The sequence below is a fragment of the Shewanella sp. MBTL60-112-B2 genome, from assembly GCF_019655055.1.
Lineage (GTDB): Bacteria > Pseudomonadota > Gammaproteobacteria > Enterobacterales > Shewanellaceae > Shewanella.
This window is the reverse complement of the sequence record NZ_BPFA01000016.1, coordinates 1-103408: the sequence shown is the minus strand read 5'-3', so window position 1 is coordinate 103408 and position 103408 is coordinate 1. Positions and strand designations below refer to the sequence as shown.

Sequence of the window (103408 nt, the reverse complement as noted above, 5' to 3'; positions counted from 1 at the left end):
CTCGTCGACAGCAATAGCATCAATGTCAATGAAGAGACGCAAAACACGTCTTTAGGCCTCAGCGCACCAACCGATGCTGATGGCGATAACCTCACCATTACGGTCACCGGCCTACCGACTCTGGGCACCGTCACCCTCGCTGATGGTACTGCGATCACCAATGGCATGATCTTAACCGCTGGCCAATTAGAAGGCTTGCAGTACGATGCCCCTGCCGACTATGACAGCGGTGATGCCGTGGGTAACTTCACCTACAGCGTCAATGACGGCACTGTCACTGAAAACGGCAGCGTGACGATCACGGTCAACCCTATCAACGATGCTCCAACCATCAGTTCTGCCACCAACACTCGAGTCTCTGAAGAGGGCCTTATAGATGGTATTGCTGACGCTACTGGTAATACAGATACAACAGACTCTGTAACGGCAAGTGGCATTATCAATATCGAAGACGTCGATGGCGATGCATTGACAGCTGCTCTTACTGGCCCATCAGGCATCACATCAGATGGCCAAGCGATTAACTGGTCTTGGAATGTAGATACTGGAACCTTAACAGGCTCTATTGGTGTTGCGGGTACAGATTCATATCAAGAAGTGATGACAGTTAAACTCACAGCTCTTGCCGGGAATGGAACTGGTGAATGGAGCTATGATGTAACACTACTTGCACCAGTTGATCATTTAGACCCGTCATCTGAAGACAATCTGTCTTTAGATTTCGGTATATCTGTTGATGATGGCAATGGTGGTATAACTGATGGTAATTTCAACGTTATCATCGAAGATGACTCTGTATCGTTTTCGACTGTCAATTTAGCAGCAGATAATTCTATCGGTATCTATGACGGCTCCCTTGTCACAAACGGTGCAGATAACAATTACAGTGCCGATCTCACTGACAATATTAGCGGCTGGAATGCTACAACGACATTTGCTGACTCTGGGATCACAGCGGGCGGCTTAATTGTTTTCTATTATGTCGATCCGGCAGACCCAAGTGTGTTGATTGCATACTCAGATACAAGCGCAACGCCATCGGAATATGATGCTAGTAACCAAGAACAAGCAATCATCTTTACCCTTACGGCTAACCCTAATAATGATAGCTACCAACTAGACGTAGCTCAGTCTATCGATAGTACAGAAACCATTGCTGTCGCAAATGTTGATGGTGGCCTCGGCGGAAATACTTACGCAGCCTATATCTCATCAGGCGCGAGCGGCTATGTCATCGATAATGACATTAATGATGTACCTGCTGGTAATGAACTTGCCGTTACCTTAACTGCAAGTGACGCCTCAGGAGCGACTAGTGTCAATGGTAATAGTAACTCTTTTGGTGCTGGTAATGCCTGGGTAGATAGTGGCGAGACTTTCGTTATCGATTACGCCAACGATGTCGCCTCTGCTGCAGTTAATTTTAGTGGCGCTACCACTGTTTATTTCAAAGCTTTTGATGCGGCTGGTAACCTTCTAGGTGAAGGAACTCTGACAAGTGGAGAAACAATCGGAAATATTGGCTCTATCAGCTATATAGAGCTGACAACCATAGATTCAGATACAGGTAACCGCTTCCAATATAACGGGACAACAGCTGAAAATATTGTCAGCTCAACAGAGGATGTACAGCTCGACTTAGCCGTTACTGTCATCGACAGTGACGGAGACAGTAGCAGTGGCAATCTGGTTATCGACTTAAATTCACCAGGTACAACTCCTACAGCTCCAACTGCACTGCAAAGTAGCGTACTTTCTACGCTAAGTGAGACCGATCTTCTCAATAATGGTACTGAGCAAGATCTGCAAACACTAAGCTTTAAAGCTGGTTCAGACTCACTCAATGCTTTCCAGTTTGGCAATACTGATGATATCTCTGTCGATGGGATCAACGCCAATATCTTCTGGAGTCTCAACCCGGCAGGCCAATTAATTGGTACAGTAAATGGGAAAGAGGCTATCAGCCTCACTCTTAATTGGAACAGTATTGCAAGCGGTACAACTGGTGATGTTACTGTCACAGCTGAACTTCTTGAAGACTTCCCGCACAATATCAACCTCGATAGCCTCTCAATCACAGGTATTGAAGTAATAGCGGTCGATGGTTCAGGTAATACGGCCAACTCTAGCGTTAATGTGAATGTTGAAGATCATAACTTTGCACCAGAGTTTTTATCTGGAGCAGATACTGATGCCTCGCAAGTTAACCAAGATGTTTATGCCTTCAATAGTGTCAACAATAACTCAGGGGCTGGAACGAAAGTCGGCACAGTCATTGCTGATGATCTCGATTCAGGAGGGTCTCTTCAATATAGCTTTGAAGATGGTTCTTTGATTAACGGCATCTTTACCATTGACCCAGATACAGGTGAGATTACGCTTAATCAAGCCATTAATAGTAACTCCAGCAGCGACTATACATTTAACGTGTTAGTCACCGATGAAAGTAACCTTAGCGACACTGCGGTAGTTAATATCAATATCAACACTGTCGACGCTGTAGATGACGCTCAAGGTAGTTCATTTAGCGCCAGTGCAAGCTCTAGCGATAACTGGGGAACCGAAAACGGTACCCAAGTAAACCCTCTTTTCACCATTAGCGCGATAAACGCTGATGGGTCTGAAGGAACGGTTAATTACGCTTCTGACAACAACAAGCTTGGTGTTTCAGGAACACCAAGAACTGAAGGTGCGACAGAGGGGCAAATTGAATTCAATGCTGAAACAGGTCAATCTGAAGGCCTCGTCTTTAACTTCAATGGCTTAGTCAATAAAGCTACCTTCAATGTAAGCAACATGTTCCACGAAGAAGAAGGTGGTGAGCAAGGCGTTTGGAAGGCTTATTATCAAGGCCAACTCGTTGCCATGGAAACCTTCAAAACTGAAGGCAGCAATAGCGGTAAGTTCGAAATAGATACCGGCAACTTGGTATTTGATACTTTAGTATTTGAAGCCACTTATACCGTTGGCGAAGAATCACAGGCTGCCCCTAGTGATGACTCATCAGATTATTACCTGACTTCAATTGAAGTGTCAGGACCGGCAATTGCTGGTGATGCTCTGGTTGTTAACGAAGGTGATTCATTAGTTGCGACTACTGCCGCAGATGGTTTATTAGCGAATGATAACGACCTGCAGGGCGATGACTTTGCCATTACAAATGTTCACGGAACTGAGTTTGCTCAATCAACAAGTGTTGATATTACTTTTACCAATGGCGCTAGTGTCACAGTGCACGCTGATGGTCGCTACACCTTTAACACTAACGGTGCGTACGATCATCTCGCCGCAGGTGAGCTCGATACCTTAACATTTGACTACACGATTACCGATGATCACGGCGCAACGGACACCGCCACTGTCACCATTAATATTATCGGTACCAATGATGCCCCTGAAGCTTTTTCTAATAGCTATCAGGTTAATGAAAGTGAAACGGTTACTGGCAACATTATCACAGACGACACTGGCAATGGTGTTGACTCCGATATCGATGGTAGCCCTCTAAGTATTACCCATATCGATGGTTCCGAGCTGACATTTGTTAACGGTACAGCTACCGTAAACGTCGAAGATGGCAGCCTAACCATCAACCAAGACGGAAGTTTTAGCTACACTCATGATGGATCTCAAACTGCACCTGCCAACTTTACCTATACCGTCAGTGACGGCCAAGGTGGCAGTGATACGTCGAGTGTAACCTTCGATGTGGTGCAGACACGTGACTATGGTTTCGTGGGCGGCACAGATGGTGATAACGATCTTCAAGGTAGTGATGATCATGATGTGATTGTCAGTGATACCACTGGCATTCAAATAGTCGACGGTGAAAACTACAATATCGCCTTTATTCTCGATTCATCTGGCAGTATGAATGATTATTTAGATGATGCGACAGCACAGCTCACTCAGGTATTCACGACTCTCCAAGCAAGCGCTACAAGCCAACATGCTGGAACAGTAAACATATTGCTTGTGGATTTTGATTACGATACCAATTTCGCAATCTCTGTTGATTTGACAGACCCTAATGCCTTGCAAACTCTAAAAGATGCATTAGCAAGTATTGATGACAGTGGCTGGACTAATTACGAGGCAGCATTTGAATCGGCCTCTGATTGGTTTGAAAATGGTTCAGCTTCTACAAATGATGGCACTAATCTCACCTACTTCATCACAGATGGAGAGCCAAACTATTATCTGAAAGATACCGCTCTCGAAGAGATCGAAGTGTTAGATGTTCATCAAGATAGCGACATCTATCTTGATCAATTAATCAGCAACTACCAAGCTGGAACACCTCTTATCTCACATGGTGTTGAAATTATTGACGCAAACGGCGTGGTATACCAATGGGATCAAACTGGGAACGGTAATTGGCACAATAAAAAAGAAGTAGGACAACTTGAGCTAAATGGGCAAGGGCAATATATCGTTCGCGTTCCAACAGCTGAAGAGGATTCTGAAGCAGATGTAGCAGCCCAAGCCGCATTCCAGCAATTAAATGCTTTGTCATATGTCGAAGCTATAGGGATCGGAGGCGGAATTTACTTAACAAGATTAAATCCTTACGACTCAAATGCTGAAGCTACAGCAAACATTGATGCCAACTCATTAGCCAGCGTCATCCTTGGCTCAGAACAATTGCTCATCCAAGGCGATGACGAAGTTAACGCAGGTGCCGGTAACGACATCATCTTTGGCGATCTAGTCTCATTTGATGGCATAGATGGCCAAGGCTATAGCGCACTACAAGCTTTTGTTGCACCACAAATCTCTAAAGACATTGCAGATATCACAGTACAAGATGTGCATGAGTTTATCTCTAATAACACTCATCTGTTTGGAGAGAGTAATACTGATGATGGTGCTGATACCCTAACAGGTGAAGCGGGTAACGATATCCTGTTCGGTCAAGGCGGCAATGACACACTAATCGGTGGCCAAGGCGCAGATACCTTAATTGGCGGCTTAGGTGACGATGAACTTACAGGTAATGAGGGAGCTGATACATTTGTATGGGACAGAAACTCTATCGATAGTTCAGATCCTGCTGACCGCAATACCGATCATATCACTGACTTTAACTTAGCCGAAGATAAGCTTGATTTAAGTGATATCTTGCAAGGTGATACGGTTAGTGAACTCGCTCAACATCTAAGCTTTACTGACGAAAGTGGCTCAACTAGTATCCATATTGATACTGATGGGAATGGCAGCTTTGACCAGCATATTGTGTTAGATGGTGTCGATCTATTCGACAAGTTTGGTGATAACGATGCAGACATCATTTCTGGCCTGCTTGGAAATAATGGTGATGGCGCATTAATAGTAAGTGATTCAAACCAAAGTCAGCTTCTCAACACTCCAGTCCAACTTGACAACCCCTTAGAGCAAAAAATTATTGATATGCTCTGATAGTAGATAATTACGTAGTTATAAAGTCATAAAGACCACATTTATTGTGGTCTTTTTTATAACTATGCAAAACAGTAAAACCTTAAATAAATCATAAGTATGTTATGGGCACGTCAAAAGATTGACTCATTTTGAGATATTGTATACGATTCGTTACCCCACGGTAGGCTTAAAAGGATGATTAGCTAAAAAACCGTATAAAAATAATGGATTTTACTAGGAGTCTTGAAAGTGAAGCCGTTAACAACAGCTCTGCCTAAAACAGTATCTGAGATCGATAACTCAACCTCAATATCTAAAGAGAGCTTTAATCACCTCTCGAACCCTAGTGAATTTTCAACTCATGAACGGCCGTTTAATATTGCTGAAAATAGTATTATCGACAGTCCGCTATCAGGTGGTAGCTTTCAAGAAACAACAGTCAATACAGCCGAAGTCACTTCTATTGAAGAAACTGAAACACAAAGTATTGTTGAACAACTTGATGATGTAACGGAGCTGGCGACGACTGGCGGAATAAGTTACCAAAATGAAGGGGGAAGCAACTTTTCATCGCTTGATAGAAGTGCCAGCGAAACTATCGCTGCAGCTACATATGACACCAAAGGCTTTGTTCAAGACGAATCAATAATAAAACCATATGAAGAATCCACTTCAGATATTATTTTTCCCGATACTGAAAAGCCTGCAGAAGATCAATCACCTAGTGTAGAAGTTAATATTCCTGACCAAGTGATATCTGAAGACTTTGACGAGTACACTCTTGATCTGAACGCTGCCTTTAGCGATGTGGAAGACAGTGATAGCGAGCTGACCTATACCGTGAGCGGCAACAGCAACATTCAGATTGTGATTGTTGATGGCATCGCGACCATTACTAGCACTGGCGATTGGCACGGCACTGAAAGCGTGGTTATTACCGCCACCGACAGCGAAGGCAATAGCGTTAGCCAGACTGTTGAGTTTACGGTTAATCCGGTTATCGATATTCAAGATGACGGCGTTGTCAGCATTGCTGAAGACACGGCTACCATTATCGATGTGCAACAAAACGACAGCTTTGAAGGGGCAAACCCGGTTGTTACCATTGATGGTCAGCCCGCTCACGGTACTGTGACAGTTAATGCCGATGGCACTGTTACGTACACCCCAGATGAGAACTACAACGGCGATGACAGCTTCACCTATACCGTTACCTCCGGTGGCGTGTCAGAAACTGCCACCGTTGATGTCACTGTAACCCCAAGCAATGATGACCCGGTGGTTGAAGCCGAAATAGCAGACCAAGTATTACCAGAAGATTTCGACGAATACACGCTTGATCTGAACGCTGCCTTTAGCGATGTGGAAGACAGCGATAGCGAGCTGACCTATATCATGAGCGGCAACAGCAACATTCAGATTGTGATTGTTGATGGCATCGCGACCATTACCAGCACCGGCGATTGGCATGGCAGCGAAAGCGTTATCATTACCGCCACCGACAGCGAAGGCAACAGCGTTAGCCAAACCGTTGAGTTTACGGTTAATCCGGTTATCGATATTCAAGATGACGGTGTAGTCAGCATTGCTGAAGATACGGCTACCGTTATTGATGTACTACAAAACGACAGCTTTGAAGGGGCAAACCCGGTTGTTACCATTGATGGTCAGCCCGCTCACGGTACTGTGACAGTTAATGCCGATGGCACTGTTACGTACACCCCAGATGAGAACTACAACGGCGATGACAGCTTCACCTATACCGTTACCTCCGGTGGCGTGTCAGAAACAGCCACCGTTGATGTCACTGTCACCCCAAGCAATGATGACCCGGTTGTTGAAGCCGAAATAGCAGACCAAGTGTTATCAGAAGATTTCGACGAATACACGCTTGATCTGAACGCTGCCTTTAGCGATGTAGAAGACAGCGATAGCGAGCTGACCTATACCGTGAGCGGCAACAGCAACATTCAGATTGTGATTGTTGATGGCATCGCGACCATTACTAGCACCGGCGATTGGCATGGCAGCGAAAGCGTGGTTATTACCGCCACCGACAGCGAAGGCAACAGCGTTAGCCAAACCGTTGAGTTTACGGTTAATCCGGTTATTGATATTCAAGATGACGGCGTTGTCAGCATTGCTGAAGACACGGCTACCGTTATTGATGTACTACAAAACGACAGCTTTGAAGGGGAAAACCCGGTTGTTACCATTGATGGTCAGCCCACTCACGGTACTGTGACCGTTAATGCCGATGGCACTGTTACGTACACCCCAGATGAGAACTACAACGGCGATGACAGCTTCACCTATACCGTTACCTCCGGTAGCGTGTCAGAAACTGCCACCGTTGAGGTCAATGTCACCCCTGATAATGACGCGCCTGTCGTGGAATCCGATATTGCCGATCAAGTGTTGCCGGAAGATTTCGACGAGTACACGCTTAATTTAAATGCCGCCTTTAGCGATGTCGAAGACAGCGATAGCGAGCTGACTTATTCCGTTAGCGGCAACAGCAATATTCAGATTGTGATTGTTGATGGCATCGCCACCATTACCAGCACTGGCGATTGGCACGGCAGCGAGAGCATCGTCATTACCGCCACCGACAGTGACGGCAACAGCGTTAGCCAAACCGTTGAGTTTACTGTTAATCCGGTTATTGATATTCAAGATGACGGCGTGGTCAGCATTGCTGAAGACACGGCTACCATTATCGATGTGCTACAAAACGACAGCTTTGAAGGGGCAAACCCGGTTGTTACCATTGATGGTCAGCCTGCTCACGGTACTGTCACAGTTAATGCCGACGGCACAGTCACGTACACCCCTGATGATGATTACAACGGCGATGACAGCTTCACCTATACCGTCACCTCTGGTGGCGTGTCAGAAACTGCAACCGTTGAGGTCAACGTCACGCCAACTAATGACGCACCAGATGTGGTTGCTGATTCAGTTATTAATGGCACAGAAGATACCTCGCTCAGCATCAGTTGGGAGCAACTTAATGTGAGTGATATTGACAGTGCCACAAGCTCACTTTCAGTGCAGATCACTAGTGTGCCAAATCCTGCTAACGGTAGCTTACAATACTTTAATGGTACCAGCTGGCAAGCAGTCACTGTAGGGATGCAGCTATCACATGCTCTTTTTGCTGCAGGTTTTGTACAATTTGTACCGGGAAGTAACCAAGCAGATGGCGATGACTCTGCCACCGGTGTGGGTAACTTAGGTGATGCACTCGCGGACTTTACCTTTGTCGCAACCGATGGCAATAAAGTCAGTGAAGAATCAACGGTTACCATCAATATTGATGCCGTTGCAGATGCGCCAGACTTAAGCGCCTCGACAGGTCAAATATTTGAAAGTGATTACCTATTAAGCACGACGATACCCGGCCTTGATATCGAAGTTGGTGACTCAGTATTAGGTAATGAAATTGAAAATATCCTTGCTGATAATCAAGGTACAAGTGCAAACGATCTGATCACTGGCGATCAAGCCACAAGCAACACTATTGATGGCGGTGAAGGTAACGACGTTATTGTTGGCGGTGCAGCTAGCGACACATTATCTGGCGGCCAAGGAAACGATATCTTTTATGCTGGAGCCGGTAACGATGTGATTGACGGTGGCAGCGGTCTAGACACCGTAGTGTATTCAGGTAATTTTGCCGATTACGTCATAACCAGCAAGAACAATGACTCAAACTTACAAATCAACGATAACCGTGGCATTGATACCTCCATTCTTGATGCTTTAAACCCTGACCAAGGAGAAACCCTATCTAACGTTGAGCGACTAGTGTTTGCCGATGGCGTTTACGATGTGGCAGCTGATGGTTCACTTGAGCAAGTAAACTTGTTTGAAGTGCCACTCGATATCAATTTGAGCTTGGTTGATACCGATGGCAGTGAGTCATTATCTGCAGTAACGGTTACCGGAATTCCAGATGGTGTTTATTTAAGTAGCGGCACCTTAAACGCCGATGGCAGCTGGACGGTCAATCCGGCAGATTTAACAGATCTGAACCTAAAAGTCGCTGAAGATTACACAGGCAACTTAGAGTTCTCTATCAATATTAGTGCTGATTCCACTGAAAGCAGTAACGGTGACAGTGCCAATAGCAATATCGATTTAGATGTTTCTCTACGCCAATATTCAGTGAATAACGGCGCCGATGGTGATGATAACCTTTCAGGCTCAGACGGCAATGATGTCATAGTCAGTGACACCTCAGGTATTCAAATTATCCCGGGTGAAAACTATAACATCGCCTTTATTCTCGACTCTTCTGGCAGTATGGGCTCCGCCAACATTGCTACAGCCAAAGAGCAACTGCTAGAGGTTTTCACAACCTTACAAGCCAGCGCTACAGGAACGCACTCGGGTGTTGTCAACGTATTACTGGTCGATTTTGATACTGGTACTCGGGCAAATGTAGCCGTAAACATGGCAGATCCCAATGCGCTCGCTCAATTAGAAGCCGCAATGGCAACCATTAATGACGATGGCTCGACCAACTACGAAGCGCCTTTTGAAACCGTCACCGACTGGTTCCAAAATGGTAGCGCATCCACTAACGATGGCACTAACTTAACCTACTTCATTACTGATGGTGATCCCGGCAGTTACAACACAGATGATGACCTCAATGGTTGGGCCTATTATGGAGCAACTCGTGATGAACAATTTAGTTTTGCAGATATTATTGATGAATACGTCCCTGGCGTAGGTTACAGCTTTAATGGTAATGAAATCATCGACCAATACGGCAATATGTACTATTGGTATGAAAAAGACGGTGCAATGACAAACTACCAAGTAGGCAGCCTGCGAGTCGATGAAAACGGCGACTACTATATGGCTAAAATCGATGGTAGCTTAGGTGAAGCTGAAGCGCTTGCACAAGCTATTGCAGCGTTCAGCATTCTAAATGGTATCTCGCATGTTGAAACTATCGGTATTGGTAATAACGTTAATGAGGGTAACCTCGGTCAACTCGATAGTAACGGCAGACCAATTAATAACGTCGACATTGGCAATCTAGCTAATATTATTTTGGGCTCAGAGCATTCACTTCTGCCGGGTAATGACGGCGTTCAAGCCGGTGATGGTAACGACATCATCTTTGGTGATCTCGTAGCATTCGACGGTATTGAGGGGCAAAGTTTCAATGCGTTACAGCAATATGTCGCACATCAGTTAGGTCAAGCACCCGCAGATACCAGCACTCAAGACGTCCATGACTATATCATCAACAATGCGGCAGAATTTGATCAGTCGGGCGCCAACGATGGACACGACAAACTCAATGGTGAGCAAGGCAACGATATTTTATTCGGCCAAGGCGGCAATGATGAAATAAACGGTGGCGAAGGCAATGATCTGCTATTTGGTGGCGCCGGTAGCGACTTGCTTATTGGTGGCGCGGGGAATGACACCTTGATAGGCGGCCTAGGTGAAGACACATTAACTGGTGGTACGGGCGAAGATACGTTTGCATGGTACAGCAACTCAACCGATCCGAGCGCTGTTGGTGTTACTGACCATATTACTGACTTTAATCTTGATGAAGACAAACTTGATTTAAGTGAAATCTTAATAGCCAATAATGCCAATGAACTCGGCGCATTGATTTCATTCACATTTGAAAACGGCTCTACCAGCATCAACATTAACCTCGATGATGATGCCGATATTGAGCAACATATTGTGTTAGATGGCGTTGATCTATCAGAAAAGTTTGGTAGTAACAGTCTCGATATCATTAACGGATTGCTGGGTGATAATGGGGAGGGTCCATTGATTGTCAGCAGTGATGATGGCGCACAGCTAATAGCGCACCAAGTAGCACCACTATCTGATGATTTAAATATAAATGCTGTAATTAGCCCTATTTAAGCAGTAGTAACTAATTGTTTATGGAAAAATAACCGCCAATGCCTGATAATACTAACAATTGCGCAACACAGCCTTAGGGAAAAGGGTAAAAATTAGTGGCAGCATCCAATAATACTGAGCAATGGACGATCTCAGCCTCTCAAAGAGTGATGGTCGATCCTCTGCTAGATAGCCTAGTATTACTCACTGAGCATTTCGGTAGCCCATGCTCCAGCGACTCGCTGGCGGCAGGCTTGCCTATGCAGGGTCACGTGTTAACACCTGAGCTACTCCCTCAAGCCGCGAGTCGTGCAGGCCTTGCAGCTAAGTTATCTCGTAAGGGATTAAACGAAATATCGCCTATCTTACTGCCTTGTATTTTACTTTTAAAAGATAAAAAAGCCTGCCTACTGCGTGAACTTGATATCGAGCAAGATAAAGCCGTTATCCAGCTCCCAGAAACTGGCGGTGAAGAAACTCTATCTATAGAAGAGCTTGAGGCGCTTTACGTTGGTTACCTATTCTTGGTTAAGCAGGAATACCGAGGTGACATGGGCTTAGATGTCCATCTGCATGAAAGCAAAGCTCATTGGTTGATGCAGACGATAAAAGATTCGGCCCCCATCTACCGAGATGCTCTAATCGCCTCGGTATTAGTGAACTTATTTGCGCTAGTTTCTCCGTTATTTATCATGAATGTGTACGATAAAGTCGTTCCTAATTTGGCATTTGACTCATTATGGGTACTGGCAATTGGTGCAGGTATTGCGTACATCTTCGACTTAATCATGCGCCAACTTCGTAGCTATCTTATCGATGTGGCAGGCAAAAAAGTCGATATCATCGTATCGTCTAAGCTTTTTGCCAAGGCCATCGGCATACCACTCGAAAAACGCTCCCCTAGTGTCGGCGGTATGGCGAAGCAACTCGGTGAATTCGACAGCATTAGAGATATCCTCACCTCAGCAACGATAACGACTTTAGTAGACCTGCCGTTTGCACTCTTTTTCTTAACGATTATCTATCTTGTCGCTGGCGATCTCGCGCTTATACCTTTCTTAGGTAGCATTATTATTATCGGCTATACCTTAATCATGCAGCCAAAACTCAAGGCAGCAATTGATGAAAGCAATAAGTTTTCAGGCCTCAAGCATGGTCATCTTATTGAGTCTCTAGCCTCTATTGAATCAATAAAATCCAGTGGTGCTGAAGGTGTTGTTCAAAAAAGCTGGCAGCAGATGATTGGTCATACGGCTAACTGGCAACTCAAGTGCAAAAAGATAACCACCTCAGTGACCAATGTGGCCACGTTCGTGGTACAAACCTCAGTGATTTTTGTGGTGATCCTCGGGGTCTATCGCGTATCTGAAAATGAGATATCCATGGGTGGCATCATTGCGGCGGTGATTCTTTCTAGTCGCGCGATTTCTCCAATGGCACAACTTGCAGGCTTAATGACACGAGGTAACCAAACTGCCAGTGCTCTGCGTCAGCTTAATGAGCTAATGACTCAAGAAGATGAATTTGAAAACAAAGGCCACCTTGTAAGCAGACAGCGTTTGCTGGGCCAAATATCCGCGCACCATATTGGCTTTAGTTATCCAGGTTCAGAGCGCCCCATACTGCATCCATTATCACTGAATATCGCTCCTGGTGAGCGAGTGGCTATTATTGGCCGCAACGGTTCAGGAAAAAGCACTTTAGCTAAATTACTTGTCGGCCTATTCCAGCCAACCAAGGGCAGCCTAACTTATGATGGCTTAGACTCCGCTCAAATCCATCCTAGCGACCTGAGACGTAACTTTGGCTACTTACCGCAAGATATCACCCTATTTCACGGCACGATTCGCGACAACATTTTGTTTGGCACTCGCCAAGTTACCGAACATCAACTTATCCGCGCGGTGCAGCTATCTGGTGTAAGTTTATTTACCAATTTAGAAGCAGAAGGCCTAGATCAGCAAGTCGGTGAAGGGGGCCGCGAACTATCACGCGGTCAACGACAAACCATCGCCCTCGCCCGTGCGACATTAAATGATCCTCCCGTTCTATTAATGGATGAACCCACAGCCAGTCTCGATGCTAGAGCTGAAAAGCAGTTTATTCACGCCATGCACAATGTCAGTAAAGACAGAACCTTGCTGCTAATCACTCATAAGATGCACCTACTCAATCTTGTCGACCGCATCATAGTTCTCGATCGCGGCCATATCGTAGCCGATGGCCCAAAGGCCGATGTCCTCAAGAAGCTAAATGAAGGCTTATTAGCGGGAGCAGCCAAGCAATGAGTAAGCACTTAACCACACATGATCTAGAGATGGTGGATGACGTTTACGGTGCGATGATGACTGATGCGCCAACCAGCCATAGGCTCATTATCTGGGCACTTTCCGCCTTAGCAGTGACATTTTTAATTTGGGCTTATTTTGCCGAACTGGATCAAGTAACCACTGGTATGGGTAAGGTAATCCCTTCGTCGCAAGTACAAGTTATCCAAAGTTTAGATGGCGGTATTTTGCAAGAAATGTACGTCCAAGAAGGCCTGATTGTAACTAAAGGTCAACCTCTAGTTCGTATCGATGCGACTCGATTTCAGTCTGATTTTGCTCAGCAGGAGCAAGAGGTAAACAGCTTACTTTCGAACGTTATTCGCTTAAAAACCGAGCTAAATAGCATTACTATTTCAGCTATTACTAATGACTGGAAAGAGCAAGTAAAAATTTCTCCACAGCCATTAATCTTCCCCGAATCGCTTGAGCAAAATGAGCCTGAGTTAACTCGTCGCCAACGTGAAGAATATACTGGTCGATTAGATAACTTAAGTAACCAACTCGAGATCCAAGCAAGGCAGATCCAGCAGCGAAACCAAGAGATCCAAGAGTTAGCTTCAAAAATTAGAACCTTAACAACTAGCTTTCAATTGGTCTCAAGAGAACTTGAATTAACTCGACCACTGGCAGAAAAAGGCATTGTCCCGGAAGTTGAATTGCTAAAACTGCAGCGAGTTGTGAATGATATTCAAGGAGAACTCGCCTCGCTTCGCCTCCTTAGGCCAAAAGTAAAATCCACCATGGATGAAGCCATTCTAAAACGCCGTGAATCAGTGTTGATTTATGCTGCAGACAGCCGCGCTCAGCTTAACGAAATGCAGACTAAGTTATCGCGCATGACCGAAGCTCAAGTCGGCGCTCAAGATAAAGTCAGCAAAGCTGAAATTACATCTCCAGTAAACGGTACGGTAAAAACCATCCATATCAATACACTAGGTGGTGTAGTCCAGCCTGGTGTCGACATTATTGAAATCGTCCCCTCAGAAGACAAACTATTAATTGAAACGAAGATTATTCCTAAAGATATCGCATTCTTGCATCCCGGTTTACCTGCGGTAGTGAAGGTCACTGCTTATGACTTTACTCGCTACGGTGGCTTGAATGGCGTGGTAGAGCATATTAGTGCCGATACCACGCAAGATGAAGAGGGTAATAGCTTCTATATCGTAAAAGTTAGAACTGAATTTTCTAGTTTAACAAAAGACGATGGTACACAAATGCCCATCATTCCTGGAATGCTCACCTCAGTGGATGTAATTACAGGGCAAAGATCAGTTTTAGAGTACATACTTAATCCAATATTACGAGCTAAAGATACGGCGCTCAGAGAGCGCTAGGCTCGAGATAAAAACAACCAGGAGGGGTTTAACATGGATAGCAGCACATTACGGCAGCTAAAACGCAGTGCATTAGCACTTGCTGTCAGCGCGCTGATAATACCTGCCTCAGCTTCTAGTCAAACACTAGAGCAGGCGGTAGCACACACACTGGACACGAACCCAGAGATACGAATTGCATTTAACCGCTTTAAAGCTCGTGAAGAGCAAGTCAGTCAAGCGGTCGCAGGCTACATGCCGACAGTTGATATTAGTGCGGGTTATGGTTGGGAGCAGACTAACAGTCCGTCGACTCGTCGTCGCGCAGGTCAAGGTGATGTCGATGATGATGGTGTGATAGAACTCGAACGTGGTGAAGCTGGCTTTAGTATCAAGCAGATGCTTTTCGATGGCTTCTACACCAGTAGCGAAGTCGATAGATACAGCTTCGAAGCCAGCGCTGAACAGTGGGCGCTATTTGCCGCCGCCGAAGATATGGCACTCGATGTCGCAAAAGTTTACATCAACTATATACGCAGTGAGCAAGTGCTCACCTTGGCAGAGAAGAATCTTCAAAGCCATAAAGATATCTATGAGCAAATTAAGCAGCGTACCGATTCAGGCTTAGGCTCTACAGCCGACCTTTCACAAATTACCGGTCGTTTAGCACGTGCTAACGCCAATGTAATCTCTGCACGCAATAACTTCTACGATGCAAAATCTCAGTTTGTTCGCGTCGTTGAACAGCAACCTGAAGATATGATAGTACCAGTGCCTGATGCAGATATGCTACCAGCAGATCTCAGCACTAGTGTCATGATGGCCCAAGATAATCATCCGATTCTTAAGTCCGCGGCAAGCGATATCTACGCAGCAGAGAATGAGAAGGACTCGGCCCAGTCAAATTATTATCCAAAGGTTACCTTAGAGCTAGATGGTAACTGGAATAATAACCTTGATGGCGAAGATGGCTACTCTCTGTTAGCGAGTAACAATGTTGGTGGCCATAACAATGATCTCGTTGCTATGGTGCGCTTAAAGTACAACCTATTTGCCGGTGGTCGCGATCTTGCCCGTGAAAAAGAAGCCGCATATAAAGTTGGCGAAGCTAAAGAGATCCGTCAACGTGCTCACCGACAAGTTGTTGAAGGCGTTAATCTAGCCTGGAATGCCTACGAGCTTCTCACGCCGCAAAAAATGTATATTCGCGATCATGTTATTGCCGCAAAAGACACCCAAGTTGCCTATAGCCAACAGTTCAACTTAGGCCAACGTACCTTGCTGGATTTACTCGATACTGAAAACGAGTTATTTGAGGCTCGAAAGGATTACTTAGAATCTGAATATGATGAAATTATCGCTCAATATCGTGTACTAAACGCTACAGGGCAACTACTCGACTCGCTGCGAGTCACTAGACCCGATGTTTGGGCAGGGGAAAGAGATTACGAAGGAGGAGTCCCACAATGAAGATCATGATAGCTATATTAAGTCTCGCGATTCTAGGTGGCTGTTCTATGCGTGACATTGCCACCATGGACGAACCCACGGTACAGGTAAATGACCTTAACGATATCGATCATGATGGTGTGATTGTTGCCAGAGAGCGCTGCACAGAAACGGCATTAGGTGCAACGATTGATAACTATGGCTGCGGAAAGATAAAACCGATTAATGAGCGTCAGGAGCTTAAAGTTCTATTTGCCAATGACTCTTACTATATCGATCCTCAGTACTATCCACAGGTAGAAGTTATTGCAACGTTTATGCGCGACTTCCCGAATACCCAAGCGGTTATTGAAGGACATTGTAGTAAGACGGGTAGTCATGAGCATAACCAGACTCTATCGCAAAACCGTGCCAATGCCGTCAGCTCGCTACTTGCTGAGCGCTTTGGTATTGATTCAGGTAGACTCAGTGCAGTAGGTTATAGCTTCGACCGTCCTATTGATCCCACTCATACCGCTGCAGCACATAAAGTTAACCGCCGAGTCATTGCCGAGCTAACAGGTGATGACACAACAGCTGATATGAAGTGGCACATCTACACGGTAGACGAAGAAGTCAAATAGGAGTCGTTCAGGAGCATCATGGTTGGCAGGCTTTATCAATTAAAAAAATTAAGAAAAGTCTGCCAATTAAAATTGACGGTGTTAGCTCTGTCCGTCTCTAGCCTTTATGCTGGGCCGGTTCAAGAATTAGACGCCACACACATTACCCGAACGATTGAGTCGCAATATGGCGAACGGGCGGGAAAGAGAATTAGAGCCTGGTTTAAGATTTTAGATGAAGCTAAAGGTTTGCAAGATAGCGATAAAATATTGATGGTGAATAACTTTTTTAACCTGTTTCATTTTGTCGACGATATAAAACTTTGGGGAAACAAGAATTACTGGGCAACGCCCATGGAGTTTATTGGGGTCAGTGGGGGTGACTGTGAGGATTTCTCAATCGCCAAATACTTTACCCTACTTCAGCTCGGTGTGTCTGAAGATAAATTACGCATAACTATGGTTAAAGCAACCAGCGTAAATCAATATCACATGGTACTCGCCTACTATGAGACACCCTCTTCTATCCCTCTCGTTTTAGATAATCTTGATAAACAAATTAAGCCTGCAACCCAAAGAAAAGATCTGTTGCCTGTCTACAGCTTTAATGGTCGACAGCTATGGCTAAACAAAGAAAAAGGACGAGGTGTTCTAGCGGGTTCTTCATCAAAACTTGCTAAATGGAATGACCTGAAACATCGCTTGGGTGTTGAGCGCCTTAACCAGCCCAAGATAAAACTGGAGTAGTTAGAAGATGACACTGTTTCGACAGATATACACACTACTGTTTGTATTGTTCTTATTGGTCGTTGCGAGCTTAGGTTATGTACAGTTTACCGAAACTCAAAGCTTCCTAACTAAGCAAATGGAATCCGATCTCAACAATACCAGTCATTCACTCGGTATTATGTTGGTACCCGATTTAGAAGCGGGCGATATTGTCGGTGCAGAAACCCTTATCAATGTGATTTTTGAGGGGGGCTACTACCAACAGGTAAAACTCACTTGGTTGGTCGATGGCAAGCAACAGGTATGGGAAAACCCAATGAAAATTGAGGGGGTTCCCCAGTGGTTTATCGACTTAGATCTATTCAAAACCATTAAGCGTGAGAGCACTATCACCTCTGGCTGGATCCAACTCGCTCGCCTTGAGATCACTGCTCATCCAGGTTTCGGTTATCACGAACTCTGGCGTACCATGACCAATGCCATAATCGTCTTTTCAATCCTATTTCTGATTGCCATTATTTTCGCCCGCGTCGGCTTAACTTGGATTTTAAGGCCTCTGCACGAGATCGCAGAGCATGCCAAAGAGATCGCAAATCGCAAGTTTGGACCCGACATGACAGTGCCCAAGACTGTCGAGTTAAAATCTGTGGTACAGGCTTTTAACAGCATGTCTGATCAACTCAAGCAGATCTTTAATTCGCTCGATGAAGAAGTTGGCGAGTTGAGAAAGAAAAACTTAGTCGATCAGGTGTCTGGGCTCCCCAACCGCCAGTACATGATGGGGCGGTTAAACAGTTGGCTGAGTGAACCTAAAAGTGGTGCACTCATGATGGCAAAGTTTGACTGGTTAGAAGAAGTACACAGCAAGTACGGTTACCAAGTCCGCGATGAAACCATCAAATTGCTAGCGGATAAAATGAAGCAACATTTAGACGGTGTAACCACCTCGGTCATTGCGCGCATTGCCGCATATGAGTTTGCCTTCTTAATCACTAGCGCCGAACATGAACAAACCAGTAAATACCTACAAACGCTGATCCGCACTATTAACCAAGAGATATCTAAGGCTGGCTGCAAACCAAATGAGCACTTTGCCATTGGCATTGCCGAACGAATAGGCCAAATGACCGTTACTGATATCTTAGCCCAAGCCGATAATGCCCAGCAAAAGTCCCTACAAGAGAATAAAGTTTTCCATTGGTTTGAGACCAGTGAAAAGCAGCTATTCACTCGAGAGCAGTGGCGCGATCATCTAAGTCATGCAATTACCGACGGTCAATTTAAGTTTAAGTGGCAACCCATTTTACTTAATCAAACTGATTCGGTTTTACAACGAGAGCTATATTGCCAATTAGAGATCGACGGCAAGATGGTACATGCGGGACAGTTTATGCCTTATGTCGAACTCCTCTCTTTAGGCAGCCTACTCGATAAATGCCTAATTAAGACGATTCATAGTAAGAAGTTATTGGAGAGAAATTTCGAACCCGTCGCCATTAATTTAACCTTCCAGAGTATCGGCGATATTGAGTTCCACCAATGGCTCGATAAGTTCTTACGGTCTTCAACGCTACGAGAGCGGATCTGTTTTGATATTCCTGAAGCCGCTGTTTACAGTAACCCGGATGCTTGTCAGGCAATTTGTGCCATCATTCGAGATAACGGTGCCCACTTTGGTATTGACCACTTTGGCCGCCAGTTTGGCTCAATGGCATACTTACAGAACATACGCCCGAGCTACGTGAAGCTAGATCAGTCTTTTGCTTATTACGATGAAGATACTCACAGCAGTGAACTATGCCGAGCGTTAATTAATGTCGCCAAAGGGTTAGATATTGAAGTGATAGCGACAGGTATAGAGGAAGAAGCACAGCTTAAACGTTTCATTCCCTTGAAGACCAATGCATATATGGGCTTTATCTCACCGCCTACCGCAGTCGAATAGAATCGATAGTTAAAGATGTATTGAATAAAAATGAAATAGTTAAAGGTCTCTCAGGAGACCTTTTTTATTTTTAGGATAGGAAAAGCAACAGCGGGAAAGAGAGGCTCTAGGTTCTGCCTTTCCATCAGTGAGCTTGCGAACGTTCCGTTATCCGTAAAGCGCAGCGTTCGTCTTAGCTTTAAGGTTTCCTAGAACCTAGTACCTTTCTCAGCTTTTCCTAGGACCTTTTAAAAAACAAAAAAGCCCTTCGATTACTCGAAGGGCTTCATGTAAAAATGGTCGCATGAACGAAAGAGTGAGGATTCGAACTTTTTATCAAGTTATAAAACGAAAAAAGCCTCTTGATTTCTCAAGAGGCTTTTCGAAAGGTGGTCGGTGATAGAGGATTCGAACCTCTGACCCTCTGGTCCCAAACCAGATGCGCTACCGGGCTGCGCTAATCACCGAAAATCTTTTATCTTACTTAACTTGCTAAATATCGAGTAAACTCGCTATCTATATATATGGTCGGTGATAGAGGATTCGAACCTCTGACCCTCTGGTCCCAAACCAGATGCGCTACCGGGCTGCGCTAATCACCGAGTTTTAGATGTTTAAAGAGGGTCACCCTCTGCTCCGCTTCTTATCACAATCCTGATACACTGCCAAGTTGCGCTAATCACCGAGTCTTTTACAACATTTAAAGCTTTAGGAAAATGGGGTGACTGATGGGGTTCGAACCCACGACAACCGGAATCACAATCCGGGACTCTACCAACTGAGCTACAATCACCACTGATATTTCCTACTAACAACGCTTCGTTTCATTCTGGTGCACCCAGAAGGATTCGAACCCTCGGCCTCACCCTCCGGAGGGGTGCGCTCTATCCAGCTGAGCTATGGGTGCCTTGCCTTGTTAGCGGGGCATATAGTAGGTTCAAAACGCCCTGCCGTCTACACTTGTTTTGCTTTTTTTATGGTTTTTACGTTCGTTCGCTCAAGATTTGAGTGATCTGTACACTTTTATACCCGAAAGCGTCAAAATAATGACTTGGATATGAGCCTATTTCATGTTTCAATAGGTATCAGCTCAAATCATAACCAAATTTAAAGTGGCGATTGGCGGAACAACATGTTTAGGGAACAAACATCTCAGTCAAAAATGACATTGAGGTTGAATAAAAGGATTACTCGCTTAAAAAAGCTGGCGCAAAAATACAAGCACGCAGAGATAACTCAAAATGCGCTATTAGAGATCTCTAACTTTGCAGCACAAGTGACCACGCCCGAAGAATTCTATTCATCTCTGCATAGTTCGATCAAAAGGCTTATCCCTGCTGATAACTTTTTCATCGCGACACTCAACTCGGCGACAGGCAAGATTGAGGTCCCCTTCTTTCAAGATGAGAAAGATGCACACCCTAAAGAATTCTACCCCGATGAAGATCTATCAGACACCTTATACAGTGGCCTAACCGGTTACGTTCTTAAAACAGATCAAACATTGATCTGTGATGACGAAACCTATCAACAACTTGTCGAATCAAAAGCCATAACCCCAAGAGGCAGTCATTTTCGTCAATGGGTGGGCACTCCTATTAGGAGCGTCAATAGCACCATAGGTGTATTGGTCTTTCAAAGCTACAGCCGAGACGTTCTCTATGACGAAATAGAGATTGAGCTAATGAACTTCATTAGTCACCATATTTCCGGAGTGATCCAGAGGCTGCAAAACCAAGAGCAGTTAGAGCAAGCAATCAGTGCTCGTACCAAAGAGTTGAGCATCGCGTATAACAAGCTTAAGCAAGAAGTCTATGAAAGACGCCGCGCTGAGCGCCTTCAACAATCACTGTTTGAGATTGCCGACTTAGCCAACTCAAATATCGATACCCAAGAATTCTATAGCGAGATCCATCGGGTGATTAGTCATCTATTGCCGGTCAATAACTGCTTTATCTCGCAACTTAACGAACAAAGAGATGCGCTCACCTTCCCTTATTTCGTATCGCAGTTCGATCTTCCTTTGCCAAAACCTCGGCCACTAAGTGATGGTTTAACCGAGTACATCCTATTACATAGTAAGCCCAGGTTGCTCAATCGAGATGATATTAATGAACTCATCGAATCCGGTGTACTTTACTGCGAAGCACCAGAACTCAATGAAACCCAAGAGATAAACCAATGGATTGGTGTGCCGTTATTTATTCATGGTCAAGTCTGCGGTGCATTAACGGTCTACAGTTATAGCTTTAGCCAAAACTATCAAGAGAAAGACTTAGAGTTACTTACTTTTGTCTCTCACCACATTGCGACTGCGATTGAGAAAAAATTATCTGCCGAGTCACTTAAGCAGAGCTACGAGCAATTAGAAGACAAGGTGAATAAGCGCACTAAGGCGCTAGAAAGTGTTAATCAAGATCTTGAAAAAGAAATTAATCAACGTAAGCGTATTGAACGTCAGTTAGTGCACGATGCTAAACACGACAACTTAACAGGTCTTCCCAATCGCTCTATGTTTATGGAGCGCTTAACTCAAGCAATAAAGCACGTCCGCAGACATAGTCTTGACCGATTTGCCGTACTCTTTATTGATATGGACAGATTTAAGTTGCTCAACGATACCCTAGGCCACCTAGAAGGTGACCGCTTCTTAATTGAAACCGCAAAACGCCTGCAACAGTGTATTAGAAGTAATGACATGCTCGCCCGCCTAGGTGGCGACGAATTTGTCATTCTCCTCGATAGCATTAATGGCCAGCAAGATGCTGAAGATGTAGCGGATAGAGTACTGACAGAGCTATCTAGACCTTATGAGCTTGCCAACCAGCAATTTAATTCCAGTGCCAGCATTGGCCTTGCGATGAGTGGTCAAAGCCATTCAGATACTAGTGAGTCGATACTGCGAGATGCCGACACGGCAATGTACCAAGCCAAATCACAAGGCAAAGGCTGCTACGTGATTTTTAATCATGGGGTGAACCAACAACAGATTAAAGATATCAAGCTAGAAAATGAACTTAAAAAAGCACTACTCAATACAGAGCTACAACTAAGTTATCTACCAATCATGACATTAGGCTCTGAAAAAACTCTGGCATTCGAGCCGAGACTATTCTGGCATCACCCAACTTTAGGCAAACTCAAGCAAGCGCAACTCAGCAATATAGCTGAGCATTGCAACATGGTGATAGAGCTCGACAATTACTTATTAGATCTCGTCAATCAGAGCTATCAACATATGCAGCAGGAGTATGGCTGTCAATTTCAATTGCATATGTCTATTTCGAGCCAGCATTTAAATCATAAGTATGCGCTAAGAGCCCTAAAGAACAGAATTAAGCAGTGCCAATTCAATATCAACGAATTGACGCTATTTTTTAATGAGAAGGCTTTTGTGCAAAACACTAATAATCACATTAGCGCCTTTGATAGCCTCAACAAACTTGATGTCAAACTTGGGATTGAAGCCTATGGTAGTGCCCACAGCGCTATCAGTAGTCTGACCTTCCTCCCAATCCAAGCATTAAAACTCGATTCTAGCTATGCAGCTCACCTAGAGAGTAAGCAACATGTTAAGTTGGTAAGAGCCTACTTTAATGCAGCTCAAGCTCTAGAATTGGAGGTCTTCGCCGTAGGGATCTGCAACCACAAGCAGTGCACTATATTGCAGGAGTTAGGATTTACTAAAGGCCAAGGCAGCCTATTAGGTGATGTGATTGAGCTAGAGGCAAAAAAAAACAGGGTATGTGCCTAATTTAAGCCAATACCCTGCTTTAAGTTCGACTAATATCAAACTACTTATTCTTGAACATATCTCTTAGGTTCGCGATATTTGAACGCCCTGACTGCTGCATCTGCTCCGCACTTTGCACAGGCTTACGGTTTTCCCAGATAAGATCATCTTGGGGAAGCTCCATCAAGAATCGACTCGGTTCGCAACGAATGGTTTCACCAAATTGACGACGCTCGCGGCAAATAACAAACCACAATTCTCTTTGCGCGCGGGTGATCCCCACATATGCCAGACGACGCTCTTCATCAACGTTATCTTCATCAATACTGCTTTGGTGCGGCAAAATACGTTCTTCTGCGCCCACCATAAACACATATGGGAACTCCAAACCTTTAGAGGCGTGCAAGGTCATAAGCTGAACCTGATCGCCGCCCTCATCTTCATTATTACGCTCCATCATGTCGCGTAATGTCAGACGGGTAACGACCTCCGGCAATGTCATGCCTTCATCTAAATCGTCACCTTGTAGCATTTCAGTTACCCAGCGATACAGCTCAGAAATGTTCTTCATGCGCATTTCAGCCGCTTTTGCGCTAGTACTGGTCTCGTACAGGTAGTCTTCGTAGTTAATGTTACGAATTAATTGCTTTACCGCATCAACAGGGTCGCCACGTTCTGCGCAATCACCCATCTCAACCACAAAGCGGCCAAACTTATACAGGCTCGCCATCGCAGCCGGTGGCAATTCATGGTTTAAATCCGCTTCAAAAATAGCGGCAAACATAGAGATCTGCTTCTGATTAGCAAAGTTACCTAGACGCTCAAGCGTTGCCGGGCCAATCCCTCGCTTAGGTAAGTTAACGATGCGCAAGAAGGCGTTATCATCATCAGGGTTAACCACTAAACGCAGGTAAGCCATGATGTCTTTGATCTCGGCACGACCAAAGAAAGAGGTGCCGCCGCTCAATTTATAAGGAATACGGTTCGTCATCAAAGCTCGCTCGAGTAAGCGTGACTGATGGTTACCACGATACAAAATCGCGTAATCCCCATACGAGGTCTTACCCACGAACTTGTGGCGGATCATCTCGGCGACGACTCGCTCCGCTTCTTGCTCTTCGTTTGCAGCTATCAGTACCCTGATAGGTTCCCCGTAAGCCAACTCACTAAACAGAGCCTTTTCATATACGTGCGGATTATTGGCGATAAGAATGTTAGCCGCACGCAAGATCCGCTGGCTAGAGCGATAGTTTTGCTCCAGCTTAATCAGTTTCAACCTAGGAAAATCTTTACCCAAGAGCACCAAGTTTTGTGGCTTAGCGCCACGCCATGAATAGATAGACTGATCGTCATCACCTACCACAGTAAAGCGAGCGCGTTCGCCCACCAGCAACTTCACCATCTCATATTGGCTAGTGTTGGTGTCTTGATACTCATCCACCAGCATATATTGAATGCGAGTCTGCCAGCGGGTTCTTACCTCTTCATTCTGTCTCAGCAATAGGGTCGGCAATAGAATCAAGTCATCGAAGTCGAGCGCATTGTAGGCCTTCATATGCTGAGCATAGCGCTGATACAAGAGCGCAAAAAGTTGCTGCTGTTCATCTTTAGCAATCTTACGCGCTTGCTCAGGAATAACTAAGTCACCCTTCCAGTTTGAAATGGTGGTCGCTAGCAGTCTCAGCAGATCTTTATCTTCGTCTAACTCATCTTGAGTCAGTTCCTTTAATAGCGCTAACGTATCTTGATCATCAAACAGTGAAAAGCCAGCCTTTAAGCCAACCACCTTATGCTCGCGTTTAATAATCTCTAAGCCTAAGGTATGGAACGTAGAGATCCATAACCCTCGCGCGTCTTTGCGCCCCATAGACTGCGACACACGCTCTTTCATCTCGCGCGCCGCTTTATTGGTAAAAGTTACCGCAGCAATATTGCGTGCTTTATAGCCACACTTTTCTACCAGATAGGCGATCTTGTTAATGATCACTCTGGTCTTGCCACTGCCAGCGCCAGCAAGTACTAAGCAAGGACCACTCACATAGTGTACGGCATCATTTTGTCCGGGATTGAGCTTCATGGATACGTTATAACCAAGGTATTAAGGAAGGCATTAAAAAAGGAATGATAGCAGAAAGGCCCCAGCAAGCGGAAAAGTTATCGACAATATCTCCTCCTTGCCAATTACCGACTATATTTATCAATAACTAACTCATTAGCTTTTTGTAAAGCGCTGAAATTTTAGCACATCGCTATTGCTAATAATTTAGCCGAACATTAAACTAATGAATGAACGTTCATTCATTTTATGATGTTATTATGCACAGCAAATACGATTTAATTCTTCGCGCCGCTGAAAAAATTATTGCAACTGGCGGAATACAGGGCTTGTCTATGCAACAAGTTGCAACCGAGGCAGGTGTCGCCGCAGGTACCATTTATCGCTATTTCAAAGATAAGGATCAGCTCATCCTAGAGCTTAGAAAAGATGTGCTATCTCAAGTTGCTGGCGCCATTTTGGCCGATCATGACATCGGCACCTTAGAGCAGAGATTTAAACGGATCTGGATGAAAATGCATCACTACGGTAAACAGCGAACTCCAACCAATTTAAGCTATGAGCAATACGCGAACCTGCCAGAAAGTAATACCGATGAAATCCGCCAGTTAGAAATGGGGTTATTCGCACCATTACAACAACTCTTCGAAGAGGGCGTTAAACAAGGTTTGATCCAACCTTTAAACCCTAGATTCCTATACGCCATCGCGATGGAGCCCTCAATGGCACTCGCGCGATCGATTAGGCGCGGCCTAATTGAATACGATGAAAAAGATATCACACTTGCCTGCGACCTTTGCTGGCAAGCCATTCTAATCCCAACTACACCGACAAACTAAAGGAGTTATCAGGACATGAAAAAATGGACCCTGGTGATGATAATCATTGCAGTACTGGCCTTCGGCTCAGTCATTGGCTTCAATCTTTTTATTAAAGGTAAAATTGCCGATGCAATTGCTAACATGCCTGAAGCAGTGGCTCCGGTCACAGCTATCGATATTAAAGAGGGCAAATGGCAACCAACGATTAACGCGATTGGATTTGTTGAGCCCAACCAAGGCGTCACCATTGCAAATGAGTTATCCGGTGTAGTTTCTGCAATTCGCTTTGAAAACGGCAGCGAAGTGCAAGCGGGTCAAATGCTTGTGGAACTAGACTCTAAAGTGGAGAGAGCCAACCTTAAGAGTAAGCAAGTGCAGCTACCCGCAGCCGAGGCGGACTATAAGCGCCTTAGTAAACTCTACAAGCAAAACTCCATCTCTAAACAAGATCTCGATAATAGCCAATCTAAGTATTTGGCTTTAATGGCTGACATTGAAAGCTTAAGTGCCACCATAGGTCGTCGCGAGATAAAGGCGCCTTTTACAGGCCTGGTCGGTATTCGTAACGTCAACTTAGGTGAGTATCTGCAAACCGGTACCGATATCGTTCGCCTTGAAGATATCAGCACCATGAAGATCCGCTTCACCATTCCACAAACCCAGCTACCTCGAATTGAGACAGGGCAAGTGGTACACGTCCATGTTGATGCCTACCCTACCGAGCCATTTGAAGGGACTATCGCTGCAATTGAACCGGCAGTTTTCTACCAAAGCGGTTTGATTCAGGTACAAGCTATTATCCCGAACTCTCATGGGAAACTGCGTAGTGGTATGTTCGCCAAAGTCGATATTATGTTGCCGGAGTTAACCCAGCAAGTGGTGATACCGCAAACCGCAATTAGTTTTACTCTTTACGGTGACTCAGTCTATGTGATTGAAGAGAAAAACGAAAATGGCGAGCAAGTAAAGCGCGTTAAGCAGGTGAATGTCAAAGTCCTTGAGCGCGATGACATCAACGCTCTCGTCGTTGGTGGTGTGAAAGCTGGCGATATCGTCGTCACTTCAGGCCAAGTACGCCTAAGTAACAACACAAAAGTCAAGGTGACTGAGGATGATGCACTAAACCCTCCAGCCACATTGCCAATGTTGTAAGCGGAGGATTTGGCGATGCGCTTCACTGATATATTTATCCGCAGGCCGGTACTCGCGGCCTCCATCAGCTTTCTGATATTACTGCTTGGCTTCTATGCCCTAAAAAGCATGCAAGTACGTGAATATCCAGAAATGACCAATACGGTTGTCACCGTAACCACCAGCTACTATGGTGCCGACTCTAACTTGATCCAAGGCTTTATTACGCAGCCCTTGGAGCAAGCGTTAGCCCAGGCAGACAACGTTGACTTTATGACATCAGACAGTTTTTTAGGTAGCTCTAAAATCACTGTCTATATGAAGCTCAATACCGACCCCAATGGCGCCTTAGCCGACATCTTGGCTAAGGTAAACTCGGTACGCTCTCAGTTACCTAAAGAAGCTGAAGATCCTACTGTTGAGATGTCTACAGGCTCACAAACCTCGGCCCTATATATCTCTTTCTATAGTAATCAAATTAACTCAAGTCAGATCACCGATTATCTCGAACGCGTGGTTAAGCCAGAGCTATTTACTATCGATGGTGTCGCCAAGGTGAACCTATACGGTGGTATCAAATATGCTATGCGTATATGGCTAGACCCTGCTCGTATGGGTGCGTTTAACCTATCATCAACTGATGTCATGAACGTCTTGCAGGCCAACAACTACCAGTCTGCTGTGGGTCAAACCAACAATACCTTTACCTTACTCAACGGCACTGCTGACACCCAAGTTGCCACCGTTGCTGAACTCAAGAAACTGGTTATTGGCAGCAAAGATGGCATGGTGATCCGCTTAGGCGATATTGCCGATGTAAATTTAGATAAGAGCCATGATGTCTATCGCGCTTTAGCCGATGGCCAAGAGGCGGTTGTCGTTGGTCTTGACGTTACACCTACGGCCAACCCGTTAATTGTGGCTGCCGATGCACGTGCCATGATGCCTCAAATCACACGTAACCTACCGGTCTCGATTAAGGCACGTATTCTATATGATTCATCATTGGCTATTGATGAATCGATTAACGAGGTGATTAAGACGATTGGTGAAGCGGCATTGATTGTCATCGTGGTAATCACCCTATTCTTAGGGTCATTGCGAGCGGTTATTATTCCAATTGTCACGATCCCTCTATCGCTCATTGGTGTAGCTATTATCATGCAGATGTTTGGCTTCACTCTTAACCTGATGACATTGCTAGCCATGGTACTCGCCATCGGTCTGGTGGTTGATGACGCCATCGTGGTGGTGGAAAACGTCGACAGGCATATCAAGCTGGGTGAAACACCATTTAGGGCCGCGATAATTGGTACACGAGAAATTGCCGTACCCGTTATCTCTATGACCATTACCCTAGCAGCCGTTTACGCCCCTATTGCCTTAATGGGGGGAGTCACAGGATCCTTGTTTAAAGAGTTCGCCTTAACCTTGGCGGGTGCGGTGTTTATCTCTGGTATCGTGGCACTGACACTATCACCTATGATGTGCTCTAAAATTCTTAAAGCGCACGCAGCACCCAACCGCTTTGAGCGTGGTGTAGAGAGCTTCTTAGATGGCTTAACCAGCCGCTACAACCGTATGCTTACTGCCGTACTGGATAAGCGACCTGTAGTTATCGCTTTTGCTCTTATCGTATTCGCCTCTCTGCCGGTGATGTTTAGCTTTATCCCATCAGAACTGGCTCCTAGTGAAGATAAAAGCGTAGTAATGATGATGGGTACCGCGCCATCGAGCGCTAACTTGGATTACATCCAAGCAAATATGAAAATCGTCACCGACATGATTAGCGCTCAGCCAGAATCTGCAGCCTCGCTTGCGTTCGTGGGTGTGCCAAGTGCTAACCAAGCCTTTGGTATCGCACCGCTTGTGCCTTGGAGTGAGCGTGATAAGAGTCAGAAGCAGATGCAGGAGTTCTTTGGTAAAGAGGTCAAGAATGTCCCAGGTATGGCGGTGACCACCTTCCAGATGCCTGAACTTCCAGGTGCATCTAGCGGCCTGCCGATCCAGTTCGTGATTACCAGCTCGACGTCTTTCGAAAGCTTATTCCAAATCGGTTCGGGCGTGCTGGAACAAGTGCAAAAAAGCCCACTCTTCGTATACTCAGAGATCAACTTAAAGTTTGATTCAGGGTCGATGAAAATTCATATAAAACGCGATGTTGCAGGTGCTTACGGCATCACCATGCAAGATATAGGTTTAACCTTGACCACCATGATGAGTGATGGCTACGTCAACCGCATTAACTTAGATGGTCGCTCCTATGAAGTGATCCCGCAAGTTGAACGTAAGCTCCGAGCTAACCCTGAGGCGCTAGCAGGTTACTACTTAACTGCTGCAGATGGGCGCTCTGTGCCACTCGCTAGCCTAGTGGATATCGAAATAATATCAGAGCCACGCTCACTGCCACACTTTAACCAGATGAACGCTATTACCGTTGGCGGTGTAGCAGCACCTGGAGTTGCGATTGGTGATGCGATTGCCTTCTTGAAGAATATCGGTGATAACGAGCTTCCTAAGGGTTATAGCTATGACTTCCTAGGTGAAGCACGTCAATATGTCACAGAAGGCTCAGCGCTTTATGCCACTTTTGGTTTAGCATTAGCAATCATCTTCTTAGTCTTAGCAAGTCAATTTGAGAGCCTTAAAGATCCTTTGGTTATTTTAGTATCAGTACCTCTAGCGATTAGTGGTGCCCTGGTCGCCTTAGGTTGGACTCATGTATTTGGGCTTTCATCGATGAACATCTACACTCAGGTAGGACTTATTACCTTGGTGGGCCTTATCACTAAGCACGGCATCTTAATGTGTGAGGTGGCAAAAGAAGAGCAATTGCATAACGCTCTTAGTAAGGCTGATGCCATTAAGCATGCAGCAACCATACGTTTGCGCCCAATCTTAATGACAACCGCAGCGATGATCGCAGGTTTGATCCCGCTGCTATTTGCCTCAGGAGCCGGTGCAGTGGCACGATTTAATATCGGTCTAGTGATTGTATCGGGTCTGGCTATCGGTACCGTGTTTACCCTGTTTGTCTTGCCAGTTATCTACACCTATCTAGCAGAGAAGCACGAGCCACTTCCAGTATTCGATGAAGCGTTGAATACCGGCGAAGAGGCAAAAGCTTAAGCCCTCGTTTAATAAACCTAAAAGCCTGCAATTGCAGGCTTTTTTATTACCTAATCACCTTCACATAACGCAATCTTCTTATTGCAAACTGTGGTGATTATTTTGGCAATATAACTGAGCTCAGGTACAATCAAAGAATAACAGGCACTATGTACTTAAGCGGATATAGATAATGATTAACCCAAAGAAAATCGAAGAAGTGGCTAAGCAGTTAAGCGAAAACCTTCCTAGTGGATTAAAGCAATTTGCGGGCGAATTTGAAGAACGCAGCAAGCAGGTTTTACAAAACCAGCTACAGAAACTAGATGTGGTATCTCGTGAAGAGTTTGAAGTACAGCAACACGTGTTAATTAAAACCCGTGAAAAATTAGAAGCACTGCAAGCGCAAGTTGATGCGCTTGAAGCTAAGCTAAACGCAGCTGATTAATTGCCTAACGGCATGAATAAAAAGAGTCTCTAAATAGAGACTCTTTTTATTTCTATCTCTAGTTAGCTATGGTGTCGGAGATTTTAGCCATTAAAATAATGCAACAAGCCAACAAGGCTAGATCTTTGACAATAAACTGACCGCTGCCAGTGAGCAGAGGAAAGCCCATACTGGTGTCATAGGCTGGCAGAGTTATCAAAAACGTTTGTGTGGCCGCAAAGGTTAGCGCCGCAACACTCACCCCCGTAAGATAGGCTTTGCTAGACCAGGGCATTAACCCAATAGCAACCACAGCAATAAGCTCTATCACGCCAATAAAATACGAACCGTGCAATACACTAAAAATATCGTATATCCAACTAAACAGCGGGCTAGTTCTCATTAAACCTTCAATTCCGTCGGCTTCATACTGGGTAAACTTCATGCCGCCAATCCATGCCATCACCAGTACTATTCCAGCTAGCATTAGTTTTTCTGCCACAGCATTGAGCCCTTGCTTGCCATCATAGTATGACGCAATAAATATCGCTAAAGCCGAGATCCCTAAATACTTAATAAGACTTTGCCCGGCACCTATGGCTGGAAAACCGCCCAAGCTCTCAAGCCAGACTGGGTGAGTAAACAGCATTAATAACGGCACAATGGCGAGCCCCGCATAAAAGTAAATCACTAACTGCGCCCAGCTCTGTTTCGGCTTAAACAGCGCAAGCACTGTTAGTAACTGCACAACACCAATTACAGCACTAAGCCAAGGTAGATCAGGCAAACCAACCTGCATTAACTGTTTAGTGAAATAGCTTGCGTCATTGGCAGTAAATCTAGCCATTGCCGTCAGCAATAAAAAGCTCGCTAACAAAAACTGTGCGATCACCACGCTGCTAGCAACGGATAAGTGTTTTAGTATATTTGACATGTAAGGCTCCAATTTTTTGCAGTAGACCTGCAAAATCACTAATGCCTTTCATCCAATTAAGTATCCCATGAAATAAGATTAATTTATGCTTCATCCGTAGGGGCTAGAATGTCGCGACTTCGACAGTTAATCTTCTTAATATGGCTAGCCTTCTTAAATAGATAGCCTTGTTTAATAGTTAGTTTTTTTAATGACGCCCAACTTTCAGGGCTTTGTAAATTACGTACTGAGGAATTTTTGAATAATTTTAATCCAGACAAGCACAATCAATTTTTGCCTCAACATACCAATAAGCTCATGCTGGCTGCATGGCTAGTATTATTAATGCTCCCTGCCGCTATCTATTTAAGCGCCAGCCACTTATTTCCCAGTATTACCTTAAACACTTGGCTGTCTGAAGCCCTTTATTGGCTAACCAGCACTGGCACTGCGCCTTATGGCATCATCACTGGCTTACTCATACTCACGACGTGCTATCGCTGCATGAGCAAAGCACATTTCCTAAAGTTAGTCTTAGCCGTTTCCATTAGTATGGCGGCCACATTAAGCCTTAATCACTTTTTAAAACCCTACTTTGCAGAGCCTCGCCCCAATGCAGCTCTGTTAGAGCAAGAGTACTTGCTTAACACTCAAGATTTTTATCAACATGGCAAAGCAGAAAAAAGAGAGATTTTAGGAGTGGCTATTCAGCAACTTGATATTGCTCGCCCAGACCTGCAGCTTAGCGCTTCAATTAAACGTCACTGGCAGCATGAAGTCGGTTATGCTTTTCCATCTGGCCACACGCTATTTGCTGTCACCCTAGCCCTCGTTGTTGGCTATTATCTATTACTTGCAGGTAATCTTGCCATGCCGCTAGTTTTGTTATCCTGGGCAATTGCTATGGGCTTTAGCCGTATGCTGCTTGGCATGCACTGGCCGCAAGATGTCTTAGCCTCCACCGCCATTGGTGGCTGCATCGCCTTTAGCAGCATCTACGCCACTCAGGCACTATGGCCTAGACTCAGCCTGCTGCTGCCTTCGAAACTAAAAGCCGCCTATTGATAAATTAAGCTGGCCTCTTTATGAGGGCCAGTTAGATAGGTTGCTTGCGCTTGATGTCAATTAAGGTATTCTGCCTGCAAAGAAATAATAATGATTAACCCCAACTCTGGTGAGACTCAAGCATGGCTGAACTGCAATTAGACAAAATTGATCTGCACATTCTTAAATTGATGCAGCAACATGGAAAATTGTCCAACCAAGAGCTTGCCGAGAAAGTCGGCTTATCGCCATCACCTTGCTCCAGACGAGTGAAGTCACTAGAAGAGGCGGGCTACATTGCAGGCTACGCAACTTTGCTAAGCGCCGACCATTTTGACCTCGCACTGACTGCCTATATTCAAGTCCGTTTAGAGAAACATTCCACCGAAATTTTAGAGGCTTTCGAGGTTAAGGTAAGCAGCTATGATGAAGTGCAAGAGTGCTGCCTACTTACAGGTAGCGACGCCGATTACCAACTCAAGGTGCTTGTTAGAGACATGAAGCACTTTAAAGTATTCCTGCTAGACAAGCTCACCACTAACGATCATATCGCGGGTGTGCGCTCAAGCTTCGTGCTTAAACAAGTTAAAAACCAAACCAGTATCCCACTGCCGATTTAACTCTCTCTTATCCAACTTGCTTTGACACAGCATCGAGCGGCATATACCCAAGCTACCTCTCCCCAGATTAGTCATAGCGGCTATAATCTGTGCATTCGCTCGCATTTCCTCCTTTAATCGACAAATGATTTAATTGCGTATAGCCATAGATTAAAACAGTCATACGCAATCAAATATCGCCTTATATTACACAAGCGACAAACTACGTCGATTTAGATTAAATAATTAAAATAAAGCATCAATAAAATAATCTTAAACGCGAATTTAAGGCGTTGACGTATCGTTTTAAAGCACTAATATGCGCGCTCTGAATTGACAAATAAGCACAGAAAGAGAGCTCCAATGAGTACAGTAAAACAAGGGCACTTCAGCTCAAGAATAGGCTTTATTATGGCGGCGGCAGGCTCAGCTGTCGGTGTCGGTAATATCTGGGGCTTCCCCACTCAAGCAGCCACCCATGGCGGCGGCGCATTCTTGCTTGTTTATCTGTTTCTAATCTTAGTACTCGGCTACCCGATGCTATTGGCTGAGTTAATGATTGGTCGCCACGGACAGACTAACCCAGCCGATGCCATGGCTAAGGTTGCGACTAAACCGCTGGCCAAGAAGATAGGTAAGGCAATCGGCTTTATCTCCATCATCACGGCCACCTTAATTTGTACTTTCTACAGCATTTTATCGGGCTGGTTTGTCAGCTTTGCTATCGCTCCCGTTGCCGAGTTAACCGGCCAAACCAATGTCGCGTCTTGGTTAATGGACTTCTCGCTATCGCGCAACTTAGTGTTCACCCTAATTTTTATCGCCTTGGTGATCTTGGTGATCCGCCAGGGGGTGCAGAAAGGCATTGAGCGCTGGTCAAAACGTCTAATGCCTATGTTGCTATTGATCTTAGTCGCTGGTGTGGCTTATATCTTGACTCAACCTGGGGCGATGCAAGGGCTAGAAGTGTTATTGGTTCCCGATTTTTCAAGGGTGTTTGAAGCCGATGTGCTAATTGGCGCCTTGGGCCAAACCTTCTTCTCTTTAACCATAGGCACCGCAGCCATGATGGTTTATGGCGCTTACTTGAGTCAGAAAGAAGACTTAAGCAAGCTAACCGCCTACGTCACATTGACCGATACCTGCGTGGCATTTTTAGCCGCACTTATGGTGCTACCTGCCATGTATGTGGCACAGCACAACGGTGTACAGATTTTTGCCGAAGATGGCAGCTTGCTGAACTCTGACACCTTAGTGTTTACCGTATTGCCGGCCCTGTTCGACACCATTGGCGGCATAAGCCAATACTTATTGGCTATTACCTTCTTCATCTTGATGACCATTGCAGGCTTAACCTCGGCGATATCGATTGTCGAAGTGCCCACCAGCTATCTGGTAGAAAAGACTAATTTGAGTCGTGATAAGGCCACATTCATTGTCGGCAGCGTCGTTGCTGCACTGTCTATGGTGGTTGTGTTTAACTTTGAGATGCTATTTGGCTTTATGATCACCCTAACCACCGAGCGTGCTCAGCCTTTGATTGCACTAGGTATCGCTATTTACTTAGGCTGGGTCTGGAACAGAAACCAACTGATTAGTGCTATTGCCGCACAAGATAATGTTAGCACTGACAGCCTGTTTTGGAAGGTATGGCCTTGGTATGTGAAATACATTTGCCCAGTACTTATCATCCTAATTATTGTGCAGTTAATTAGCTAATTAACCACCATTTTACTCACAAGTATCAGGGCGATTTTATCGCCCTTTTTTATTCCTAACGCCTACAAAAAGTGAGATTTGTCACACCCACCTGTGACCCTTTGTCGCACCTTGCGACAAATTGGTTTATCGCTATCGTAAACCTCTGTAAAACAGCCCTAAAAATAAATAACAATAGCGATAACAGTGATGAACAAGAAAACAATGCTGACCATTCCTGTGGTCACCTTAGGGCTGATTTCAATCCCAGCTTTAGCCGAAACTATTCAAGATACGAAAGACTCTGAGCCCGTTGAACGCATTATCGTCACCGGCGAATTGATGAAGGATCCGACTAAGACCTATACCGACCCTAAAAAGCCACGACTACCACTGCCTGCCTATGATGGCGCAGGATTTCTAAAGACCATTCCCGGCTTTAGTATCGGTCGCAAAGGTGGCGCTGGTGGCGATCCAAGCCTGCGCGGTTTAGGTGGTTCACGCTTAAGCATTGTCGACGATGGTCAGCACGTTTATGGCACTTGTGGCGGCCGAATGGATCCACCAACGGCCTATATTTACCCTGAAGCCTACGACAACATTACCGTCATCAAGGGCCCACAAACCGTAAAATACGGCCCTGTGGGTAGTGCTGGTACCGTATTGTTCGAGAAAGATCGCCACAACTTCGATGAGCCGGGCTTAGATGGCCGCGCCAGCATGACAGCGGGCAGTTTTGGCCGCACCGATTACTTAGTCGAGCTAAAAGCCGGTGACGAAAAGCACTATTTCGATATGGATGTTAACCAATCAGAAAGCGATCATTATAAAGACGGTGACGGTAACAAGGTACAGTCGAGTTATGACCGCTCCAACTATAACTTTGCGCTAGGGTGGACGCCGAGTGAAGCGACCGTGCTTGAATTAGCATATGGCAGTTCATCTGGTGAAGCAGAGTATGCAGATCGCGCCAATAAAGCCCGTGAGATCAGCAATGAAAACCTCACCTTTCTACTGCAACATGAGTTTGATAGTGAATGGCTAAATAATATCGAAGTTCAGGCCTACACCAATGAAAATGACCATGTGATGGATCAGTTCGACCAAGGCATAAATTCAGGGACTAACGTCAGACGTGGTACTCAGGGCGGTCATGTTTGGCTTGATTTTACCCTAGCAAATGATTGGACTCTGACCACTGGCGCCGATTATATGGATAGCACCCACGAAGGTCGCAGTATCAACCCTGCCATAGATAACGGTTTAGACGATCTTCTAAATAAGCCATTTAAAGACAATATGCGCTATCAGGCAACGGGTCTATTTGTAGAGTCTAGCTATGATTTTGCAGTGGGTAAGCTCCTTGCTGGCGCCCGTTATGATCACTGGAAAACTGAACTCATGGTCGGCCAAAAAGGTGAGCGTAGCGACGATCTCTTCAGTGGTTACGGCCGCTATGAACTCACTTTGGGCAACAGCCAATACTATGCCGGTGTTGGCCATGCTCAACGTATGCCTGATTACTGGGAGATAATGAAGTCTGATGTGAATAATCCAAGCCAGAAAGCATTTGATTTAGCCCCAGAGAAAACCACTCAGCTAGATATAGGTTGGATCTATGAAGCCGATATCGCTATCTCGACCTCGCTATTTTATGGTGAGATCCGCGACTACATCTTAATTGATGACAATACCAAGATGACCAGCGCTTATAATATCGATGCCACCGTCTATGGCGGTGAAATCGCTGCAACGATTCCATTAACTGAGCATTTCTCTAGCCAAACCAGCGTCAGCTACAGTCACGGCGACAATGATACAGCTGGCACACCACTAGGGCAGATCCCGCCACTAGAGGGACGTATCACTTTAGATTACCAATATAACCAGTGGACGGCAGGCCTACTTTGGCGCCTAGTCGCCGCTCAAGATAGAGTGGCGATTGGCGAAGGTAACATCTCTGGCCAGGATTTGGCTGAAAGTAGCGGTTTTGGTACCCTTTCTGTCAACGCCAGCTGGAAGCATAACGAAGCAGTTTTAGTCAGCTTCGGAGTAGAAAACTTATTCGATATCACCTACGCAGAGCATATTAGTCGCTCTGGTGCAGGTAACGATATTCCAGGTAGCTCACCTATGTTCCAGGTTAACGAGCCGGGTCGTACCGCTTGGGTAAAAGTGGATTACACTTTCTAAAGAATTAAGGTCCACAGCTAAAATCTATGGACCACGGAGGGCACGAAGCTCACGAAGAAAAGCTAGCCGTACTTTTTGTTTTCTTCGTGCCCTCTGTGTCGCAAACACAGTGAGCGCTTCGTGGTTTATTAAGACTTAATGGTATAGCTCTCAGAAGAGAGCGGTTAAAGTTTCTACGCCAATACTTCCTCTAATGCTTTAAGACAAAGCGCGACATTTTCACGCCTTGCACCAAAGCCCATCAAGCCAATGCGCCAAGCTTTTCCAGCCAGCGCGCCAAGGCCTGCACCTATCTCTAGATTATAGTTCTCTAGCAGTTGCTTTCTAATTCTGGCGTCATCGATGCCTTCTGGAATATACACCGCATTCAACTGAGGTAAACGACACTCTTCAGCCACCACAAACTTAAGCCCTAAACGCTGTAGACCGTGTCGTAGTACTTGGTGCATATCGGCATGGCGCTGCCAAGCAAGCTCTAAGCCTTCAGCCGCTAATAAGCGCAGTGATTCATGCAGTGCATAGAGGGCATTAACTGGCGCGGTATGATGGTAGCTACGCTTGCCATCACTAGAAGCATCCCAATATCCCATGACTAAAGTTTGATCGAGGAACCAACTTTGTACAGGCGTTTTACGCGCCTTTAACTTAGCCACAGCTGCAGGTGAAAATGACACTGGCGACAAGCCCGGCACACAGGATAAGCACTTCTGACTACCTGAATAAATCGCATCTATGCCCCACTCATCCACCAGCAACTCAACGCCGCCTAAAGAGGTGACCGCGTCGACGATGGATAAGCAATCATGTTGCTTAGCTAACGCACACAAAGCCTTGGCATCTGATAAAGCCCCCGTAGAGGTTTCGGCATGCACAAAGGCTAAAAACTTGGCATCAGGATGAGCAGCCAAGGCGCTGGCAACTTGGTCAGTATCAACCGCCTCACCCCATTCGTTATCCACCACCACTGCTACGCCGCCAACACGCTCAACGTTCTGGCGCATACGCTCACCGAACACGCCATTGCGGCAAACAATCACTTTTTCACCCGGTTCAACCAAATTAACAAAACAGGTTTCCATGCCTGCACTGCCTGGGGCTGAGACCGCCATGGTCATCTCGTTTTTGGTCTGAAATGCATATTGAATTAATGCCTTAAGTTCATCCATCATCTCAACAAATAGCGGATCTAAATGACCGATTGTAGGCTTGGCCTGTGCCGCCAGCACCTCAGGATAAACATCTGAAGGGCCCGGGCCCATCAGCACGCGTCGGGGGGGATTAAATGACTCTATAAAGGGTGCAGGTAACATGATATTTCCTCTAAAACTGGTCGCTTGGTATTAGGTTAAATTCGACTGCCGCCATACTGCTATAACGAAAAATATCATTAAGCCCCTACGTGTGAGTCAGTCTGCTATGAAATATTATTCTTGTATCGATTACTCTATCAAAGCTATAAGTCAGCGAAAAAACAAACAGTATAAAAAAACAGCTTCACGCCATACTACAAAAGAAGCTCTGTTACTATCAAGCAGATAGCTGATAAATCTTACAGCAACGTTAATAATACTTAAGCTGAGAAAATAAAAAGACAGCATCGATAATCGACACTGCCTATATGGATGACCAACTCAATCTGCTTATTGGCTGCGGTTATCTAAAAACAGCTGATAAGCTGGGCTTTCAGTTTCCTCTTGATAGACAAAACCTAATTCAGTTAAAAACTGTTTAAAGGCCAAATTATCACATTCTGGCACCTCAAAACCCGCTAATACTCGACCGTAAGCAGCACCATGATTTCGATAATGAAACAGGCTGATATTCCACTTACTCTGCAAGGTGGTTAAAAACTTAAATAGTGCGCCAGGATGCTCTGGAAATTCAAAGCTAAACAAACGTTCCTCAAGTGGCTCAGGCGGCTGCCCTCCCACCATGTAACGCACATGCAACTTGGCCGTTTCATCATTAGACAAATCCTGCACACCAAAGCCTTCAGACTCCAGGTTAGCAATAATGCCATCGAGCTCACTCTGCCCTTCTGACAAACGAATCCCCGCAAACACCACAGCTTTATCACGGCTACTGAAGCGGTAGTTAAATTCGGTCATCGCTCGCTTGTCTAATAGCTCGCAAAAACGCAGAAACACACCTGGGCGCTCAGGAACTTTAACCGCCAAAATCGCTTCTTTCTGCTCACCAAGTTCACAGCGTTCAGACACATAGCGCAAGCTATGAAAATTCACGTTAGCGCCACTTAAAATCGCGCCCACTTTCTCGCCTTTACCATTACTACCAATATACTTTTTCAGCCCAGCCAAGGATAGCGCACCTGACGGCTCGGCAATCGCTCGCGTATCTTCAAAGATATCCTTCACCGCTGCGCAGATTTCATCTGAACTCACGGTGATCACATCATCGACATACTCACGAGCCAATCTAAATGGTTCGGCGCCAATCTGCTTAACGGCCACGCCATCAGCAAACAAACCAACTTGCGGCAATATCACCCGCTCATCGGCTTCTAGCGCCGCCTTTAAACAGGCAGAATCTTCCGGCTCGACACCGATTATCTTCACCTGTGGCATTACCGCTTTATAGTAAGCCGCAACACCCGCAATTAAGCCACCGCCACCAACAGGTACAAACACCACTTCGAGATCGCGCTGCTGCTGCAACATCTCTTGCGCCACAGTGCCTTGGCCTGCAATCACTGCTTCGTCATCAAACGGCGCCACATAAACGCGCCCTTCATTCTTCGCAAGACTTTGGGCATAAGCATTGGCCTGATCGAACGCTTGGCCATGCAGCACCACTTCTCCACCAAGACGCCTAACCGCATCGACCTTAATATCGGGAGTCGTCTCAGGCATCACTATCACCGCACTAATACCGCGAGCTGAAGCCGACATCGCCACGCCTTGAGCATGATTACCCGCCGAGGCGCACACCACACCACATTCACATTCTTCTTTAGTCAATTCCGCTATCTTGTTGTAAGCACCGCGAAGTTTAAACGAGTGCACAGGCTGCATATCTTCACGCTTTAAAAATACCTGACAGCCTAAACGTGCCGACAGCTTGTTAAGGCTAGAAAGCGGCGTAACTTTAGCCACATCATAAACCGATGACAGTAATGTCTTCTGCAAATAATAGTGCGCCAAATCTAGTTGCGATTGTGATGCTAGAGCCAACATAAACTACCTCTTAATCCCGTTAAATCGATTAAACTAGCTTGCTCGTATCACGCACAGCGCCCTTATCGGCACTGGTCGCTAATAGTGCATAGGCCTTAAGTGCCATCGATACTTGTCTTACTCGCCCTAGAGGCTTCCAAGCATCACTACCAAGCGCTTCCATTGCAGTGCGGCGCGCCGCTAACTCAATATCACTGATAGCGAGTTTGATTGAGCGTGCCGGAATATCGATTTCAATACGATCGCCAGTTTGCACTAAACCTATGGTGCCGCCAGCCGCCGCTTCTGGTGAAACATGGCCAATAGACAAGCCTGAAGTACCACCCGAGAAACGACCATCTGTGATCAGTGCGCATTGTGTGCCTAGACCACGAGATTTCAAATAACTGGTTGGGTAAAGCATCTCTTGCATACCGGGTCCACCTTTAGGGCCTTCGTAGCGAATAACCACCACGTCACCTGCAACCACTTCACCACCTAAAATACCAGCTACCGCATCGTCTTGGCTTTCATACACGCGCGCGCTACCCACAAAAGTGTGATTCTCCACTTCAACGCCCGCGGTTTTAACGATACAGCCATCAAGCGCTACGTTGCCTGACAGTACTGCCAAACCACCTTCTTGGCTAAAAGCAAATTCACGACTGCGAATACAACCTTCTTGGCGATCATCATCAACACTGTCCCAGCGGCAATCCTGACTAAAGGCCTTGGTAGTTGGAATACCAGCAGGGCCTGCAGAGAAGAATTTACGCACCGCGGCGTCATCACTCTGGGCAATATCGAATTTTGCCAATACTTCTGCAAGATTTTTTCCGGCTACGTGATAGGCATCGTTATGCAGTAAGTTAGCTCGGTCTAGCTCACCCAAGATCCCCATTACACCACCAGCGCGGTGGACATCTTCCATATGGTATTTCGGCGTGGCTGGAGCCACTTTACACAAGTGCGGTACCAGTCTAGATAAACGGTCAATATCAGCCATAGTGAAATCCACTTCAGCCTCTTGGGCTGCTGCAAGTAAATGCAGCACGGTATTACTTGAGCCGCCCATGGCGATATCTAAGGTCATGGCATTTTCAAACGCCTTGAAGTTAGCGATATTACGCGGCAAGGCTGACTCGTCATCATCGCGGTAATAGCGTGTGGCAAGGTCCATAATACGGCGACCCGCTTCAAGGAAGAGTTCACGGCGATCGGCGTGAGTCGCTAACATAGAGCCGTTACCTGGCAATGATAAACCAAGCGCCTCGGTTAAACAGTTCATCGAGTTAGCAGTAAACATACCCGAGCATGAACCACAGGTTGGACAAGCACTACGCTCAATCTTTTCACTGTCTTCGTCAGATACGCGCTCATCGGCACCCGCCACCATAGCATCGACCAGATCTAGCTTGATAAGCTTATCTGACAGCTTAGTTTTACCCGCTTCCATCGGGCCGCCCGATACAAAAATCACTGGAATATTAAGGCGTAATGACGCCATTAGCATGCCAGGGGTGATCTTATCGCAATTCGAGATACACACTAAGGCATCGGCGCAGTGTGCATTCACCATATATTCAACGCTATCGGCAATCAGTTCACGCGATGGCAAGCTGTACAGCATACCGCCGTGCCCCATCGCGATGCCGTCATCAACGGCGATGGTATTAAATTCTTTTGCAATGCCGCCCGCTTCTTCAATGGCACCAGCCACCAAAGAGCCCATATCTTTCAGATGTACGTGACCGGGCACAAACTGAGTAAAGGAGTTAGAAATGGCGATAATCGGCTTACCGAAGTCGTTATCTTTCACACCTGTGGCACGCCAAAGTGCACGCGCTCCTGCCATGTTACGGCCTTCGGTACTGGTTGCTGAACGTAGTTTTGGCATTGCATTATCCTTTATTTTTTTAAAGAAGGTTGTAGGTTCTATAGCACCTATTTCTCACCTTCTATTTTCTAATTCGTTAACCTGAGGTTTGATATCCTGGCTCTAGGCCCTAGGTCCTAAAAACATCTAGCCAATCCTTAGATTCTTATATCGCTCTAATCTTTTCCGGCTTTTTCGTGAGTCAGTAGTTATACCGACAAGTCTTAATATCAAATCTTGATTGACGGGCTAAAGCCCGACCTACAAAAATCCAATTTTTCCGGCTTTTCCGTCAGTGAGCCTGCGAACGTTCCGTTAACCGCTATCCGTAAGCGCAGCGTTCGTCTCTGCTTGTGCTTTCCTAGGACCTTTCTTAGCTTTCCTAGCACCTAGGACCTGCTTTTTTATAAAACCTCCAACCAACCCCACTTATCTTCGGTCTCACCATTAAACAGACCAAAGAAGCTCTGCTGAATTTCTTTGGTGATCTCACCGCGCTTGCCAGTGCCGACTTCGATACGATCCACGCTGCGCACTGGCACGATTTCAGCAGCGGTACCAGTCATAAAGATCTCGTCGGCAAGATAGAGAAATTCACGTGACATTTGTTCTTCAACCACCTGATAACCTTTATCTCGAGCAAGGGTGATAATACTGTCCCGTGTCAGCCCCATCAGAATAGCTGCTGTTGCAGGTGGTGTGTAGATCTTGTTCTTTTTAATGACAAAAATATTAGCACCGGCCGCTTCACTCACTAAACCGTTGGTGTCCAGCGCGATCCCTTCATCGAAGCCATTGCGTTTGGCTTCGGTTGATATTTGTAGTGACGAGAGATAGTTGCCACCCGCTTTAGCACCTGTTGGAATAGTATTTGGCGCCAAACGATTCCACGAGGTCACAGCCACATCCACCCCAGCATCCATACTGTCTTCACCTAGATAGGCTCCCCACGGAAATGCTGCTACTAACAAATCGCACTGAGCATCTTTTGGTGGTGTGATCCCCATACCGACGTCGCCATAAAAGGCCAAGGGGCGGATATATGCACTAGTTAAGCTATTACCGAGTGTGGCGTCTCGACACGCCTGCATCACATCATCGAAGCTATAAGGGATCGGCATACGATAAATTTTGGCAGAATCAAACAGACGCTGAACATGCTCAGTTAAGCGGAAACCAGCCGGCCCGCGATGAGTATCGTAAACACGGATACCTTCAAAAACGGAGGTGCCATAGTGCAGTGCGTGAGACATGACATGAACCTTAGCATCACCCCAAGGCATCATTTCACCATTGAACCAAATTAACTCTGCTGTTTTAGCGGCCATATTCTCACCCTTCCTGTTGTGCTAGTTCACTTGAGCTGTTTACCAATACCTGGCAATCAATTACATCAATAAGCTTATTTATTTGATTAGTTAGCAAGCCAACTTCGCGCTCGCTCTGCACCAGCATATCGATGCTAGTGCTGTTATTACTGTTGAGCTGCATGCTCAAATTAGCGACCTTAAATCCACGATGACGAACGACACGCAGCACACGCTCTAATACTTCAGGCCTTTGCTGCACATTTAATGCTAATGAGTAATTGTTCATATTCTTGCTCTCCGTCTCGCGCTATCGCTAATGCTTCAATGCGTTAATTCAATGTCTCAAACTCGGCGTTTTTACCTTTACGTTTGCTTGTCCATCTCATCCATCATGTCTTGGTTTGACGCCCCTGGCGGCACTAATGGCCACACGTTATGGGCATCATCTATCGACACATGCAATAAGAACGGCCCCTCGCTATTAAGCAGCTCATCTAAGCCCGCCTCGACATCACAGGCCTTATTGATATTACGCCCAGAGATATCAAACGCCGATGCCATCTTGACGAAATCTGGGTTGTCAGAAAGATCGGTTTCGCTATAACGCTCTTCAAAAAATAGCTGTTGCCATTGCTTCACCATGCCGAGCTTTTGATTATCGATAAGCAAGATTTTGACGGGTAGACGCTTACGCTTGATGGTGGTTAGCTCTTGTACATTCATCATAAATGAGCCATCGCCTGATACGACAACAACCGTGGCATCGGGTCGTGCGACTTTTGCGCCAATCGCTGCCGGAAGACCAAAGCCCATAGTGCCAAGTCCCGCACTCGATAGATGATCTTCAGGACGGTTAAAGAACATATGCTGCGCCACCCACATCTGGTGCTGACCCACATCACAGGCAACAACACTGTTTTGCGGTAACTTATGCGCCAAACGATTTAGCATAGCAGGGGCATAGATAAGCTCACCCGGGCGGTCATAACGCCACTGATGCTCTTGCTTCATCTGTACAATCTTGGTTTGCCATGGAGCAAATTGCTCACCTAGGTTTTGAGTTAACGCGGGCAGGATCTGACGTAGGTCGCCAGCGATAGCCACTTCAGGCAGGCGTAACTTACCTAGCTCAGCAGCATCGATGTCTAAGTGGATCACCTTGGCATTTTCAGCAAAGCTGGCTAAGCGCCCAGTCACTCGGTCGTCAAATCGCGCGCCAACAACAATCAACAGGTCGCACTCTTGTACCGCCAAGTTAGACGCTTTAGAGCCATGCATACCCAGCATGCCTAAATAGCCAGGGGTCTCAGGCGCGATAGAGCCTAAGCCCTTTAATGTGGCAACCGACGGAATGCCAGTGACCTTGATAAAGTCACGTAGCTGGTCAACCGCGCTTGCCATGCCAACACCGCCGCCCACATACAGCATTGGCTGCTTAGCTTGACTGATAAGCTCGCGAGCATCATTTATTTGCTCAGGCGTATGCTCCGGCTCAGGCGTTACCGCTTGCAGTGGCGTCTTGTACTCCAGCATGGCGATTTGCACATCTTTGGGTATATCGACTAAAACGGGACCAGGGCGGCCTGAAGCGGCAATCTCAAATGCTTTATAAAGCGTAGGCACGAGTTCATCGACATGGGACACCATAAAACTGTGCTTAGTGCACGATAGTGACATGCCTAAAACATCGATTTCTTGGAAGGCATCGGTGCCGATAACCGCAGTAGAGACTTGGCCGGTGATGGCTACCACGGGAACTGAGTCGAGTAGCGCGTCAGCAAGGGAAGTCACCAAATTTGTGGCGCCGGGGCCGGAAGTCGCAAAACATACGCCAGTTTGGCCACTTGCTCTTGCAAAACCGACAGCAGCAAATGCAGCGCCTTGCTCGTGACGACTGAGAAGATGTTCTACTGGGCTGCCGTAGAGCGCATCATAGATAGGCATAATTGCCCCACCGGGATAACCAAAAACTGTAGTTACACCGTGAGCTGCAATCGCTTTGATGACTGCATCTGCGCCTCGTATCATCTGCCCAGGTTCCATTTGACTCTGCTCCATTTGCCCTTGTTCCATAAATCAGTGCCCCACTACCATTAACGTATTTCATAAGGACTTAGATTCAGTTTTTACTTTATCTGGGCCCTTATACGAAAAAACCCCCGTTCCTTGCGGAGCGGGGGTTTTTGCAATCTTAAACCTAGATTAGGTGTGTCGATTCAATATGCGCAGCCCCCGCTGTGATTTAATAATCACGACGCTAATAATCACAATAATGAGCTGGGCAGCTTGGTTGAACATATTCGACTGGGTTCCTAATCAGATTCTTTGCTTAAATTCGGTGTCGTCTAAAACACGACCATTAAGAAGTACCACAAAGCCTATAAAAAACACAATAAAAACTTTCTAACATCAAATTTTATCATCTAGTCTATGCGGTTTAGGCCGTGACCAGTGCAAGAATATCTGATGCTCTGCCTGACTTTATTACTGCTATTAAGGTGTTAATCCTTAGTGGTTAATCGAAAGTGAGTTATCGAAAGTGCTTTTTCTAAAAACGTGACGTTCTCAAATTTAAATTTTTTAGCCTAGGCCCAAATCAATTAAGATTTAAGCCCGGCTAGAATAGATGTGAAAATTAATTTATTTCTCTTCTACGATGCGCTTCATTTCGGTCATGTAACCACGAAGTTCAGCACCAATTTCTTCAACTGCTGTACCACGAATCGCAGCGTTGACCTCGATTAAACGGACGTTATCAACGCCGTTGCTCGCATCTTGTAGACCGCCACCTAGGTACTCTGCAGACATGTTAGCTACGTAATCTTTTAGTAATGGCAGTGCAGCATGGTTAAATAGGTAACAACCGTATTCAGCGGTATCTGAAATCACTACGTTCATCTCGTATAAACGCTTACGTGCAATAGTGTTAGCGATAAGCGGCGTCTCGTGCAGTGACTCGTAATAAGCCGACTCTTCAATGATGCCTGCAGCAACCATGGTGTCGAAAGCCAGCTCAACACCTGCTTTAATCATTGCCACTAGGAAGATGCCTTTATCGAAATAAGCTTGCTCGTCGATGTGCTCTTCACAGCCTGGTGCATTTTCAAAACCGGTATCGTTAGTTTCGCTGCGCCACTTAAGTAGGTTAGCGTCGTCGTTAGCCCAGTCAGCCATCATGGTCTTAGAGAACTCACCACCAATGATGTCATCCATGTGCTTTTCAAATAGCGGCTTAAGAATCACTTTCAACTCTTCAGCCATATCGAATGCTTTGATCTTGGCCGGGTTTGATAGGCGGTCCATCATATGAGTGATACCACCATGCTTAAGCGCTTCAGTGGTTGTTTCCCAACCTTGCTGAATAAGCTTAGCTGCGTAACCTGGCTCAACACCGTCGGCAAGCATCTTCTCATAACCTAGGATGGCACCCGTTTGCAGCATGCCACATAGAATAGTCTGCTCGCCCATTAGGTCAGATTTTACTTCGGCGATGAAAGAAGAATGCAATACACCAGCGCGATCGCCACCAGTTGCACTTGCATACGCCTTAGCGATATCGAAACCTTCACCCTTAGGATCATTTTCTGGGTGAACAGCAATCAGTGTTGGTACACCAAAGCCACGCTTGTATTCTTCACGAACTTCAGTACCCGGACACTTAGGCGCAACCATGATAACTGTAATATCTGGGCGAACCTGCATGCCCTCTTCAACAATGTTGAAACCATGAGAGTAAGATAGCGTTGCACCTTGCTTCATTAGCGGCATAACCGTAGTAACAGCATTGGTGTGTTGCTTGTCTGGCGTCAGGTTTAGTACCAAATCTGCATCAGGGATCAGCTCTTCGATAGTGCCAACGCGGAAACCGTTACCGGTTGCTTTCTGGTAAGAATCACGCTTCTCGCTAATCGCTTGCTCACGTAATGCAAAAGAGATATTTAGACCTGAGTCACGCATATTCAAGCCTTGGTTAAGACCTTGAGCGCCACAGCCAAGAATGACGATGTTCCAGCCTTTAATGAAGTTACAGCCTTCGCTGAACTCACTACGATCCATGAAGCGGCATTGAGCCAGCTGTTCCAATTGTTGACGCAAATTCAGAGAGTTAAAATAGTTAGCCATCTGATATACCACCTTGATTCTGGATTGTTATACGGGCTGGCTCACTTTGAGCCACGCTGTGATTGAGATCACTATAGCGCATGCCTTTCATTGCTTAAAATGATATATTTGGGATGTAGTATTGCGTTTTTTGCAACACAAACTAAATTAATCCAGTTTAGTCAACATGGAGAGCTCGGTTTGGATATTCGCACCATAAAGCTTTATCTGCATTTAGCTGATAGCTTGCACTTTGCTAGAACAGCACAGGCGATGCATGTCAGCCCATCGACCTTGAGTCGCGCCATGCAAAGGCTGGAAGAGGAAGTTGGTGCGCAGTTGTTTCAGCGTGACAACCGCAGTGTGACCCTGACGAGCGCTGGCGTGGAGTACCGCCACTTTGCCGAGTCCACACTTGAGCAATGGGGCAAGCTAAAAACCAAAATCGATCCCAAGCAGGACTTTCTTAGAGGTAGACTCAATCTATATTGCTCGGTAACTGCCGCCTATAGCCATCTGCCTGGTTTACTTGACCGTTTTAGACGTGAGCACCCCTTAGTTGAAATCGCGCTAACGACTGGTGATGCTGCCAACGCGGTTAATGAAGTACGTAACAATCGTGCCGATATCGCCATCGCCGCCCTACCCGATCCGTTTCCCGACAACCTTCACTTTGCCAAGATTGATGATGTGCCGCTGTCGATAATTGCCCCAACCTTTAGATGTCAGGTGCAAGAACTACTCACTGAGTCTTATATTCCATGGGATAGGCTACCTTTTATCGTGCCTGAGCATGGCCCAGGTCGAAAACGTATCGACAACTGGTTTAAGTCTTTGGGGTTAATTCCCAATATTTATGCGCAGGTCTCAGGCCAAGAAGCCATAACCTCTATGGTGGCATTGGGATGTGGCGTGAGCATTACTCCAGAGGTGGTGATCAATAACAGCCCGGTAAGAGATCGTATTCAGCTACTGACCTCGCCTATCGACATCCCTCCCTTTGAACTCGGTTGCTGCTGTAAGAGCAAGCGTACAGCTGAACCCGTTATTGAGGCATTTTTACAGGCAATATAATGACCTATTGATTGGCGGCTTTGACGCCGTCAATCAGCATATTACGCAACCAGCTATGACTTGGGTCAAGATTGAAATGTTTATGCCAAACCAGCACATAAGCGCCGGATTCGACTTTTATCGGTACATCAAGGCAAACTAATTGGTAATCCGCTATCATCTGCAAGACATATTTCTGCGGAGCACATAAAATTAAATCGCTGTTTTCACACAAATCAAGCGCACAATTAAAGTCTGTCATATTCACAGCAATATCGCGATGTAGATGCTCTAATCGCAATACATCGTCTAGCAGCCACTGCTCAAGACCGCCAAAAGCAACTTGTAGATGACGATATTTAAGGAAGGTATCTAAATTCCAGCGTTCACTGAGCAATGGATGCCCTTCACGTACCAGACAAACAGGGTGATCTCGAATAACTTCTGAATAAGCTAATTCTTCAGGCAAGTTATCCATGTGCAGCAAGGAACGCTTATCCCACTCGCGGCAGATAATGCCCATATCGATTTCACAGCGTAATAGCTGTTCCATACTGTTATGCGACCATGTTTGGCTATTAATACTCACTTGTGGGGCTTGCTTTAGCAGCTTAGGCATAAAGTGCGGAAAAGTTAACGAGTAAGCCGTTTCAACTAAATGCATTCTAAAGCGGCGCTGACTTTCTGCAGGCTCAAAGGTACTTGGGCGGGTGAACTGCTCCAGCCTTTGCAGCACCTCTCTTAGCTCTGGCGCTAGCTGTAAGGCACGAGGCGTGGCTTTTAAGCCATAAGCCGTGCGTTCAAACAATTGGTCATCGAAGGTTTCACGTAACTTACTCAACTGCTTACTGACTGCAGATTGGGTTAAATGCAAACGCGAAGCCGCCGCAGTAACACTCTGCTCTTCAAGCAGTACTTCTAACACTCTGAGTAAATTGAAATCCAACTGTTTCACAATAGGCCTTTTGCAAATGACGCAAGTTATGCGTCTTATCATAAAGGGTTTGCAAACATACGCTATTGATATTCATTCTAACCGGGCTAAACCACCAGCCTAGACCTGTCTCTACTTAGTTGTGATTAACAATCGGCAAACCCATTTTGATTAGAGCAGTGTAGGTATATTTATGGCTTACATAACAATTTAATATATTAAAAGAAAATAAACGCCCATATTACTTTAATTGATTTCATCAATATATTAACGATCTCAATCAGACTATAAGATTAATTGTGACCAAAAACACATTCAGTTTTTAACGAGAGTCACCAGTAGAAATAATCTTTTCAATTAACCCAATCTGCTGTAACTCTAACTTGCGATCTTGATTCACATAGATAGCAATAGGTCCATTAATATCGCCAGAGGTTGGTCCCGCACACTTTTCAATATTTTCGTTTTTGAGAATAATTTGCTCAGGCAATAAACCAATTCCCATTCCACGCTCGATTAATTTACAAGAGAAATCTGGAGTATCTATCACCATAACCTTCTTATAATCAGGATTGTTATACATACAAGCACTTAAATCATGCCAATGATTCCAAATATCAGAGTGCACGAATGTAGGAACTGGTTTAGCAAATTCTATCCCCACCTTTTTAGCCCAAAAAAACTTTAAATTGTCGAGTTCGGTAAAATGTTCAAAGATTGGATGATCATCAAATATGCCTTCGGTGATAACAACATCGACTTCCCCTGAATCCATCCAGCCTTTAATTGTAGCCAACTCACCTGTATTGATTTGCACGAAAAACTCTTCAATAAAGTCATTGGTTAACTTGGCTGACAAGTACTTCTCGTACAGTCTAGGTTGAGTCGCTATTTTAATGACAGACTTTCTATTAACCTGCTGAAGTGCCGACTCGAGTTCATTCATCGACATGATGACATCTTCAGCTTTTTTGTAGATTTCATGACCGCGGTCAGTCAACCTCACCCCGCGACTCTCTCTTTCAAACAGTTTCGCGCCAATTTTTTTCTCTAGAGCAATAATGCTGGAGCTAACACTAGGTTGAGTCATTTTTAAAAAGCTTGCCGCTTTAGAAAATGATGAAAACTTTGCGGAGTAATAGAAACAATAAACTGTTGTGTTATTAATCATAATTATTCGGGATCTAGTTCTAGATTCTTATTGTTGTGTGACCGCAATCAAATGCACGATATTTAATTAATATTTATGATTTAAAAAACCATTAATTAATTATCATACTTTACGCCATTTCCAGCTATAACCACGCTCACAATCTTTGGTATTACTTTTTTTTATACCTATATATATCAGATGACAATCACAAACTCGGCACGACACGATTCATATCATCAAGCTCGAATGATGACTAATATAAAATTCGTGGAATAATAATGAAAAGAAGAGACTTTCTAACTAAAAGCATGGGTATTACCGCAGCAATGGCTTTACCATTTTCAGCGACAGCTATTGCATCAGAAAATAGTTGGGACCGAGAATACGACTTAATCATTGTCGGCAGTGGTTTTGCGGGGTTAGCTGCTGCTTATTCGGCTAACAAAGCTGGATTAAAAAACATACTGATCCTTGAAAAGATGGAAACCTGGGGCGGCAACTCAGCGATTTGCGGCGGTATTGCTTGTATGCCGAATACCTCTCTTCAGAAAAAGCACGGCATCGAAGACTCTCCAGAGTTAATGATCAAAGATATGGTAAAAGCCGGTCGTGGTTTTAACCATCCAGAACTGTGCAAAACCTTAGCGACCGAGGCCCACACCGTATACGACATGTTAATTGGTTGTGGCGTCGAATTTATGGATAAAATTATCCGCCTTGGAGGACACAGCGCGCCTAGAGCGCATATTCCAGCTAATGCCTCTGGTGGCGGAATTGTGGTTCCTATGCACAAGTACTTAGTGAATAAAGGTGTGCAGTTCCAAAATCGTACTCAAGTGACCTCTTTACTGCGTGATAAGAATAACGCGATCACCGGCGTTGCCGTACAAGAGAAATTTGATTTTGAAACGGAAAAGTTCAAAGGCGAGCAAACCTACAAGTCACGCCATGGTGTAGTTGTTGCGACCGGTGGTTGGGGACAAGATAAGAAGTTCGTTAAGACAACTATGCCTATTTACGCTCACCTAGAAGCGACTGCGCACCCGGGCGCAACAGCAGGCATGATCAAATCCTTACTTGCAGTAGGCTCGCTACCTATCATGCTCGACATGTATCAGCTCGGCCCTTGGGCTTCTCCAGATGAAAAAGGTGCAGGTCCCGCATCTTTCTTTGCTGATTACTCATTTAGTGAAGGGATTGCCATCGACCCAATGACCGGCAAGCGCTTTATGAATGAATTGGCCGATCGCCGCACTCGCGCTGAAGCACAGTTGGTCGTATTAGAGAAAGGGACTTCAGAAAAGCCTAACTTCCCATTCACTTTCTGTAGCGAAGCAACCACACAGCGTGCTGAAGGCTTTAAGGGCGCTTACCGTGACGGTGCGGTTAACAAGTCGAACTCTGTTGCTGAACTGGCTAAACGTCACGGTGTCGATGAGGCGGTACTTGCTCAGTCGATTGCAGATTGGAACGAGATTGTTGCAGGCAAGCCAGATCCATTTAACAAGCCATTGGACAGAAGAACCGAATTAAAACCACCATTTTACTCACTACGACTATCGCCAAAGTTGCATTACTGCATGGGCGGCGTAGCTATCACTCCTGATGCAGAAGTGATTGATGCAACGACCTGTGAGCCAATCAAAGGGCTGTTTGCTGCTGGCGAAGTCGCTGGCGGTACCCATGGTATGGACCGTTTAGGTGGTTGTTCGTCAGTTGACGGCTTGGTTTTTGGTCAGATTGCAGGCAGAACTGCAGCAAATTATAAGGCGAATGCGTAATGAAAACTTCTTTTGCCGTTGCCGTTATCGCAACTCTACTATCTTGCAGTGCATTTGCTGCTAAACCGACGATTAAACAACATCATATCGACGCACTTGGCGATGATATGAACTGCCGCACCTGCCATACGACTAAGGGTGCGTTTGAACGGCCGAGCGATCAGGCCTGTATTGATTGCCACGGTGGCATGCATGATATCCCTACAGAGCCAAATCGTTTTGATAAGAATCCACATAATTCGCATCACTACGAAGACTTGCTTGAATGTATGGTTTGCCATTCTGAACACAAGCCATCGAAAGATATTTGCTCCGACTGCCATAAAGTCGAATTTAACAACCTTAAGTAAATGTACTACTAAATTAGAGAGTTAAAAATGAAGAAAAGTGTATTTGCATTACTCGTTGCAGCAAGCCTACCTTTATCCGCTAATGCGGCAACACATACTCTAGATGGTCGTTCACTCACAGTGGATCAGCTATGGGAAATCGCCCAACCAGGTGAAGACGTTAAGATTTCTAAAGCAGGTTGGCAACGCATTAACGCAGGTTACAAGGCGCCTATTCACGCAGCTGCTGATGGCCGCTCTATTTACGGCTTAACCGTTAACTACGGCGCCTTAAAAGATCAGCGTGTTGCAGGCACATCAGTTGAAGACGAACCTAACTTTACTGCTTCAATTAAGTTCAACGAACGCCAGATGCGTATTCAAGCTGCGGGGGTAGAGCCGTTCGTGTCTGAGCGCGAATCAAAGATGGCGATGATCATTCGCCTTAACCAAATGGCAGCGGGTTACACTGCGATGAGTACCGAAGGTGCGCAAGCATTTATGGACTACATCAATGCAGACGTTACACCACTGATCCCAAGTCGAGGCTCATCTGGCGCTAACGATTTAAGTTTAGCGACCCATATTGGTTTATCGCTAATGGGTGAATGGGACGTGATGTACAAAGGCGAGCGCCGTGACTCAAAAGAAGTACGTGAAGAGCTAGATCTAAAGCCTTACAGACCGTTCGGTTTAGACGGTATTTCTATCTTATCAAACGGTAACGTGGCCGAAGCACAGAACATTGCAGCGGTTAAAAAAGCCGAACATTTCCTAGAAATTTCACCGGTAATTATTGCCTCTTCACTAGAAGCACTTAACGGTAACGTATCACCATTCCTATGGCACACAGTTGATACTAAAGGCTGGCCACAAGGTCATGAAGCTGCAGAAGCTATTCTTGGTGCGCTAAAAGGCTCATATTTATGGGAATTAGATAGCAAGCGTAACCTGCAAGACCCACTGTCATTCCGCTCATCTGGTTATATTTTAGCGACCGCAAAAGAAGAACTACGCCAAGCAAAAGAGCTACTGAACACTGCGATTAATCACACGACAGATAACCCAATTGTGAACACTGAAGCTCGTGATGACCTTTGGTATAGCGACACTCCAGCTGTTAATGCATTACGTGTCGGCGATGATAGCGTTTTTGTAAACTCTGGTGCTAACTTCGACAACACTCAATTAGCCGTGCAGATGGAATCTTTAGGCCGTGCACTTGCACAAGTTATCCATATTTCTGCATGGCGTACCACTCAGTTAGACGATGGCCATCGCACTAATCTACCGACTTACCTAATCGCGAAAGAGAATGTCGGCGGCGACGGTTTTGCTAACATCGCCCAATCAATGTCAGGCTTATATGCTGAAGCAATGACATTAACCAATAGCGCAACACTTTACGGTGTACCAACGTCTGTAGGCATTGAGGAGACGTTCAGCAACGTTAACTTAATTGCCTCTCGCGTCGAGAAAATGGCTGATATTGGTTACGAGATCTATGCCTATGAGGTATTGCATACAACTCAAGGTATGGAGATCCGCATGAGAGATCAAGATAAGAAAATGGGTACGGGTACAAGTCACTTAATCGAGCAGTACCGTAAAGTAGTGCCATTTGTTGATTTAGACCGAACTTACACACCCGATATAAATAACGGTATTAAGTTCCTTAAGAGCTATTCTGTAGCCAAGTAAGAATACACAGCTTAGTTTATTAAGCCTAAGTTAGTCCCCTGCATTAAAAAAGGTGTTTAGCCAATTGCTAAACACCTTTTCATTTTGTCTCCTCCTCTGCATTACCATCCATTAAAACCTAAGCACATGCCCCTAAGAAGTAAGAGTATGGGTATAAAAAAGTCTACAAATATTCTATTTCCCTAAGGGAAACTCTAAGAAAATCCAGATGACTTTGAAGATAAAAATAAATAACAAAGAACACAAAGTGAGCAAGCAGTAGTTTATAGCTTTAAAGAAAAGCGCTTTTTTAACGATAAAAATCAACACTGAAAACATCAAAACTAGCCCAGATTGGCTTATAACAGATCTAGCTAACTCTCCACTAATTTAATGGTTAACTAAAGTTTTTTTATTTATTTAAATTGCAATAAACCTCCACTGCTCCGCCACTCGGAAATATCGGAAATCGAAATAACACAACTTAAAAAAACAAAAAGCTCATTGCTCACACAAACTTTATTTAGCTCCAATAAAATAAGTAACACGAAATTTAGCCAAACGAATACAAGCCAACATAGGAAAATAAAACCAGCCTAATTTCGAATAACACAACATACAAATTTCGACTTTTGCAATATGGGACAAGCACTGCAATTAGTGGAATCCATTAAATATTTACCTCCACTCATCTGATATTCATCTGTATTCTAATTTGTGTTCATTTTTTATTTTTTAATTAACCTTTTCTCAAGGACAATCTATGTTAAATAGGCGTTCGTTGTTAAAAATGGCTGTCGGAACCACTGCATTAACACTTATACCGACAGCCAAGCTTCTAGCGCAAACACCAGGAAAGCGATTAGCTATGGTGTTTGATGTGCGCCGCTGCACAGGCTGTATCTCTTGTAGCGTATCTTGCTCAATTGAAAACCAAGTGCCAATGGGCCGTGGGCGTACTAAAGTCAGCCAATGCGCTATTGAACACAGCGAGGGGATATCGACGTTATCGGTTCCTCATCAATGCAATCATTGCAAAAACCCAACATGTGTAGAAGTGTGCCCTGCTAAGGCAACTTACAAACGCCCAGAAGATGGCATTGTTGTCATTGATTACGACAAATGCATACATTGCCAGCGCTGTGTTACCGCCTGTCCTTATGGTGCCCGCATTAAAGATCCTAAGCGAAAGGCGCCACCAGAAAAGTGTAATTTCTGTATTCATAGATTAGAGCAAGGCTTATTACCCGCTTGCGTAGAGACCTGTATTGGTGAAGCGCGAATATTTGGCGACCTTAATGACCCAAATAGCACTATTGCCAAGCTGGTTTCAGAGAACGACGTCTATGGCATGCTCCCAGCCAATGGCAACCTTCCCAATATTCTTTATATCGGTTTGCCGACGCCTAGTGACGACAAAAAGATACTGAAACTTTCTCCTTTAGATTGGCAAAGATAGGAAACCATAATGGATAGAAGAACCTTTATTAGCCGCGCCGGTATCGTTACCGCTGCGGCTGCAACAGGGACAGCCTGTAGTTCAAAACCTCAGGTCAAATCAGGCTTAACAACTGTTGAAAAAAGCCCTGCTCGTTTTGGTAATCCACTGCCAACTGAAGCCTTACTGGGTGAAGATGGGCGATTGCACAAAGCACAAGGCATTCGTACCATGTACACCAAGTGCTTTACCTGCAATAACATGTGTGGCCTAAGAGTACGCATTGATGAAGTCACCGACCAAGTGTTAAAGGTCGGCGGCAATCCATACTGTGAGCTTAATTCTGGCTCCCCCCTTGCGTTAGATACCCCTGTTCGTGAAAGCTATTACGCACTTGCCGGTGATAAAGGCTTGCAAAACCGCGCCACAACTTGCGGTAAAGGCGCCAGCGGTATTGGTTGTGTTGATGATCCTCGTCGTGTTACCCAGGTGCTAAAGCGCAGCGGTAAGCGCGGAGAAGGCAAATGGATTAGCATCAACTACGAGCAAGCGGTAAAAGAAATTATCTATGGTGGCGATCTATTTGGTGAAGGCAAAGTCGAAGGCCTAAAATCAATCCGCCAACTCGATCAATTAGTGGTCGCTGATCAGCCAGAATTTGGCAGTAAAGCTAACCAACTACTCGCAACCTTCAACGAAGAAGATACCCTGCGCGGTAGTTTATATGCGCGCTTTATGCGCCAAGCTTACGGCACGGCCAACCTAGTCACTAAACACGCTTATTGCGGCGCGCCGATTGGTATTGGTTTTGGTATAGGACTTAACCCTGATATTGGCCCAGCAATGAACGACGTTGACTGGGATCACGTCGAATACGCACTCTTTATTGGTACCGCACCAGGGTCAGCAGGCGCAAGCCTTAACCGCCTAGGCCGCGGCTTAGCCGACGCACGTGTCGATAGAGAGATGAAGTATGTCTGTGTTGACCCTCTACTTCGTACAAGCGTTGCTAATAACACTCAAGGCCAATGGCTAGCCATTCGTCCTGGTGAAGATAGCGCCTTTATTTTTGCGTTATTGCAAATCATGCTCAAGCAAGGCTGGTATAACCAAGACTTCCTATCCATCCCTAATGAAGCGCAAGCTGCAGCAAAAGGTGAGCCTAACCGCAGCAATGCCAGCCACCTAGTGATCATGGATGATCAACATCCAAGATATCGCCAATTTGCCCATGCCAGTGAATTCAATTTAGGTGGCGAAGAGCCGCTGGTTGCTGAAAATGATCAACTGATTGCAGCAAGTCAAGCCAAGCGCGCAGAGCTATTAATCGATCAAGACTTTATTGATCAATCGGGTAACAAGGTTCGTCTAGTGTCATCTTTGGCATTGCTAAAGATTGAAGCAGACCGAACTCCAATGGCTGATTATGTAGCAGCTTGTGGTATTGCCGAGTCAGATATTCGTCAAGTTGCTAAGGACCTTAGTCACCACGGTCGCCGCTCTTGCGTCGCAACCAATACTGGCGCCAACAGTGCCGATAGCATCATGGTGGGCTGGTTAGTCTCCACCCTAAACACATTGATTGGCAACCACGACACTAAAGGTGGTGCGATTTATGGTAATGGTGCCTTCTGGGGCTTTGAAGGCAATTACAATCTTGGTGGATTTGAGGGTGAGATCGATACCAGTGCGGTAATGAATATTTGCCGTGCCGGTGCCTATGAAGACTCAACTGAATATAAACAGAAAGTGGCACAAGGCATTTCGCCTTACCCAGCCAGTGATATCTGGCATAACTTAGTACCTGGTTATGCCGCAGGCAATGCTGCAGAAGCGCTGACTGCACATACCAATAAAAACCCATATTCGGCCAAAGCATTGATTAACTGGCGTAGTAATGCCATTTACAGTGCATCATCAATTAGCCACCAAGTCGAAGCCGCGCTTGCTGACACTAACAAACTGCCATTGTTTGTGGGCATTGACTGCTACATCAACGAAACTAACCGCTATGCAGATTATATTATCCCTGACAGGGTAATGTATGAAGAATACGCCGCCGATCGCATGTGGGGGGCATTTAATCTTGGTGTAGTCGCAGGCGCACCATTAGTGACACCACGCACGCCAAAAACAGCTAACGGCTACCACATTTGTATGGAGCAATTCTTAATTGATGTTGCCTTAGAAATGAAGCTACCAGGCTTTGGTAAGAATGCCATTTCAGCTAGCGATGGACGTCAAGTCGACCTGCTGACCTTTGAAGACTGGCACGCTCGTTATATGGCCAACATTGCCGTTCAGTGCAGCGCTCTGCCACTGGTCACTGACGAAGACCGTGAATGGGCCTCACTGGATTACTCAATGAAACCGCTGCGTCCACGTTTAACCAATGAAGAAGCTGGAAAAGTCGAAGCCTTGCTTTCTCGCGGTGGCTATTATGAAACTGCAGAAAAGTATAACGGTGAGTTTACCCATAACGCTGGCGGTAAGTTTCTACAAATATATAACCAGCAGATGTCGCAGCTGCGCCACAGTTACTCAGGTAAAAATTACCCTGGCGTGCCCGCTTACGATGTAAAGCGTTTCTGGAATGGAGATAGTTGGGAGCAGCATTGGCCCGCCGCTCAATATCCTTTGCTATTCTCTAGCTATAAACCAACGTTGCGTTCTAACTATTCAGCCGCGTTCGATCGCTGCGCCGAAGTCACACCTCAAAACTATGTTTATATGCATAGCGATACCGCGCTTAAGCATGGGCTTACACACGGTGATACGGTGCGATTAGAAACCGGCAATGGCAAAGCCACTGATGGGGTATTATTTGCAGATATTGGGGTTAGTAAAGATGCCGTCTGTATCTCCCATACGTTCGGGCATAAGCTTGCCTATGGCGCCGATGACCGAACCATCGACGGCGTAAAACACCCAGGCTTAAGCCATCGCGGCGGCGGAACGGCAATTAACCAAATGATCCCAGCCGACCCAACCCGCAAAGGCAAGGCTAGTATGCTAAATGATTACTATGCCGGTACCAATTGCCGCAGTGGTATTCCGGTGCGCATACAGAAGATCTCTTAAAGTAACATCACCTAAGTTATTGTTTCTAAAATAACTGACATCATCATAAGTAAAAGGGCCTAGCGTTAAGCTAGGCCCTTTCTGTAATGACTTTCCCACCAGAGATAAAGCCAATCACTTTTATCCATTCACGAATGCTAATCCGCTACATATTGAAATTCCTGATGGTATTAGATAGATCATCAGTACTGCTCTCAACCTCTTGGTTGAGCGTATTGGTCACGGTGATCAAATCATAAGACTCAGACACCTTGCAGTTGACCATCTGCACATTGGTGTTGACCTCATTACATACATAAACCTGCTCTTCGATAGCTACCGCTATCTGCTGATTGCGTTCCACTATGCCCTCAATCAACTCCTCAAGTTCATTAATTTTGCTCAGCGAGGTATTGATGATATTGACCGTCTTGCTGGATTTGTCATTACCCACTTCAAGCGATTTTACCGCTACTTGGCTATTGGTCTGGATCTGCTCAATCGCCGTCTGGATCTCGGTCGTCGCTACTTGAGTGCGCTGAGCTAAGGTTCGCACCTCATCGGAAACCACCGCAAAACCACGACCAGAATCTCCGGCCCTCGCCGCTTCAATCGCAGCATTTAGCGCTAGTAGGTTGGTCTGTTCTGCAATGCCATTAATCACATCGATCACCGAACTAATTTGCTGGGTCTGCTTATCGAGAGACACCACGGTACTCGAGATTGAGGCTAACTCATCGACCAATTCCAGCATCGACTTATTAACCTGATTAATGCACTCCAAGTTCTCCGACATAGTACTTTGTGTCTGCATTGTAGCTTCAGCTGTGCCCTGCGCATTTTGAGAGATCTCAGTTGATGCCGCCTGCATCTCATTCACTGCCGTAGCCACCATTTCAATCTCTGTTTTCTGAGTATTGAGATGCTCGGTGACTTTATGATTGTTCTGGGTGGCTAGCTTGGCATTATCTAAGGTCTTGTCGCAGGCCTCCATCACAGAGATATTTACGCGGCCAATCAAGGCTTTTACGTGTTGTTTACGCATCTTCATAGCCAGCTCAATTTCTGAAAAGTCGTTGACCTTCCCCGTATAGATAAGCTCCATCAACGGGTTATTAAAATCTTTACGAGCCTCTTTTGCGAGTCGCTCCAAGGGACGAGTTAACAGATAGCTAATTAGAGTCGCCATAGCGAAAAAAGAGGCCAATGTAAGTGCGGTATTTTGGCTAAACATGGCGATGGCATAGGAGATAAGCGCCGCGATGCCATAACAAAATGCGCTACGCTGCCACAGCCGAGTTCTCAGACCCACACTCAGTTGCCAAGGTTTCTTGTCATTTGATAATTGTTTATAAACGGCTTCGGCTCGTTTGACATGAATTCGTTCTGGTTTAAAGCGAACCGATTGTAACTCGACGATTTCACCATTACTTTTTATCGGCGAGGCAAATGCATCAACCCAATAATACCCTCCTCCCTTACGGCTGTTTTTAACCATTCCCATCCAATGGTTACCACTTTGTAAGTGACCCCATAGGTCTTTAAAGGCGGCTTTAGGCATATCAGGGTGCCTAACAACATTATGAGGTAAGCCATTTAATTCACCAGGCTGAAAACCAGCTACTTCGGTAAAATGAGGACTGGCGTATTTGATATGGCTAGAAGGAGAAGTGATAGAGATTAAATTGTAATTGGCGGGATACTGGTACTCTTCATCCATAATATAATCCTTTATGTAATGGGGTAAAAAAACATACGCTTCAGTGTAGTACCAAAATTAGTTTTTCATCAGAATAATAATAAGAATTTATTTCATAGACTTACGATAACGCTGCCTTAAACTCGCCAACACGACTCAGCAGATTAACATCCGAGCCTCTGCTCTTTATGCTATACCCAAGCGCACAACAAGATATAAGAGTCAGATTTAATTAATAAATATTAAAGTGCAGATGCAAAAATGCCTTTCATAAGAAAGGCATTTTGGAGTGATTAATCGAAATATAGATTTACAATTAGTCGTCGTATCTTTCGATTTCGCGAGCGATGTTTTGCTTATTAAGCACCACGCCTTCAACTTCGATAAGTTGCTGATTAATCGTGTCTAATTTAATACCATCTTCAAGCACGGTTTTAGCGTCAACGAAGACTGTCATACCGTTAATCACAAAGCTCTGAGTCGTTGTATCAAACACTGAAGCCTGACCTTCTTGCTCAAACTCTTTCCAGCTGCCAACATTGTCGTTGTCATCACCTGTTGAATTGTCATCATCGAACTCAACTTCGGTAGCAACTTGAGTCGTACCATTCTTAACAGAAGTCACTTCCACTAAAGCGCCCTGCTTTAAGTCAGCTTTCACGCCGTCTTCAAACTTAGTTTGCGTATTAACAACAAAACGACCCTGGTAGTTAAGTTCAAACGCAGTTTGCTGTGCATCAACCCAAGTCACGATACCTTCAACTTCGGTGTCGTTAGCAAGATCGCTATAATCTTCAACTTCAACAGTATCAGCATTAAACACGCCATTAACTAGCGTACCTTCTACTTCAACCCACTGGCCATTAGCAAGCACGCCTTCAATGTTATGAGCAGCAGTGCCTGAGTAATCAACAGTTAGAGCAGCGCCCAGTTTAAAGCTTTTTGCACTTTCATCTAAGCTAGATAAACGGCCTTCAACTTCGTAACTATTAGCAAGTCCAGGGTACTGGCTTTCAATATCAAACTTAATCACAGATAAGACTTTATAGCCTGCATCCGCTGTTGGTAATGAAGACACCATTACCCAATCACCTAATTCGATTTCGTTAGATAACTTATAAGATAACTTCATACCGTTAACATCAAAAGTACCGGCAACTGCATCGATTGCAGTGACTTTACCTGTGATAGTCGGTTCAAGTTGAACTTGAACTGCTGCTTTTTGAGCGCCGCCGATTTGCACCATCATGTTAGGCTGCAGATCGTTAATATTTAGTTTTACATCGCCGTACATTACGCCAGCAACGTCATAGCTGTAGCCGTTCACAACCACTTTATTCTGTACAGAATCGACTTTATCAATAGTGCCTTTAACTGCAGTTGGAGCTGTTGGTACAGTAGGAATGCCGCCGCCATTGCCGTTATCGCCATTACCATTGTCAGAAGAACTATCGCTTCCACCGCCACAAGCAGCTAAAATCAGAGCAAGTGTTGAAACTAAAGCTATTTTTTTCATCTAAATACCCTTATTTAGTAAGATGATTATCAAATTTAGCTGTATGTTAAAACTTGGCCCGTGAAGCGATCGTGAAGAAAGATAAAATAATTTATGAAAGTGCTAATTGTTGATGACAGCCATAACCTCAGCGAAACAATCGCCGATTATTTGGAACTCGAAGGCATGGTCATCGACTGCGCCTATCACGGCGAAGCGGCGATTAATTTAGTAGCCGAAAATAGTTACGATGTGATTATTATGGATATCATGATGCCTAAACTAGACGGCATTACCGCGGTACGAAAACTACGTGAAGAGCTGTATTGCAACACACCGATTTTATTCTTAACCGCCAAAGACAGCCTCGATGACAAGGTTGCCGCTTTCAAGGCCGGTGGAGATGACTATTTACTCAAACCTTTTGCCATGGAAGAGCTGACTCTCCGTTTACATGCACTGAGTAATCGTGGCCCAAGGCAAGATATCGGCACCTTGTCGTTCGCCGACATAAATATTAATACCCAGACCGATGTAGTGACACGGGCAGAACAACCGATAAAGCTCAGCCGTATTCAGCTAAAAATATTAAAGGTACTGATAAAGCGCGCGCCGAGTGTGGTCAGTCGTCAAGATGTAAGTGACGCAGTCTGGGGCGATGAATCCCCTCCAAGTGACGCCTTACGTAGTCACATCTACGGCCTAAGAACCGCCCTTAATAAAGGCTTTGAATATTCACGATTAGAGACAATTCATGGACAAGGTTACCGCCTCAAAGCATAAGCATTTCCCGAGTATCTACCGCAAGCTCCGTTGGAGCTTCGGTTTGATGACGTTTGCCATGTTCAGCTTATTTTGGTCGCTTATTTATATTGCTGAAAACCAAATTGAAAAGATCAGCCTGAATCACTGGTTAGACACTGAAGTATATCGCTATAAGCAGGACTACAAGATTTATGGCGATAAAACAGTTCTGCCCAATACCAATGAGTTCACCACCTATTGGAGTGAGCAAAACATTCCGCAGTGGCTTAAAGCCTATACCTCACCCGGTCTATATGAAAAGTTAATCGGAGAAGAAGACAAGCACTTTATTGTGACCCTCCATCCGTCGAATAGAGGGTTAATGTATGTTGTGTTTCAAGATGATGCCGATGACTACCTTGATGAGTACGAGGAGCACTTACACGATTACATTCTCATTCTAGGGCTACTTATCGGCCTATTAATGACGCTATATAGTTTGTACTTCATCCGGACCCTATCCAAGCCGCTGACGATTATTGAACACAAGATCACCCAGATGGCGCCAGATGACCCCGACTTTAGCGTTGATACCCGTTTTGTCGAAACCCGTAATATCGAGCAAACACTGTTAGATAGCCGCAACGATATCAATGGCTTCTTTCAACGTGAAAAGGAGTTCAGTCACTTTGCCTCCCACGAGCTAAGAACCCCTATCACTGTGATAAAGGGTTCTGCCGAGTTGTTGGCAAAAATCCCTAACCAGCATCCACTGGCAGTCAACGCGGTTAAGCGTTTGCAGCGGGCCAGTGACGAGATGCAGGTACTCACCGATACCTTTCTGCTTTTGGGTAAAGAATCGATTAGCCAACGTTACTATGCCGACGTCAGCTTGGAGGCTGCACTAAGCAAGCAGCTCATCGAGATGAAAGAGTTATTCGCCAGACAAAATAGCAGTTACAACTTAACGATAGATGACGCCGCAATCGTACATGCGCCCCACAGTTTTATAGCCATCGTACTTAACAACATTATCAAGAATGCTTTCAGTTATAGCATAGGTGATATCGAAATCGTGCTTAATCAGCACACCTTAACCATCACCAATCGCCACGAAGGCAATGAAACCTACAATGCTGGCTATGGGGTTGGACTGGTCATCGTCGAGCGCATCTGTGAACGCATGGGGTGGAGTTATCTGCCTCAAGATAACGGGGTTGAGTTTTGCACAACTTTGGTGTTTTCTGCCAAAGGGGAGCCCCTTTAGCGATTCCCTGTTTGGTGGTTGGTTTGGCTCTGTGGTTGGATTTGGCTATGTGGTTGAAACTGTTGCACAGTTTAAAGCTAAAGCTTCGAACCTTTGGCTTATCTATGCTTAGGCTGCATTTGATGCAACATCCAGCAGTTATGGTTCCAATGGCCTGCAGCCAGCGTTTGAGGGTTCCTTTGCGTGAAACTAACGCAGGCTTTAAATCTAAAACATCCGAACCTTTAAGTTTTTCGGCACTTGAACCCCTAAACTAACTTCCAACTCCAGTGGTTCCAATGGCCTGCGGCCAGCGCATGTGCAGACACTTCTGAAGCCCGCTGCGAGCACATCCCTGTGAGCTCTACGATTGCATCCATGCCATCGAAGGCTTCAGCCCTATCTGCACTAGGTTAGAAAAGCGGAATAGTTTGGTTCTGGAGTCATGCCTGAAGAGCTAGGGTTATTAATTTACTCTGACCAAATTATTTGTGATTTATGTTTATTTCAGAGGTAAATGTGAATCAAACCCAGTAGTACAAGCATTGAGCATCAAGTTATAAAGAGTTATAGCCACAAACATTGTTGCTTTTGGCATGTAAGTTTTCAAGACTTCTGCATCGCTCTTATTAAGGCTCCCATGAGCCACCTTGGAACGCAGGCTATAAATAGTACTAAACTCTTTCATAGGATTTATACTTTTACCGTATAAACCTGCTTGTTGAAATGCATTTGCATTCAAGAATGCTTTTAAGCCCTCCGAGACTTTTTTAGAGCTACACGTCTTACAAATATCTGCTGGGTAGAGCTGATTGGAGATAGCTTCAAGAGACGTGCATAGGTTTACGATAGCTTCACAATCATCATGACTTTCAATAGCTCGATTAAACCTGCTGAGTGCAAATTGCACATTGTTAGCCAATGTATTATCTAAAAACTCTTGGGTTGTAAGGGAGTTAACGACGGTAACTAAATTTGCTGACTTCAAATTTTCAAATAAATAATGATATTCAGGAGCTACGCAACCAAAAGCTTCAATATTTTCCAGAATTCCATTTTTTGATATATAACTCCTATCTTTCCAACCATAGGATGTTTCATGTTGATAAAAGAACAACACATGACGTATGTCTGTGTATCCAGAAACTACAGCAAACACTCGGACAATCCCCTGTAAGACCTCTATAATTCCCTTAGACCAGCTTAAAAACTTGCTCTTGCTGAAAGAGTGATAATTTCTAATCTTAACTAAAGAGTTCTCTATCGCTCCTTCAGGTCGAAAGTCAATGTACTCAGAATTGTCTGTCGGATCGATTATTTCAATGACGGACAGTTCGCCTTTAGGTATCAATCCAAACCTAGAATACGCGGGATAGAGAATAAAATCGGGCTTGTCATCTTTCAGCTTGCTCAATGCTGAATTAACACGCTTGTGAAGCTTACCAACGATCTTAGCAGGGGCTTTATCACTATTAGCTAGAAAAGACTCCTTTTTACTTAGCTCGTTTTCTAAACACTCTGTTATCTCATCAGGTCTTAGTATTCCAAGTTCACACTTGAATACCGTAGATGCATCGGTTAACGCCTTATTGTACTCCTTTAATAATTCACAACCTTCTGAATCTAATTGTCCTAGTAATAAGTTAAAGCTCCTTTCCTGAATAATCTCATAGTCAACTTTACTTAGGTAAATTAACGCATCCTGTTGAGTTTGATTCATATTTCCCGCTCTTGTTTCTTCGACAGAAAAACTGTAGTCGTAACAATGCCCCCGAACTGAAGTTATATAGATTTATCTTCATAATCATCCGAGCGATAGTATTTAGCAACTTTATTCAAATAAATAGAACCGTTAAATGAATACTCTTTAGTGAGATCATCTACTGTGTAGGGTTTGGAGGCATTTTTCTTAACACCTTTCTTCTCAATTCTCTCCACAAGCTCTAATCTAATTAATAACATTTCAATGTCATCAATATCAATAATGGAAATACCTGTTGATTCCGATATTGTACTGTTTGAAACTGCCGAGGTTTCCTTTGAATTTGTTCTTATCGAAAGAAGATATAAGTACAATTTCAACGCATCTCTTTCTATCCTTTTTCTATTGGTAATATTGTGAAATGAAGTTATATGATCCTCTAATGACAATATAGGCTTACATGGGAGTTTGAACCACCCCCAGTGTAAAGCATCAACTACATAGATTACTTTACGAGTCCCTCCAGCTCTTTTCAAATCTGCAGCAACGACCAGCTTCTTTAAGCCCCTTGATATTAAAGTTCGGCTTAAATTACAGGCCTCAGAAATCTCTTCATATGTAACATTAATTTCTAAACACTCTATTACTGACTTTATTCCATATAAAGCATGAGACGTTGGTACAGCAGTCTTCTTCCTTTCAGCTTTCATACACATGAAAATAAATATCTTCAGGGCAGCGATATCAGTTGAAACCTCTTTTCCTCCACTAAAAAAATACTTTAACCCCTTTCCTCTGATCCACATCGATGGGGCCATAACCCAAGGCAAATGAGCCATATAACACCTCTTACAAAAAATACCCTAGGAGAGTCTGAAGGTCGAAAAAAAACAACCCCACTAATATTAGTATTATAAAAACAACATCTTTGAGACACTTAATAACTACTGCCACGTCCTTTGTAAACGAAACAAACTTAGACCAACTATCCACATACTTACCTCGAAAAGTTTTGATAACTGGATTGTGCGCACGCTTAATTAAGATGTCTATGGTCCAAGATATAATCTTTCTAGAAAGAAGCAGCCAAACACCCACCTATAAAATCAATAGCTTGCGCACTGAAAACAACACTCATTAGTACACGGAATTACTATTTTAGTCTATATAAAGTCTAGTTTTTAATGCATTTTTAAATCTGGTGGCATGGTGTCAGAGTTAAATAAACTCTGCCGTAGTTTTTGCTCTGCTAAACATAACCTCACAGTTACCAGGTTCTCCCAACCATACAGAGAACACCATTTCCCCATCGGAGTTGCCGAAGTGCGTTGGAAACTCTTTGTAAACCAGAATTGCGTGATGCCGACAGGGATGTCGGCGTAGCTTTCGCGGGGCAGGATGCCCTATCGGAAGCGTTAGCAATTTATCCATAAGCATGAGGATCAACAACTTCGTCGGGGCGGCTGGGACTCTTTATGAATGAAATAGCCAAGAGGGGGGAGCTGTAGCCCCCCTCTTGCCCGTGTGTGAGCTGGAAGCTCACGACTTTGGTCAGGCGTAGCCTGATTACATTTATCAAACGAAGTTTGATTGCTAACAACAAGTCACCGTTTGCTACGTTAAGCAAACCAGCAAACTTTAGCTAAACTAAAAACAATAAATAAAACAAAAGGATTTGTTTATGCCCATCGCCTGTGTTGCCACCCGTGCTAGCCACGGTGTCCAAGCCCCTGCCGTGCAAGTTGAAGTCCACTTAAGCAATGGACTCCCCGCATTTAATTTAGTTGGATTGCCCGAAGCCTCTGTCAAAGAGGCGAAAGAGCGAGTGCGTAGCGCGCTGATTAACGCTGGGTTTGAGTTCCCAATGCGCCGCATAACAGTAAACCTTGCCCCGGCAGACCTTCCCAAACAAGGCGGACGTTATGACTTGCCTATCGCCATAGGGATCCTCGCCGCCTCGAAACAGATCCCGCTTAAGTCCATAGACCAACACGAATTTGTTGGCGAACTGGCGCTTTCTGGCCATGTGCGTTACTGCCAAGGCCTACTGCCAGTAATCGTCGAAGCCAGCAAGCAAAATAGCACCTTAGTATTGCCGATTGATAACCGTGACGATGCCGAACTCGTTGGCTTTGAGAAAGTCTGCTTCGCTACCCATCTGCAATCGCTAGCAGCATACCTCCATGGTCAGTCACAACTGCCGAGTATCGATACTAACCTCGAATGGCTAACCCAGAGCCCTGAGCCTAAAACATCGTGTTTAAGTGAGGTAATAGGCCAATATCAGGCTAAACAAGCGTTAGAGATTGCTGCTGCGGGCAACCATAACTTGCTGTTACTTGGGCCCCCCGGTACAGGCAAAACCATGCTAGCTAGCCGCATGATGCAGCTATTACCCAAGTTAAATTATGACGAAGCGCTGGAGGTTGCCGCCATTCACTCTGTTGCCGGGCGCAGTATCAAACCCACTAGCTTTTATCAGCGGCCTTTTAGGAGTCCGCACCACACCTGTTCGGCGGTGTCACTGGTGGGTGGTGGCGCTCAACCTAAACCCGGTGAAATATCATTAGCCCATAGAGGAGTGCTTTTTCTCGATGAGGTGGCTGAATTTCCGAGAAAAGTGCTCGATTGTCTGCGTGAACCGATGGAAACTGGCGAGGTGAGTATCTCCCGAGCAGCGGCCAAGCTGACCTTTGCCAGCCGCTTTCAGCTCATCGCAGCCATGAACCCAAGCCCTTGCGGCGATAGCGACAATGCCAGAGCCAGCAATGAACAGATCCAGCGTTACCTGAGTAAATTATCAGGGCCTTTTCTCGATCGTTTCGATCTGACCATAGATGTACCTAAGCTGCCTATTGGTGCACTCAATAGTCACAATAGTAATGCTGAAACCAGCGACACAGTAGCTAATCGAGTACATCAAGCCAGAGAATGTCAACTCGCCCGCTCTGGCGTACTCAATAGTGAACTTTCCGGCAAACAACTGAAACAAGATGCTAGGTTTAACGATGATGACTTGGTCTTTTTAGAGCAAAGCGTGCATCGACTCGGACTGTCGGTGCGTAGTTATCATCGGCTACAGCGGGTGGCTCGCACCATTGCCGATCTTCAACAACAAGATAACGTCAGTCGCGCCCACATCGCACAAGCACTCGGCTACCGCGCTATGGATCGCTTACTTTCATCCCTTTCGAGGCAATGACACTGTGTTATTCTGAATGGCTGTTATAACAAATGGCGGAATTAAGAGATCTGTTAACTCATTATCTTTGCTCAAGACACAGAAATAAGTTGTATCAAAGCTCAGATTGCAGTAAATTCCGCCAGCTTCGTTAACTCGATGGTATTGAAGTAGCAAACATTTATTTACTTTGATCATACTTAACAATCGCTTTCGCAGCATTCGCGTAATCAGAACAACCTTAATAACGCGAATTCAAAAATGTTAATGATCTGTTTTGCTAATATTTCCAGTCAACCACTGACCCACTAATATCATCTTTTATTTAATTTTTTCTTATAGTTAATTCATAATGGCCATGCCTAGTACATTCAAATATAACAGTCCAAATGCGATAAAATCCCTTACCGCAGGCCTTCTTTTTATCATTTTAATGATCACCTCGCTCGGACTCAGTCACTACTGGTTAACCCACCAGCTGACAAGCGTTGCCAAGCAGATAGATCAAAAATATCAACAAAGACATCTAACAGCTAAAGTGCAGATGAAAGAAGTGCAGACGATGCTGCAACAAGAGCAAGAAACTTATTGCTCAGACGAGACCATAGAATTACTCAAAAAAAAATTATTCGTACAAAATGCCCAACCTGTACCTTGGGTAAGATTTATTGGTGAAAATACTATCTGCTCAGCTATTGGCCGCTGGCCTGTTCCTGCAGGTGGAGAAATAATATACCGTGATATCGACGGTAACGCCTTAGTCCAAGCTGATGATGCGCGTACCTTTAACAAGCAGCAGACCATTTATGCCAGTGTGATAGATGGCACAGCAAAAGTGTTTGTACCTGTTCAATCGGCTGATGCTATCAATAAGATCCTTGCTGAATGCCAAATGTGTGGCGGCATAAAAGTTACCGTAAATGGTAAAAATTGGATGGCTCAGAATACTGATGGGAATCCATTTGCCAGCATCGGCTATCAGTCCAAAGACTCAGATTTTGCCTATACCTTAATAGCCAATGAAAGTGCCAGAAATCAACTGTGGTTAACGATCTTTTTATTGTTGCTCATTCCTACAGCTTTGTTGGCTGGCGTACTTTATCTGGTTAGCCCTCAACTCATTAAATTCTACTGGCACCGCCGCTTCTATTGTGCATTTAAGAATGAGAGCTTTTATTTAGCTTATCAACCTATTGTCGACACCGAAAATGAACAAACATTTGGTGTGGAAACCCTATTGAGGTGGCGTAAAAAAGATGACCAATACTGGGAGACGGGCAGCTATATAGGCATACTTGAACAAGACTCTGTGATGCCTGAACTGACCAAGTGGATGATAAAAACTGCACTAAGTGAATTGAAGTCTTTACTTCGAAGTAATCAAATAGCCAAGTGCAGTATCAATATTAGTGCCAAGCTGATTGAGCAGGGGCAGCTGCTACCTTATCTGCAGCTGCTGGCTAATAAGGGCTATCCTGTAGATCAATTATGTTTCGAGCTTACCGAGCGACAGCCTGTTGAATCTTGGCAACAAATACATGAGTTTGTCGCCGGCTGTAAACAACTTGGTTGCCGCATCAAGCTTGATGATGTCGGCATAGGCTATGGTGGTGGCATGCTTATCCAGCAATTAGAGTTTGATTGCTTTAAGATCAATAAGGCTTTCACTCGACTACTATCGGTTGAGAATAATCAGCCTTTCCTCATCCGCTCATATGTCGCTATAGCCAAAGAGATGGGTATTTCTCTTATTGCAGAAGGGGTTGAAACCAAAGAGCAGGCTGAGCTACTTAAAAACTTAGGCGTACACCTGCATCAGGGCTGGCTATATTCTAAAGCCTTACCGGCTTCGGAGCTAAGAACCTACCTTCTCAAGCATTAACTACTTTATTCTACCTAAGCCCTAGTTTTATGCTGGGGCTTATTATTTTTTAAAGCAATGCAGATTACGCCTCATAACAACTTGAACATTGCTAACAAACTTCCTCAAAAGCACTAATTTAGTCGTGAGTTAACGGGTAAAATTTAACATCTAGATTGAGACAAAAGCTGACAACGAGTACTATAGGTCTCCAATTTTTTTCTCGAGGTTCTGAATGGGTGCGATAGTGTCACGCATTAGGGGAAGTTTCGCCTTTTTCTGCTATTTTATTAATACCCTATTTTGGGTGACCCCCATATTAATAATGAGTATTTTCAAACTCATTCCTTTAGCCTCGACTCGCAAGGCCTGCACCTACTTTCTCGATTTTTGTGCCAGTGCCTGGATCAGCGTCAATGGCGCTATCGAAAATCTACTCCATCCCATAAAGTTAACCCTTGAAGGTGATAGCCAGCTATCGACTAAAGAGTGGTACATGGTTATCGCTAATCACCAATCTTGGGTAGACATCCTTATCTTGCAACGAGTGTTGAATCGTAAGATCCCTTTCTTAAAGTTCTTCTTAAAGCAGGAGCTGATTTTTGTTCCTGTACTTGGACTCGCCTGGTGGGCATTAGATTTCCCCTTTATGCGTCGCTATAGCACGGCTCAGCTAAAGAGAAACCCTAAGCTTAGAGGCAAAGATATTGAGATCACCCGTAAAGCTTGTGCCAAATTTAAAAGTAAGCCAGTAAGTGTGATGAACTTTGTGGAGGGCACTCGCTTCCATGCCAGTAAACACGGTAAACAAAACTCTCCTTTCAATCACCTACTCAAGCCTAAAGCGGGCGGAATGGCATTTGCGTTGTCGGCTATGGGTGAACATATCCATAAGCTCGTTAATGTCTCGATCTATTATCCCGGCAAGGTTCCAACTTACTGGGAGTTTATCAGTGGCCAAGTAGATGAAGTCAGAGTGCATATTGAGGTTTGCGATATCGATGACAAGCTGCGTGGCGATTACATTAAAGATCGCCAGTTTAAGATCCAATTCCAAGAGCAATTAAACCTGATTTGGCAGCAAAAAGATCAGGTACTCACCCAGTTGGCACAACCAAGAGAAACCCGAGAAGAGGCGTAATAGTCAGATGTTAAACTTTTTACCTGGACCAGTCTTATATTTCATAAGCACCCTGCTATTAATCATCAACACGGTTTTATGGGCGTCATTGATTAGCATAGGCGGCATCATCAAGCTGCTACTGCCTTTTACCGCTGCTCGTAACGGTTTAACCCATATCATGAACCGCTTCATGTGGGCTTGGGCAACCTGTAATGGTGGGATCCTTTTCCTATTAGCCGATATCGAATGGGATATAGAAGGCTTAGAAAACCTAGATAAGCATAGCTGGTACTTACTGATCAGTAATCACCTTAGTGGGTTCGATATTGCGGCGCAGACCTATGTATTGCGTAATCATATTCCAATGCTTAAGTTCTTCCTCAAAAAAGAGCTCATGTATGTGCCCTTCTTAGGTTTAGGCTGCTGGGCGCTAGATATGCCGTTTATGACCCGCACCAGTCCTGCCAAGCTAAAGAAAAACCCAAAGCTTAAAGGTAAGGACTTAAAGTCGACTCGCCGAGCCTGTAAAAAGTTTCGCAACATGCCTACCTCGATTATCAACTACGTCGAGGGTAGCCGCTTCACTGCAGAAAAGCACGCTCGCCAAGATTCTCCTTACCGTTATCTACTACGCCCTAAAGCAGGCGGCATCGCCTTTGCTCTATCGGCCATGGGTGAACAGTTTACTAACGTACTCGACGTCACAGTTCTTTACCCTGACGCATTTAAAAAAGATGCTTTGTACGAAGTGATGCATGGTCGCTTAAAGAAGATTGTAGTGCGGGTAAAAGTCCTCCCGGTACCCGAGGTCGATAATAAGCGCTATTTCTCAGAAGCCGCTTACCGAGTGGATTTTCAACGCTGGCTCAATGAGCTTTGGGGAAGGAAAGACGAAGAGATCCATCAGTTAATGCTCAAGCACAATCCATCTAGCGAGCATATTATCGACAAGCCAAGCCCCTCAAAATAAACCTAAGTTGCAGCTGAATAGGTAAGCTAAGCTCTCTATTCAGCTCTTCCTTCCGTTTAGACAGACTCTGCAGTCTTTCGTCAATTAAATCACGCCTAAATCAAACAGCTTATAAACCTAACTTTCCCCCTATACACCACAGCGTTATCTAATATAAAAAGTAATACCAAAGCCATCTTCACAAGATTACAAGCCTTACACTACAAAAGCCTGTTCATGCTCTAAGCATGTCAACTTGTTGACTAGACTTAGTCAGTGATAAAAGATAACCTGCCCTCAGACTTAACACGATTGCAACAAGGATGTTATTTTGTATCACACATTTAAGCGAGCTCGTATCTTATTCGTCACCCTGTTTTTGCTTAATGTCGCGGGTTGTGCAAATCAAGGGCTCTCCCACGCAACGCAATCACCGATAAAGCTCAACGCTAGCGAGATGGCTTACTTTTGGGTAACAAAAGATACCCTTATCAGCTGGCAACAAATATTCCCCCAATCAGCAACTAGCTCACATAAGAAAACCAGCTATGCGGTTTCGTTTATCATTGACACTTCAGGGGCTATGAAACAGGTCAATATGGTTAGCACGGTCGATGGAACTAAGATCCCCGCAGAAAAGCTAACAGATGTAAGCAATTATCAGTTTTACCCCACTGCGAAAAACTTTAGTCGCCAAGCAGTGATGGTTAACACCATTGTTGAATTTTAAAAAAATGCACTCTTAACGAGCAGCACCTTAAAAGACCCACTTTAAAATAATATCCATAAAAAAGGCTCCATAAGGAGCCTTTTACATTCAACCAAATGCGTTATTAAAGCTGCACTCGCTTCACGTGTTGCACCCAGCCAGCAGGTCCTTGAATAAGCCCCTTCTGGATATCAGTCAATACCTTATAGATGCGCTTAGTGTTCTCACCTACACCACCATCGCCAACCGTCACTACACGATTATCTTCGAAGATATAAGAACCCACTGGCGATACCACGGCCGCAGTGCCAAAACCGCCCGCTTCGATAATCTCACCCGATTCAACACATAAACATGTGCATATACACTTGTTTATACGTTAAAGTTAATGTATAAACTGTTTAAATTACCATCACAACCATAGCATTACGTTCATGCCTCAAGTGTTATCATTAACGTTATTTTGCATCATGTTATGCTGCATATTGTTCTCAGGTTCAGTTATTGCAGAGCAAAAGCCTCATTCAATATTGATTAACCAAGTTGAGTTAGGAGTAGAGCAAGTACTGCCATATTGCCCGGTATCGGTAAGTCAATTACCTGACTCTGAACTGTCTAAATATATTAGTCATAATCAGTTAGTTTATGCTCCACTCTTCTACGCCATAACCAATAATGAAGGGTTTCCACTACAACTAAAAAGCTACATTACTAGAGACATTAATCCTTATTTGTGGGCTTTTCGCATAATCTTAGCCATATTCCTTATCAGGCTAATGGTTAAACTTAAGAATAGGCACAAAAAGGAGAAGTCGATTCAATCTAGCATTCGCCTTTCAGAAGAACGCCTAAAGCTCGCCTTATGGGCGTCAGGTGATGGCATGTGGGATTGGAATATTATAGAAAATAGTGTCTTTAGAACCAATATCATCAACCCTAAGCTGTTTAGTGAGAATAACAAGACTTTGCTCTGCATCATGCACCCTGAAGATAAGCCTCGTGTGCAGAAGCAACTCGAGGCACATCTATCTGGTGAAAGTCGCTACTTCGAAGCTGAATACCGTATAAAACAGAAAGACAATACATGGATGTGGTTACTTGACCGAGGCAAGGTTGTCGAGTTTGATACCAAAGATCAACCCATTCGCATGTCAGGCACTCACCAAGATATTACTTCTCGAAAAATCGTTGAGAATGATCTCAAATTATCATCTCAAGTGCTTAACAGCATTAACGAGGCGGTTATCGTAGCGAATACTGACTATATTATAACCTCTGTGAATCCTGCATTTACCCGCATAACAGGCTTTAGCAAAGAAGAGATGATAGGCAAGCACTTCCTCCATCTCATTATCGGTACCAATTGCGAGAACGCCCAACAAAAGGTGGAGCAACAACTCGTTCAACATGATCACTGGGTTGGAGAAGTGAGCCTAAATAGCCGCAGCAAACAGTGTATTCTTGCTTGGTTAGAGGTTAATAAAGTCTTTGACCAACAACAAGAACATGGCCACTTTGTTGGCGTTTTTAGCGATATTACTTCCCGAAAACAATCAGAGGAGAAACTTAGGCTACTTGCTAATTTTGACCCTTTAACAGGTCTACCTAACCGCTCACTCTTTCACGATAATTTAGCTGAAGCGATTCGCAGAGCTGATATTGCGCATCAGTCGATGGCGATACTATTCATTGATCTCGACCATTTTAAGTTTATTAATGACTCAATGGGGCATCATATTGGTGATCAGCTGCTTAAACAAGTTTCAAGCAGGCTATTAAAAGCTGTCCGCAGTGATGATACGGTAGCGAGACTGGGGGGAGATGAGTTCACCATTATCCTCGAAAATTGTGGTCAAAAGCGCACATCATCAGAGGTTGTTGCGAATAACATTATTAATGCTTTTAAAGCACCATTTGTACTGGACCGAAAGCTATTTAATGTATCACCTTCTATCGGTGTAAGCCTTTACCCTGAAGACGCTCATAACAGTGATGACCTGCTCAAGTATGCAGATACTGCAATGTATTACGCCAAATCAATGGGAAGGGATAACTTTCAGTTTTATAGCCAATCATTGAATGAGACCCGTAGCCGACAGTTACAAATAGAGGCCAATTTAAAACAAGCTATCAAAAATAATGAAATGAGCATTGTTTATCAGCCTAAATTTAGCCTTACATCTAGAAAGATCATTGGCTTTGAAGCTCTACTTCGTTGGCGCTCTCAAGAGTTAGGAGAGATATCTCCAGACGAATTTATTCCAATCGCAGAAGACAGTGGCAGCATAGTGCCTATTGGGCAATGGGTACTAGAACAGGCATGCTTACAACTTGCCCAATGGCATCAGCAAGGGCTCACTCACCTCACCATGGCCGTCAATCTGTCAGCTAAACAGCTCAACAATGATATTTGCTCTGTTATTGAAATCGCCTTGGGTATTTCAAACCTACCTTCAAGATCGCTGGAGCTCGAAATTACCGAGTCAGCGATAATGAATCATCCAACTGACTCAACTAGAGCACTTAATCAAATGAAAAAGCTCGGCGTTATCCTTGCTATTGATGACTTTGGCACCGGGTACTCCAGCCTTAGTTACTTAAATCGCTTTCCTTTTGATACCCTAAAAATTGATCGAGAGTTTGTGAGCGATATCGATGACAACAGTAATGAAAACAAGATCATTATTGCGATTATCGGATTAGCTAAGATTTTGAACCTGAATGTTATTGCAGAAGGAGTTGAAAATGAGCAGCAAATGGCATTCTTGAAACAACATCATTGCGATCAAGTTCAAGGGTACCTATTAAGCCGCCCATTAAGTGTCGAAAGTTGTTCTCGTTTAATATTCGCTGATACGCCAACTATGGTGGGTAGTCTCTAATGGGCTCTGGGATATGGCTATCACCAACTAGCCTCAACTGATTGCCATCACCATGAGTAGATAAACTCAAAGAGATCATCGGTTGAAGCCTGTGGATTAGCACAAAACAAAAAAGGCTCCACAAGGAGCCTTTAAGTGAGTTTGGTTAACTAAATCAGAGAAGAAGGTTAAGCCTGCACTCGCTTCACGTGTTGTACCCAGCCAGCAGGCCCTTGAATAAGCCCCTTCTGGATATCAGTCAATACCTTATAGATGCGCTTAGTGTGCTCACCTACACCACCATCGCCAACCGTCACTACACGATTATCTTCGAAGATATAAGAACCCACTGGCGATACTACCGCTGCGGTACCAAAGCCACCTGCCTCAATAATCTCACCCGACTCAATATCACTAATAAACTGATCAAGCATCACTGTTTCTTGGCGTACTTCGCAGCCCAGTAACTCGCCCAAATCGAGGATTGACTGTGAGGTAATCGACTTTAAGATGGTGTCGGTAAATTTAGGGATAATAATGCTGCCGTCTTTTAGCACGTGGAAGTGGTTCATCGCGCCCACTTCTTCAATCTGCTTATTATTAGCATCTAGGTACAATACCTGCGCGGCGCCATATTCTGCCGCCGCCTTGCCCGCTTTTAGCGATGCGGCGTAGTTACCCGCAGCCTTTGAGGCGCCAGTGCCACCCGATACTGCACGGTGGAAACGCTCACTAATCAATAAACGAATCGCCTTATCGAAACCATCGCTATAGTAGGGGCCGCTCGGGCTTAACATTACGCAGAAGGTGTATTGCTCGCTCGGGCTAACCGATAGACGATCTTCTGTGGCAAAGATAAATGGACGAATATACAGACAGGCCCCTTCTTGCATCGGGAACCATAAACGATCGACATCAATCAAGGCATTGATGGCATCAACCTGCATCTGCTCTGATAACGCAGGAATACACAGAATGTCTGCAGAACGGTTGAGTCGCTCGGCATTTTTGTCTATGCGGAAAGTATAGATTTCGCCGTCGTCATGTTGGAAGGCTTTGGCGCCTTCAAAAACAGACTGACCATAATGCAACGCGATGGCGCCCGGTGCGACTTGAAATGGGCCATAAGGAACGACTCTTGGATCACACCACTCGCCGTCGCGATAATCCATTAAAAACATGTGGTCAGTTCTGAGGTTACCGAAGCCCACATTTGTTGTCGGCTTAAACTGCTCGGTTCGGCGCTCTAACGCAGGTTTTAAATTATAAGTTATTTGCATTGTATACCACCTTGATTACTGACTGAGCAGCCTATCAGTGGTCATAAAAAAGTCAAGTAAAACGGGGGCTAGCTTCAAGATCTTCAGTTTAAAGCTAACGATTTCAATCCCGCTTTAGAAGAACTCTTGCTAGTACAATCCGAGCGCTTACCAATGCATAAGCATGTTTCACAACTACGTATGCTGCCATGGCCTTTATCTAGAAATGCACTAATACGAAGTGATAAATTCTGCATCATTTCACGCGTTATCGGCTCTCGCCATTGGTAGTGATTCATTAAACGGCTGATATGCCGGTAAGCAATATCGTCGCCACTCACAAAGTATTGCTGATCCATCAAGCGACTCTCATATGAAGAGGTCGCTCCCGCCAAAAAGAAATAAAGTGCTTGGCTTAAGTCATCAATTTCAACTTGGGTTGCTTTAAGATTTCCTTGTTTTACCGCTTCTTCTAAAGGCCGTTTTATATTACTCCAAAATAAATTAACCCGATTTTTTAGAATATCGACCTTTTCAGAGCTGGCTAATTGCCAAAACATACTATTGATAGCTACAACTCGCAAAACATTAAATATTGGACTTCTCTTCACAACTTCAAACGTAAATAAAACGGCAAGAACAGATCTTTCATAAGTATTTAAATTAGGGTTTTCATTTATAAAAACTGGAATTTGGCTAGACGTTGTATTTCTTAAAAACAAACATACAAGTACGTCTTCTTTAGATTCAAAGTATTTATATAAGGTATTAGTAGAGCAGCCTGCGCCTTTGGCGATCTGCGCAAACCTAAAAGATACAACACCTTGATTATCAATTAGTTCCTCAGCCACATTCAAGAGCTGGTTACACCTTATCGCATCTAAATTATTATGTGGACAATGCATATTTTAATATATGAAAAATATAAAAAAGAATGAAAAAACATTATTGATGTTATTACAAATAACCAGGGGTTTAGATACTTAAAAGAAACATTTTCTTGATGGATGCCACAAAAAACTTTCTCCCCCAATATAAAGTGTGAGTTCGCGCATATTTGGGTTTCTTGTGCAGGCATATTGTTATTCCAATTTAAATGGAGACTAAAAATATGCAAACAAGACGTTCATTTTTAAAATTTGGAGCAGGAGCTGCTGCAGTTGGCGCTTTTGCCCCACTTACAGTAAATGCTCAATCATCAAATATAAAATGGGATGAAACCCATGAAGTGGTTATTGTTGGTTCTGGTTTTGCCGGTCTAGCCGCTGCAGTTGAAGCAGGTAAACTGGGCGCTAAAGATATTGTCGTTTTCGAAAAGCTCGGCGTTTATGGGGGTAACTCTACCCTGAACGCTGGTCAAGCCTGCTTCGCCGATACAGATCTACAGAAAAAGCTCGGTATTAAAGATAGTGCCGACTTAATGGTGAAAGACCAATTAGCATCGGGTAGAGGTTATGCCAGTGAAGAGCTGTTACGCCATAGTGCTGAACTTGGCCCATACATTTACCAATTAACCAAAGACTGTGGCTGCGTCTATCGCGATCACATTATCAATACTGGCGGCACCAGTGCGACTCGCAGTCACCAAGTTGTTGAGCGCAGCGGTGCTGGTTTTATTCGCCCTATGCTCAAAACTGCGCGTAGCTATGGAGTAAAAACCAAGACTCGCCATAAATTTGAAGGACTCATCACAGCAGCAGATGGCAGCGTATTAGGGATTAAAGTACGCAAGGGTTACCACACAGATCACGAAGACTCTGGCAAGCTCATTAATGTCAAAGCCGAAAAAGGTGTGTTGATCGCAACTGGAGGCTTTGCTGCAAACGTTGCTTTCCGTCAAGCACTCGATCCAACATTGGGTGATGAAGTTGGTCATACTAATGCCCGTGGTGCTACAGGTGATGGTCTAATTGCCATGCTTGCCGAAGGCGCTATGCCTATTCACCTAAGCTTTATTCAGTCTGGTCCATGGGCTTCACCCGATGAAGGTGGTTTTGGCTACGGCGCGGGTTTCTCACTGTATAACTTCCCCCACTCAATCGCTATTGATCGTAATACAGGCATGCGTTTCATGAATGAAACCGCTGACCGTAAGCACCGCGCAGATCTAGAGATCCAGCGTCGCGATAAAGATGGCAAACCAAACCCAGCCCTACTCATTGCGCCTAAACATGAAGCGCAAAAAGATCCGTCTTTAGAAAACGTACTCAAATATAACGTTGCCTGGGAATTCGATAGCGTTGAAGCCATTGCTAAACACTTCGACTTACCACTTAAGCCGCTTAAACAACAAATTGACGATTGGAACAAATACGTCAAAGCAGGTGATGATCCTCAGTTTGGTAAACGCATGGATATGGGGGCAGGCATCTACTTAACTGCGCCATTTATCGTGCAGCGTTTGTGGCCAAAAGTGCATTACTGCCAGGGCGGCATTCAAATCAATACCAAAGCTGAAGTGATTGCCGCTAAAAACGGCAAGCCTATCCCTAACTTATATGCCGCTGGTGAAGTGTCAGGTGGTGTACACGGAGTCAGTCGCTTAGGTGGCTGTTCTACTCCAGACTGTATGGCCTTCGGTGTAACAGCCGCACGCTCAATGATGAAAGTATAAGGATACCAACATGAAACCAATGACGACTTTACTTGTGCTGGTGTTTAGCAGCGTTATCGCCCTTTCGGCACAAGCAAGAGATAAGCGTGACTACCACGAAGCCTTATATGAAGAGGGTTGTAAAACTTGCCATGACCAGGGATTAAAAGCATTCCCATCTGACGAATCTTGCTTGCAGTGCCATGACATGGGCGAACTTGCTGAGCAAACCAAACGTGAAGGCCATGAAGCCAAGCAGAATCCGCATGACAGCATGCACTACGGCTTAGAGGCGCCATGCATGGAGTGTCACGGCGAGCACACCAAGAAGCAAGCTATCTGTATGGATTGTCATAATTTCGACTATCCAAAATTTAAATAACTAAACCATATGCAGAGCAAGGATGCTTAAACAAAAAAATAAACAATTAAAATATAAATTAAAGAGAAATGATGATGAAAAAATTACTATGTGTTTCAACAATGCTAGTCGCAGGCATGGGTGTTGCCCAAGCAGCAGAAAAACCAGCTGACAAGCCATGGCACAATGAAAAGCCAACGCTATCGACAATTAATGCGCCAACCAAAGTGATGCCTATGGTTTGTAAGCAAGAGCAAGCGATGGCTTATCTTAAGGAGCTGCAAAGCGGTGAAAAAGATATCTATAGCATCAAGTCAAACGATCATGGCGGTAAAGGTGCTAATGACTCGGGCTGGTTAACTTGGCGCGTTGATGATCCAAGTAACCTTATTCCTTGCCCTAAAGGCGGCGCGTCAGACTCTGAAGTGGGTATGTGTTGGAAAGAGCTTAACGACGAGCCAACAGTTATTGGTCTAGTACGTGTTGCTCCAGGCACTGCTGCGCCACACTACCACCGTGAAATGGAATGTTATTACGGATTAAGCGGTGAAGGCCTAACTTGGGCACAAGAACGTATGCAACCATTTGGCCCTGGTGATTACATCGAGATCCCAAGTAAAGCGATTCACTACACACCGAACACTTATGACGACCAAGACTTGATCTATATGTACTGGTTCCCATTAGACGGCAAGTTCTCAACATTTAAATACCAATGGCCACAAGATGTAGGTCCAGGTGAACAGCTTATGTTCGATTTCGTGCCATACACTAACTCTAAGCTAGTGCGCTCGGGTAATGGTGGCTACGGATGGGACGTTATTCAAAAAACTAAGTAATCCCACTTAACCTTTGAAGAGAGTGAGGCTAAGTCATCTTGGCCTCATTTATTAAATATGAAAAAACTAATTCTCGTACTGAGCTTACTTTTTAGCCCAAACCTTTTGGCCGAAGAGGCTATCTCCATCTTATGGAATAACTTAGCCCCCGGCCCAAAAGATTTGCCGGCAGAAACCAATGTTAATCTTGAGCTCGACGGTAAAAAAGTCATTATTCCAGGATTTATAGTGCCATTGGATGGGCAAAACAGCGGTTATACCAAGAACTTTTTACTCACACCTCAGCAAGGTGCTTGTTTTCATAAACCACCATCGGCACCAAACCAATTAATTCATGTCGCTTTTGATGTGCCTATTGCCATTCCAGATTTAGAGCAACCTATGTATATCGCTGGCACTATAAGCATCAAGAGTGCGCAAGCGGGATTTGCCAAAACAGGCTATCACCTAAAAGGTATCGAGGCCATTGCATACCCGGTACAAGTGAGTTCGAGTGCTGCCGCACATAACCATTAAGCAGGGAACAGTTACGGGAAAGGAAACAAAATGAACATTAGTCATCTTGTTTCCCCTTGTATTTGGACAGCCACCCCATCAAGAAGAGCGCTACGATAATGAATTGCCAACAGATAAATCTAGGCTGCGTAGCCTTTATTACGTGCGCAAGCACCGCTAGTACCGGCTGAGGAACACGCTAATGCACTACAAGCGCTGCAGCTCATGTGATCACGATAGTGCTTATCAAAGAAAGCTGAGCTTCGATTTTCAAGGCAATCAAATAATTCAGGATTGAGCGGTTTACTCCACTTATACTGCCCCATTAAGCGCGCTAAATGTCGGTAACAAGTCTCACGCCGATTAGATAAGTACTCAGGTGCAATCAACTGACTTTCAAATTGAGTTAACGAACCAGTTAAGAAGAAGGTTATGCCCTGCACTAACTCTTTTACTTGCAGTGGCGTGGCATCAAGCTCGCCTTTAGCTACCGCTTCATTAAGCGAGTCGGTAAACCAGCCCCAAAATGCATTAATACGCTTCTTAAAACGGTCAACTTTCTCATCGCTGGCAAGCTGCCACACCATAGTATTGACCGAAACTGAGCGCAGAGTGAAGAAACTCTTGCTACGTTTGATGGTTTCAAATGTAAACAAAATAGGTAACAGCACTTTTTCTTGCGCGGTTAAATCGGGATATTTGTTAATAAAAATTGGTAGGTGATTTGAGGTGGCACTGCGCAAAAATAGGCAGACGAGTACATCTTCTTTACGCTCAAAAAACTTGTACAAGGTACCGGTAGAACAGCCCACTTCTTTCGCAAGCTGCGAGAACTTAAACGACACAATACCTTGCGATTCAATCAGCTGCTCAGCAGCATCGAGTATCTGGTTGCAGCGCATCATAGGCAATGCTTCAGTGGGACATTTCATCTATAAAAAACCTGTATATCGAATTCGGCTAATTATGCACTTGTAACAATTTCGGATTATAGATATCTCTTTACTAATCGGGATTCACTTCACGCTAATACCACTTTATTGGTGGGCTTTGTGAATTACGTCATAGAAACATTGCGGTAATATTTTTTAACTCAAGCTTGATTCCATTCACATTCAATATCTGCTCATCGCGCTCCATATTGACAGAGAAAATTTATTCGAGAGCTGACTCACGAATAAATTTGTCGCTGAAAAAATGGCGTGACTTAGTTCACCTTTAGCAACTGAACTTGCGTTTATCGTTAGCTCATTCCCATTGAGAGAATTAGAAAATGCAAGGTAGAAGAAACTTTTTAAAGCTAAGTGCTGGTGCTGCCGTTGGTAGTTTAGCGGCAACATTACCCGGTACCGTACAAGCTAAAACCTGTGGCGAAATTAACTGGGACGAAAGCGTTGACGTGATCGTTGTGGGTTCAGGCTTTGCTGGCCTTTCTGCAGCCGTAAATGCTAAGCGCCAAGGCTTAGGTTCAGTACTTGTTTTAGAAAAGATGCAAGTGATCGGTGGTAACTCAGCCATTAACGGTGGTTGGTTAGCGATCCCTAAGAATCCTATCCAATTAGCTCAAGGCGTAAATGACGACTCTCCAGAAGAATTAGTCAAAGATCAGATCATATCTGGTCGTGGCATGCAAAATGAAGCTGCACTACGTGTCATCGCCAACCGCTCTTTAGATGCTTACGATCTGTGTATCGATACCGGCGTTAAATTCCGCGATGGCTTCAACATTCAAGTTGGCGGTCACAATAAAGCACGCGCAATCCGTACCCAACACGGTACTGGTGGTGACATCACCACCAAACTCTATGAAGCAGGCGTGAAAGAAGGTGTTGATCATCGCCTACAGCACTATATCGAAGACTTCATTATGGACGGTCAGAAGATCGTCGGCGTTAAGGTTCGTAAGAACTACCGCTTCCCAGATCTAAAAACCGGCACCACGATTTTTATTAAAGCGAATAAAGCTGTCGTGCTCGCTAACGGTGGTTTCGCGCGGAACATGGCGCTACGTGAAGCGGTTGATCCATCTCTTGATCCAACGCTTGATTGCACCAACGCTATGGGCGCAACTGGTGAAGTTACCCTAACAGCAATGGCTTACGGCGCTCTACCTGTACACATGAACCTAATCCAAACTGGCCACTGGGGTTCTCCAGATGAAGGCGGATTCGGTTGGTCAAACGCATTGCTATCTATTGGCTGGCACCAAGGTGTAGCGATCAGCGTCCTCAACGGTAAACGCTTTATGGATGAGCGTGCAGACCGTAAGACCTGCTCAGAAGCGATTATGAAAAACCGTAACGCCGATGGTAGCCCTGCCTACCCAGTTGTGTTCTTCAACTACAACAACTACGCCAAAGACGACCGTGTTGTGCGCGCCCTGCGTGACGAAATGGCTTGGAAAGTTGATTCATTAGATGAGATCGCCGCTAAGTTCGATATTCCAGCCGCAGAGCTTAAGCGCAGCATCAAGGAATACAACAAGCATGTTAGCGAGCGTAAAGACCCACTATTCAACCGCAAGATGGATACCGCAGAAGAGCTTACTGGCCCATTCGTTGTGTCACGTATTTGGCCAAAAGTGCATTACTGCATGGGTGGCCTAAAGACTGATTTAGGTGCACGCGTGATTGATGGCCGCTCTATGGCTCCGATCAAAAACTTATACGCTATCGGTGAAGTTACCGGCGGTATCCACGGTGAAGCCCGTTTGAGCTCGACCTCCTGTTTAGAGTGTCTAGTCATGGGCATTATCGTGTCTGAAACCATCAAAGCTGACCTTGAAGGAGCCGTCTAATGAACAAGTTATTACTAAGCGCACTACTCGGCCTTGCTCTGTCTAGCAACGTCATGGCGGGCGATCTAATCAAGATGAAAGGCAAAACTGAAGGCCGGATTAACCACGAGTTTATCTACCAAGATGGTTGCCAAACTTGTCATCAAGGCTCAGGTAAGAAAAACACTACTGACGCAGCTTGCGTTGAATGTCATGGCGACATCAACAGCATTCCTGTCGATGAAAGCAAGCTGGCTATTCCAGAAGCGCATCCTCACAAGTCACTGCATTACAACCAAGGCGCAAGTTGCCTAGCGTGTCACGCAGAGCACGAGAAGAAAGCACCAATCTGTACAGAGTGCCACCGCACTTGGTTTGAAGAGATGTAACGTGACTGATTAATTTAAAAATCTAAAAAAGTAATAGGGAATGATGATGAGAAAAACCACTAAGTTTATGTTGTCGATGGTGGCTACAGCAATCGCACTTTCGAGTTCAGCTGCTTATGCAACAGAACAGACCGAAGATGGTATCAAACTAGGCGGCGCCGTACGTGTTAACTACGCTTACCGCGACTACGATGAAGTCAACAAAGATAAAGGCGGTGACTTTTATTTTGATATGGCGGCAATCAAGTTTGATGGCAAGCACGGTGACTGGGGTCTATCAGCCGAATACCGCTTCACTTCAGGTACTGACTACATTAAATATGGTTACGCATACTATGATGTAAACCCTGACTGGCAACTACAAGTCGGTATCAACAAGGTACCATTTGGTAATCGCGATTTCATCTCAAACAGCTACTGGTTTGGCATTCCTTATTACTTAGGTTTTGAAGATGATCATGACACTGGTATTAAGGCTGTTTACGAGAAAAACGGCTGGCACACTGACTTAGCATTCTATAAGAGCGCTGAGTACGGTCCATCTGAGAACAAGCGTTATTCGACTGATATCTACAGCGGCAAAATTGAAGCCAGTGGGATCACTTACTATAACGAAGAGACTAACCAGCTCAACCTGCGCCAAACTTATACGGCCGAGCATGAGGGCGGTCAAACAACCCTTGGTGGCTCTGTCCAGTATGGTCAGATCTATAACAGCAATACGGGTAATAACGGCGATCGTTACGCTGTTGCACTGCACTTAGACAGCAGCTACAACGGCTGGAATCTACAGTTGCAGGCAATGCAGTACGAATACGATGCAGCGGATGCTGTGGATGCCAACAAGATTGCAGTATCGGTTGTTAGCTGGCAGTACGAAATTGCCTCAAAAGGTCAGGCGTATAACCTAAACCTCGCCAAAACTATTCCTACGGATTGGGGCAGTGTTAAGTGCTACAACGACTTCGGCTTAATGACGCCTGATGTTGATGATGCTAGTTACGACAACAGCCTGCAAAACGTAACCGGTTGTGCAATTTCAGCAGGCCCAACTTACACCATGGTCGATTTTGTTATGGGTAAGAACATGACCTTCTCGACCGCTAACAACGACCACGTTGGGCTACCAGAAATGGGCGACAGCTGGGACAAGCGCGTTAACATTAACTTCGGTTACTACTTCTAATAGCTGTTGAACTTTCAGCTATTACGTTAGCGCTTGCCAATGATTCAAGCACTGGAACACGCAGAGATCATTAACAAAGCTAACAAGGTTAATTAGCGTTATCGACAGAAGCTAAGCTGCTCTCACTTCGCTTCTGTCTCTCCATTTACATCTTAGATTCGCCCAACTATTGGACCGGGTACAGTATCCCTGCTTACTGTCACCTCGATGGATCACGCCCTTAGCATTCAATGTACTAGGGCTTTTTTCCCCTTCCCCTACAAGAAAGAACTATGAAACCGATTACTAGAATCTCTATTTATGTTTGCTTTATTGGCGCTTACTCGCTGCCATCAATGGCAAGCGAATATCATTTTGGCGGTTTTATTAAAGCCAACGCTCGTTATGTGGATGGCAATATTGCCTTTCAGGATAGCTGGACTGGTGGTGGACTCGTCACCGACTCGGCTAAACGCACGCAATTCAGTGCCGCCGAAAGCCGTTTTAATGTTGGCATCACTCACGGTGAAGTGAAAGGCTTTGCAGAGATTGACTTTTCTGGCTCGGCGCAAGGTAATGCCGCATTTTCTAACTCCTATAGCCCGCGCCTAAGGCATGCCTATATTCAATATAAAGATGTCACCGCAGGGCAAACCTGGTCAACCATGGTCAATACTAGCGCTTTTGCCGAGACCGCAGACCTAGGTGGGCCGCTGGTCGGCCAAGCGATGGTGCGCCAAGCATTAGTTCGTTACAGCACCGAGAATTGGCAATTTGCATTGGAAAACCCCTATACCTACGGTACCCAAGCGAGTAGCGCCCAGACTAGCAATACAGCGGCCGATAAGAAGTGGGTCGACACCAGCAATGACTATGTCCCTGATGCAGTGATTAGATTCGATCAACAAGGCGATTGGGGCAATGTATCGGTATCGAGCCTGCTGCGCTATTTAGACCCACAAGACACGGCACAATTCGGCGCTGGAGTGTCTGTCGCCGCCAAGCTTAAAACCTATGGTAAAAACGATGTTCGCCTGCAACTTCACTACGGTAATTTGGGTCGCTACGTGGGCACTGATGCTGCCAGAGATATGATCAATGGCGAAATAGAAACCACAACCTCTGCCATGTTTGCTTATCGACACTTCTGGACTGAGCGCACACGTTCTAGCCTATTCTATGGCCACACCATCACCGAAGAAGAGCAAACAAAACGCTTCCATGCTGGAGTCAATTTATTCACCAATCTAACGCCTGTTTTAGCCCTGGGTTTTGAGCTTGGCCGCTATCAAATTGATGACGGAATAAGCCCGTATTCGGAAGTAACTGCACCGCAAGGGGCCTCAAATTACGCCCAATTGAGCCTGCAGTTTCACATTTAAGAAGTTACGAAGAAAAGATTATTCGCGACCGAGTTCACGAATAAGTTTGCTGCTAAAAACGCTGCGTGATCCATTTCAACTTTACGCAGTAATTATCACTTTATTGTTAGTTCAAGCCCGTTAAAACGAGCACAATATCGCAGCTTTAGCTGCATCAGCTAAAAAATAGGATGAGAATGATGAAATTAAAAATGATGTTCGGCATCGCCGCACTAACTTCTACAGCTGCATTTGCTCAAGGTCCACAGTGCGACCACGCCCAACTACCGTACCAGCAGATGACGCCAGTGCCATACGACAGCACCCCGTACTCGCCACAGGACACTATGCCTGAGCAGTGTAGCAACCCTGAGGTTGAAGCGTATATCGCTGCATGGGAAGCGGGTGAAATTGATTTCACGACTATCCAAGCAAACAACAGCATTGCTAAAGATCAGCAATTCTGTAAGTCATTAGATGACGATGGCAACGTACTTGAAATTCAAGATTGTGATAAGTCAAAATCACCTGTTGGCTACATCTGGAAAGAGCTGTCAGATAGTCCAGTTGTTATTGGTATTACAGACGGTGGCAAATCAGACCACGCACCACACTTCCATGGCCAGCCAGAGTGTTACTACGTCGTAAACGGTGAAGGCCAAACTCTTGCTGATAACCAGTTCAAGAAGCTAGGTACAGGCCAGTACTTCTACATTCCGGGTGCGACTATTCACAACACACCAATCATGTCTGATAAAGGCCTAGGTGTAATGTACTGGTACCCGAACAATGCAAACTTCAACGGCTTTAAGTACTACTGGCGTAAAGACGTTAAAAACCTACGCGTAGCAGAAGAAGCATTCGACCGCGTTGATGAGATCCGTAAACGTGACCTAAACTTAGGCCCATACGGCACTAACGAAGCTATCTTCAAGAAGTAAGCTTATTAGTCAATAAAAAGGGCTCATCTGAGCCCTTTTTTGCTGTTATACCAATTGGTATTAGCTATATTTGTATTTCGCCATTGCAGCTATGGTTAAGAGTATTAAAACGCTTCGTTGACGTTAAAATAAAAACCACTGTCACCATCTCCCCAAGCCATATCTAGCCTTAGGTTCACTCTTGGTTTAACCTCAAAGCGATAGCCAATACCGCCATTGGGTAGGATTTTATTGCCATCGAACTCGCTTATATCATCAGCAATCACACCTGCACCGCCCCAAAACACCATACCATGGCGCCCAGGCAGATTTAAGCGGTACTCTATTTGTGTCATCAGCATCTGTTTATCTCGGTAGCGCCCTGATGTATAGCCGCGAAGCAAATCGCCACCACCTGCTTTTGACAGCTGATCCCATGGCACATCGCCACTAGTGAAACGCCCTCGCATCTGCCAAGCTAAGATATCCTCACCGCGCCCAGTCTGCATATATTCACTATATAGCGCATTGTAGATATCAAAATCGGTTTTACTGCCTAGGTACTGGCGATAAAAAGTCGCGTCTATCTCTAAAATACGCCCCGACTGCGGGTTGAGTACATTGTCTCGACTGTCGTGATTAAGCAGTAAATTTAAGCCGACACTGCGAGAGCTCTCATCAAGAATATCGGTATCCACATCCGAGTCTAACAAGTTAATCTTGCTAGCATCGGCATAGCTGAAATCAAAACCTATACCGACAAAACTGGTGGGGCTCATCCGCTGTAGCAGCATAGGATTTATCGAGATAATACGCTGATTGAACTCTACCCGATTGCCCTCTTGGTGGTTACTATCGTAGCCCACACCATAGAAAACATCCGGAGCATCGTAGACTTCAGCATTAAGATAGAAACGCTGTTGGTCTTGATTAATAAAGGTCTTGTTTGCCACTGCAACGCCCAATGCACCATTAGTCGAGGCAAGGCCATTGATCACTAACGAGGATAACTGACTTACCTCGTCATCTGGATCATATTGATATAAGCCGACCGCCGAGATCCCCACACCTAGATCCATCTCTGGGTTATAAAATGGTCCCGGTAAATAGCTAAAATCGATCAGTTTATTGGGATCGAATTCACCGTCGGCGCCTAGGGTTTGCAAGAAGTCTTCTAGCCAGCCTTGAGACGCCTTATCATCTGGCGCTTCATCTGCCACCTGAGCGATTTCTGCCGCCTTATCAAGATCAATATCTTGCTGTGCAGTTTCTTTCGCCAAGACAGGCGTAGTGCTACAAGCCAATATCAGTGCAAACCGAGTCGACCAAGACATTAAAACCGCTCTGCTGTTTCTTGCTGTCATTGCGGCTCCTGCTCTGTCACGGCTTGATTCGCCTCATCTCGATTTTGATGCTGACGCAGCTCTATTTCATCCTGCCTCTGGTTGTATTGACTGATCAGATTAAAGTCAGCCTGAGTAAAGCCATCTTGCCAAAGCTCGGCTGGAATATGCTTAAAGCTGGCTTTATATTTATCGGCAACAACAAGCTTTTGCTGGGCAACGGCATCGATGTCGATTCCATAGATGCTATTGCTCAAGGAAAGGTGATGCGGCTGATGTTGAGACCCATAGAGCGCTTCTACTTCAGGCCATTTAGCATGAGCCTGAGCCGTTGCTTTTGGTACTAAGTAAGGTGACTGCTTATCACCTAATTGGTAATGGCGCTTGAGTAACATAAACTTACTCGGCAGCGCTTGGTTCGAGTCCCACCAATCGCCATCGATCACATCAAATAGTGCATTAGTATGCTCAATCGACACCGGCTCCAACCAGTTAAGCGTCGCCGTTAACCATTGGCTCATATGCTGGTTATACAGCTCTTTATTCATCGCCAGATTATTGTTAATCAGCGCCAGTGCGATTTTGGCACCGAGCATATTGGAGTACAGATCTTCAGGCGAGTAGGCCGACACGGTTTCGGACCAAGGTGCCCAACTACGATATCCATGCCACTGGGCGATTTCATGGGCCTCTGCCATAAAGTAAGCCAGCCTTACCGACATCGCCGCCGCCACTTCCCAACGTTGTCTTGCACTTAATTGCGAGGTATCAAACTCGCTAAGCTCGATAACTCTGGAGCCTATCTCATCGGGTAATGGGATCGTTTGTTGCTGCCCAAGCTTTGGATAGATGTGGTAAAACAGTGCGATGGCATTATCTGCGGTATCGCGTACATGGGCTAAATCGATAAAGCCACCTTGCAGCGTATACATCTGACCATTATTCTCTGTGCCTCGGCTGCCATTGGGAGCATCTTTTTGAAAACTAAAGGTGCCTGCCTCATAGGCATGAGGCCCAACTCTGTCGACGGCTAAGGTGTTAGCATAACGAAAAAAAGGCACCTGCAACGAGCCCACTTTTACCTTCTGTGAGTTGCCAAAGGCGCAGCAAGGCCGCACCGCCTCGGGTATGCTAATTAAGGGTAAGTCTTGTAATTCAATGGCACTTAACAGTGCAGGATCTGGCTCACTGTCGAGCGCTGCACCGATGGCGATATCGCTCGGCAGCGCACGCACCTGCCAATCGTTACTACTACAAGCGCTCAACAGCATAATGGCTACAGTACTAACCGTGCCATACATCAGTCTAGCGACAGGGGAACGGCTGGTCATCATTGTACAAAGGCCTTAATGGTCTGACTGACAATCTTGGGGTAGTCATTACTGATCCCGTGAGCACCTTGGGGGATCACCACGATTGGCGCTGCTAGGTAGTCAGCCAGCTGAATACCCGATGCCAGCGGAAAGACTTTATCATTCTCGCCCCAGATCAACACACTAGGGGGGAGTGAGTCGACCGAGATATTAGCGGCAATACGGTCTCTATCAGCGGGCAGCCCTGCGATCAGCTGTCGCTTTTCATTCAAGTAGCCTGCAAAGTATTTATCGAAAATACTCGAGTCGATAAAACCCGGATACCATGGAAAGTCGACAAAAGTGGCATCGAGCAGGCGCCGCATCTGCTTTGGCGTTTCAGGCACAAAGATAGCGCTTGGATCGTCGACCTCAAAACGCTGATTCATCAGTTGTAAATCATCGTCTGAAAACAGCACTCCAGGACTTGCCAACAATACTGCTTTATCGACTTTAGGTTCGTTAATCATCAGATCGAAGGTGACGAAGCCGCCGTAAGAGATCCCCACCACATTGACCTTATCCAAAGCAAGAAAGTCGATCAGCTGCATAACCGCTTGTGATTGAGTCGCTAGGCTTGGCCTACCATGGCTAACCGACTGCCCAAACCAGGCAAGATCTGGGGCAATGACGCGATAATCTTGACTAAGCTCAAGCATCACCTGCTGCCAACTGGTTACGGCTGTACCACCAAAACCATGGATCAGTAATACTGTTTTGCCCTCGCCAGCCTGCCAATAGTTAAGCTCACCGCCTTCTTTGAGGCTGAGCTTGCTCTGCTCAAACCCGGCCTTTTGCAGTGCTGACTGCTCGCGAGAATCGACAATATCCACCGCGGAACATGCGGTCATAAATAGCGTCAATAGCAATAGAGAGATATGGCGCATCTTCACCTCAAATGTCTTTAAAACGGACTTTATAAACGAGCTGTTAAAAACGGTAACCTAGGCTCATCATAAAGCTACTACGGGTGCCAATACCAAACTCCATTAGCAGATCAACGTTCTTGGTCAATCCCACCTGACTGCCAATTAAACCGTTCCACTTATCTTCTAGGTGCTGGTTAACCTCAAACTTGGCATCACCAAGGGGAAAGCCGATATCACGTAAGTAACCACTGAATGTTTGCTCCACGTTTTGATACATGGCACCCACCCAGATTTGAATATCATGGTTGTTGTAACTGGTGCGGTAACCTGCACGAGGAGACACCACAATAGAGCTGATCTCGCCATCGAGAATATTGAGTCGAGTATTGGTGTAATTGACATCCAGTAAGGCAAACCAATTGTCGATACCGCCAACTAAGGTGCCGCCGACACCATAGGTGGTGCCTTTAAAGTCCAATACGAAATCGAATGCCGGACTGCTGACATTACAAGGGTTGAACTTGCAATATATCGGCGGTAACACTTCAGTTAGGTCCGCCTCTAGCTTCACATTGGCAACGCTACTACCTTTGGTATGGCCAATAACGCCGTACAGATTCAAAAAGGGGAGTACCCACATATCGCCTCTAAATGTGAGAGTTTCAGAGTCCTGTACCGCTTCACTACCCTTGATACTTAATATGTCATCTAGCCCTATTGGAAGGCCTGAGAAGCCAACGGAATCGACAACTAGAGGTTGGTCCATAGTCATGTAATTGACTGAAAAACCATAAGGCTTAGGTAACTCATGGCCTAAATCTATTGCCTCTTGGGCCCAGATTGGAAACGTTCTGTCGTAACGTGGTTTTTGTGGCTCTCGCTCGATTGATTGTGATTGAACCGGAGAAACAAAAAACAGCACTAAAAGTGCTGCAAGGAAATGGGTTGCTTTAAGCATGTATAGAATGAACCTTTACTAGAAAAATAAAATCGTCTTTTGAGTATCAATGGGGATGTTTAGCCGAAAGCAATAACAGAACACTAATAACTTAGGTTAATTATCACTCAGCAAGCTGAAGTCAATCTGAAATAGCCCCTGTTTATGCAATAAATTAGAGCCAAAACTCCAACAATAAAGAATCATAACCTGCCAAGTGGCGTAACACTAGTGATAAAGTCGATATCCGCCATAGCCTTAGCTAAAGTCATTTATAATTCTTAATTATTTACTAACTGAGAAAAATCCCCCGCCAGATCAGGTGGCACTAAACTAAAAACTTTAGGGTTAATCTGCCGATTAAGTATGATATCCACCATGGTCGTTTGGTCGGCCTGCAGCAAATCATGAACCTGATTAGTTTCGGATTGAAACTCTGCACTATGGTAATAACACATACCACTATTGGGCCTAGGCTCGACTCTAAAACCGATTTTACCCTCACGAACCTTAGCTAACTTATCGGCATTAAAGTAGAACGTCAGCACATGCTTATTGGTATGGTTTTTCTGCTTATCAAGCATAAAACCTTTGCTAAACTCACCGGGAACGAACTTGGGCCCAGAGAGTAATAATATATCGAAATCTTCTATAGGCAGCCCGGTATCGTCGGTCACTCTGACCACCAGCATGCAAGCCCTAGGTTTACGCTTAATTGAGTTTGCTTGACTCATCTCATTGGCGAGCTGTCGATATTGCTGAGGGTTAGTCACCTTCAAACATTGAGCGATACGCTGCACCACAGATTTATTTTTTGCATTGCGGACTGTTACTGAGCCCATAATGCCTTTTCTGCTACCACTATGGCTGGCACTTTTTATCACTTCGAAGGCCGTTTGCTGGCTAGCTATGGAGTGCTGGCTCAACTTAAGTGCTGCAATGCAACGCTTGTCAAAGCCCTCGCAAGTGTGCGCGGTTTCGGTTAGCAACAGGTGTGAAAAGTTAAGGTTAGCCGATGCCACCCGCACTACTCCGTCAGAGCCTTCCTCACCGGTATAGCTATTAAGATAATCATAGAACTGGCTGTCGATAGCCTCACCTGTAAGCACAAATGGCAAAGGGCCATTGAGGCTGAAATTGTCCAGCCAATATCGATTCAAATCATACTGGCCATCACTACCTAGTTCTAACCAATCTAAGATCCCTTGCCCCGGCTCCACCCCGGAAAAAAAGCTCTTGATACGACCGACTCGCGACTTTCCTAACTGTGCTAAGGCCGAACCGTGATTAGCTGGAGCCAGCATAATTAAGTGAGTTAGCGGGCAACGGGCAAAGTTATCGCCACTAAAAAATGTTTGCAGCCACTGCCGAATAACCGGTCCCCCAGTAGAGTGAGCTATCACCGCAAAAGGCTTTTCACCTAGCAGCTCGAGCCGTGCATCATTGAAAGCTTTGGCGATATCAGTCAACCGAACAGCGTCATCGAAGCTGATATATCGGCCTAGATGGATATGGCGAATAGTCAGGTTTATCTCATCCCCCAGCAGCTTAACTAATGCCTGTGGTAGCTGAGCATAAGTGTCTGTATGGGTTACACTCCATCCATGAATAAAGACCAATTCCATTGTGACCTCAACTTTTATTAACTTGCCATTAGGTGACAAGCCTATTCGACTTATTTATATAGTATGAATTAGCTAATTAATAAATTTTCAATAACTTACCAATTAGTGCTTACCGCCTTTATAGCAAAATAATCAACATCATCGATCGTTAATATCATTCAGTTATTATTCAGCTAGTCCCCCCTATGATGTGTCCAACAAAACGCAACACCTAAACAATTTATCTAGTGTGGGAGCACAACATGAAAACTAAATCACTTATCTTAGCATCTGTAATGGCAACAGCAATCTCGGCACCAACTATGGCTGCAGACTGGTTCATTGGTGGCGGTGTTGGCGCACAGCAAAACACTTACAAAGGCTCTTATGACCCTGAATTACAAAACCCAATTGAGGGTGGCTCTCAAACTGAACATCTGAAAGAAACCGAAAACAACGTCATCTATGAAGTCAGAGCAGGTGTTTACTTAAATGATGCTAACCGTGTTTACGGTACTTACTCTTACAACTCAGATGACCTTAGCCGTCAGCAAAGCTTCTTAATGTCTTACGACTACTTAGTTGGACTAGGTGACAGCAACAAACTGAATTGGTTTATTGGTGCGACGGCAGGTATGAACCACATCAGCCCAGACGCTAGCTCGCTAGATTCAAAAAATCGCTTTGTTTGGGGTGGTCAAACAGGTCTAATGTATAAGATTAACGACAAGGTGAGCACCGAGATCGGTTACCGCTACCTAAAGCAAGATTACGATGTAAGTGGTGCTCAGCCAACGCCATATAACGGTGTAGTTGCTGGCTCAGAAAGCGCCTCATTAAACGATAGCCAACAGCTTTACCTATCAGTTGACTACCGTTTCTAAGCGCTGCGGCCTCTAGAAAAGCCGCCAACTAACCAAGTTAGTTGGCGGCTTTTTGCTATGCGATAACCCACTAAGTGACAGCTATGCTGATAGGGATAATCGCTCACTTTGATTAAACTTTTGATAACCAGCTAATAGCGTCAGCGCAGTCACAATCACCGCTAGCCAAGTCCAAAATACCGACACATCTAGGTTAATAAGTTGAAAGCCAAGCACTGAGCTCAAGGCAGCAATAATTGCAAAGGGCAACTGCGTGACCACGTGATCATGAGGGGCACAGCCAGAACTGGTCGCACTGATCACGCTGGTGTCGGAGATCGGTGAGCAATGGTCACCAAATACAGAACCCGCCATCACAGCACTTAGCGCGGGTAATAACAGAGCTTGGTCTAAGGTTAATGCCACTTCAGCCCCGATTGGGATCATTATTGCGAAGGTTCCCCAGCTAGATCCTGTGGTAAACGCCATTATTGCACACAATAAAAAAGTACCGGCAATGAGCAACTCTTTCGAGAGAAATTGCTCTGCCCAGCCAGCGAGCAACTTAGCCACGCCAAGATCGGCAATCACCGCGCCTATCATCCAAGTAAAAAGTAAGATAGAAATAGCGAAACTCATTGAGCGCAATCCAGATAGGAGATCGGCCAATAATAACGAGATACTGCGGCCGCTTATCTTTAGCATCAACAGAGCAAGTGAGATGGCAATTAGGCAGGCATTACGCATGGCAGCACCTATATCGGCTGCAGAGATCCACTCGCTAAGACTTGTTCCCTGAGCATTGCTCGCCCCCGAATATAAAGTTAGGCCGATAGAAGCTAATAGCAAACTGGCCATTGGCAGTCCAAGTAGCCATGGATTACCAACATCGACTTGCTCACTGCTTTGAAGCGGAGCTGATTCTGAATTAAAACCAATACCAAACCAGGCAACCAACAAAGATAGCAACACCACGGTGACCGCATAAAAATTTATTTTTGCCATTTCGATAAAAGACTCTAGCGGCGTAAGGGGTAATAAGGTTATCCCGGCCAAGATCGCCATCACATAGGGGCCCCAACTCGAAAATGGTAATAAAGCACACAGAGGCGAAGCATTTGAATCGACTAAATAAGCAATTTGCTCAGGTGGCATCTTGTATCTTTGACTTAAGGGCTGACAAACATGACCCACGGCTAAACAACTGAATATGCCGTCGATAAATACCAGCCAACCCAGCAGCACCACTCCGATCCGCGCCTGACGACCACTACTAATCCTGTGATATAACCAATCGGCAAATAACTTAACCGCCCCACCGCGGGCCAATACTTGAGTCATCATCCCAAGCAATACCATGGCTGCGAGCACATTTAAGTGCCACGTCTGCCATTGGCCATCACGATAAAGTTGTAGCCAGGCTTTATCAGCCATATATACGACAGACTGGGTTAAATTGAACTCGGTTAAGATCAGTGCACCAGAGACAATCCCGACACCCAGGGCCACTAAGGTTCTGCGCAATAACAGAGCCAAAGTCAGCGTTAGCAGAAGCGGAATGAGTACCAGAAAATTATCCAACATGGGCAGGATTCAATAGGAAATAATTAGAAGAATACTAACTACTTAGCAACAAGTGCAAAAAAAAAACATTTTTGTCAATTTTATCGGCTATTTTTTCTTCATTTAGCATAATTAACTATTCAGCAATGCCACGTCACTGCTAGAATCGGAGCTATCATCTCGCTATCAAAGGGACTCGCCATGAGCCTAGAATTATTATCGAAATTGGAAACAAAAATCCAAGCCGCACTAGAAACTATCGAGCTACTAAAAATGGAGCTTGAAGAAGAGAAGCAGACAAGCACTGGCCTGTCTGAACAGAACCAACAATTACAGCAGGAACTTAACTCTTGGAATGAGAAAGTGACTGGCCTAGTTGGTCTACTAAACGAAGAAGTAAACTAATAAATTTCAAACGCTATGCTGTGTGCATCTCGTTATTCTGAGCCTCAATCAATTCATTGAGCTCTAAAATAGCCTGCTTAATTTTAGGCAGGCTTTTTCTTGGCAGTAAAAACCTCCCCTTATCAAACTCTAGTCGACCTAGATCTTTCACCCAGATCACCCCAGTCAGAAAAATGCGCGCATGCTTTACGATAAGTTTTGGTGCATAGACAGGAAAAACTCTCATAAGACCCTCCCGACAACCTTTGTTGTTATTTGTTGGACACGATTTGTACCATGAGAGTTTCATTTTTTTGAGCAAAAAAATGTAAAAATTTAAATCAAAAGCGGTGAAACCTGGGAATATCTATGACAATCAAATGCATAAAAAAAGGAGCCTTTAGGCTCCTTTTAATCTATTTCGCTGCAAATTACTTTTGCGTTGCTAGGTAATAAGCGATGTCGAGTAGCTCTTGGTAAGACTTGATAGCACCAGTCTCAACACGGTATTTACCGTTAACCACCAATGCAGGTACGCCTGCAATCTTGCCATTCTCAGTGTCACGCTTCATCTTAGACATCTGCGCGTTAACCATAAATGAGTTAGCTGCCGCATCGAATGCTTTAGGTTCTACACCATTAACAACAAAAAGCGCCTTAATATCATCAAGGTTAGTGAAACGCTGCTTCTTATCTTGAATAGCAGAAAATAGAGCATGCTCCATCTTTTCTTCAATCTTTAACTGGTGTGCGATGGCGAATGCACGAGACATCTCAACACCCATTTCACGACCGATAAACTCAACGTGGTTCTGCTTAAAAGTCACACCTTCTGGAAGTGTTGCCTTGATTTTAGGCACCTGCTCTTTAGCAAAGGTGTAGCAGTGTGGGCAATAGAAAGAGAAGAACTCGGCAATCTCTGGCTTAGCGGTACCCGGACCTTCGTTAATGACCGTGTAATGTACACCTTCTTCGTATTGAGCAGCCATTGCAGCCATAGGTGCCATCAATAGTGCAAATGCAACTAGTAGAGCTTTTTTCATTTAACTTCCCCTCGATGCAAATCGTGCATCACGCTAATAATTTGGACATAACATAATGTGCTTTCGAGTCTACCTCAAGCGCAAAAGTTCATTTTTCTGTTACAAAATAAGTGTCTTCAGCAGTATTAATACTGAGGAATGAGACTCAATGGTGCTTCATCCAGTACCGCTAACTGCTCTTTAAAGGCTAAAATTTGCTGCTCCCAATACTTATCCTCAGCAAACCAAGGGAAGTTCATTGGAAAGGCTGGATCGCCCCAGCGACGGCTGAGCCACGCATTGTAATGTAACATGCGCATCGCTCTAAGCGGCTCTATCAACTTAAGTTCGCGACTATCGAATTCACAGAATTCTTCATAGCCTTCTAGCAAGACTTCGAGCTGTAGAAGCTGTTGCGGCCTATCTCCTGCGAGCATCATCCAAATATCCTGCACTGCGGGTCCCATTTTAGCGTCATCGAGATCGACAAAGCCCGGGCCATCCGGTGTCCATAAGATATTACTAGGATGCAGATCGCCATGAAGCCTGATTGCTTGATAACTCTCAGGTAGCCATAGCGATGAGGCTTTTTCTAAGATCTGCTCCACCACAGTAAAATAAGGCAGCTCTAAACTGGCAGGAATGTGTCCTGATGACTTAAGCCAACCAAGTGATTCTTCCCCCAATAATTTAGGTGACATCACATCTCGGTATTTAAAATTAGCCTGCTTTGAATATTGATGAATACGGCCGATAAAACGCCCTACCTGCTCTAGCTGGTCAAGATTATCGACCTCAAAAGCACGGCCACCAATAGAGGGGAACAGGGCAAATCTAAAGCCCTGATACTCGTGCAGTGACTTACCGTCAATTATCACCGGTGTGGCAATGGGCACCTCTTGCTCTGCAAGGGCGGCTGAAAAGTCATGCTCCTCTTGGATCTGCTCATCGCTCCAGCGCTCAGGGCGGTAAAACTTAACCACATAGCGCTGGCCTCTGTCACAACGGAACTGATAAACCCTGTTCTCATAACTATTGAGTGCTAACAGCCCGGTTTCAGGATAGATCCCAAGAGTTTCAATAGCGGTTAAAATAAGGTCTGGCGTCAAGGCTTGATAGTGAAAAGCCGAATCTGAGCCTTGCTCAATTACCGTCTTAGGTGGATCGATATTCATTTGATTATGCTCAATGGTGAAGGCCTAGATTGACCTTCAAATTGTAAATATATTCATGCTTATTTAGTGCTGTTTACTACTAAGAATACTAATTGGTATAAGGCTTCATTAACTCGGCAAGATAAACCAAAACTTCGTATTCATCTTCTCTATCTGTCGATAACCAGCAGATATCCCCATAAAACTCATAGTGTAGCTGCAGGTGTGTGCCTTCAAACTCCAGTAGCCACTGATGGCGGTCGGCACCCCATTGCCTTTCAACCACACGGCAATCCAGCGCTTTGGCAAAGGGCTCGGCAAACGATTCAAACTGCTCAAAATCAATATCAGCCTGCACCGCTAAACTCAGAGTTTCGCGATCTAATTTAATTGAAGTTAATTGCATTCATTTACTCTTATTGTTGTTTTAATGACGACAAGCTCTGCAGTTTAACTACTGCATGACATAATTAAGCCTTGGCCCCAATCCGGCGGTCGCTTGGCCATGCCTTCAAACTCTACCTGCTCGTCGAAAGGTCTTTGTAGCAAATGTTGTAGCTGCTGCAAGGGTTTCAAGTCGCCTTGCTCGACGGCAATTATCGCCTCTTGGGCTAAATAATTACGTAAAATGTATTTAGGGTTAACGCTATTTCGCTCACTCTGCCACAGGCCTACATCGTCAACTTTTCCGAGTCGAGCCTGATAGGCTTGATACCAAGTGTCGAAACCATTTAAATCGACAAAATCATCCCGTAAAGACGACTTCTCAGAGTTAGGATCCAGTTGCCCAAATCGACGCCAAGTATTAGTGTGATCTAACTGATTACGCTCCATCAAACCCGTGAAGCCACCAATCAAGGCTAAGTCATGTTCGTCCTGCTCGACTTCTTCTGTAGAAGTCATTAACCCCAACTTGCTGCGCATTAATACTAAATAATGCCTAACCAGTTCCACTTGATATAAATTCAGAGACTCAATCAAATCATCTGAAGCTATGATGGGCGATAGTGCCTGGGCTAAACGTTGTAAGTTCCACAGCCCTATTCCCGGCTGCTGACCAAAGGCATAACGCCCTTCAGGATCCGAATGATTACAGATAAAGTCTTCTTTGAAGGTGTCTAGAAAGGCAAACGGGCCGAAATCGAATGTATCCCCAAGAATCGACATATTATCAGTGTTCATGACTCCGTGGGCAAAACCTATCGCCTGCCAATTAGCTATCATCTTAGCCGTGTCACTCACCACTCGCATAAACCACGCCTTATAGCCTGCACTATCACAGCTTAAATCGGGGTAATGCTGCCTGATGGTGAAATCCAGTAATTGCTTCAGTTTTGCCGGTGCACCGCGTTCACTGTGGCAAAAATACTCAAAATGCCCGAAACGAATATGACTCTTAGCTAAGCGTACCGTTATTGCCGCTGTTTCTTGGGTTTCACGCCATACGGGCAGATCTGAGCCAATAACCGCTAATGCACGGGTTGTAGGAATATGCAGGTGATGCAGAGCTTCTGAGATTAAAAACTCCCGCACAGCTGAGCGCATCACTGCGCGACCATCGCCATGGCGTGAGTAAGGTGTTGGGCCTGCACCTTTTAAAGCCACATCCCAAGCGCCTTGTGGCCCTAGAGCCTCACCGAGGATGATTGAGCGACCATCACCCAGCTGAGGAGAGTAACCGCCAAACTGGTGGCCGCTGTAGACCTGTGCATAATAACTTGCACCATCGATACTCGCATTGCCAGATAGCCCCTGCAGTAGCTCATCACTGGGCTGTTTTAGGTCGATGAGTTCCGCCGCATCTTGGCTCCAAGCTAGCCAGTGCGGATCGCTAATGCCTAATGGAAAGACTTGCGAATAGAATTCCGGCAGCTGTTCAAAAAAGTCTTGTTTTAATCGCATACGGCGCACCTATATTGCTTTAAATTTCGACTGAGACATTTCGGCTGAGACAAGGCGTATTTAATGGCTAGCCTCCTGAAGCAATCACACTCTGACAGCTCAGCGACTGACCATCGCCTTGACACTGATAACCACAAATATAGTGACCACCAATATCGCCTTCTAAGCGGATTAGGCCTTTTCCTTTGGCATGGCACTGTTCGATAGTTTCATAATAGCCATTAATAAAGCTGGCTGACTGCTCAACGCTGGGCTGAGTTTGACTATCTGGATAATACAATAGTGTCCATTCAGGAGACTGAGTGCAAGCCACTAAGCCTATTGACGCCATACCAAGTAAACACAACGAACGAAAATTCATACAAGCTCTCCTCATAACTAATTCTAAGCCAGCTAAATAAATAAAAAGGCGAAGTCCCAATGCAAGTCGGGAGTTCGCCTCTTTGCTAACCAATGCGCTTATTCTACACAGCTTGGTTAGTGATTAATTATTTTTAGCGGTTATAGCTATTTATTGGCTTTCGCCTTAGCTTTCTCTATACGAGTGATTCGCCCTTCGAATCCAGTTACCGTGCCATCAGTCAGGCCATATTCTATTGCCGTCTTACAGATGGCAATCGCAGTGTCGAACTCGCCATTATCATTAAGCAAGGTAGACAGATGCATCATGGCAGTCCCTTTTACTTCGGCGTCGGGATTTTCAGCCTTGAGGCCTTTGACATAAGCCGCAAATATCTCAAGGTAGTTTTGAGATAAACCTGCACCGTATTGTACGTATTCACTTTGCTTACGCAGCTTGTAACACTCGCCGATAACTGCAGAGATAGCTATATGCTGCGCCGATGCGTCTGCGGCAATCTCTAGTTCGCCAACGGCTTTAGTTAATTTTGGATTGGCCCATGACTGGTCAACGGACTTCGCCGTCACAGCTGGCTCAGTTTCAGCAACAACAGGCTCTGCTTCAGCTTTTACTTCAGGCTCAGCTTTAATTTCTGCTTCAGCAACTGTTTTTACATCAGCCTCAAGTTCAACAACGACTTCAGCTTTTGGCTCTGGCTCTGGCTCTGGCTCTGGCTCTGGCTCTGGCTCTGGCTCTGGCTCTGGCTTAACAGTAGCTTGTTTCACTTCTTCTTGCTGATCAACCTTAGGCTCAAAACTCACACCTTCGACGGTGGGAGTCGATATCTCTTCTGTTGCCTCTGGAGTGATATCTTTCATCTCACTCTCTGGTACTTCTTGCGTCGCCTCTGCGCGCTTAGCTGCCTGCTCTTTCTCTGCTTGCGCCGCTTTTTGAGTACGCATATAGAGATAAACACCTAATACAATCAGCAATATAATGACGATTTCTTTCATTGTCTTCCACCATGGGTTAGCCGCGAACACATTAAAAACATGCAATTACGTCGCTAAAATGTGCAAAATTTAAACATTATTATT

73 protein-coding genes, 4 tRNA genes and 1 pseudogene are annotated in these 103408 nt (G+C 45.0%); 42 read left to right on the top strand and 36 right to left on the bottom strand.

All coding sequences use genetic code 11. From position 1 onward, the window contains the following. The 8 genes from K5Q73_RS11920 to K5Q73_RS11885 form a co-directional block, all read left to right on the top strand. On the top strand, positions 1-5418 hold a 5418-nt coding region (locus K5Q73_RS11920; protein WP_220766147.1), incomplete at its 5' end, for an Ig-like domain-containing protein. Positions 5419-5649: 231 nt separating this feature from the next. Continuing rightward, positions 5650-11310: a tandem-95 repeat protein gene (locus K5Q73_RS11915; RefSeq protein WP_220765294.1), complete on the top strand. Its 5661-nt coding sequence runs from the start codon at positions 5650-5652 to the stop codon at positions 11308-11310. Between the two features lie 149 nt (positions 11311-11459). Beyond that, positions 11460-13577, top strand: a complete 2118-nt coding sequence (locus K5Q73_RS11910) for a type I secretion system permease/ATPase (RefSeq protein WP_220765299.1) — start codon at positions 11460-11462, stop codon at positions 13575-13577. Then, complete coding sequence (locus K5Q73_RS11905) at positions 13574-14956, top strand: HlyD family type I secretion periplasmic adaptor subunit (protein WP_220765293.1); 1383 nt, start codon at positions 13574-13576, stop codon at positions 14954-14956. The genes K5Q73_RS11910 and K5Q73_RS11905 overlap by 4 nt, the downstream gene beginning before the upstream one ends. A gap of 33 nt (positions 14957-14989) precedes the next feature. After that, a complete protein-coding gene (locus K5Q73_RS11900) occupies positions 14990-16405 on the top strand; it encodes a TolC family outer membrane protein (RefSeq protein WP_220765292.1) in 1416 nt (471 codons plus the stop codon). Next, positions 16402-17007, top strand: coding sequence for an OmpA family protein (locus K5Q73_RS11895; RefSeq protein ID WP_220765291.1), 606 nt, complete (start codon positions 16402-16404; stop codon positions 17005-17007). The genes K5Q73_RS11900 and K5Q73_RS11895 overlap by 4 nt, the downstream gene beginning before the upstream one ends. An 18-nt stretch (positions 17008-17025) precedes the next feature. Further along, positions 17026-17733: a transglutaminase-like cysteine peptidase gene (locus tag K5Q73_RS11890; protein WP_220765290.1), complete on the top strand. Its 708-nt coding sequence runs from the start codon at positions 17026-17028 to the stop codon at positions 17731-17733. Between the two features lie 7 nt (positions 17734-17740). Next, positions 17741-19660, top strand: coding sequence for an EAL domain-containing protein (locus K5Q73_RS11885; RefSeq protein ID WP_220765289.1), 1920 nt, complete (start codon positions 17741-17743; stop codon positions 19658-19660). Between the two features lie 369 nt (positions 19661-20029). On the opposite strand, the gene K5Q73_RS11880 is transcribed toward K5Q73_RS11885, so the two are convergent. The 4 genes from K5Q73_RS11880 to K5Q73_RS11865 form a co-directional block, all read right to left on the bottom strand. Further along, positions 20030-20106 (bottom strand) — tRNA-Pro (locus tag K5Q73_RS11880). 58 nt (positions 20107-20164) lie between these two features. Beyond that, positions 20165-20241, bottom strand: a tRNA-Pro gene (locus K5Q73_RS11875). A gap of 115 nt (positions 20242-20356) precedes the next feature. Further along, a tRNA-His gene (locus K5Q73_RS11870) sits at positions 20357-20432 on the bottom strand. Positions 20433-20469: 37 nt separating this feature from the next. After that, positions 20470-20546, bottom strand: a tRNA-Arg gene (locus tag K5Q73_RS11865). Positions 20547-20771: 225 nt separating this feature from the next. Between K5Q73_RS11865 and K5Q73_RS11860 the strand changes: the two genes are divergently transcribed. Further along, entirely contained in the window at positions 20772-23393 is a 2622-nt protein-coding gene (locus tag K5Q73_RS11860) for a diguanylate cyclase domain-containing protein (protein WP_220765288.1), read from the top strand. Between the two features lie 40 nt (positions 23394-23433). Here the strand turns inward: K5Q73_RS11860 and rep are convergent, their stop codons facing one another. Next, positions 23434-25449, bottom strand: coding sequence for a DNA helicase Rep (gene rep, locus K5Q73_RS11855; RefSeq protein WP_220765287.1), 2016 nt, complete (start codon positions 25447-25449; stop codon positions 23434-23436). 239 nt (positions 25450-25688) lie between these two features. On the opposite strand from rep, the gene K5Q73_RS11850 reads away from it, so the two are divergent. The 4 genes from K5Q73_RS11850 (at position 25689) to K5Q73_RS11835 (ending at position 30936) form a co-directional block, all read left to right on the top strand. Next, entirely contained in the window at positions 25689-26267 is a 579-nt protein-coding gene (locus K5Q73_RS11850) for a TetR/AcrR family transcriptional regulator (protein WP_259650826.1), read from the top strand. A gap of 15 nt (positions 26268-26282) precedes the next feature. Beyond that, on the top strand, positions 26283-27401 hold the full coding sequence (locus K5Q73_RS11845) for an efflux RND transporter periplasmic adaptor subunit (protein WP_220765285.1): 1119 nt from the start codon (positions 26283-26285) through the stop codon (positions 27399-27401). Positions 27402-27416: 15 nt separating this feature from the next. Continuing rightward, positions 27417-30509, top strand: a complete 3093-nt coding sequence (locus K5Q73_RS11840; RefSeq protein ID WP_220765284.1) for a multidrug efflux RND transporter permease subunit — start codon at positions 27417-27419, stop codon at positions 30507-30509. A 172-nt stretch (positions 30510-30681) separates the two neighbouring features. Next, positions 30682-30936, top strand: coding sequence for an accessory factor UbiK family protein (locus K5Q73_RS11835; RefSeq protein ID WP_202286714.1), 255 nt, complete (start codon positions 30682-30684; stop codon positions 30934-30936). Positions 30937-30994: 58 nt separating this feature from the next. On the opposite strand, the gene K5Q73_RS11830 is transcribed toward K5Q73_RS11835, so the two are convergent. Then, entirely contained in the window at positions 30995-31849 is an 855-nt protein-coding gene (locus K5Q73_RS11830; RefSeq protein ID WP_220765283.1) for a DUF417 family protein, read from the bottom strand. Between the two features lie 237 nt (positions 31850-32086). On the opposite strand from K5Q73_RS11830, the gene K5Q73_RS11825 reads away from it, so the two are divergent. The 4 genes from K5Q73_RS11825 to K5Q73_RS11810 all read left to right on the top strand — a co-directional run bounded on the left by K5Q73_RS11825 (position 32087) and on the right by K5Q73_RS11810 (position 37362). After that, entirely contained in the window at positions 32087-32893 is an 807-nt protein-coding gene (locus K5Q73_RS11825; RefSeq protein WP_259650825.1) for a phosphatase PAP2 family protein, read from the top strand. 122 nt (positions 32894-33015) lie between these two features. Continuing rightward, a complete protein-coding gene (locus K5Q73_RS11820) occupies positions 33016-33492 on the top strand; it encodes an Lrp/AsnC family transcriptional regulator (protein WP_220765282.1) in 477 nt (158 codons plus the stop codon). Positions 33493-33834: 342 nt separating this feature from the next. Beyond that, positions 33835-35190 (top strand): sodium-dependent transporter, encoded by a 1356-nt coding sequence (locus K5Q73_RS11815; RefSeq protein WP_220765281.1) that lies wholly within the window; start codon positions 33835-33837, stop codon positions 35188-35190. A gap of 189 nt (positions 35191-35379) precedes the next feature. Next, positions 35380-37362 (top strand): TonB-dependent copper receptor, encoded by a 1983-nt coding sequence (locus K5Q73_RS11810; RefSeq protein WP_220765280.1) that lies wholly within the window; start codon positions 35380-35382, stop codon positions 37360-37362. 173 nt (positions 37363-37535) lie between these two features. Here K5Q73_RS11810 and K5Q73_RS11805 read toward each other — a convergent pair whose 3' ends face one another. The 7 genes from K5Q73_RS11805 to ilvC all read right to left on the bottom strand — a co-directional run bounded on the left by K5Q73_RS11805 (position 37536) and on the right by ilvC (position 47843). Then, positions 37536-38672, bottom strand: a complete 1137-nt coding sequence (locus K5Q73_RS11805; RefSeq protein ID WP_220765279.1) for an alanine--glyoxylate aminotransferase family protein — start codon at positions 38670-38672, stop codon at positions 37536-37538. A 330-nt stretch (positions 38673-39002) separates the two neighbouring features. After that, positions 39003-40556, bottom strand: coding sequence for a threonine ammonia-lyase, biosynthetic (ilvA, locus tag K5Q73_RS11800; protein WP_220765278.1), 1554 nt, complete (start codon positions 40554-40556; stop codon positions 39003-39005). Between the two features lie 28 nt (positions 40557-40584). Then, complete coding sequence (gene ilvD, locus K5Q73_RS11795; protein ID WP_220765277.1) at positions 40585-42432, bottom strand: dihydroxy-acid dehydratase; 1848 nt, start codon at positions 42430-42432, stop codon at positions 40585-40587. Positions 42433-42815: 383 nt separating this feature from the next. Then, positions 42816-43739, bottom strand: a complete 924-nt coding sequence (locus tag K5Q73_RS11790; protein WP_220765276.1) for a branched-chain amino acid transaminase — start codon at positions 43737-43739, stop codon at positions 42816-42818. A gap of 4 nt (positions 43740-43743) precedes the next feature. Then, on the bottom strand, positions 43744-44007 hold the full coding sequence (ilvM, locus tag K5Q73_RS11785) for an acetolactate synthase 2 small subunit (protein ID WP_220765275.1): 264 nt from the start codon (positions 44005-44007) through the stop codon (positions 43744-43746). A gap of 77 nt (positions 44008-44084) precedes the next feature. Next, the gene (gene ilvG / locus K5Q73_RS11780) at positions 44085-45764 is read right to left on the bottom strand and encodes an acetolactate synthase 2 catalytic subunit (RefSeq protein WP_220765297.1); all 1680 of its coding nucleotides are present in this window, start codon (positions 45762-45764) and stop codon (positions 44085-44087) included. Between the two features lie 597 nt (positions 45765-46361). Next, positions 46362-47843, bottom strand: a complete 1482-nt coding sequence (gene ilvC, locus K5Q73_RS11775; protein ID WP_220765274.1) for a ketol-acid reductoisomerase — start codon at positions 47841-47843, stop codon at positions 46362-46364. 180 nt (positions 47844-48023) lie between these two features. Here ilvC and ilvY point away from each other — a divergent pair, with 180 nt between their 5' ends. Then, positions 48024-48896, top strand: a complete 873-nt coding sequence (gene ilvY / locus K5Q73_RS11770) for an HTH-type transcriptional activator IlvY (RefSeq protein ID WP_220765273.1) — start codon at positions 48024-48026, stop codon at positions 48894-48896. Positions 48897-48900: 4 nt separating this feature from the next. Here the strand turns inward: ilvY and K5Q73_RS11765 are convergent, their stop codons facing one another. Next, positions 48901-49833 carry a LysR family transcriptional regulator gene (locus tag K5Q73_RS11765; protein ID WP_220765296.1) on the bottom strand — a complete coding sequence of 311 codons (933 nt, stop codon included), beginning with the start codon at positions 49831-49833 and terminating at the stop codon, positions 48901-48903. Positions 49834-50131: 298 nt separating this feature from the next. Further along, a complete protein-coding gene (locus K5Q73_RS11760; protein WP_220765272.1) occupies positions 50132-50980 on the bottom strand; it encodes a LysR family transcriptional regulator in 849 nt (282 codons plus the stop codon). Positions 50981-51240: 260 nt separating this feature from the next. On the opposite strand from K5Q73_RS11760, the gene K5Q73_RS11755 reads away from it, so the two are divergent. The 5 genes from K5Q73_RS11755 to K5Q73_RS11735 all read left to right on the top strand — a co-directional run bounded on the left by K5Q73_RS11755 (position 51241) and on the right by K5Q73_RS11735 (position 59271). Continuing rightward, entirely contained in the window at positions 51241-52743 is a 1503-nt protein-coding gene (locus tag K5Q73_RS11755; protein ID WP_220765271.1) for a flavocytochrome c, read from the top strand. Continuing rightward, on the top strand, positions 52743-53093 hold the full coding sequence (locus K5Q73_RS11750; protein WP_220765270.1) for a cytochrome c3 family protein: 351 nt from the start codon (positions 52743-52745) through the stop codon (positions 53091-53093). The genes K5Q73_RS11755 and K5Q73_RS11750 overlap by 1 nt, the downstream gene beginning before the upstream one ends. A 27-nt stretch (positions 53094-53120) precedes the next feature. Beyond that, positions 53121-54773: a histidine ammonia-lyase gene (gene hutH / locus K5Q73_RS11745; protein ID WP_220765269.1), complete on the top strand. Its 1653-nt coding sequence runs from the start codon at positions 53121-53123 to the stop codon at positions 54771-54773. Between the two features lie 742 nt (positions 54774-55515). Then, positions 55516-56211 (top strand): 4Fe-4S dicluster domain-containing protein, encoded by a 696-nt coding sequence (locus tag K5Q73_RS11740; RefSeq protein WP_220765389.1) that lies wholly within the window; start codon positions 55516-55518, stop codon positions 56209-56211. 9 nt (positions 56212-56220) lie between these two features. Next, positions 56221-59271 (top strand): molybdopterin-dependent oxidoreductase, encoded by a 3051-nt coding sequence (locus tag K5Q73_RS11735; protein WP_220765390.1) that lies wholly within the window; start codon positions 56221-56223, stop codon positions 59269-59271. A gap of 145 nt (positions 59272-59416) precedes the next feature. On the opposite strand, the gene K5Q73_RS11730 is transcribed toward K5Q73_RS11735, so the two are convergent. After that, a complete protein-coding gene (locus tag K5Q73_RS11730; protein WP_220765391.1) occupies positions 59417-60970 on the bottom strand; it encodes a PAS domain-containing methyl-accepting chemotaxis protein in 1554 nt (517 codons plus the stop codon). A 295-nt stretch (positions 60971-61265) separates the two neighbouring features. After that, on the bottom strand, positions 61266-62465 hold the full coding sequence (locus K5Q73_RS11725; RefSeq protein ID WP_220765392.1) for a DUF5666 domain-containing protein: 1200 nt from the start codon (positions 62463-62465) through the stop codon (positions 61266-61268). 93 nt (positions 62466-62558) lie between these two features. On the opposite strand from K5Q73_RS11725, the gene K5Q73_RS11720 reads away from it, so the two are divergent. Both K5Q73_RS11720 and K5Q73_RS11715 read left to right on the top strand, forming a co-directional pair. Continuing rightward, positions 62559-63227 (top strand): response regulator transcription factor, encoded by a 669-nt coding sequence (locus K5Q73_RS11720; protein ID WP_220765393.1) that lies wholly within the window; start codon positions 62559-62561, stop codon positions 63225-63227. Beyond that, positions 63199-64455 carry a HAMP domain-containing sensor histidine kinase gene (locus K5Q73_RS11715; RefSeq protein WP_220765394.1) on the top strand — a complete coding sequence of 419 codons (1257 nt, stop codon included), beginning with the start codon at positions 63199-63201 and terminating at the stop codon, positions 64453-64455. The genes K5Q73_RS11720 and K5Q73_RS11715 overlap by 29 nt, the downstream gene beginning before the upstream one ends. 481 nt (positions 64456-64936) lie before the next feature. Here the strand turns inward: K5Q73_RS11715 and K5Q73_RS11710 are convergent, their stop codons facing one another. Both K5Q73_RS11710 and K5Q73_RS11705 read right to left on the bottom strand, forming a co-directional pair. Continuing rightward, the gene (locus K5Q73_RS11710) at positions 64937-66154 is read right to left on the bottom strand and encodes a HEPN domain-containing protein (RefSeq protein ID WP_220765395.1); all 1218 of its coding nucleotides are present in this window, start codon (positions 66152-66154) and stop codon (positions 64937-64939) included. 62 nt (positions 66155-66216) lie between these two features. Further along, positions 66217-66975, bottom strand: a complete 759-nt coding sequence (locus K5Q73_RS11705; protein ID WP_220765396.1) for a hypothetical protein — start codon at positions 66973-66975, stop codon at positions 66217-66219. 842 nt (positions 66976-67817) lie between these two features. Between K5Q73_RS11705 and K5Q73_RS11700 the strand changes: the two genes are divergently transcribed. From K5Q73_RS11700 to K5Q73_RS11680, 5 genes are all read left to right on the top strand, one after another. Then, the gene (locus tag K5Q73_RS11700) at positions 67818-69338 is read left to right on the top strand and encodes a YifB family Mg chelatase-like AAA ATPase (RefSeq protein ID WP_220765397.1); all 1521 of its coding nucleotides are present in this window, start codon (positions 67818-67820) and stop codon (positions 69336-69338) included. A gap of 331 nt (positions 69339-69669) precedes the next feature. Then, entirely contained in the window at positions 69670-71199 is a 1530-nt protein-coding gene (locus K5Q73_RS11695; protein WP_220765398.1) for an EAL domain-containing protein, read from the top strand. A 214-nt stretch (positions 71200-71413) separates the two neighbouring features. Further along, positions 71414-72319, top strand: a complete 906-nt coding sequence (locus K5Q73_RS11690) for an acyltransferase (protein ID WP_220765399.1) — start codon at positions 71414-71416, stop codon at positions 72317-72319. Positions 72320-72326: 7 nt separating this feature from the next. Beyond that, a complete protein-coding gene (locus K5Q73_RS11685; RefSeq protein ID WP_220765400.1) occupies positions 72327-73271 on the top strand; it encodes an acyltransferase in 945 nt (314 codons plus the stop codon). Positions 73272-73581: 310 nt separating this feature from the next. Continuing rightward, a complete protein-coding gene (locus K5Q73_RS11680) occupies positions 73582-73980 on the top strand; it encodes a hypothetical protein (RefSeq protein ID WP_220765401.1) in 399 nt (132 codons plus the stop codon). Between the two features lie 103 nt (positions 73981-74083). Here K5Q73_RS11680 and K5Q73_RS11675 read toward each other — a convergent pair. Beyond that, positions 74084-74305 (bottom strand): annotated as a pseudogene (locus K5Q73_RS11675) (branched-chain amino acid aminotransferase); the annotation flags it as partial. A gap of 88 nt (positions 74306-74393) precedes the next feature. Here K5Q73_RS11675 and K5Q73_RS11670 point away from each other — a divergent pair. Continuing rightward, positions 74394-76841 (top strand): bifunctional diguanylate cyclase/phosphodiesterase, encoded by a 2448-nt coding sequence (locus K5Q73_RS11670; RefSeq protein WP_220765402.1) that lies wholly within the window; start codon positions 74394-74396, stop codon positions 76839-76841. Between the two features lie 167 nt (positions 76842-77008). Here K5Q73_RS11670 and K5Q73_RS11665 read toward each other — a convergent pair whose 3' ends face one another. Both K5Q73_RS11665 and K5Q73_RS11660 read right to left on the bottom strand, forming a co-directional pair. After that, entirely contained in the window at positions 77009-78100 is a 1092-nt protein-coding gene (locus tag K5Q73_RS11665; RefSeq protein ID WP_220765403.1) for a branched-chain amino acid aminotransferase, read from the bottom strand. A gap of 83 nt (positions 78101-78183) precedes the next feature. Continuing rightward, positions 78184-78930 (bottom strand): TetR/AcrR family transcriptional regulator, encoded by a 747-nt coding sequence (locus K5Q73_RS11660; protein ID WP_259650835.1) that lies wholly within the window; start codon positions 78928-78930, stop codon positions 78184-78186. Positions 78931-79190: 260 nt separating this feature from the next. Here K5Q73_RS11660 and K5Q73_RS11655 point away from each other — a divergent pair, with 260 nt between their 5' ends. The 4 genes from K5Q73_RS11655 to K5Q73_RS11640 all read left to right on the top strand — a co-directional run bounded on the left by K5Q73_RS11655 (position 79191) and on the right by K5Q73_RS11640 (position 82388). Continuing rightward, positions 79191-80693 carry a flavocytochrome c gene (locus tag K5Q73_RS11655; protein ID WP_259650833.1) on the top strand — a complete coding sequence of 501 codons (1503 nt, stop codon included), beginning with the start codon at positions 79191-79193 and terminating at the stop codon, positions 80691-80693. A gap of 10 nt (positions 80694-80703) precedes the next feature. Then, positions 80704-81054, top strand: coding sequence for a cytochrome c3 family protein (locus tag K5Q73_RS11650; RefSeq protein ID WP_220765406.1), 351 nt, complete (start codon positions 80704-80706; stop codon positions 81052-81054). Between the two features lie 74 nt (positions 81055-81128). Next, entirely contained in the window at positions 81129-81872 is a 744-nt protein-coding gene (locus K5Q73_RS11645) for a cupin domain-containing protein (protein ID WP_259650834.1), read from the top strand. Positions 81873-81929: 57 nt separating this feature from the next. Continuing rightward, entirely contained in the window at positions 81930-82388 is a 459-nt protein-coding gene (locus tag K5Q73_RS11640) for a DUF3299 domain-containing protein (protein WP_220765408.1), read from the top strand. Positions 82389-82507: 119 nt separating this feature from the next. Here the strand turns inward: K5Q73_RS11640 and K5Q73_RS11635 are convergent, their stop codons facing one another. Next, complete coding sequence (locus tag K5Q73_RS11635; protein ID WP_220765409.1) at positions 82508-83299, bottom strand: TetR/AcrR family transcriptional regulator; 792 nt, start codon at positions 83297-83299, stop codon at positions 82508-82510. Positions 83300-83640: 341 nt separating this feature from the next. Here K5Q73_RS11635 and K5Q73_RS11630 point away from each other — a divergent pair, with 341 nt between their 5' ends. The 5 genes from K5Q73_RS11630 to K5Q73_RS11610 all read left to right on the top strand — a co-directional run bounded on the left by K5Q73_RS11630 (position 83641) and on the right by K5Q73_RS11610 (position 88999). Continuing rightward, positions 83641-85164 (top strand): flavocytochrome c, encoded by a 1524-nt coding sequence (locus K5Q73_RS11630; protein WP_220765410.1) that lies wholly within the window; start codon positions 83641-83643, stop codon positions 85162-85164. Then, positions 85164-85532 (top strand): cytochrome c3 family protein, encoded by a 369-nt coding sequence (locus tag K5Q73_RS11625; RefSeq protein WP_220765411.1) that lies wholly within the window; start codon positions 85164-85166, stop codon positions 85530-85532. The genes K5Q73_RS11630 and K5Q73_RS11625 overlap by 1 nt, the downstream gene beginning before the upstream one ends. 43 nt (positions 85533-85575) lie before the next feature. Further along, entirely contained in the window at positions 85576-86718 is a 1143-nt protein-coding gene (locus K5Q73_RS11620) for an OprO/OprP family phosphate-selective porin (protein WP_220765430.1), read from the top strand. A 272-nt stretch (positions 86719-86990) separates the two neighbouring features. Next, positions 86991-88079 (top strand): DcaP family trimeric outer membrane transporter, encoded by a 1089-nt coding sequence (locus K5Q73_RS11615; RefSeq protein ID WP_220765412.1) that lies wholly within the window; start codon positions 86991-86993, stop codon positions 88077-88079. A gap of 176 nt (positions 88080-88255) precedes the next feature. Further along, on the top strand, positions 88256-88999 hold the full coding sequence (locus K5Q73_RS11610; RefSeq protein ID WP_220765413.1) for a cupin domain-containing protein: 744 nt from the start codon (positions 88256-88258) through the stop codon (positions 88997-88999). Between the two features lie 104 nt (positions 89000-89103). On the opposite strand, the gene K5Q73_RS11605 is transcribed toward K5Q73_RS11610, so the two are convergent. The 5 genes from K5Q73_RS11605 to K5Q73_RS11585 all read right to left on the bottom strand — a co-directional run bounded on the left by K5Q73_RS11605 (position 89104) and on the right by K5Q73_RS11585 (position 95104). Continuing rightward, positions 89104-90342 (bottom strand): BamA/TamA family outer membrane protein, encoded by a 1239-nt coding sequence (locus tag K5Q73_RS11605; protein ID WP_220765414.1) that lies wholly within the window; start codon positions 90340-90342, stop codon positions 89104-89106. Continuing rightward, positions 90339-91655, bottom strand: a complete 1317-nt coding sequence (locus K5Q73_RS11600; protein ID WP_308443289.1) for a DUF4056 domain-containing protein — start codon at positions 91653-91655, stop codon at positions 90339-90341. Before K5Q73_RS11600 ends, K5Q73_RS11605 begins: the two co-directional genes overlap by 4 nt. Beyond that, complete coding sequence (locus K5Q73_RS11595) at positions 91652-92560, bottom strand: alpha/beta fold hydrolase (protein ID WP_220765415.1); 909 nt, start codon at positions 92558-92560, stop codon at positions 91652-91654. The genes K5Q73_RS11600 and K5Q73_RS11595 overlap by 4 nt, the downstream gene beginning before the upstream one ends. 43 nt (positions 92561-92603) lie before the next feature. Further along, positions 92604-93500, bottom strand: coding sequence for a virulence protein (locus K5Q73_RS11590; protein ID WP_220765416.1), 897 nt, complete (start codon positions 93498-93500; stop codon positions 92604-92606). A gap of 260 nt (positions 93501-93760) precedes the next feature. Then, complete coding sequence (locus K5Q73_RS11585) at positions 93761-95104, bottom strand: triacylglycerol lipase (RefSeq protein WP_220765417.1); 1344 nt, start codon at positions 95102-95104, stop codon at positions 93761-93763. Between the two features lie 242 nt (positions 95105-95346). Here K5Q73_RS11585 and K5Q73_RS11580 point away from each other — a divergent pair, with 242 nt between their 5' ends. Beyond that, positions 95347-95967 carry an outer membrane beta-barrel protein gene (locus K5Q73_RS11580; protein ID WP_220765418.1) on the top strand — a complete coding sequence of 207 codons (621 nt, stop codon included), beginning with the start codon at positions 95347-95349 and terminating at the stop codon, positions 95965-95967. Positions 95968-96048: 81 nt separating this feature from the next. Here K5Q73_RS11580 and K5Q73_RS11575 read toward each other — a convergent pair whose 3' ends face one another. Next, positions 96049-97530: a Na+/H+ antiporter NhaC family protein gene (locus tag K5Q73_RS11575; protein ID WP_220765419.1), complete on the bottom strand. Its 1482-nt coding sequence runs from the start codon at positions 97528-97530 to the stop codon at positions 96049-96051. Between the two features lie 180 nt (positions 97531-97710). Here K5Q73_RS11575 and zapB point away from each other — a divergent pair, with 180 nt between their 5' ends. Continuing rightward, positions 97711-97914 carry a cell division protein ZapB gene (gene zapB, locus K5Q73_RS11570; protein ID WP_220765420.1) on the top strand — a complete coding sequence of 68 codons (204 nt, stop codon included), beginning with the start codon at positions 97711-97713 and terminating at the stop codon, positions 97912-97914. Positions 97915-97927: 13 nt separating this feature from the next. On the opposite strand, the gene K5Q73_RS11565 is transcribed toward zapB, so the two are convergent. From K5Q73_RS11565 to K5Q73_RS11535, 7 genes are all read right to left on the bottom strand, one after another. After that, positions 97928-98140 (bottom strand): DUF1107 domain-containing protein, encoded by a 213-nt coding sequence (locus K5Q73_RS11565; protein ID WP_220765421.1) that lies wholly within the window; start codon positions 98138-98140, stop codon positions 97928-97930. A gap of 184 nt (positions 98141-98324) precedes the next feature. Next, positions 98325-98936: a thiol:disulfide interchange protein DsbA/DsbL gene (locus tag K5Q73_RS11560; RefSeq protein WP_220765422.1), complete on the bottom strand. Its 612-nt coding sequence runs from the start codon at positions 98934-98936 to the stop codon at positions 98325-98327. A 125-nt stretch (positions 98937-99061) separates the two neighbouring features. Continuing rightward, a complete protein-coding gene (locus tag K5Q73_RS11555) occupies positions 99062-100090 on the bottom strand; it encodes a serine/threonine protein kinase (RefSeq protein WP_220765423.1) in 1029 nt (342 codons plus the stop codon). 88 nt (positions 100091-100178) lie between these two features. Next, positions 100179-100475 (bottom strand): DUF3630 family protein, encoded by a 297-nt coding sequence (locus K5Q73_RS11550; RefSeq protein WP_220765424.1) that lies wholly within the window; start codon positions 100473-100475, stop codon positions 100179-100181. A 44-nt stretch (positions 100476-100519) separates the two neighbouring features. Then, positions 100520-101971 (bottom strand): YdiU family protein, encoded by a 1452-nt coding sequence (locus K5Q73_RS11545; protein WP_220765425.1) that lies wholly within the window; start codon positions 101969-101971, stop codon positions 100520-100522. A 67-nt stretch (positions 101972-102038) separates the two neighbouring features. Beyond that, positions 102039-102332 (bottom strand): hypothetical protein, encoded by a 294-nt coding sequence (locus K5Q73_RS11540; RefSeq protein ID WP_220765426.1) that lies wholly within the window; start codon positions 102330-102332, stop codon positions 102039-102041. Between the two features lie 146 nt (positions 102333-102478). Then, positions 102479-103324 (bottom strand): hypothetical protein, encoded by an 846-nt coding sequence (locus K5Q73_RS11535; RefSeq protein ID WP_220765427.1) that lies wholly within the window; start codon positions 103322-103324, stop codon positions 102479-102481. Positions 103325-103408 lie beyond the last annotated feature (84 nt).

What these genes read in the sequence shown, in the direction of transcription:
- K5Q73_RS11910 (WP_220765299.1), top strand. Translation starts at nt 11,460, where the DNA reads ATGGTCGATCCTCTGCTAGATAGCCTAGTATTACTCACTGAGCATTTC.
- K5Q73_RS11905 (WP_220765293.1), top strand. Translation starts at nt 13,574, where the DNA reads ATGAGTAAGCACTTAACCACACATGATCTAGAGATGGTGGATGACGTT.
- K5Q73_RS11900 (WP_220765292.1), top strand. Translation starts at nt 14,990, where the DNA reads ATGGATAGCAGCACATTACGGCAGCTAAAACGCAGTGCATTAGCACTT.
- K5Q73_RS11895 (WP_220765291.1), top strand. Translation starts at nt 16,402, where the DNA reads ATGAAGATCATGATAGCTATATTAAGTCTCGCGATTCTAGGTGGCTGT.
- K5Q73_RS11890 (WP_220765290.1), top strand. Translation starts at nt 17,026, where the DNA reads ATGGTTGGCAGGCTTTATCAATTAAAAAAATTAAGAAAAGTCTGCCAA.
- K5Q73_RS11885 (WP_220765289.1), top strand. Translation starts at nt 17,741, where the DNA reads ATGACACTGTTTCGACAGATATACACACTACTGTTTGTATTGTTCTTA.
- K5Q73_RS11860 (WP_220765288.1), top strand. Translation starts at nt 20,772, where the DNA reads ATGTTTAGGGAACAAACATCTCAGTCAAAAATGACATTGAGGTTGAAT.
- rep (WP_220765287.1), bottom strand. Translation starts at nt 25,449, where the DNA reads ATGAAGCTCAATCCCGGACAAAATGATGCCGTACACTATGTGAGTGGT.
- K5Q73_RS11850 (WP_259650826.1), top strand. Translation starts at nt 25,689, where the DNA reads ATGCACAGCAAATACGATTTAATTCTTCGCGCCGCTGAAAAAATTATT.
- K5Q73_RS11845 (WP_220765285.1), top strand. Translation starts at nt 26,283, where the DNA reads ATGAAAAAATGGACCCTGGTGATGATAATCATTGCAGTACTGGCCTTC.
- K5Q73_RS11840 (WP_220765284.1), top strand. Translation starts at nt 27,417, where the DNA reads ATGCGCTTCACTGATATATTTATCCGCAGGCCGGTACTCGCGGCCTCC.
- K5Q73_RS11835 (WP_202286714.1), top strand. Translation starts at nt 30,682, where the DNA reads ATGATTAACCCAAAGAAAATCGAAGAAGTGGCTAAGCAGTTAAGCGAA.
- K5Q73_RS11830 (WP_220765283.1), bottom strand. Translation starts at nt 31,849, where the DNA reads ATGTCAAATATACTAAAACACTTATCCGTTGCTAGCAGCGTGGTGATC.
- K5Q73_RS11820 (WP_220765282.1), top strand. Translation starts at nt 33,016, where the DNA reads ATGGCTGAACTGCAATTAGACAAAATTGATCTGCACATTCTTAAATTG.
- K5Q73_RS11815 (WP_220765281.1), top strand. Translation starts at nt 33,835, where the DNA reads ATGAGTACAGTAAAACAAGGGCACTTCAGCTCAAGAATAGGCTTTATT.
- K5Q73_RS11810 (WP_220765280.1), top strand. Translation starts at nt 35,380, where the DNA reads ATGAACAAGAAAACAATGCTGACCATTCCTGTGGTCACCTTAGGGCTG.
- K5Q73_RS11805 (WP_220765279.1), bottom strand. Translation starts at nt 38,672, where the DNA reads ATGTTACCTGCACCCTTTATAGAGTCATTTAATCCCCCCCGACGCGTG.
- ilvA (WP_220765278.1), bottom strand. Translation starts at nt 40,556, where the DNA reads ATGTTGGCTCTAGCATCACAATCGCAACTAGATTTGGCGCACTATTAT.
- ilvD (WP_220765277.1), bottom strand. Translation starts at nt 42,432, where the DNA reads ATGCCAAAACTACGTTCAGCAACCAGTACCGAAGGCCGTAACATGGCA.
- K5Q73_RS11790 (WP_220765276.1), bottom strand. Translation starts at nt 43,739, where the DNA reads ATGGCCGCTAAAACAGCAGAGTTAATTTGGTTCAATGGTGAAATGATG.
- ilvM (WP_220765275.1), bottom strand. Translation starts at nt 44,007, where the DNA reads ATGAACAATTACTCATTAGCATTAAATGTGCAGCAAAGGCCTGAAGTA.
- ilvG (WP_220765297.1), bottom strand. Translation starts at nt 45,764, where the DNA reads ATGGAACCTGGGCAGATGATACGAGGCGCAGATGCAGTCATCAAAGCG.
- ilvC (WP_220765274.1), bottom strand. Translation starts at nt 47,843, where the DNA reads ATGGCTAACTATTTTAACTCTCTGAATTTGCGTCAACAATTGGAACAG.
- K5Q73_RS11760 (WP_220765272.1), bottom strand. Translation starts at nt 50,980, where the DNA reads ATGATTAATAACACAACAGTTTATTGTTTCTATTACTCCGCAAAGTTT.
- K5Q73_RS11755 (WP_220765271.1), top strand. Translation starts at nt 51,241, where the DNA reads ATGAAAAGAAGAGACTTTCTAACTAAAAGCATGGGTATTACCGCAGCA.
- K5Q73_RS11750 (WP_220765270.1), top strand. Translation starts at nt 52,743, where the DNA reads ATGAAAACTTCTTTTGCCGTTGCCGTTATCGCAACTCTACTATCTTGC.
- hutH (WP_220765269.1), top strand. Translation starts at nt 53,121, where the DNA reads ATGAAGAAAAGTGTATTTGCATTACTCGTTGCAGCAAGCCTACCTTTA.
- K5Q73_RS11740 (WP_220765389.1), top strand. Translation starts at nt 55,516, where the DNA reads ATGTTAAATAGGCGTTCGTTGTTAAAAATGGCTGTCGGAACCACTGCA.
- K5Q73_RS11735 (WP_220765390.1), top strand. Translation starts at nt 56,221, where the DNA reads ATGGATAGAAGAACCTTTATTAGCCGCGCCGGTATCGTTACCGCTGCG.
- K5Q73_RS11730 (WP_220765391.1), bottom strand. Translation starts at nt 60,970, where the DNA reads ATGGATGAAGAGTACCAGTATCCCGCCAATTACAATTTAATCTCTATC.
- K5Q73_RS11725 (WP_220765392.1), bottom strand. Translation starts at nt 62,465, where the DNA reads ATGAAAAAAATAGCTTTAGTTTCAACACTTGCTCTGATTTTAGCTGCT.
- K5Q73_RS11720 (WP_220765393.1), top strand. Translation starts at nt 62,559, where the DNA reads ATGAAAGTGCTAATTGTTGATGACAGCCATAACCTCAGCGAAACAATC.
- K5Q73_RS11715 (WP_220765394.1), top strand. Translation starts at nt 63,199, where the DNA reads ATGGACAAGGTTACCGCCTCAAAGCATAAGCATTTCCCGAGTATCTAC.
- K5Q73_RS11710 (WP_220765395.1), bottom strand. Translation starts at nt 66,154, where the DNA reads ATGAATCAAACTCAACAGGATGCGTTAATTTACCTAAGTAAAGTTGAC.
- K5Q73_RS11705 (WP_220765396.1), bottom strand. Translation starts at nt 66,975, where the DNA reads ATGGCTCATTTGCCTTGGGTTATGGCCCCATCGATGTGGATCAGAGGA.
- K5Q73_RS11700 (WP_220765397.1), top strand. Translation starts at nt 67,818, where the DNA reads ATGCCCATCGCCTGTGTTGCCACCCGTGCTAGCCACGGTGTCCAAGCC.
- K5Q73_RS11695 (WP_220765398.1), top strand. Translation starts at nt 69,670, where the DNA reads ATGGCCATGCCTAGTACATTCAAATATAACAGTCCAAATGCGATAAAA.
- K5Q73_RS11690 (WP_220765399.1), top strand. Translation starts at nt 71,414, where the DNA reads ATGGGTGCGATAGTGTCACGCATTAGGGGAAGTTTCGCCTTTTTCTGC.
- K5Q73_RS11685 (WP_220765400.1), top strand. Translation starts at nt 72,327, where the DNA reads ATGTTAAACTTTTTACCTGGACCAGTCTTATATTTCATAAGCACCCTG.
- K5Q73_RS11670 (WP_220765402.1), top strand. Translation starts at nt 74,394, where the DNA reads ATGCCTCAAGTGTTATCATTAACGTTATTTTGCATCATGTTATGCTGC.
- K5Q73_RS11665 (WP_220765403.1), bottom strand. Translation starts at nt 78,100, where the DNA reads ATGCAAATAACTTATAATTTAAAACCTGCGTTAGAGCGCCGAACCGAG.
- K5Q73_RS11655 (WP_259650833.1), top strand. Translation starts at nt 79,191, where the DNA reads ATGCAAACAAGACGTTCATTTTTAAAATTTGGAGCAGGAGCTGCTGCA.
- K5Q73_RS11650 (WP_220765406.1), top strand. Translation starts at nt 80,704, where the DNA reads ATGAAACCAATGACGACTTTACTTGTGCTGGTGTTTAGCAGCGTTATC.
- K5Q73_RS11645 (WP_259650834.1), top strand. Translation starts at nt 81,129, where the DNA reads ATGAAAAAATTACTATGTGTTTCAACAATGCTAGTCGCAGGCATGGGT.
- K5Q73_RS11640 (WP_220765408.1), top strand. Translation starts at nt 81,930, where the DNA reads ATGAAAAAACTAATTCTCGTACTGAGCTTACTTTTTAGCCCAAACCTT.
- K5Q73_RS11635 (WP_220765409.1), bottom strand. Translation starts at nt 83,299, where the DNA reads ATGAAATGTCCCACTGAAGCATTGCCTATGATGCGCTGCAACCAGATA.
- K5Q73_RS11630 (WP_220765410.1), top strand. Translation starts at nt 83,641, where the DNA reads ATGCAAGGTAGAAGAAACTTTTTAAAGCTAAGTGCTGGTGCTGCCGTT.
- K5Q73_RS11625 (WP_220765411.1), top strand. Translation starts at nt 85,164, where the DNA reads ATGAACAAGTTATTACTAAGCGCACTACTCGGCCTTGCTCTGTCTAGC.
- K5Q73_RS11620 (WP_220765430.1), top strand. Translation starts at nt 85,576, where the DNA reads ATGATGAGAAAAACCACTAAGTTTATGTTGTCGATGGTGGCTACAGCA.
- K5Q73_RS11615 (WP_220765412.1), top strand. Translation starts at nt 86,991, where the DNA reads ATGAAACCGATTACTAGAATCTCTATTTATGTTTGCTTTATTGGCGCT.
- K5Q73_RS11610 (WP_220765413.1), top strand. Translation starts at nt 88,256, where the DNA reads ATGATGAAATTAAAAATGATGTTCGGCATCGCCGCACTAACTTCTACA.
- K5Q73_RS11605 (WP_220765414.1), bottom strand. Translation starts at nt 90,342, where the DNA reads ATGACAGCAAGAAACAGCAGAGCGGTTTTAATGTCTTGGTCGACTCGG.
- K5Q73_RS11600 (WP_308443289.1), bottom strand. Translation starts at nt 91,655, where the DNA reads ATGATGACCAGCCGTTCCCCTGTCGCTAGACTGATGTATGGCACGGTT.
- K5Q73_RS11595 (WP_220765415.1), bottom strand. Translation starts at nt 92,560, where the DNA reads ATGCGCCATATCTCTCTATTGCTATTGACGCTATTTATGACCGCATGT.
- K5Q73_RS11590 (WP_220765416.1), bottom strand. Translation starts at nt 93,500, where the DNA reads ATGCTTAAAGCAACCCATTTCCTTGCAGCACTTTTAGTGCTGTTTTTT.
- K5Q73_RS11585 (WP_220765417.1), bottom strand. Translation starts at nt 95,104, where the DNA reads ATGGAATTGGTCTTTATTCATGGATGGAGTGTAACCCATACAGACACT.
- K5Q73_RS11580 (WP_220765418.1), top strand. Translation starts at nt 95,347, where the DNA reads ATGAAAACTAAATCACTTATCTTAGCATCTGTAATGGCAACAGCAATC.
- K5Q73_RS11575 (WP_220765419.1), bottom strand. Translation starts at nt 97,530, where the DNA reads ATGTTGGATAATTTTCTGGTACTCATTCCGCTTCTGCTAACGCTGACT.
- zapB (WP_220765420.1), top strand. Translation starts at nt 97,711, where the DNA reads ATGAGCCTAGAATTATTATCGAAATTGGAAACAAAAATCCAAGCCGCA.
- K5Q73_RS11565 (WP_220765421.1), bottom strand. Translation starts at nt 98,140, where the DNA reads ATGAGAGTTTTTCCTGTCTATGCACCAAAACTTATCGTAAAGCATGCG.
- K5Q73_RS11560 (WP_220765422.1), bottom strand. Translation starts at nt 98,936, where the DNA reads ATGAAAAAAGCTCTACTAGTTGCATTTGCACTATTGATGGCACCTATG.
- K5Q73_RS11555 (WP_220765423.1), bottom strand. Translation starts at nt 100,090, where the DNA reads ATGAATATCGATCCACCTAAGACGGTAATTGAGCAAGGCTCAGATTCG.
- K5Q73_RS11550 (WP_220765424.1), bottom strand. Translation starts at nt 100,475, where the DNA reads ATGCAATTAACTTCAATTAAATTAGATCGCGAAACTCTGAGTTTAGCG.
- K5Q73_RS11545 (WP_220765425.1), bottom strand. Translation starts at nt 101,971, where the DNA reads ATGCGATTAAAACAAGACTTTTTTGAACAGCTGCCGGAATTCTATTCG.
- K5Q73_RS11540 (WP_220765426.1), bottom strand. Translation starts at nt 102,332, where the DNA reads ATGAATTTTCGTTCGTTGTGTTTACTTGGTATGGCGTCAATAGGCTTA.
- K5Q73_RS11535 (WP_220765427.1), bottom strand. Translation starts at nt 103,324, where the DNA reads ATGAAAGAAATCGTCATTATATTGCTGATTGTATTAGGTGTTTATCTC.